This window comes from Sphingomonas sp. AC449 (genome assembly GCF_979253475.1).
The window spans coordinates 114540-227071 of sequence record NZ_CEEDCZ010000004.1 but is presented as its reverse complement, the minus strand read 5'-3'; the positions used below and the strand labels follow the sequence as shown (position 1 = coordinate 227071).

Annotated in this window: 103 protein-coding genes and 1 tRNA gene (2 of these 104 cut by a window edge); 61 read left to right on the top strand and 43 right to left on the bottom strand. The window is 67.6% G+C overall.

Annotated features, from left to right (window positions below; genetic code table 11):
* Together AC0CH3_RS09710 and AC0CH3_RS09705 are read right to left on the bottom strand one after the other, a co-directional pair.
* Nucleotides 1-424, bottom strand: the 5' portion of a protein-coding gene (locus AC0CH3_RS09710; RefSeq protein WP_056019882.1) for an OsmC family protein. The gene continues 2 nt to the left of window position 1, outside the view; 424 of the gene's 426 nt are visible here — the first part of the coding sequence; it begins with the start codon at nucleotides 422-424; the stop codon is cut by the window's left edge — 1 of its three bases falls inside, at nucleotide 1.
* 96 nt (nucleotides 425-520) lie between these two features.
* Nucleotides 521-829: a glycine zipper 2TM domain-containing protein gene (locus AC0CH3_RS09705; protein WP_200916220.1), complete on the bottom strand. Its 309-nt coding sequence runs from the start codon at nucleotides 827-829 to the stop codon at nucleotides 521-523.
* A gap of 243 nt (nucleotides 830-1072) precedes the next feature.
* Here AC0CH3_RS09705 and AC0CH3_RS09700 point away from each other — a divergent pair, with 243 nt between their 5' ends.
* Nucleotides 1073-1720 carry a trimeric intracellular cation channel family protein gene (locus AC0CH3_RS09700; RefSeq protein WP_354303582.1) on the top strand — a complete coding sequence of 216 codons (648 nt, stop codon included), beginning with the start codon at nucleotides 1073-1075 and terminating at the stop codon, nucleotides 1718-1720.
* A gap of 8 nt (nucleotides 1721-1728) precedes the next feature.
* Here the strand turns inward: AC0CH3_RS09700 and sppA are convergent, their stop codons facing one another.
* On the bottom strand, nucleotides 1729-3603 hold the full coding sequence (sppA, locus tag AC0CH3_RS09695; protein ID WP_354303397.1) for a signal peptide peptidase SppA: 1875 nt from the start codon (nucleotides 3601-3603) through the stop codon (nucleotides 1729-1731).
* Between the two features lie 526 nt (nucleotides 3604-4129).
* Between sppA and AC0CH3_RS09690 the strand changes: the two genes are divergently transcribed.
* The 3 genes from AC0CH3_RS09690 (at nucleotide 4130) to groL (ending at nucleotide 7701) form a co-directional block, all read left to right on the top strand.
* Nucleotides 4130-5527, top strand: coding sequence for an MATE family efflux transporter (locus AC0CH3_RS09690; RefSeq protein WP_457325800.1), 1398 nt, complete (start codon nucleotides 4130-4132; stop codon nucleotides 5525-5527).
* A gap of 140 nt (nucleotides 5528-5667) precedes the next feature.
* The gene (groES, locus tag AC0CH3_RS09685) at nucleotides 5668-5955 is read left to right on the top strand and encodes a co-chaperone GroES (RefSeq protein ID WP_056022032.1); all 288 of its coding nucleotides are present in this window, start codon (nucleotides 5668-5670) and stop codon (nucleotides 5953-5955) included.
* A 99-nt stretch (nucleotides 5956-6054) separates the two neighbouring features.
* Nucleotides 6055-7701 (top strand): chaperonin GroEL, encoded by a 1647-nt coding sequence (groL, locus tag AC0CH3_RS09680; RefSeq protein WP_055873865.1) that lies wholly within the window; start codon nucleotides 6055-6057, stop codon nucleotides 7699-7701.
* A 198-nt stretch (nucleotides 7702-7899) separates the two neighbouring features.
* Here the strand turns inward: groL and AC0CH3_RS09675 are convergent, their stop codons facing one another.
* Nucleotides 7900-8994 carry a mannose-1-phosphate guanylyltransferase/mannose-6-phosphate isomerase gene (locus AC0CH3_RS09675; protein ID WP_457325805.1) on the bottom strand — a complete coding sequence of 365 codons (1095 nt, stop codon included), beginning with the start codon at nucleotides 8992-8994 and terminating at the stop codon, nucleotides 7900-7902.
* Between the two features lie 143 nt (nucleotides 8995-9137).
* On the opposite strand from AC0CH3_RS09675, the gene AC0CH3_RS09670 reads away from it, so the two are divergent.
* From AC0CH3_RS09670 to AC0CH3_RS09650, 5 genes are read left to right on the top strand one after another with little or no spacing between them, the layout of a single operon-like run.
* Nucleotides 9138-10526 (top strand): TIGR03013 family XrtA/PEP-CTERM system glycosyltransferase, encoded by a 1389-nt coding sequence (locus AC0CH3_RS09670; protein ID WP_354303393.1) that lies wholly within the window; start codon nucleotides 9138-9140, stop codon nucleotides 10524-10526.
* Entirely contained in the window at nucleotides 10505-12589 is a 2085-nt protein-coding gene (gene prsK, locus AC0CH3_RS09665) for an XrtA/PEP-CTERM system histidine kinase PrsK (protein WP_354303391.1), read from the top strand. The genes AC0CH3_RS09670 and prsK overlap by 22 nt, the downstream gene beginning before the upstream one ends.
* On the top strand, nucleotides 12586-13959 hold the full coding sequence (gene prsR / locus AC0CH3_RS09660) for a PEP-CTERM-box response regulator transcription factor (RefSeq protein ID WP_354303389.1): 1374 nt from the start codon (nucleotides 12586-12588) through the stop codon (nucleotides 13957-13959). Before prsK ends, prsR begins: the two co-directional genes overlap by 4 nt.
* Complete coding sequence (locus AC0CH3_RS09655) at nucleotides 13952-16006, top strand: tetratricopeptide repeat protein (RefSeq protein WP_354303387.1); 2055 nt, start codon at nucleotides 13952-13954, stop codon at nucleotides 16004-16006. Before prsR ends, AC0CH3_RS09655 begins: the two co-directional genes overlap by 8 nt.
* Nucleotides 16007-16044: 38 nt before the next feature.
* Nucleotides 16045-16872 carry an ATP-binding protein gene (locus AC0CH3_RS09650; RefSeq protein WP_354303385.1) on the top strand — a complete coding sequence of 276 codons (828 nt, stop codon included), beginning with the start codon at nucleotides 16045-16047 and terminating at the stop codon, nucleotides 16870-16872.
* 57 nt (nucleotides 16873-16929) lie between these two features.
* On the opposite strand, the gene AC0CH3_RS09645 is transcribed toward AC0CH3_RS09650, so the two are convergent.
* Together AC0CH3_RS09645 and AC0CH3_RS09640 are read right to left on the bottom strand one after the other, a co-directional pair.
* Nucleotides 16930-17178, bottom strand: coding sequence for a hypothetical protein (locus AC0CH3_RS09645; RefSeq protein WP_333995937.1), 249 nt, complete (start codon nucleotides 17176-17178; stop codon nucleotides 16930-16932).
* Between the two features lie 88 nt (nucleotides 17179-17266).
* Nucleotides 17267-19042 carry an ABC-F family ATP-binding cassette domain-containing protein gene (locus AC0CH3_RS09640; protein WP_354303383.1) on the bottom strand — a complete coding sequence of 592 codons (1776 nt, stop codon included), beginning with the start codon at nucleotides 19040-19042 and terminating at the stop codon, nucleotides 17267-17269.
* 117 nt (nucleotides 19043-19159) lie between these two features.
* Between AC0CH3_RS09640 and AC0CH3_RS09635 the strand changes: the two genes are divergently transcribed.
* The 3 genes from AC0CH3_RS09635 to AC0CH3_RS09625 all read left to right on the top strand — a co-directional run bounded on the left by AC0CH3_RS09635 (nucleotide 19160) and on the right by AC0CH3_RS09625 (nucleotide 21612).
* Nucleotides 19160-19477, top strand: a complete 318-nt coding sequence (locus AC0CH3_RS09635; RefSeq protein ID WP_457325960.1) for a hypothetical protein — start codon at nucleotides 19160-19162, stop codon at nucleotides 19475-19477.
* A 52-nt stretch (nucleotides 19478-19529) separates the two neighbouring features.
* Nucleotides 19530-20195 carry a response regulator transcription factor gene (locus AC0CH3_RS09630; RefSeq protein ID WP_056022041.1) on the top strand — a complete coding sequence of 222 codons (666 nt, stop codon included), beginning with the start codon at nucleotides 19530-19532 and terminating at the stop codon, nucleotides 20193-20195.
* Nucleotides 20196-20301: 106 nt separating this feature from the next.
* The gene (locus tag AC0CH3_RS09625; RefSeq protein WP_333997025.1) at nucleotides 20302-21612 is read left to right on the top strand and encodes a sensor histidine kinase; all 1311 of its coding nucleotides are present in this window, start codon (nucleotides 20302-20304) and stop codon (nucleotides 21610-21612) included.
* Between the two features lie 91 nt (nucleotides 21613-21703).
* On the opposite strand, the gene AC0CH3_RS09620 is transcribed toward AC0CH3_RS09625, so the two are convergent.
* Both AC0CH3_RS09620 and AC0CH3_RS09615 read right to left on the bottom strand, forming a co-directional pair.
* The gene (locus AC0CH3_RS09620; protein ID WP_465237806.1) at nucleotides 21704-22201 is read right to left on the bottom strand and encodes a YcxB family protein; all 498 of its coding nucleotides are present in this window, start codon (nucleotides 22199-22201) and stop codon (nucleotides 21704-21706) included.
* A 476-nt stretch (nucleotides 22202-22677) separates the two neighbouring features.
* The gene (locus tag AC0CH3_RS09615) at nucleotides 22678-23097 is read right to left on the bottom strand and encodes a hypothetical protein (RefSeq protein ID WP_354303378.1); all 420 of its coding nucleotides are present in this window, start codon (nucleotides 23095-23097) and stop codon (nucleotides 22678-22680) included.
* 291 nt (nucleotides 23098-23388) lie between these two features.
* Between AC0CH3_RS09615 and AC0CH3_RS09610 the strand changes: the two genes are divergently transcribed.
* Together AC0CH3_RS09610 and map are read left to right on the top strand one after the other, a co-directional pair.
* A complete protein-coding gene (locus AC0CH3_RS09610; protein WP_354303578.1) occupies nucleotides 23389-23595 on the top strand; it encodes a ParD-like family protein in 207 nt (68 codons plus the stop codon).
* Nucleotide 23596: 1 nt separating this feature from the next.
* Nucleotides 23597-24373 (top strand): type I methionyl aminopeptidase, encoded by a 777-nt coding sequence (map, locus tag AC0CH3_RS09605; protein WP_354303376.1) that lies wholly within the window; start codon nucleotides 23597-23599, stop codon nucleotides 24371-24373.
* A 14-nt stretch (nucleotides 24374-24387) separates the two neighbouring features.
* On the opposite strand, the gene AC0CH3_RS09600 is transcribed toward map, so the two are convergent.
* Complete coding sequence (locus AC0CH3_RS09600; protein ID WP_465237805.1) at nucleotides 24388-25386, bottom strand: LLM class flavin-dependent oxidoreductase; 999 nt, start codon at nucleotides 25384-25386, stop codon at nucleotides 24388-24390.
* A gap of 139 nt (nucleotides 25387-25525) precedes the next feature.
* Between AC0CH3_RS09600 and AC0CH3_RS09595 the strand changes: the two genes are divergently transcribed.
* From AC0CH3_RS09595 to AC0CH3_RS09585, 3 genes are read left to right on the top strand one after another with little or no spacing between them, the layout of a single operon-like run.
* Nucleotides 25526-26191 (top strand): pyrimidine 5'-nucleotidase, encoded by a 666-nt coding sequence (locus AC0CH3_RS09595; protein WP_354303374.1) that lies wholly within the window; start codon nucleotides 25526-25528, stop codon nucleotides 26189-26191.
* Nucleotides 26188-27021 carry a 2,3,4,5-tetrahydropyridine-2,6-dicarboxylate N-succinyltransferase gene (dapD, locus tag AC0CH3_RS09590; protein ID WP_354303372.1) on the top strand — a complete coding sequence of 278 codons (834 nt, stop codon included), beginning with the start codon at nucleotides 26188-26190 and terminating at the stop codon, nucleotides 27019-27021. Before AC0CH3_RS09595 ends, dapD begins: the two co-directional genes overlap by 4 nt.
* Nucleotides 27022-27035: 14 nt before the next feature.
* Nucleotides 27036-27764: a CPBP family intramembrane glutamic endopeptidase gene (locus tag AC0CH3_RS09585; protein WP_354303370.1), complete on the top strand. Its 729-nt coding sequence runs from the start codon at nucleotides 27036-27038 to the stop codon at nucleotides 27762-27764.
* A 113-nt stretch (nucleotides 27765-27877) separates the two neighbouring features.
* Here the strand turns inward: AC0CH3_RS09585 and AC0CH3_RS09580 are convergent, their stop codons facing one another.
* The 5 genes from AC0CH3_RS09580 to AC0CH3_RS09560 all read right to left on the bottom strand — a co-directional run bounded on the left by AC0CH3_RS09580 (nucleotide 27878) and on the right by AC0CH3_RS09560 (nucleotide 35004).
* Nucleotides 27878-28654, bottom strand: a complete 777-nt coding sequence (locus AC0CH3_RS09580) for an ABC transporter permease (RefSeq protein ID WP_333995944.1) — start codon at nucleotides 28652-28654, stop codon at nucleotides 27878-27880.
* Nucleotides 28651-29580 (bottom strand): ABC transporter ATP-binding protein, encoded by a 930-nt coding sequence (locus AC0CH3_RS09575; RefSeq protein ID WP_354303368.1) that lies wholly within the window; start codon nucleotides 29578-29580, stop codon nucleotides 28651-28653. Before AC0CH3_RS09575 ends, AC0CH3_RS09580 begins: the two co-directional genes overlap by 4 nt.
* Before the next feature lie 158 nt (nucleotides 29581-29738).
* A complete protein-coding gene (locus AC0CH3_RS09570; protein WP_333995946.1) occupies nucleotides 29739-30449 on the bottom strand; it encodes a DsbA family protein in 711 nt (236 codons plus the stop codon).
* A complete protein-coding gene (locus AC0CH3_RS09565) occupies nucleotides 30446-31801 on the bottom strand; it encodes a M48 family metalloprotease (RefSeq protein WP_056019947.1) in 1356 nt (451 codons plus the stop codon). The genes AC0CH3_RS09570 and AC0CH3_RS09565 overlap by 4 nt, the downstream gene beginning before the upstream one ends.
* 167 nt (nucleotides 31802-31968) lie before the next feature.
* Complete coding sequence (locus AC0CH3_RS09560) at nucleotides 31969-35004, bottom strand: Rne/Rng family ribonuclease (RefSeq protein WP_354303576.1); 3036 nt, start codon at nucleotides 35002-35004, stop codon at nucleotides 31969-31971.
* 613 nt (nucleotides 35005-35617) lie between these two features.
* Between AC0CH3_RS09560 and AC0CH3_RS09555 the strand changes: the two genes are divergently transcribed.
* On the top strand, nucleotides 35618-36859 hold the full coding sequence (locus tag AC0CH3_RS09555; protein ID WP_465237804.1) for an N-acetylmuramoyl-L-alanine amidase: 1242 nt from the start codon (nucleotides 35618-35620) through the stop codon (nucleotides 36857-36859).
* Nucleotides 36860-36958: 99 nt separating this feature from the next.
* A complete protein-coding gene (locus AC0CH3_RS09550) occupies nucleotides 36959-38941 on the top strand; it encodes an OPT family oligopeptide transporter (RefSeq protein WP_465237803.1) in 1983 nt (660 codons plus the stop codon).
* A gap of 47 nt (nucleotides 38942-38988) precedes the next feature.
* Here AC0CH3_RS09550 and AC0CH3_RS09545 read toward each other — a convergent pair whose 3' ends face one another.
* The 3 genes from AC0CH3_RS09545 to queF all read right to left on the bottom strand — a co-directional run bounded on the left by AC0CH3_RS09545 (nucleotide 38989) and on the right by queF (nucleotide 43227).
* Nucleotides 38989-40272 carry a glycoside hydrolase family 130 protein gene (locus tag AC0CH3_RS09545; protein WP_056019959.1) on the bottom strand — a complete coding sequence of 428 codons (1284 nt, stop codon included), beginning with the start codon at nucleotides 40270-40272 and terminating at the stop codon, nucleotides 38989-38991.
* 53 nt (nucleotides 40273-40325) lie between these two features.
* Entirely contained in the window at nucleotides 40326-42596 is a 2271-nt protein-coding gene (locus AC0CH3_RS09540; protein WP_354303362.1) for a glycosyltransferase family 4 protein, read from the bottom strand.
* 172 nt (nucleotides 42597-42768) lie between these two features.
* Nucleotides 42769-43227, bottom strand: coding sequence for a preQ(1) synthase (gene queF, locus AC0CH3_RS09535; protein ID WP_037527914.1), 459 nt, complete (start codon nucleotides 43225-43227; stop codon nucleotides 42769-42771).
* A 20-nt stretch (nucleotides 43228-43247) separates the two neighbouring features.
* On the opposite strand from queF, the gene AC0CH3_RS09530 reads away from it, so the two are divergent.
* Nucleotides 43248-44795: a cryptochrome/photolyase family protein gene (locus AC0CH3_RS09530; protein WP_354303360.1), complete on the top strand. Its 1548-nt coding sequence runs from the start codon at nucleotides 43248-43250 to the stop codon at nucleotides 44793-44795.
* A 320-nt stretch (nucleotides 44796-45115) separates the two neighbouring features.
* A complete protein-coding gene (locus AC0CH3_RS09525; RefSeq protein ID WP_354303358.1) occupies nucleotides 45116-46276 on the top strand; it encodes an alpha-hydroxy-acid oxidizing protein in 1161 nt (386 codons plus the stop codon).
* Here the strand turns inward: AC0CH3_RS09525 and AC0CH3_RS09520 are convergent.
* Complete coding sequence (locus AC0CH3_RS09520) at nucleotides 46273-46773, bottom strand: DNA-deoxyinosine glycosylase (protein ID WP_354303356.1); 501 nt, start codon at nucleotides 46771-46773, stop codon at nucleotides 46273-46275. The genes AC0CH3_RS09525 and AC0CH3_RS09520 overlap by 4 nt on opposite strands.
* A gap of 57 nt (nucleotides 46774-46830) precedes the next feature.
* Between AC0CH3_RS09520 and AC0CH3_RS09515 the strand changes: the two genes are divergently transcribed.
* Nucleotides 46831-48882 carry a S9 family peptidase gene (locus tag AC0CH3_RS09515; RefSeq protein WP_354303354.1) on the top strand — a complete coding sequence of 684 codons (2052 nt, stop codon included), beginning with the start codon at nucleotides 46831-46833 and terminating at the stop codon, nucleotides 48880-48882.
* A gap of 158 nt (nucleotides 48883-49040) precedes the next feature.
* Here AC0CH3_RS09515 and AC0CH3_RS09510 read toward each other — a convergent pair whose 3' ends face one another.
* Nucleotides 49041-49976 (bottom strand): DUF808 domain-containing protein, encoded by a 936-nt coding sequence (locus AC0CH3_RS09510; RefSeq protein WP_465237802.1) that lies wholly within the window; start codon nucleotides 49974-49976, stop codon nucleotides 49041-49043.
* 150 nt (nucleotides 49977-50126) lie between these two features.
* Between AC0CH3_RS09510 and AC0CH3_RS09505 the strand changes: the two genes are divergently transcribed.
* From AC0CH3_RS09505 to AC0CH3_RS09495, 3 genes are all read left to right on the top strand, one after another.
* Nucleotides 50127-51137: an adenosine deaminase gene (locus AC0CH3_RS09505; protein WP_354303351.1), complete on the top strand. Its 1011-nt coding sequence runs from the start codon at nucleotides 50127-50129 to the stop codon at nucleotides 51135-51137.
* Nucleotides 51137-52138, top strand: a complete 1002-nt coding sequence (locus tag AC0CH3_RS09500; RefSeq protein ID WP_457325964.1) for a bile acid:sodium symporter family protein — start codon at nucleotides 51137-51139, stop codon at nucleotides 52136-52138. The genes AC0CH3_RS09505 and AC0CH3_RS09500 overlap by 1 nt, the downstream gene beginning before the upstream one ends.
* An 82-nt stretch (nucleotides 52139-52220) precedes the next feature.
* Nucleotides 52221-54362, top strand: coding sequence for a histidine kinase dimerization/phosphoacceptor domain -containing protein (locus tag AC0CH3_RS09495; protein WP_354303347.1), 2142 nt, complete (start codon nucleotides 52221-52223; stop codon nucleotides 54360-54362).
* A gap of 34 nt (nucleotides 54363-54396) precedes the next feature.
* Here AC0CH3_RS09495 and AC0CH3_RS09490 read toward each other — a convergent pair whose 3' ends face one another.
* From AC0CH3_RS09490 to pyk, 5 genes are all read right to left on the bottom strand, one after another.
* Nucleotides 54397-55731, bottom strand: a complete 1335-nt coding sequence (locus AC0CH3_RS09490; protein ID WP_354303345.1) for a protoporphyrinogen/coproporphyrinogen oxidase — start codon at nucleotides 55729-55731, stop codon at nucleotides 54397-54399.
* 157 nt (nucleotides 55732-55888) lie between these two features.
* Nucleotides 55889-56413 (bottom strand): biliverdin-producing heme oxygenase, encoded by a 525-nt coding sequence (locus AC0CH3_RS09485; protein WP_354303344.1) that lies wholly within the window; start codon nucleotides 56411-56413, stop codon nucleotides 55889-55891.
* Complete coding sequence (locus AC0CH3_RS09480) at nucleotides 56407-56604, bottom strand: YbdD/YjiX family protein (protein ID WP_354303343.1); 198 nt, start codon at nucleotides 56602-56604, stop codon at nucleotides 56407-56409. Before AC0CH3_RS09480 ends, AC0CH3_RS09485 begins: the two co-directional genes overlap by 7 nt.
* Nucleotides 56601-58655 (bottom strand): carbon starvation CstA family protein, encoded by a 2055-nt coding sequence (locus tag AC0CH3_RS09475; protein ID WP_354303342.1) that lies wholly within the window; start codon nucleotides 58653-58655, stop codon nucleotides 56601-56603. Before AC0CH3_RS09475 ends, AC0CH3_RS09480 begins: the two co-directional genes overlap by 4 nt.
* An 86-nt stretch (nucleotides 58656-58741) precedes the next feature.
* Nucleotides 58742-60205 carry a pyruvate kinase gene (gene pyk / locus AC0CH3_RS09470; RefSeq protein ID WP_333995962.1) on the bottom strand — a complete coding sequence of 488 codons (1464 nt, stop codon included), beginning with the start codon at nucleotides 60203-60205 and terminating at the stop codon, nucleotides 58742-58744.
* An 81-nt stretch (nucleotides 60206-60286) separates the two neighbouring features.
* Here pyk and AC0CH3_RS09465 point away from each other — a divergent pair, with 81 nt between their 5' ends.
* The 3 genes from AC0CH3_RS09465 (at nucleotide 60287) to AC0CH3_RS09455 (ending at nucleotide 61417) form a co-directional block, all read left to right on the top strand.
* Nucleotides 60287-60595, top strand: a complete 309-nt coding sequence (locus AC0CH3_RS09465) for a DUF1244 domain-containing protein (RefSeq protein ID WP_465237801.1) — start codon at nucleotides 60287-60289, stop codon at nucleotides 60593-60595.
* Nucleotides 60596-60800: 205 nt separating this feature from the next.
* Nucleotides 60801-61043 (top strand): DUF2312 domain-containing protein, encoded by a 243-nt coding sequence (locus tag AC0CH3_RS09460; RefSeq protein ID WP_197942503.1) that lies wholly within the window; start codon nucleotides 60801-60803, stop codon nucleotides 61041-61043.
* An 89-nt stretch (nucleotides 61044-61132) separates the two neighbouring features.
* Nucleotides 61133-61417 (top strand): DUF1294 domain-containing protein, encoded by a 285-nt coding sequence (locus tag AC0CH3_RS09455; RefSeq protein ID WP_354303339.1) that lies wholly within the window; start codon nucleotides 61133-61135, stop codon nucleotides 61415-61417.
* On the opposite strand, the gene AC0CH3_RS09450 is transcribed toward AC0CH3_RS09455, so the two are convergent.
* On the bottom strand, nucleotides 61418-62881 hold the full coding sequence (locus tag AC0CH3_RS09450; protein ID WP_354303337.1) for an ATP-binding protein: 1464 nt from the start codon (nucleotides 62879-62881) through the stop codon (nucleotides 61418-61420).
* A gap of 139 nt (nucleotides 62882-63020) precedes the next feature.
* On the opposite strand from AC0CH3_RS09450, the gene AC0CH3_RS09445 reads away from it, so the two are divergent.
* From AC0CH3_RS09445 to ruvA, 4 genes are all read left to right on the top strand, one after another.
* Nucleotides 63021-63563, top strand: coding sequence for a DUF1003 domain-containing protein (locus AC0CH3_RS09445; RefSeq protein ID WP_056020002.1), 543 nt, complete (start codon nucleotides 63021-63023; stop codon nucleotides 63561-63563).
* 28 nt (nucleotides 63564-63591) lie between these two features.
* On the top strand, nucleotides 63592-64335 hold the full coding sequence (locus AC0CH3_RS09440; RefSeq protein ID WP_056020004.1) for a YebC/PmpR family DNA-binding transcriptional regulator: 744 nt from the start codon (nucleotides 63592-63594) through the stop codon (nucleotides 64333-64335).
* Nucleotides 64336-64541: 206 nt separating this feature from the next.
* Nucleotides 64542-65048 (top strand): crossover junction endodeoxyribonuclease RuvC, encoded by a 507-nt coding sequence (gene ruvC / locus AC0CH3_RS09435; protein ID WP_031395213.1) that lies wholly within the window; start codon nucleotides 64542-64544, stop codon nucleotides 65046-65048.
* Nucleotides 65045-65644, top strand: a complete 600-nt coding sequence (ruvA, locus tag AC0CH3_RS09430) for a Holliday junction branch migration protein RuvA (protein ID WP_465237800.1) — start codon at nucleotides 65045-65047, stop codon at nucleotides 65642-65644. Before ruvC ends, ruvA begins: the two co-directional genes overlap by 4 nt.
* Before the next feature lie 2 nt (nucleotides 65645-65646).
* Here ruvA and AC0CH3_RS09425 read toward each other — a convergent pair whose 3' ends face one another.
* On the bottom strand, nucleotides 65647-66066 hold the full coding sequence (locus AC0CH3_RS09425) for a winged helix-turn-helix transcriptional regulator (protein ID WP_354303332.1): 420 nt from the start codon (nucleotides 66064-66066) through the stop codon (nucleotides 65647-65649).
* Between the two features lie 117 nt (nucleotides 66067-66183).
* Between AC0CH3_RS09425 and AC0CH3_RS09420 the strand changes: the two genes are divergently transcribed.
* Nucleotides 66184-67245 carry an SDR family oxidoreductase gene (locus tag AC0CH3_RS09420; protein WP_354303330.1) on the top strand — a complete coding sequence of 354 codons (1062 nt, stop codon included), beginning with the start codon at nucleotides 66184-66186 and terminating at the stop codon, nucleotides 67243-67245.
* On the opposite strand, the gene AC0CH3_RS09415 is transcribed toward AC0CH3_RS09420, so the two are convergent.
* Nucleotides 67242-68144 (bottom strand): 2-hydroxyacid dehydrogenase, encoded by a 903-nt coding sequence (locus AC0CH3_RS09415; RefSeq protein ID WP_354303328.1) that lies wholly within the window; start codon nucleotides 68142-68144, stop codon nucleotides 67242-67244. The genes AC0CH3_RS09420 and AC0CH3_RS09415 overlap by 4 nt on opposite strands.
* Nucleotides 68145-68411: 267 nt before the next feature.
* On the opposite strand from AC0CH3_RS09415, the gene ruvB reads away from it, so the two are divergent.
* From ruvB to AC0CH3_RS09380, 7 genes are all read left to right on the top strand, one after another.
* The gene (gene ruvB, locus AC0CH3_RS09410) at nucleotides 68412-69437 is read left to right on the top strand and encodes a Holliday junction branch migration DNA helicase RuvB (RefSeq protein ID WP_465237799.1); all 1026 of its coding nucleotides are present in this window, start codon (nucleotides 68412-68414) and stop codon (nucleotides 69435-69437) included.
* 245 nt (nucleotides 69438-69682) lie between these two features.
* Nucleotides 69683-71956, top strand: coding sequence for a phosphoenolpyruvate--protein phosphotransferase (gene ptsP, locus AC0CH3_RS09405; protein ID WP_056020019.1), 2274 nt, complete (start codon nucleotides 69683-69685; stop codon nucleotides 71954-71956).
* 100 nt (nucleotides 71957-72056) lie between these two features.
* Entirely contained in the window at nucleotides 72057-72947 is an 891-nt protein-coding gene (locus AC0CH3_RS09400) for a helix-turn-helix domain-containing protein (protein WP_354303323.1), read from the top strand.
* A 65-nt stretch (nucleotides 72948-73012) separates the two neighbouring features.
* On the top strand, nucleotides 73013-73987 hold the full coding sequence (locus AC0CH3_RS09395) for a hypothetical protein (protein ID WP_465237798.1): 975 nt from the start codon (nucleotides 73013-73015) through the stop codon (nucleotides 73985-73987).
* Between the two features lie 20 nt (nucleotides 73988-74007).
* Entirely contained in the window at nucleotides 74008-75027 is a 1020-nt protein-coding gene (gene tilS / locus AC0CH3_RS09390) for a tRNA lysidine(34) synthetase TilS (protein WP_354303319.1), read from the top strand.
* A gap of 206 nt (nucleotides 75028-75233) precedes the next feature.
* Complete coding sequence (gene ftsH / locus AC0CH3_RS09385; protein ID WP_056020032.1) at nucleotides 75234-77216, top strand: ATP-dependent zinc metalloprotease FtsH; 1983 nt, start codon at nucleotides 75234-75236, stop codon at nucleotides 77214-77216.
* 65 nt (nucleotides 77217-77281) lie between these two features.
* Nucleotides 77282-77659, top strand: a complete 378-nt coding sequence (locus AC0CH3_RS09380; protein WP_354303317.1) for a hypothetical protein — start codon at nucleotides 77282-77284, stop codon at nucleotides 77657-77659.
* 182 nt (nucleotides 77660-77841) lie between these two features.
* On the opposite strand, the gene AC0CH3_RS09375 is transcribed toward AC0CH3_RS09380, so the two are convergent.
* Nucleotides 77842-78921, bottom strand: a complete 1080-nt coding sequence (locus tag AC0CH3_RS09375; RefSeq protein WP_354303315.1) for a DUF3667 domain-containing protein — start codon at nucleotides 78919-78921, stop codon at nucleotides 77842-77844.
* A gap of 62 nt (nucleotides 78922-78983) precedes the next feature.
* On the opposite strand from AC0CH3_RS09375, the gene AC0CH3_RS09370 reads away from it, so the two are divergent.
* The 9 genes from AC0CH3_RS09370 to AC0CH3_RS09330 all read left to right on the top strand — a co-directional run bounded on the left by AC0CH3_RS09370 (nucleotide 78984) and on the right by AC0CH3_RS09330 (nucleotide 86069).
* Complete coding sequence (locus tag AC0CH3_RS09370; RefSeq protein WP_354303313.1) at nucleotides 78984-80255, top strand: glutamate-5-semialdehyde dehydrogenase; 1272 nt, start codon at nucleotides 78984-78986, stop codon at nucleotides 80253-80255.
* Between the two features lie 4 nt (nucleotides 80256-80259).
* On the top strand, nucleotides 80260-80886 hold the full coding sequence (locus AC0CH3_RS09365; RefSeq protein ID WP_056020041.1) for a nicotinate-nucleotide adenylyltransferase: 627 nt from the start codon (nucleotides 80260-80262) through the stop codon (nucleotides 80884-80886).
* 14 nt (nucleotides 80887-80900) lie between these two features.
* Nucleotides 80901-81308, top strand: a complete 408-nt coding sequence (gene rsfS / locus AC0CH3_RS09360; protein WP_055873704.1) for a ribosome silencing factor — start codon at nucleotides 80901-80903, stop codon at nucleotides 81306-81308.
* Nucleotides 81309-81335: 27 nt separating this feature from the next.
* Nucleotides 81336-81758 carry a 23S rRNA (pseudouridine(1915)-N(3))-methyltransferase RlmH gene (locus AC0CH3_RS09355; protein WP_354303310.1) on the top strand — a complete coding sequence of 141 codons (423 nt, stop codon included), beginning with the start codon at nucleotides 81336-81338 and terminating at the stop codon, nucleotides 81756-81758.
* 2 nt (nucleotides 81759-81760) lie between these two features.
* Nucleotides 81761-82942, top strand: a complete 1182-nt coding sequence (locus tag AC0CH3_RS09350; protein ID WP_354303308.1) for a murein hydrolase activator EnvC family protein — start codon at nucleotides 81761-81763, stop codon at nucleotides 82940-82942.
* Nucleotides 82943-83087: 145 nt separating this feature from the next.
* The gene (locus AC0CH3_RS09345; RefSeq protein WP_056020049.1) at nucleotides 83088-84422 is read left to right on the top strand and encodes a S41 family peptidase; all 1335 of its coding nucleotides are present in this window, start codon (nucleotides 83088-83090) and stop codon (nucleotides 84420-84422) included.
* A gap of 20 nt (nucleotides 84423-84442) precedes the next feature.
* Complete coding sequence (locus tag AC0CH3_RS09340) at nucleotides 84443-84925, top strand: disulfide bond formation protein B (RefSeq protein ID WP_333997028.1); 483 nt, start codon at nucleotides 84443-84445, stop codon at nucleotides 84923-84925.
* A 95-nt stretch (nucleotides 84926-85020) separates the two neighbouring features.
* Nucleotides 85021-85512: a demethoxyubiquinone hydroxylase family protein gene (locus AC0CH3_RS09335; protein ID WP_333997029.1), complete on the top strand. Its 492-nt coding sequence runs from the start codon at nucleotides 85021-85023 to the stop codon at nucleotides 85510-85512.
* An 89-nt stretch (nucleotides 85513-85601) separates the two neighbouring features.
* The gene (locus AC0CH3_RS09330; RefSeq protein ID WP_056020056.1) at nucleotides 85602-86069 is read left to right on the top strand and encodes a hypothetical protein; all 468 of its coding nucleotides are present in this window, start codon (nucleotides 85602-85604) and stop codon (nucleotides 86067-86069) included.
* Nucleotides 86070-86098: 29 nt separating this feature from the next.
* Here AC0CH3_RS09330 and AC0CH3_RS09325 read toward each other — a convergent pair whose 3' ends face one another.
* Together AC0CH3_RS09325 and AC0CH3_RS09320 are read right to left on the bottom strand one after the other, a co-directional pair.
* Nucleotides 86099-86731, bottom strand: a complete 633-nt coding sequence (locus tag AC0CH3_RS09325) for a DedA family protein (protein WP_354303306.1) — start codon at nucleotides 86729-86731, stop codon at nucleotides 86099-86101.
* An 89-nt stretch (nucleotides 86732-86820) separates the two neighbouring features.
* Nucleotides 86821-88218, bottom strand: a complete 1398-nt coding sequence (locus tag AC0CH3_RS09320) for a UdgX family uracil-DNA binding protein (RefSeq protein WP_354303304.1) — start codon at nucleotides 88216-88218, stop codon at nucleotides 86821-86823.
* Nucleotides 88219-88349: 131 nt separating this feature from the next.
* Between AC0CH3_RS09320 and AC0CH3_RS09315 the strand changes: the two genes are divergently transcribed.
* From AC0CH3_RS09315 to AC0CH3_RS09290, 6 genes are all read left to right on the top strand, one after another.
* Complete coding sequence (locus AC0CH3_RS09315; protein ID WP_354303573.1) at nucleotides 88350-89174, top strand: shikimate 5-dehydrogenase; 825 nt, start codon at nucleotides 88350-88352, stop codon at nucleotides 89172-89174.
* A 125-nt stretch (nucleotides 89175-89299) separates the two neighbouring features.
* Complete coding sequence (locus tag AC0CH3_RS09310; RefSeq protein WP_354303302.1) at nucleotides 89300-90445, top strand: extracellular catalytic domain type 1 short-chain-length polyhydroxyalkanoate depolymerase; 1146 nt, start codon at nucleotides 89300-89302, stop codon at nucleotides 90443-90445.
* A 129-nt stretch (nucleotides 90446-90574) separates the two neighbouring features.
* Complete coding sequence (locus AC0CH3_RS09305) at nucleotides 90575-93448, top strand: M16 family metallopeptidase (RefSeq protein ID WP_354303300.1); 2874 nt, start codon at nucleotides 90575-90577, stop codon at nucleotides 93446-93448.
* Between the two features lie 17 nt (nucleotides 93449-93465).
* The gene (locus AC0CH3_RS09300; protein WP_056020072.1) at nucleotides 93466-93765 is read left to right on the top strand and encodes a hypothetical protein; all 300 of its coding nucleotides are present in this window, start codon (nucleotides 93466-93468) and stop codon (nucleotides 93763-93765) included.
* A gap of 87 nt (nucleotides 93766-93852) precedes the next feature.
* Nucleotides 93853-95670 (top strand): DUF885 domain-containing protein, encoded by a 1818-nt coding sequence (locus AC0CH3_RS09295; protein ID WP_465237797.1) that lies wholly within the window; start codon nucleotides 93853-93855, stop codon nucleotides 95668-95670.
* Nucleotides 95671-95796: 126 nt separating this feature from the next.
* On the top strand, nucleotides 95797-96876 hold the full coding sequence (locus tag AC0CH3_RS09290; RefSeq protein WP_465237796.1) for a glycosyltransferase family 2 protein: 1080 nt from the start codon (nucleotides 95797-95799) through the stop codon (nucleotides 96874-96876).
* 16 nt (nucleotides 96877-96892) lie between these two features.
* On the opposite strand, the gene AC0CH3_RS09285 is transcribed toward AC0CH3_RS09290, so the two are convergent.
* Nucleotides 96893-97567 (bottom strand): murein L,D-transpeptidase catalytic domain family protein, encoded by a 675-nt coding sequence (locus AC0CH3_RS09285; protein WP_056022068.1) that lies wholly within the window; start codon nucleotides 97565-97567, stop codon nucleotides 96893-96895.
* A 237-nt stretch (nucleotides 97568-97804) separates the two neighbouring features.
* On the opposite strand from AC0CH3_RS09285, the gene AC0CH3_RS09280 reads away from it, so the two are divergent.
* Nucleotides 97805-98404, top strand: coding sequence for a L,D-transpeptidase family protein (locus AC0CH3_RS09280; protein WP_354303293.1), 600 nt, complete (start codon nucleotides 97805-97807; stop codon nucleotides 98402-98404).
* A gap of 4 nt (nucleotides 98405-98408) precedes the next feature.
* On the opposite strand, the gene AC0CH3_RS09275 is transcribed toward AC0CH3_RS09280, so the two are convergent.
* Entirely contained in the window at nucleotides 98409-99035 is a 627-nt protein-coding gene (locus AC0CH3_RS09275; protein ID WP_354303291.1) for an HAD-IA family hydrolase, read from the bottom strand.
* Nucleotides 99036-99043: 8 nt separating this feature from the next.
* A complete protein-coding gene (gene ykgO / locus AC0CH3_RS09270) occupies nucleotides 99044-99169 on the bottom strand; it encodes a type B 50S ribosomal protein L36 (RefSeq protein WP_003046794.1) in 126 nt (41 codons plus the stop codon).
* Between the two features lie 157 nt (nucleotides 99170-99326).
* Here ykgO and AC0CH3_RS09265 point away from each other — a divergent pair, with 157 nt between their 5' ends.
* The 5 genes from AC0CH3_RS09265 (at nucleotide 99327) to AC0CH3_RS09245 (ending at nucleotide 103619) form a co-directional block, all read left to right on the top strand.
* Nucleotides 99327-99941 (top strand): hypothetical protein, encoded by a 615-nt coding sequence (locus AC0CH3_RS09265; protein ID WP_333995984.1) that lies wholly within the window; start codon nucleotides 99327-99329, stop codon nucleotides 99939-99941.
* 11 nt (nucleotides 99942-99952) lie between these two features.
* Nucleotides 99953-101092 carry a M14 family metallopeptidase gene (locus AC0CH3_RS09260; protein WP_354303289.1) on the top strand — a complete coding sequence of 380 codons (1140 nt, stop codon included), beginning with the start codon at nucleotides 99953-99955 and terminating at the stop codon, nucleotides 101090-101092.
* A 134-nt stretch (nucleotides 101093-101226) separates the two neighbouring features.
* Complete coding sequence (gene gpmA, locus AC0CH3_RS09255; RefSeq protein ID WP_354303287.1) at nucleotides 101227-101913, top strand: 2,3-diphosphoglycerate-dependent phosphoglycerate mutase; 687 nt, start codon at nucleotides 101227-101229, stop codon at nucleotides 101911-101913.
* A 150-nt stretch (nucleotides 101914-102063) separates the two neighbouring features.
* Nucleotides 102064-102540: a 5-(carboxyamino)imidazole ribonucleotide mutase gene (gene purE, locus AC0CH3_RS09250; protein ID WP_333995987.1), complete on the top strand. Its 477-nt coding sequence runs from the start codon at nucleotides 102064-102066 to the stop codon at nucleotides 102538-102540.
* A gap of 11 nt (nucleotides 102541-102551) precedes the next feature.
* Nucleotides 102552-103619, top strand: coding sequence for a 5-(carboxyamino)imidazole ribonucleotide synthase (locus AC0CH3_RS09245; protein ID WP_354303285.1), 1068 nt, complete (start codon nucleotides 102552-102554; stop codon nucleotides 103617-103619).
* Between the two features lie 19 nt (nucleotides 103620-103638).
* Here the strand turns inward: AC0CH3_RS09245 and AC0CH3_RS09240 are convergent, their stop codons facing one another.
* From AC0CH3_RS09240 to thiL, 10 genes are all read right to left on the bottom strand, one after another.
* Nucleotides 103639-104052, bottom strand: a complete 414-nt coding sequence (locus AC0CH3_RS09240; RefSeq protein ID WP_354303283.1) for a BLUF domain-containing protein — start codon at nucleotides 104050-104052, stop codon at nucleotides 103639-103641.
* A 123-nt stretch (nucleotides 104053-104175) separates the two neighbouring features.
* A complete protein-coding gene (locus AC0CH3_RS09235; protein WP_354303281.1) occupies nucleotides 104176-105591 on the bottom strand; it encodes a methyl-accepting chemotaxis protein in 1416 nt (471 codons plus the stop codon).
* A 145-nt stretch (nucleotides 105592-105736) separates the two neighbouring features.
* Nucleotides 105737-105812 (bottom strand) — tRNA-Phe (locus AC0CH3_RS09230).
* Nucleotides 105813-105866: 54 nt separating this feature from the next.
* A complete protein-coding gene (locus AC0CH3_RS09225; RefSeq protein WP_082445925.1) occupies nucleotides 105867-106040 on the bottom strand; it encodes a DNA gyrase inhibitor YacG in 174 nt (57 codons plus the stop codon).
* Complete coding sequence (locus AC0CH3_RS09220; protein WP_354303571.1) at nucleotides 106040-106996, bottom strand: ribonuclease; 957 nt, start codon at nucleotides 106994-106996, stop codon at nucleotides 106040-106042. The genes AC0CH3_RS09225 and AC0CH3_RS09220 overlap by 1 nt, the downstream gene beginning before the upstream one ends.
* Nucleotides 106989-107555: a Maf family protein gene (locus AC0CH3_RS09215; protein ID WP_354303279.1), complete on the bottom strand. Its 567-nt coding sequence runs from the start codon at nucleotides 107553-107555 to the stop codon at nucleotides 106989-106991. The genes AC0CH3_RS09220 and AC0CH3_RS09215 overlap by 8 nt, the downstream gene beginning before the upstream one ends.
* A 51-nt stretch (nucleotides 107556-107606) precedes the next feature.
* Nucleotides 107607-107825 (bottom strand): translation initiation factor IF-1, encoded by a 219-nt coding sequence (infA, locus tag AC0CH3_RS09210; RefSeq protein WP_031441079.1) that lies wholly within the window; start codon nucleotides 107823-107825, stop codon nucleotides 107607-107609.
* Nucleotides 107826-107948: 123 nt separating this feature from the next.
* Nucleotides 107949-109979, bottom strand: coding sequence for an alpha/beta hydrolase family protein (locus AC0CH3_RS09205; RefSeq protein WP_354303277.1), 2031 nt, complete (start codon nucleotides 109977-109979; stop codon nucleotides 107949-107951).
* A 108-nt stretch (nucleotides 109980-110087) separates the two neighbouring features.
* The gene (locus AC0CH3_RS09200) at nucleotides 110088-112244 is read right to left on the bottom strand and encodes a sodium-translocating pyrophosphatase (protein WP_354303276.1); all 2157 of its coding nucleotides are present in this window, start codon (nucleotides 112242-112244) and stop codon (nucleotides 110088-110090) included.
* A 90-nt stretch (nucleotides 112245-112334) separates the two neighbouring features.
* Nucleotides 112335-112532 carry the final stretch of a thiamine-phosphate kinase gene (thiL, locus tag AC0CH3_RS09195; protein WP_354303274.1) on the bottom strand. It continues 696 nt past the right edge of the window, so only the last 198 of its 894 coding nucleotides appear in the window; the start codon falls outside the window, past its right edge — the gene reads right to left on this strand; the stop codon is at nucleotides 112335-112337.

Below are 112532 nucleotides of genomic sequence, written 5' to 3'. Positions count from 1 at the left end.
AGGCGAGCGTGTGCTCGAGCGTGATCTCGGCGTTCAGGACCTTCGACACCGGGCAGTTTGCCTTGGCATCCGCGGCGATCGCCTCGAATTCCTCGGGCGAGATACCCTCGACCTTGGCGTTCAGCGTCAGCGCCGACTTGGTAATCTTGAACCCGTCGCCGTCCTTGTCGAGCGTCACCTTCGCGCTGGTCTCGAGCGTGCCCGCCTCATAGCCCTTGCCCGCGAGCGCGAAGCTCAGCGCCATCGTGAAGCAGCTAGCGTGCGCGGCGGCGATCAGCTCCTCCGGGTTGGTACCGGGCTCGTTCTCGAACCGCGTGTTGAAGCCATAGGGACTGTCCGAGAGCACGCCCGACTGAGTCGAGACATGGCCCTTGCCGCTCTTACCGAGGCCGTCATATTTGGCCGAACCGCTGCGTGTGGTCATCGTTCTTCCTTCCAGGACATGAAAAAGGGGCGCGGCGGTTTCCCGCGACGCCCCTCCTCAACGCGCAACTCGCCAAATGGCGGCGCGCGATTTTAATTAGCGGCAACGACGGTTGTTGTTGCTGCTGCCCTTGTCGATCGCACGACCGGCGAGCGCACCTGCGGCGGCACCACCCAGCGTGCCGAGCGTACGGTCGCCACGTGTATCGATCGTCCGGCCGAGCAGGGCGCCACCGACGCCGCCGATGATCGTACCCGTGGTACCGTTGTTCTTCTTGCAATAGACGCGGCCATCGCGCCCGCGCCACTCACGCTTGCCGCGCTGTGCATCCGCCGCCGAAATCGGCACTGCCATCGTCGGCAGGACAAGGGCGGTCGCGCTCAGTGCCATGATCAACTTACGCATCGTTTTTACTCCCATTTGAATGATCTGTTTGCGTAACGGTCGGACTTTACCGGCGGTTGCATGAACTCAAAACAACGTCGCGTTCATCCAGCGCAGTACGGGCCGCGTGCCAACTTATCCCCGCTATCCACAGGCAGTTTTCCACACGACACGCCGGGGCGAACCAAAAAACGCGCAGGTCTCATCGGCATCCAGTCGCGATCCCGGCTTGTGCGCGACGCGGGAGCGGGTACGCCGCTGGCCATGCTGCCCGTCGCCATCCTCCCGCCCGAAATCCTCCCCGCCGCCGCGCGCTGGCTCGATCTGGCCGGGCTCGCCGTGTTCGCCGCGTCGGGCGCACTCGCCGCGGCCAAGCGCGGGCAGACCTTCGTCACGCTGATCTTCTTCGGGCTGATCACTGGCGTCGGCGGCGGGACCGTCCGCGATCTGCTGATCGACGCGCCGGTGTTCTGGATCCACGACGCGCGGGCAGCGACCATGTGCCTGTTCGTCGCGACGCTGATCTGGACGACGCCGGCGCGGTGGTGGCGCGACGAGGCGCTGGGCTGGTTCGACGCGGTCGGGCTCGCCGCCTATGCGGTCTTTGGCGCCGCCAAGGCGCTGGGCTACGGCGTTCCACCGGTGCCCGCGGCGCTGATGGGGGTCATGTCCGCCTGTGTCGGCGGGATCATCCGCGACGTGCTGGCGGGCGAGCCGTCGATCCTGATGCGCCCCGAACTCTACGTCACCGCCGCCGCGCTGGCGTCAGCGACCTATGTCATCCTCGTCCTGCTGGGGCTCCCCGTCGGCTGGTCCGCGGTGATCGCGGCGAGCGCAGGGTTCACATTGCGCGCGCTCGCGATCCGCTATCACCTCGCGCTACCCGCCTATGCGGAGCGCGCCGACCCGTAAGCGACGCGTCAGAACCCGATCCGCGCGAGCAGCAGGTCGAGCAGCCGCGCGTCGCTTACATCGCCCGCGCTCGGGCCGATCCCGCCGCATTCGAGGCAGGTCGCCTGGATCGACCCCGCGCTCGCCAGCCGCTTCATGTCGCCCAGCGCACGCGCGACCATCTGGCGACGCTCGATCGCGATCCGGCCAAACGCGTCGCTGCCGGTGGTCGTGTCGTCATCGCCGGCATCGAAGTCGCTGGCGAGCCGCGCGAGGAAGCCCGGCGGCTTTTCGAGATATTCGGCATGCACCTTGGCCGGGTCGAGCCTGGCGCGCTTCGCCGCCTCGTCGATCGCGTCCTTCAGCGTGCCGAACCGGTCGACCAGACCAATCTGGCGTGCGGTGCCGCCATCCCAGACCCGGCCCTGCGCGATCGCATCGACGCGCGCCGGGCTGAGATGGCGCGATGCCGCGACGCGCGCGATGAACTGGCGATAGCCATTCTCGATCCCCGCCTGGATCAGCGTGTCGAACATCGGCGTGGTGCCGCCGACGATATCGGGCTGCCCCGACAGCGGCGTCGTCTTCACGCCGTCGGTGGTGATGCCGATCTTGGCGAGCGCATTCTCGAACGTCGGGATGATCCCGAAGATGCCGATCGACCCGGTGATCGTGCCCGGCTCGGCGAAGATCGCGTCCGCGGGGGTCGACACCCAATAGCCACCCGATGCCGCCATTCCGCCCATCGAGACGACGACCGGCAGGCCCTTTTTCTTCGCCTCGAGGATCGCGAGCCTGATCTGCTCTGACGCCAGCACCGAGCCGCCCGGCGAATCGACGCGTACGACCAGCGCCTTGAGGTTCTTCTTGGCCAGCCCGTCGAGCATCGCCTTCTCGATCGTCTTGCCCGCGGCGGTGCCCGCGCCGCCCTCGCCGTCGACGATGTTGCCTGCGACGGTCAGCACGCCGATCGCATCGCCCCCCGTCGGCAGCGGGTTCGCGCGGACCCAGGCGTCGTACGTGATCTTCGCATAGGCGCCGACCGGCTTGCCGGTCTCGACGCCGGCGATCTCGGCCACGCGTTTGCCGAACGCGGTCCGGTCGCCGAGCTTGTCGACGATCCCCGCGCGCAGGTTGGCGGTCGCGATATCGCCGTTGGTTGCCAGCACCGCGGCGTCAGGACGCGCGACGAATTGCGCGATCTGCGCCTTGGGCCGCGACTTGGCGACCGCCTCGCGCCACTGGTCGAACAGCGTGCCGTACAGCGCCTGGCTCGCGGCGCGCGCGTCGTCGCTCTGGCTGGTGCGCGTATAGGGCTCGACGAACGACTTGTAGCGCCCGACGCGGTAGACGTGCGTGTTGACGCCGAGCTTGTCGATCAGCCCCTTGTAGAAGATCTGGTTGCCGCCCGGCCCCATGAAGAGCGTCCCGCCGAGCGGGTTGACCCAGATCTCGCTGGCATTCGCCGCCAGCCGGTATCCGCCATCGGTATAGGCGGTGGCATAGGCGAGCACGGGCTTCTTGGCGGCGCGGACGCGCGCGAGCGCATCGCCGATCTCGCCCAGCGCGGCGGGATACGCGCCGGTGAACCCGTCGAGGTCGAGCACGACCGCCTTGACCCGGCTGTCGGTCCGCGCGGTATCGAGCGCGCGGACGACGTCGCGCAGGCGGAACTGCTTGGGCGTGTTCTGTCCCGACAGCGACGCGAACGCGGCGGGTTCCGCGGGCTGCTCGACGATCGAGCCATCGAGGTCGAGCACCAGCGCGCCGTCCTTGATCGCCTTGGTCCCCGGCCGCGCGTTGAGCGCCGCGAAGACCAGACCGAAGAACAGCAGCATCGCGATCAGGACGAGTGCGTCCTTGATCCCGACCAACAGCTTCCATGCGCCGCGTACCAGCTTCACCTGCGTCTCCTCGTACCGGCCATGCCGGTTGATCCGATGCCGGCGATGCCGGTTTTGCCGCGACGATAGCCGTGTGTGTCATGCGGGAGCAATACGCTTATCCAATTCCGGGCCCAGCCGATCCGCGGGTCCTGAACCTGATCCACCGCGGCCGTCCGGAAGCGGCACCCCCCACCGTCATCCTGACGAAAGTCAGGACCCAGAGCCAAGCAGGGCAGCGCTGTGTAACCCTGGATCCTGACTTTCGTCAGGATGACGGGGGAGGGGGCGGCGTAGCTCCTCAGCGCCCCCCGCACACCGCTCGCACCCGTCGACATTACCTTCACGGCCCGCCGCCGCCCCGCCTGCGCACCGTCACCGCAATATCCCACCCCCCCGTCATCCTGACGAAAGTCAGGATCCAGAACCCAGCAGGACGACGCCGGCCCCGCGGCTCCTGACCAAGCACCACGGGTCGTCCACCCGGCGTCGCGCGCAGGGCATATCGCGGGTGCCTCCCTGCACAAATCCGGCTAGGGGCGAGCGGGTGATCGAACCCGTTCCCATCGCCACCGGTCCGGCGCCGGCCGACGCCCGCGCCGAATTCTACGCGCTGCTCCGGCTGGCCAGCCCGCTGGTCGGGGCGAACCTGATCCAGATGGCGGTGTCCGCGGTCGACGTGATCTTCGTCGCGCGGCTCGGCACGGTCGATCTTGCCGCCGCGACGCTCGGCGTGTTCGTCTTCAACCTGCTGATGTTCGCGCTGATCGGGCTGACCAGCGCGGCGGCGCCGCTGATCGCCGCCGAACTCGGCCGCCGCGCGCATGCCGTGCGCGAGGTCCGGCGCAGCGTGCGGATGGCGCTGTGGCTCGGGATCCTCGGTTCGCTCCCCGTCATCCTAGTCCTCACGCAGGGCGAAACGCTGATGCGGCTCGCCGGGCAGGACCCGGAGGTCGCGCGCCGCGCCGGCCGGTTCATGACGATCATCGCCTTTGCGCTGCTGCCCGGCGTGCTCGCGGGCGTCATGCGCACCGCGGCGGCGGCGCTTGGCCGGCCGGGCTGGGCGTTTCTCGTCACCGGGCTGTCGCTGCTCGTCGGGATCGCGGGCAACTGGCTGCTGGTGTTCGGCAATCTCGGCTTCCCCGCGCTCGGGCTCGAGGGCTCGGCGCTCGCCAGCGTCGCCAGCCTCGGCGTGATGATGATCGCGTATGGCGTGATCCTGACGACCGACCGGCGGCTGCGGCGCTTCCACCTGTTCGGCCGCTGGTGGCGGACCGAATGGTCGCGCTTTCACGAGATCGTCCGGCTCGGCACGCCGATCATGCTGACCTGGATCTTCGAAGGCGCGCTGTTCGGCGGCGCGGCGCTGCTGATGGGGCTGATCGGCGTCGCCGAGGTCGCGGCGCACGCGATCGCGCTCAATATCGCCGCGGTCGCGTTCCAGGTGCCGTTCGGCGTCGCGCAGGCGGCGACGATCCGTGTCGGCATGGCGTACGGCGCACAGGACCGCGTCTGGATCGGCCGCGCGGGCAATGTCGCGCTGGTCGTCGGGATCGGCTTCATGGCGGCCAGCGCGCTGCTGATCTGGGCGGTCCCGCGGCTGATGATCGGCGTCTATGTCGATCCCGACCTGCCGCAGAACGCGGTCGTCGTCGCGCTCGCGCTGCGCTTCCTCGGCGTGGCCGCGGTGTTCCAGCTCGTCGACGGCGCGCAGGCGGTCGCGGCGGGCGTGCTGCGCGGGCTGCAGGATACCCGGACGCCGATGCTGATCGCGCTGTTCGGCTATTGGGTGATCGGCTTCGGCACCGCGATCCTGCTCGGCTTCCGCACGCCGCTTTCGGGCGAGGGGGTGTGGTGGGGGCTGTTCGCAGGGCTCGCGGTGGTATCGGTGATGCTGCTGTGGCGCTGGTCGGGGCGTGATCGGCTGGGGCTCGTCTCGGCCTGACCCGCGGATTGTACCGATTGACGCGATTTTCGATTGGACGCCCGTTGACGATGCCGGGGACGCGGCACATATGACGGCTGTTGGCACTCGATATCGTCGAGTGCCAGAAATCTGTCACAAACCTAAAGGACATGGATCCCATGAACTTTCGTCCGTTGCACGACCGCGTGCTGGTGAAGCGCCTCGAAGCCGAAGAGAAGACGGCTGGCGGCATCATCATCCCCGACACCGCCAAGGAAAAGCCGCAGGAAGGCGAAGTCGTCGCCATCGGCACCGGCACCCGCGCCGAGAACGGCACGATCACGCCGCTCGACGTCAAGGCCGGCGACAAGATCCTGTTCGGCAAGTGGTCGGGCACCGAGGTCAAGGTGAACGGTGAGGACCTCCTCATCATGAAGGAATCGGACATCCTCGGGATCGTCGGCTAACCACCTTCCCGTCGCCCCGGCGCAAGCTGGGGTCTCCCAATTACTGCAAGACCCCAGCGTCCGCTGGGGTAACGCAAAAATTCTGAAAGGGCAGCTGACATGGCTTCCAAGGACGTAAAATTCGGTCGTGACGCGCGTGAGCGCATCCTCCGCGGCGTCGACATCCTCGCCGACGCAGTCAAGGTGACCTTGGGCCCCAAGGGCCGCAACGTCGTCATCGACAAGAGCTTCGGCGCACCGCGCATCACCAAGGACGGCGTTACCGTCGCCAAGGAGATCGAGCTCAAGGACAAGTTCGAGAACATGGGCGCGCAGATGCTGCGCGAAGTGGCCTCGAAGACCAACGACATCGCCGGTGACGGCACGACCACCGCGACGGTTCTGGCGCAGGCCATCGTCCGCGAGGGCATGAAGTCGGTCGCAGCGGGCATGAACCCGATGGACCTCAAGCGCGGCATCGATCTCGCCGTCGTCAAGGTCGTCGAGGACGTCAAGGCGCGTTCGAAGCCGGTTTCGGGTTCGAAGGAAGTGGCGCAGGTCGGCATCATCTCGGCCAATGGCGACCGTGAAGTCGGCGAGAAGATCGCCGAAGCCATGGAGAAGGTCGGCAAGGAAGGCGTGATCACCGTCGAGGAAGCCAAGGGTCTCGAATTCGAGCTCGACGTCGTCGAAGGCATGCAGTTCGACCGCGGCTATCTCTCGCCCTACTTCATCACCAACCCCGAAAAGATGACCGTCGAGCTTCAGGATCCCTACATCCTGATCCACGAGAAGAAGCTGTCGAACCTGCAGGCGATGCTCCCGATTTTGGAAGCCGTCGTTCAGTCGGGTCGTCCGCTCCTGATCATCGCCGAGGACATCGAGGGTGAGGCGCTCGCCACGCTCGTCGTCAACAAGCTGCGCGGCGGCCTCAAGGTCGCAGCGGTCAAGGCACCGGGCTTCGGCGATCGTCGCAAGGCGATGCTCGAGGATATCGCGATCCTGACCAAGGGCGAGATGATCTCGGAAGACCTCGGCATCAAGCTCGAGACCGTCACGCTCGGCATGCTCGGCACCGCCAAGCGCGTCACGATCGACAAGGACAACACCGTCATCGTCGACGGTGCCGGCGATCATGACTCGATCAAGGGCCGCACCGAAGCGATCCGTCAGCAGATCGAGAACACGACCAGCGACTATGACAAGGAGAAGCTCCAGGAGCGTCTCGCCAAGCTCGCCGGTGGCGTTGCGGTGATCAAGGTCGGCGGTTCGTCGGAAGTCGAAGTCAAGGAGCGCAAGGATCGCGTCGACGACGCACTGCACGCAACCCGCGCAGCCGTCGAAGAGGGCATCGTCCCCGGTGGTGGTACGGCTCTGCTGTACGCGACCAAGGTCCTCGACGGCCTGACCGGTGCGAACGAAGACCAGACGCGCGGTATCGACATCGTCCGCAAGTCGCTGACGGCTCTGGTTCGCCAGATCGCGCAGAACGCGGGTCATGACGGTGCGGTGGTTTCGGGCAAGCTGCTCGACGGCAACGACTCGAACATCGGCTTCAACGCCGCGACCGACACCTACGAGAACCTGGTGGAAGCCGGCGTGATCGATCCGACCAAGGTCGTCCGTACCGCGCTGCAGAATGCAGCATCGGTCGCAGGCCTGCTGATCACGACCGAAGCGGCCGTGAGCGAAATGGCCGAAGACAAGCCCGCCATGCCCATGGGCGGCGGCGGCGGCATGGGCGGCATGGGCGGCATGGACTTCTGATCTTGGACCGGGGCAGGACAACCTGCCCCGGACACAAGATCAGAACGGCCGGCGGGCTGGGCGGCGAAAGCCCCCAGTCCCGTCCGACGAAAAGGGCCGGCTTTGCCGGTCCTCCGTTGCGACCAAGACGACCCAAAGCAAAAGGGCCGGGGATCGCTCCCCGGCCCTTTGTCCGTTTCGAGTATTGACGAAAAAGCCTCAGCGGTTCTTCATCGCCGCGATCAGCTTCTTCACTTCCTGGCTGCGACCGCGCGGCATGATCAGCACGTCGTTGCCGCTCGCCACGACGATCAGGTCCTCGACCCCGACGAGCGCGACCTTGACGCCGTCGCTGCGCACCAGACAGTTCTTCGTATCGATCGCCAGCACGCTGCCGTCGCCATCGCCGCGATGCGCATTGCCGTCCGCGTCACGCTCGCTGATCGCATGCAACGCGTCCCAGCTGCCGACGTCGTTCCAGCCCATCGCCACCGGCACCACCGCGACGCGGTCCGCCTTTTCCATCACGGCATAGTCGATCGAGTCATCGGGAGACGCGGCGAAGGCCTCGGCATCCGGATAGATCCGCGTGCCTTCGCGACGGGCGAGCCTCATCGCATCGGTCGTCGCGACCAGGATGCCGGGATCATGCTGCGCGAGCGCGGCGAGATAGGCGTCGGCACGGAACAGGAAGATGCCGCCATTCCAGGCATGATCGCCCGAGGCGAGCATCGCCTGCGCCTTGTCGAGCGGCGGCTTTTCGACGAACCGCGCGACGCGGTGGACGCCCGCGGCCAGTTCCTCGCCGACCTGGATCCAGCCATAGCCGATCTCGGGTGCGTCGGGCGCGATGCCGAACGTCACCAGCCAGCCCTGCGCGACCATCGGCAGCGCCGCGGCGATCGCGGCGTGGAAGGCGGGCAGGTCGGCAATGACGTGATCGGACGGCATGACGAGCATCGCATCGCCGCTGCCGGCACCCGTCTCGCCCGCGGCGATCGCCGCCAGCGCGATCGCCGGCGCGGTGTTGCGCCCCGTTGGTTCGAGGATCAGCGCCTGCGCCTCGGCACCTGCGGTCTTCAGCTGCTCCTCGACCAGATCGGCATGCGCGGCATTCGCCACGACGATCGGCGCGGCGAAGCGTTCGCCCCGGGCGCGGCCCGCGGTCAGTTGCAGCATGCTTTCTTCGGCGGTAAGCGCAAGCATCTGCTTGGGCATCTCGGGTCGCGACATCGGCCACAGCCGTGTTCCGGAGCCGCCTGACAGAATCACCGGAATAATCGTTCGAACCGTCATGCATCCTCCATCGGCCATGACCTATAACGGCCATTCCGGCCCTGCCAATCGTCAAGCCCGCCAGCTTCGGATCATATTCAGAGTTTGTTGGTGAAATTCTGTCAAACGAACGCCCACGTGTCGGTTGCGTTTACAGACACCCTGTCGGGATGCGCCAAGCCATGGTCAGGCTCTTCAAACATTACGTCCCCTATGCAGTCCTGCTGCTTGGCTTCGTCGACGCGATTCTCCTGATCTGCGCCGCCGAGATCGGCTGGGTCGTTCGCGCCCGGCAGATCGGGATGGAGGTCGAGCCGATATCGACGCGCGTTGCGCAACTGGTGACGTTCGCCGCCTCGCTGCAGATCGCGCTGATAGCGGTGGGCGCCTATGGTGTGGCGTCGTTCCTGTCGTTGCGGTTTGCCGCGGCACGCCTTGCCGTCGCGTTCTCGCTGGGCGTCATCTTCCTGTCGCTCATCTTCTTCCTGGTACCGGCATTGACGTTCTGGCGGTCGAACCTCCTGTACGCGACGGTGATCGCAGCGGTGCTGCTGGTGACGGTACGGGCCGTACTCGGGCGGGCCTTTGGCGGCGATACGTTCAAGCGGCGTATCATCGTGCTGGGCGCGGGTAAGCGGGCGGCGCGGATACGGGTACTTTCCGAACAGCCGGGCATCAACTTCGTCGTGGCCGGGTTCGTCGCGATGGGAGAGCCCGGCGCGGTGATCGACGGCGCGATTCCCCGCGAGGACATTCCCAATCTTTCGGCGCACATCGTCGATCACAATGCGAGCGAAGTCGTGCTCGCGCTCGAGGAACGGCGTAACGCGCTGCCGCTGAAGGACCTGCTGCGCGTCCGGACGACCGGCGTCCAGGTCAGCGAGATTTCGAGCTTTCTCGAGCGCGAGACCGGGCGGATCGATCTCAACAGCGTCAACCCGTCCTGGCTGATCTTCTCCGACGGGTTTGCGAGCGGCCGGATGTTGTCGAGCGTGTTCAAGCGGGCGTTCGATATCGTCGCCAGCCTGATCCTGCTCACGATCACGCTCCCGGTGATCCTGCTGACGGCGCTGGCGATCAAGGCGGAGTCGCGCGGGCCAGCCTTCTACAGGCAGCGGCGGGTCGGGCTGTACAATCAGGATTTCGATATCCTCAAGCTTCGATCGATGCGGCAGGATGCGGAGGTCGCGGGCGAAGCGGTATGGGCGGCGGAGCAGGATCCGCGGATCACGCGCATCGGCCGGCTGATCCGCAAGGTGCGGATCGACGAGCTGCCGCAGACATGGACCGTGCTGCGCGGAGAGATGAGTTTCGTCGGCCCAAGACCCGAACGGCCGCAGTTCGTCGACCAGCTCGAGGAGCAGCTACCCTATTATGCCGAGCGGCACATGGTGAAGCCGGGCATCACCGGCTGGGCGCAGATCAACTATCCCTATGGCGCGTCGATCGAGGATGCCCGGCACAAGCTCGAATATGACCTCTACTACGCCAAGAACTACTCGCCGTTTCTCGACATGCTGATCCTGTTGCAGACGCTTCGGGTGGTGATTTGGCCGGGCGGGGCGCGGTGATGATGGCGGCGGGGATATTGTGGAGCCACGCGTTTGCGGGGCTGTTGTTCGGGTTGTTGACGGTCATGCAGGCGCGGCGTCCGGCGGGGACCTGGCCGCGCGGGGCGTTCGTCGCGGCGCTGGGGTTGAGCGCGTTATGCGCGCTCGCGGTGTCCGGGATCGGCGCGGGCGACGTCAGCACGCGGATCGCCGAGAGCGCGCGCAACATCGCCTGGCTGGGCTTCATGTTCGCGCTGGCGCGACGCGACCGGGCCGCCACGCTCGCGCTGAGCGCGGTGTATGTCGCTGTAATCGCAACCGCCGTGATCGCCGCGGGGATGGCCGTCGTCGCGCTGGTGCCGATGCCCGAGAGCGCGCTCGCCGCGCTCGACAGCGCGCGGCTGGTCTTCGGGATGATGGTCGCGGTCAGCGCGCTCGTCCTCGTCAACCACCTCTATCAGGCGCATGCCGCCGCCGCTGCGGGCGCGGGGCGGATACGCCTCGTCCTGCTCGCGTTGGGGGTGCTGTGGACGGTCGATCTCGTGACGTTCGGGGTGAGTTTGATAGGGACGACACAGGCCGGTGCCGTGATGCTGACACGGGGCCTGGTGATGATCGGTGTGGCGTTGGCGCTGCTCGTTGCGGTCAATCGCAGCGGCGATGCACCGCTGGCGCTGTCGCGGCCGATCGCGACCCGCTCGCTCGGCGCGATCGCGCTGATCCTCTATGGCGGGATGACGCTGGTCGCGACGCAGGTCGCGGACAGCTATGCCGGGCCCTATGCGCGCCTCGTCCAGACCGCGATCATCTGCGGATCGACCGCCGCGCTGCTGACGCTGCTGGCGACGCCGTGGCTGCGCGCGTGGACGCAGGTGACGGTCGCCAAACACCTGTTCCGGCATCGCTATGATTACCGCGCCGAGTGGCAGCGTTTTACCGACACACTCGGATCGCCGGGCCGGACCGCCGAGACGCTGGAATGCCGCGTCATCAAGGCGGTCGCGGACATCACCGCATCGCCTGCGGGGCTGTTGCTGGTAGCCGATGGCGATCGCGACGGCGCGCTGCGCACGGCGACCGGCTGGAACTGGCCGCATGGGGGGCATGACGCCGATCCCGACGCCGTAGTCGCGCTGCACCTGCACGAACGCGCGCACATCGTCGAACTCGATTCGGTCCGCAACGGCAGCGCCCCCGACGAGACGCGGTCGCGTATCCCCGGCTGGCTGCTCGCGTGTCGCGAGGCGTGGGCGATCGTCCCGCTGGTCCACGGCGGCGCGATGGTCGGCGCGATCGTACTCGCGCGGCCGCCCGTCGACCGCTCGCTCGACTGGGAGGATTTCGACCTGTTGCGCGTCGCGGGCCGCCAGGCCGCGAGCTATCTGGCGGAGGATCGCGCGCACAGCGCACTCGCCGATGCGCAGCGCTTCGACGAGTTCAACCGCCGCTTCGCGTTCATCCTCCACGACATCAAGAATCTCGTCAGCCAGCTGAGCCTCGTCGCGCGCAACGCCGAACGCCATGCCGACAACCCGGAATTCCGCATCGACATGATCGCGACGCTGAAGGAATCCGCGGACCGCATGAACATCCTGCTCGCGCGTCTGTCGCAGCATCATGTCACGCGCGACGAACCGGTGCAGCCGATCGAGGTCGGCGCGCTGATCGAACGCGTCGCGGCAACGCACCGGCTGCTGCACCCCGTCACGACGCGGGTATCGGCGGCGACGTTCGCGACCGCGCAGGCGGGGCGGCTCGAACAGGTGCTCGGGCATCTCGTCCAGAACGCGATCGAGGCGAGTGCGGCGGGGGACGCGGTCCTGCTGTCGGTCGAGACCGCCGGGCGCTCGGTCGTCGTCGACGTCGTCGATCACGGATGCGGGATGAGCGCGGGGTTCGTCCGCGACCAGCTGTTCAAGCCGTTCGTCTCGTCCAAGCCGACGGGGTTCGGGATCGGGGCTTGCGAGGCGCTGCAACTCGTGCGCGAGATGCGCGGAACGCTGGAGGTGAACAGCCATGAGGGAGAGGGGACGCGGTTCCGCATCCGCCTCCCGATCGCGGACGTGATGGAGGTAGCGGCATGAGCGGCGACGGCTCTTCGGGCGGGGCGCGGCCGGTCTTGCTGATCGTCGAGGACGATATCGGACTGCAGCGTCAGCTACGCTGGGTCTATGACGGCTATGAGATCGTCGTCGCGAGCGACCGGGCGCAGGCGATCGACGCGGTCCGCGCGCATGAGCCCGCGGTCGTCACGCTCGACCTCGGCCTGCCACCCGATCCCGACGGCGTGACCGAAGGCTTTGCGACGCTGCGAGAAATCCTCGCACTCAAACCCGATACCAAGGTCATCGTCGCATCGGGGCACGGTGCCCGGCAAAGCGCGCTGACCGCGATCGCCGACGGCGCCTGGGATTTCTATGCCAAGCCGATCGATATCGATGCGCTCGGACTGATCGTCGCACGTGCGTTCCACGTCCATGCGCTCGAGGCGGAAAACCGGCGGCTTGCGGCGCGTAACGCCAATGCGGGCTTTGGCGGCCTGATCGCGGCGTCGCCCGAAATGGCGGCGGTGACGCGGACGCTGGAGCGGGTCGCCCCCGCCGACGTCTCGGTGATGCTGCTCGGCGCGAGCGGGACGGGCAAGGAACTGCTCGCGCGCGGGCTGCACGATGCATCGCCGCGCGCGCAGGGCCGGTTCGTCGCGATCAACTGCGCCGCAATCCCCGAAACGCTGCTCGAAAGCGAGCTGTTCGGGCACGAGAAGGGCGCGTTCACGGGCGCGATCAAGACGACCGAGGGGAAGATCGAACAGGCCGCGGGCGGCACGCTGTTCCTCGACGAGATCGGTGACGTTCCGCTCGCGTTGCAGGTCAAGCTGCTGCGCTTCCTGCAGGAGCGGGTGATCGAGCGCGTCGGCGGGCGCAAGGCGATCGCGGTCGACACGCGGATCGTCTGCGCGACGCATCAGAATGTCGACGCGATGGTCGCGGCGGGGCGGTTTCGCGAGGATCTCTATTACCGGCTCGCCGAGATCGTCGTCCGGATTCCGACGCTCGCCGAGCGCAGCGGCGATGCAGGCGTGCTGGCGCGTCACTTCATCCTCAAACATGCCAAGGCGATGAACACAGGGGTGACCGGTCTCGCCGCCGATGCGCGCGCCGCGATCGACGGCTGGGGCTGGCCCGGCAACGTCCGCGAGCTCGAAAACCGGATCAAGCGCGCGGTGATCATGGCGGACGGCAAGCTGATCACCGCAGCCGATCTCGATCTCGACGGCACCGCCGACGACGCGGATGCGCTGAACCTGCGCGCGGCGCGCGAGGTCGCCGACCGCAAGGCGATCCGCCGTGCGCTGGCGCGTGCCGAGGGCAACATCTCGGGCGCGGCGCGGATGCTGGGGATCAGTCGGCCGACGCTGTACGATCTGCTCAAAAGCTACGACCTGCATGGCTGATACGCCGTATCCCCTGCTCCGGCGGAAGCGCGTGGTCCGGTGGACGCGCGTCTTCACGCCGATGCGGCTGCGGTTGCTGGCGATCGCGCTGCTCGCGCTCGTGGTCGTCGCGGGCGTTGCGGTTCTCGCGACGCGGAGCCCCAAAGTGGATGCGCGAACGGCGCTCGCCGATGCGCGAACGACGCTGGCCGCGGGCAATTACAGCGCGGCGCGGCGCAATGCGCAGGCCGCGATCGGCGCGGCACCCGCGATGGGTATCGCGCACGCCGTGCTTGCACGCGCCGACCTCGAGCTTGGCGACGGTCTGGCGGCAGAGGCTGAACTGGTGCGCGCTCGCGACACCGGGGTCGCGGCGGACCGGCTCCATCATCTGCAGGCGCAGGCGCGGCTTCTCCAGGGGGATCCCGCCGGCGCGATCGACGCGGCCGACCAGGCGGGGCCACGCTACGCCGCTGATGCACAACGCGTTCGCGCGCAGGCGATGGCGGCGCAGGGCGATACCGTGGCGGCGCGGGCGATCCTGCGGCGGCAGGTCGAAGAACAGCCCCGCGACGGCGCGGGCTGGACCGCGCTCGGCCGCCTGGCGCTCAATGCAGGGGACGTCGGGAGTGCCGCCGCCGCCGCGGCGCAGGCGGTGGCGTTGCTGCCACGCGAGCCCGCCGCGCTGACGATGCAGGGCGAGGTGGTACGGCTGCGGTACGGCCTGATCGCGGCATTGCCGTGGTTCGAGCGCGCGTTGGCGACCGATGCCTATTATCACCCGGCGCTGATCGAATATGCGGCGACGCTGGGCGATGCCGGGCGCTATGCCGACATGCTCGCGGCGACGCGGCGCGCCCAGCTGGCGCGGCCGGGAAGTCCGCAGGCGCTGTACCTGCAGGCGGTTCTCGCCGCGCGCGCCGGGCGGATCGAGCTCGCGCGGTCGCTGCTGCAGAAGACCGGCGGCGCGATCGACGGCCTGCCCGGTGCGATCCTGCTCAGCGGGTCGCTCGACTATGCCGAGGGCAAGTTCGAACAGGCGAGCGCGATGTGGCGCGGCCTGGCACGGCAGCAGCCGCTGAACGTCGGCGTCCGCCGGCTGCTCGGTGCGGCATTGCTCCGGTCGGGCGATCCGCGTGCGGCGCTCGACATGCTGCGACCGATCGGTGCGCGCGGCGATGCGGACAGCTATGCGCTGACGCTGCTCGGGCGCGCGCTCGGCGCCGTCGCCGAGACCCCCGACGATGCGGCGGCCGTGGCGGCGTATCTCGACCGCGCCGGCCGCGCCGCGACGGGTGCGTCCGAGCCGTTCTGGATCGACGACCAGATCGGGACGCTCGAGGCCGATGTCGCGCGCACTCCTGACGTGCCGAGCCTGATGCTCGCAGCGATACGCGGTCGTGCGCAGGCGGGCGATCATGCCGGTGCGATTGCCCGCGCGCGGACACTGGCCGCTGCGAGTCCGGGGGCGCCCGCCGCGCTGCTCGCGCTGGGGGACGCGCTGAGCGTGGCGGGGCGCTACCGCGACGCGGCACCGGTCTATGCGCGGGCGGCAAACCTGCGGTTCGACGAGCCGGTGATGCTGCGGCTGGTCGATGCACTCGGGCGGGCCGGACAGACCGAGCCGGCCGCGACCGCGCTGGCGCTCTATCTGTCACAGAACCCGCAGAGCGTTGCCGCGCGGTGGATTCTTGGCCGCCTGCAGCTCGGGGCGGGGCAGGCGGCGGCGGCGATCGAGACGCTCGAAGGCGTTCGGCACCAGCTCGTCAACCGCGATGCGCTGCTGCTGGCGGATCTGTCGCGTGCCTATGGCGCGGTGGCGGCGCGCGAGGGCGAGGATGGCGAGGATGGCGGGGGGGGCGATGCGGTCGCGCTGCGCTATGCACGCGCCGCCTATGCGCTCGCGCCGATGAATGCGGCAGTGGTGGATGCCTATGGCGTCGCGCTGGCAGCGGACGTCGAGGCGGGCCCGACGGCACGCGACGGCGCGCGGCAGCTTCTCGAGAAGGCGGCAAGGCTCGCGCCTGGCGACGGGGTGATCGCCTCCCATCTGGCGGAACTGCGCTGACGCTTGTGTGATCCGGCGCGCGTCGTCACTACCGCGCGATGACCGATCCCCTCGACCGTATCGCGGCTGCTCTCGAGCGGCTGTCCCCGCCACCTCCTCCGATGGTCGATCTGTGCGCGCACCCGGCCTATGTCTGGCGTGAGGGCGTGCTCGACATCGCGCGCGGCTTTGCGCCGGTGGCGCTCGACCTGCTGGTCGGGATCGACCGGCAGAAGTCCGCGCTGCTCGAGACGCTCGGGCGACTGGCGCGCGGGCATGCGGCGCATGACGTGCTGCTGTGGGGGGCGCGCGGGACGGGCAAGTCGGCGCTCGTCAAGAGCGCGGTGGCGGCGGTGCAGGCGGATGCGGATGCCGGGCTGCCCGCCGGTGCGGGTCTTGCGATCGTCGAGGTGTTCGACGTGCGGACGCTCCCCGATCTGTTCGTGCGACTCGCAGGGGTCGCACGTCCGTTCGTCGTGTTCGTCGACGATCTGGGGTTCGAGGCACCGGGCGAGGCGCGGACGCTGCGATCGATGCTCGAGGGCGGGTCGGAGCCTCGCCCGGCGAGCGTCCGGCTGGTTGTGACCGCGAACCGCCGGCACTTGGCGCCGCGCGACATCGCCGAGCAGGAAAGCGCGATCAATCCGCGCGATGCGGTCGACGATCATCTGGCGCTGGCGGATCGGTTCGGGCTCAGCCTCGGCTTCCACGCGCTCGATCAGGACGGGTATCTAGCGATCGTCGCCGGCTATGCACAGCGTCACGCGCTTGCCTATGATCCCGCTGAGGCGGTGAACTGGGCCACGCGCAGGGGCAGCCGCTCGGGGCGCGTCGCGTGGCAATATGTCGTCGATCTGGCCGGGCGTGCCGGTCGCGCGCTGCGATAGGCGCTATCGAGACAGGAAAAGTTGGGACCGGGGCCAGGCCCCGGTCCCGCAAACAGCTTAGTTGCTGTCCGAGTTGTCGTCGTCCTTGACGATGGCGATGACGCCGATCGCAACAACGCCGGCGCCGATCAGCGCTGCGATGATGCCACCACCAGCGAGCTCGCTCTTCTTCGACGTCGCCGTGCCGACGCGTGCGTTCGAAACCGACAGGCTCGAAGCAGGGTTGGCAGGTGCTGCAACGGCAGCAACCGAGGTCGACATCATGGCAAGCGCGAGGGCGCCACCGGTCAGGTTCTTAAGGTTCATAGAAATCTCCAAGACTTACAACTACGGTATGCTGCAACGCCGCAATGCCGTTCTGGTTCCCTATAGGAAAAAAGCGCGGAAGGCGAGCTTACCCTTCTGCCTGTTCGGCGAGCGTCAGCCAGCGCAGTTCGGCCGCCTCCTTCTCCGCCCGCGCCGCCTCGATCGCCGCGGTCAGGCGCGTGAACGTCGCATGATCGCGCATGTACAGATCGGGTGCGGCAAGCTTGGTCGCATCGGCGGCGATCTGCGCGTCGAGCGCCTCGATCCGCTTGGGGAGCAGCTCATAGTCGCGCTGATCCTTGTAGGTCAACTTGGCGCGCGGTGCAGGAACCGGCGGCGCGGTCGCGGCGACCTTCTTGGACGCGCGCTTGCCGGTGGTGGTCGAGGCGCGGCGCTTTTCCCAGTCCTCATACCCGCCCGCGACGACGTCGACCGTCCCCGAACCGTCGAGGCCGAGCGTGATCGTCACGGTCCGGTCGAGAAAGTCGCGATCATGGCTGACGATCAGGACGGTGCCGTCATAGTCGCCGATCACCTCCTGCAACAGGTCGAGCGTCTCGAGGTCGAGATCGTTGGTCGGCTCGTCGAGCACCAGCAGGTTCGACGGCTTGGCGAACTCGCGCGCGAGCAGCAGGCGTGACCGCTCGCCACCCGACAGTGACCCGATCTTCGCGTCGACCATGTTGGGGTCGAACAGGAAGTCCTTGAGATAGCCGTGGATATGCTTGCGCACGCCAAGCACGTCGATCCATTCGCCGCCGTCGACGACGACTTCGCGCACCGTCTTCTCGGGCGCCATCAGGCTGCGCTGCTGGTCGATCACGACCGCGTCGAGCGTCTTGGCCAGCTTGATCGTGCCGCTGTCGGGCTCGATCTCGCCGGTGAGCAGCTTGAGGAGCGTCGACTTGCCCGCGCCGTTGCGGCCGACGATGCCGATCCGGTCGCCGCGCGTGACGCGCAACGTCAGGTCGCCGATGATCGTGCGGTCGCCATAGGACTTGGTGACGTTCTTGGCGTCGATCACGACCTTCGACTTGGTGTCGTCGCTGCTGGTGGTCAGGTTCGCCGAGCCCTGCGGTCCGATCATCGAGGCGCGTTCGGCGCGCATCTCGTGCAGCTTGGTCAGGCGGCCCTGGTTGCGCTTGCGCCGTCCGGTGACGCCGCGGAGCAGCCAATGCTCCTCCAGTTTCAGCCGTGCATCGAGCTTCTCGGCCTGGCGCTGTTCCTCGGCGTACACCTGTTCGGTCCACGCCTCGAACCCGCCGAAACCGATCTCCGCACGCCGGATCGCGCCGCGGTCGAGCCACAAGGTCTGCTTGGTGAGGCGCGTCAGGAAGGTACGGTCATGGCTGATCACGACGAACGCGCCGCGGAAACGCTTGAGCCAGTCCTCGATCCATTCGATCGCGCCGATGTCGAGATGGTTGGTCGGCTCGTCGAGCAGCAGCACGTCCGGGTCCTGCGCGAGCGCACGGACGATCGCCGCGCGGCGACGCTCGCCCCCCGACGCCGAGCCCGCCTCGCGCGACAGGTCGATGCCGAGCTGGTCCGCGATCGAATCGGCCTCGTAGCTGACGGGCGCATCGTCGCCCGCCATCACATAGTCGCGCAACGTCGCGAAGCCGCGCAGATCGGGTTCCTGCTCGAGGATCACGACGCGCGTGCCGGGGACGATCGTCCGGCGGCCCTCGTCGGCGATGACGCTCCCGCCCAGCAGCTTCAGCAGCGTGGTCTTGCCCGCGCCGTTGCGACCGATCAGCGCGAGCCGGTCGCGCGGGCCGATATGGATGTCGAGGTTGCGAAAGAGCCATCCCGACCCCTGGACGAGGCCGAGGTCTTCGAATGCTAAGATTGGTGCTGCCATGTCCGCGCCACGTAGGGGGGCCGAGTGATGCAGGCAAGTTACACTGTGCCATCGTCGTGCCGCGCACCGCCATTCACAGGCTGTTCAATGCCGGATGGCTATGCCACGCCAATGAAGATGCTGTTGTTTCTTGCAACCCTTGCCGCCTTTCCGATGACGATGCCGATGATCGCGGGTGTCGCCACGGCGCAGGCGCCCGATCAGCGGCGCGGCGACCAGCGGTCCGCGTTCGAAGCGCGCAAGACCGGACGGTCGCTGCCGCTGCGCGAAATCGAGGCGCGGGTGATCCCGACGATGCGGGGCGCGCAGTATATCGGCGTCGACTATGATTCCGGCAGCGCCATTTACACGCTCAAGTTCCTGCGCGATGGAACCGTGATCTGGGTCGATGTCGATGGCCGCACTGGCCAGATCGTCGGTCGTACGGATCGATGAGGAGTCGACCGGCGTCGCGTCGGTCGCGAGCATTTCAAGCGAGAGGATTATCATGCGCGTTCTGATCGTCGAGGACGAGCCGAATCTCGGGGCTCAGCTCAAGAACACCCTCGAAGGCGCCGGTTACGCGATCGATCTGGCGGTCGATGGCGAGGAAGGGCATTTTCTCGGGTCGACCGAGAATTACGACGCGGTCGTGCTCGATCTCGGCCTGCCCGAGGTCGACGGGCTGACCGTGCTCGATCGCTGGCGGAAAGAGGGCAAGGTGATGCCCGTGCTGGTGCTGACCGCGCGCGACAGCTGGTCGGACAAGGTCGCCGGGCTCGATGCGGGCGCCGACGACTATGTCGCCAAGCCGTTCCAGAGCGAGGAACTGATCGCCCGCCTGCGCGCGCTGATCCGTCGCGCGAGCGGCAACGCCTCGTCCGAACTGACCGCGGGCGACATCCGCCTCGACACGCGCAGCGGCAAGGTCACGCGCGCGGGCGAGCCGGTGAAGCTGACCGCGCAGGAATACAAGCTGCTGAGCTATCTGCTCCACCACAAGGGCAAGGTCGTCAGCCGCACCGAGCTGATCGAGCATATCTACGATCAGGATTTCGATCGCGACTCGAACACGATCGAGGTGTTCGTGACGCGGATCCGCAAGAAGCTGGGTCAGGACGTGATCACGACGATCCGCGGTCTCGGCTACAGCCTCGAAGACCCCGACGCCTGATCTGCGCGATGCCGACGGGAGCCCGCGCGTGACCGATACGCCCGCCGTCGCGGTCGACCTGCCGTTGCACGTCCAGGCGCGCGCGAAGGGATCGCTGTCGCGGCGGATGATCCTGATCGCGGCGATCTGGATCACCGTGCTGTTGAGCGCGGGCGGCTATGCGCTCGACCGCGTTCTGGCGACCGCGGTGACGCGCAATTTCGACGATCAGCTCGAATATGTCCTGCGCTCGCTGCTGAGCTCGTCGGAGATCGGGCCGGAGGGCGAGGTGATCTTCACGCGCGACGCCGCGGCGGATCAGCGCTTCCTCGAACCCGGCTCGGGGCTCTACTGGCAGGTCTCGGGCGCAGGGCGCGAGGATTTCCCGTCGCGCTCGCTCTGGGATCGGCGGCTGGCGTTCGGGTCCGCGCACGACGACCGCAACGTGCACACCTACGATAGCAAGCAGTTCCGCGATGAATCGCTGCGCATCGTCGAGCGCGACGTCGTCCTGCCCGGGTCGAAGATCCATTGGCGCTTCCAGGTCGCGCAGGCGCGCGACGGGCTCGATGCGCAGATCACGACGCTGCGGCGGACGCTGGTGCGCAGTTTCGCGTTGCTCGCGGTCGGGCTGATCGTGCTCGCGGCGTTGCAGACCTTCTATGGGCTGTGGCCGCTGCGCCGCGTCCGCGAGGAGATTGCGCGGATGCGCGCGGGCCAGTCGAACCGCGTGTCGAGCGCGATGCCGATCGAGGTCGCGCCGATGGTCGAGGAGCTCAACGCGCTGATCGAGCATAACGAGCGGCAGGCGGAGGAAGCGCGGCGCCACGCGGGCAATCTCGCGCATGCGCTCAAGACGCCGCTGACGGTGATCATGAACGCCGCGACCGCGCAGTCGGACGACCTGGCGGATACCGTGATCCGCGAAGCGCGGACGATGCGGCGCCAGGTCGACCATCATCTCGCGCGCGCGCGCGCCGTCGGTCGCCGGGGATCGGCGCACAGTCGCGCCGACGTCTGGCCGAGCCTCGAATCGGTCGAGCGCGCGGTCGCGCGTCTCTATCGCCACGTCCGGATCGACATCACCGGCGACAAGTCGCTCAAGGTGCATGTCGAACGCCAGGATCTCGACGAAATGCTCGGCAACCTGATCGAGAACGCCGCGAAATATGGTGGCGGGAGCGTGTTCGTGACGGTCGGCGCACAGGCGGGGTTCGTCGAGTTCCTGATCGAGGACGACGGGCTGGGCATCCCCGAGGAACAGCGCGTGCGCATCTTCGACCGCGGCGTCCGGCTGGATACGGGGAAGCCGGGGACCGGTCTCGGCATGGCGATCGTCCGCGACGTCGCCGAGATCTACGAGGGGACGGTCGGGCTCGAGGAGAGCGAGGACCTCGGCGGCCTGATGGTCCGGTTGCGGCTGCCCGCCGCCAGCTGACCGGCGTCGTACGGGGTCTGGGCTGGTGGTCGGAGATGCCGCTGGCGTGACGGTTTCCGCTCAAAAGCGGACCTATCAGGTTCGCCTTGGGTTACCCCTTCGCGGCAATATCCTCTGCCTGCTGCGCTGACAGAACCCTGAGCGGTATGAAGTTCATCATCGCATCGCTCTGACGTAGTATGATGATCTCGTTTCCTTTGATGATCCTCACAAAGTCGGCCCATTGAAAACTGGAATTGGCCCGAGAGGATGAGAACGAAATAGCCTCGTCAGACCAGCGCACGGTAGTGATATCGTGCAACGACTTTTGCTGATTGTAGACCCGATTAACTTGCCGAGGAAGTCGGAGATAAGCCGATAGGAGGATGAGAGAAAGTAATATTGTCCAGTATGTGACACCAATTGCATCGCCGATTGCAGTCGATCCAAGCTGCCACGTTGAAAATACATCGGCGGTCACGATCCTGAGGACTAAGCCGCCTAAAGCGTATGACCTTGCGACCCGCTTAGACTTAACGGTCGCAACGAAGTTCAGCCGATTTGCGGCAAGCAGGTCTTCTGCAGTGGGCTGAAAAGCGATCGAGTTCATACAGCGATGATGCCTTTGAACGATTGTCGATGCAACGGCAGCTTTCCACCAAATCCGGTCATTCCGCTTCCGCTCATTATTAGACGTACAGTCGTGTCGAACTGTCAACCGAAAGCGATCGTTCGCAGGGCTGGTTAGCCTTTTCTCGATCGTGGTCGGCATGTACATTCGGTTGTCGATCGACGTGTCTCACCCTCAGCGTTCCATCCAACTGCCGTTGCTCAACGTCGCCCGATATGATCATCCGGAACTCACAGAGACTTATGTCGGCAGTAGATGCTGGTTGAATAGACTCTTCAGCAGGGTTGCAGCCTTGGCAATCGGGATCAAATATTACGCCGTAAAGAGCAGACTTGTCTTCTATGCGGGCCAACGGGCCGTCATCGCCGTAGTGAACTATTTGGACGGGTTACCGGGCGCGCGCTCAGACTGAGGCCGTAGACCGTCCCGGGATCGCGTCCGAGCCTGTCGGTGCCTCACGATGCGGGATGACCGTGCGCCATCATGCCGTCGAGCTTGCTCTTGGGCAGATTGATCAAAAGCCCGTTCTTGTTCTTTGCAAAAGACGGGAAATCCACCTCGACGCTACCGATCGCGCTCGTCACGACCGCAAAGTCTTTGCCGACGGTCTCGACCGTGCCGACGACAAGGCCCTTTGCGTCGTGGACTTCAAGCCCTTGCACGATCTCCTTTGGCCGCACCGGGACAGGCCGCATCGTCAGGCGATTGGAGTCGGTGACGCCGGCCTGGAAATCACGGAAGGTCTGCTGGCGGTTGAATTCCCCCGGACCGCTGTCGTTTGGGCCGGCTGACTGCGCCGGAGGGCCTTGTTGCGCCTCGACTCCGGGTGTCGATGCGAGAACAGACGCGATGATGCCAAGAAAGAGTCCACGCATTTCACCCCCCCCCTCACTATTTTATGCCGTTATCTTATCCCGATTGCGAACTATCGACAATGCTGGGGGCGGTGGGGCGGCGCGGCAATACTTGGCTATTTGATACAAAATCAGTGGAAGATCGGCGTTTTAACTATTGGGTGGGATGCGGTGCGGTGCGCGGCTGTTGGGCACGTGGCCTCGGCAATCCGGCCGTTTGAGACCTGTTGCAACCGGCTTCCTCCTCGATATTGACCAAGCAGCATATAAAACATATATGGTCCGTATCGTCGGTGGGACCGGAAGGTGAATATGGGAATCGTGAAGATTGACGACGCGCTGCACGAGGAGGCGCGCCGGGCCAGTGGTGTCATGTGCCGGTCGATCAATGCGCAGGCCGAGTTCTGGATGAAGATCGGGATGCTTGCCGAGGCAAACCCGACCTGGTCGTTCAACGATATCGTCGTGGCGCAACTCACCTCGGGCCACGTCCGTGGCGTCGAAGCGGTGGCCGCCTGACATGGTGAAGACGCGCGAAGACCTTGCGCTGATGCGCGTGTCGGGAAAGCTGCTGGCATCCGTCTTCCAGATGCTCGACGGGCAGACGTTGCGCGGCATGTCGACGTTGCAGATCAACGATCTGGTCGAGCAATTCATCACGGTGGATCTGGCGGCACGGCCGGCGAGCAAGGGGCAATATGGCTTCAAGTTCGTGCTGAACTGTTCGATCAACCACGTCGTCTGCCACGGCGTGCCCGATGCGGACGCGATCGTTCGCGACGGCGACATCATCAATCTCGACATCACGCTCGAGAAAAATGGCTTTATTGCGGATTCAAGCAAGACCTATCTGGTCGGGACCGCGTCGCCCGCCGCAAAGCGTCTGGTGCGCGTCGCGCAAGAGGCGATGTGGAAGGGGATAGCGCAGGTGCGGCCGGGCGCGCATGTCGGCGATATCGGCTTTGCAATCGAGCGTCATGCCAAGAAGAACGGCTATTCGGTCGTCCGCGAGTTCTGCGGGCATGGTATCGGGCGCGAGATGCACGAGCAGCCGGACATCATGAACTTCGGCCGGCCGGGCGCGGGCGTGCGGCTGTGCGAGGGCATGGTGTTCACGATCGAACCGATGATCAACCAGGGCTCACGCAAGGTCTCGACCGAGGAGGACGGGTGGACGGTCGTGACCGACGACGGCAAGCTCTCGGCGCAGTTCGAGCACACGGTCGCGGTCACGAGCGACGGGGTGGAGGTTCTGACGCTGCGCCGTGATGAGGCGCCGCCAGCGCGCGCGGCCTAGACAGCCGCCGCGCGTCAGGCCGCGAGTTTCAGGTCCTGCATGACCGCGGCGGTGATCGACAGGCTGCGCTTGCGCGCTTCGTGGTCGAAAATCGCGCTGGTCACCATGACCTCGTCGACGCCGGTGCGTTCGACGAACGCGGCGATCCCGCGCGCGACCTTTGCCGGGCCACCGACCGCCGAGCATTGCAGCACGTGGTCGAGGATCGCGTTGCCCTGCGGCCCCAGCGTGTCGCGGTAATGCGCGACGGGGGGCGGCAGCTGGCGCGGGTTGCCCGTACGCAGCGCGACGAACGACTGTTGCTGCGAACTGGCGAGCAGTTCGGCCTCCGCGTCGCTGTCGGCGGCAGAGACGTTGAACCCGGCCATCACGTGCGGCCGCGACAGGAACGCCGATGGCTTGAAGTCGCGACGATAGATTGCGAGCGCGCTGTCGAGCGCGTCGGGCGCGAAATGCGACGCGAACGCATAGGGGAGCCCGAGCGCGGCCGCGAGCTGTGCACCGAACGTGCTTGATCCGAGCAGCCACATCTCGGGCTTCGCGCCGGCGCCCGGGGTCGCGGTGATCCCGGTCTGGCCATCGTCGGCGAAATAGCTCTGCAGTTCGAGCACGTCCTGCGGGAACGCGTTGGCATCGGTCTCGAGCGTGCGGCGCATCGCGCGCGCGACGCGCTGGTCCGAACCCGGCGCGCGGCCGAGGCCGAGGTCGATCCGCCCCGGGAACAGCGCGTCGAGCGTCCCGAACTGTTCCGCGATCGTCAGCGGCGCATGGTTGGGGAGCATGATCCCGCCCGACCCGACGCGGATCGAGCGCGTCGCCGCAGCGATATGCGCGATCACCACCGCGGTGGCGGCGGAGGCGATTCCGGTCATGCCGTGATGCTCGGCGACCCAGTAGCGCGTGAAGCCGACGCTTTCGGCGTGGCGTGCGAGATCGGCGGCGTTGGCAAGAGCCTGGGAAACCGTGCCGCCTTCGACGACAGGGACAAGATCGAGAAGCGAATAGCGTGTCATGAAAGACGAGATGGGTGCGCGCCCCGCCGACATCCACCCCTTGTTTCTCTATCGCGCGGCATAGCGGGGCTGTGCGTGGGCGTTGCGGTGACCGAGCCTGCTTGCCCCGACCGGGCGGGGTGCCTAGAGGTTCGCCGCGATGCTTGCCCGCCTTGCCCCGATCCGCAACTGGATCTTCGACCTCGACAACACGCTGTACCCGGCGAGTGCCGACCTGTTCTCGCAGGTCGATGCGCGGATGACGGCGTTCATCCAGGACCTGCTGGGGCTGGAGCATAACGAGGCGCGCCGCGTCCAGAAGGGTTATTTCCACAATCACGGCACGACGCTGTCGGGATTGATGACCGAGCATCACGTCGATCCGCACGCGTTCCTCGCGCATGTCCACGATATCGAGATGGACGTGCTCGAGCATGATGCACCGCTCGTCGCGGCGATCGCCAAGCTGCCCGGGCGCAAGCTGATCTTCACCAATGGCGACGTGCCCTATGCGCTGCGGATCCTCAACCGGCTCGGCCTGCGCGACAGTTTCGAGGCGATTCACGACATCCACGCGATGGACCTGATGCCCAAGCCGCATGCCTCGGCCTATGCCGGGTTCTGCGCGCGGTTCGGCATCGACCCCAACGAGTCGCTGTTCGTCGACGACATGGTCCGCAATCTCGCGCCCGCCAAGGCGATCGGCATGACGACCGTCTGGGTCGACAACGGATCCGAACAGTCGCCGGGTACCGAGCGCGACCATATCGATTTTACCGTCCCGGTGCTCGCGCCGTGGCTGGAAAGCATCTTGGAGATAGCATGAGCACGCTGCAGACGATCATCGACGCCGCCTGGGACGACCGCGCAAAGCTGGGGTTCGACACCAGGGGCGAGGTCCGCGACGCGGTCGATAGCGCGCTGGCGATGCTCGATGCGGGCACCGCGCGCGTCGCCGAGCCGACCGGCGGTGAAACCGGCGGCGGCTGGCAGGTCAACCAGTGGCTGAAAAAGGCGGTGCTGCTGTCGTTCCGGCTGAACGACAATGTCGTGATCGACGGCGGGTCGGCGGGCGCGCCCGCGTTCGACAAGGTGCCGTCGAAATTCGCCGGCTGGGGCGAGGCCGAATTCCGCGCGGCGGGGATCCGCGTCGTACCCGGCGCGGTCGCGCGCCGCGGCAGCTTCATCGCCAAGGGCGCGATCCTGATGCCGAGCTTCGTCAACATCGGCGCGCATGTCGGCGAGGGCACGATGGTCGATGCCTGGGCGACCGTCGGCAGCTGCGCGCAGATCGGCCGCAACGTCCACCTGTCGGGTGGCGCGGGGATCGGCGGTGTGCTCGAGCCGCTGCAGGCGGACCCGGTCATCATCGGCGACGGCGCGTTCATCGGTGCGCGCGCCGAGGTCGCCGAGGGCGTCCGCGTGGGCGAGGGCGCGGTCCTGTCGATGGGCGTCTATCTCGGCGCGTCGACCAAGATCATCGACCGCGAGACGGGTGAGGTGTTCAAGGGCGAAGTCCCCCCTTACGCGGTCGTCGTGCCCGGTTCGATCGGCGGCGGTGACGGCAAGCCCGCGCTGTATTGCGCGGTGATCGTCAAGCGTGTCGATGCGCAGACGCGGTCGAAGACGAGCATCAACGACCTGTTGCGCGACTGACCGGCGGCGCGCTGATGCCGGCGCCGATCCTGCTGGTTATCGTCGCGGCGTACACGCTGGCGATCGCATGGCGGGGGCGGACGTTCCGGGTACGTCTCGCGCTGCCCGGCCGCGGGACGCGCGGGCACAGGATGACCGCATGGGCGCTGGGGCTGGCGGTATCGTTCGCGCTGCCGGCGGTGCTCGGGCTGGCATTGCTGGGGCAGGGTCCGCTGGGCGCAGGTCAGCCCGCGGCGATGCGGGTGATACCCGACGACTGGCCGCTGCTGCCGACCACTCCGCTGGTGCTGGGGATGGCGCTTGGCAGCATCGTCAATGCGGCGATCACGCACTGGCGGTGGCGCCGCGGGAAGACCGCGTTCGAGATCGCCCATCTGCCCGACGTCGCACCACAGGCGCGCTCGGAGCTGTGGCCCGCCACCGCGTTGTCGCTGTGCGCCGGGGTGAGCGAAGAGCTGTACTTCAGACTGTTCCTGCCGCTGCTGATCGCGACGGTATCGGGCGATGCGGTGATGGCGACGATCCTGGCCACGCTCCTGTTCGGCGCGGTGCATCGGTACCAGGGCGTGCGCGGCATGATCGCGACGACGATCGTCGGCGGCGGGCTGGCCGTGATCTACGGGCTGACCGGCGCCCTGTGGATGGCGATCGCGCTGCACGTCGTGATCGACCTCAACGCTCTCGTGGTGCGACCGCTGGCGCGCGGCGCGTGGCGACGGTCCGGCGCGGAGGGACGCGCGTAGGGGCGAGCGTCCATGGGGCAGGGACTGACACGCATGCGATCATGCGGCGAGCATCGACGGGGGCGCCGGGCAGTTCATGCCCCCCGGCCTCTGCCGGGGGGGCGTTTTCACCGTCAGTTCTTCATCCGCCAGCCGGTCCTGAAGATCCACGCGATCACCGCGAGGCAGGCGACGAGGAACCCCGCAGTCACCGCAAGGCTGACGCCGATCGCGACGTCGCCCTTGTCGAAGAAGCTCCAGCGGAAACCGCTGATCAGATAGACGACGGGATTGAACAGGCTGAACGTGCGCCAGGGCTGTGGCAGCATGTCGATCGAGTAGAACGCACCGCCGAGGAAGGTCAGCGGCGTGATCAGCAATGCGGGCACGAAATTGAGCTGCTCGAACCCGTTCGCCCAGACGCCGATGATGAACCCGAACAGGCTGAACGTGACCGCCGTGAGGAGCAGGAAGGTCAGCATCGCAAACGGGTGTGCGATCTGCAGCGGGACGAAGCACGCGGCGGTCGCGAGGATGATGAGCCCGATGATCACCGACTTGGTGGTCGCCGCACCGACATAGCCGATCACCATCTCCATCGCCGAGACGGGGGCGGACAGGAGTTCGTAGATCGTGCCGGTGAATTTGGGGAAGTAGATGCCGATCGACGCATTGGCGATGCTTTGCGTCAGCAGCGACAGCATGATCAGACCGGGGACGATGAAGCTGCCATAGCTGACGCCGCCGACTTCCTGCATCCGGCTACCGATCGCGCCGCCGAAGACGATGAAATACAGCGACGTGGTGAGCACGGGCGTGACAAGGCTCTGCCAGAGCGTGCGCAACCCGCGCGCCATCTCGAAACGATAGATCGCCCAGATACCGTGCAGGTTCAGATGGGGGGCGTTCATGCGCGGTCTCCGACGAGATCGACGAAGATGTCTTCGAGGCTCGACTTGCTGGTTTCGAGATCCTTGAAGCCGATGCCGAGTTCGGCGAGCTTGCGGAGCAGCGAAGGAATGCCGGTATGGTCCGCCTGCGCATCGAAGACGTAGCGCAGACGCTTGCCCTCGTCCTGAAGCGACAGGTCCCATTCGGCGAGGTCGGGCGGGATCGTGTCGAGCGGCTCCTGCAGCGAAAGCTCGAGTTCGCGCTTGCCGAGCTTCTTCATCAGTGAGGCCTTGTCGTCGACCAGCAGCAATTTGCCCTTGTTGATGACGCCGACGCGGTCGGCCATCTCCTCGGCCTCTTCGATGTAGTGCGTCGTCAGGATGATCGTGGTGCCGCCTTCGCGCAGGCGGTGGACGAGCTTCCACATGTCGCGGCGCAACGCGACGTCGACGCCCGCGGTGGGTTCGTCGAGGAACAGGATCTCGGGCTCGTGGCTAAGCGCCTTGGCGATCAGCACGCGGCGTTTCATCCCGCCCGACAATTCCATGATCTTGGCATGGCGCTTGTCCCACAGCGACAGGTCGCGAAGCACCTGTTCGATATACGTGCTGTGGCCCGACCGGCCGAACAAGCGGCGGCTGAACGTGACGGTGGCGAGTACCGTCTCGAACATGTCGACGTTGAGCTCCTGCGGGACGAGCCCGATGCGGCTGCGCGCCTGCTTGTAGTCGTGGATCGCGTCATAGCCGGCGACCCTGATCGTGCCGGCGGACGGCGTGACGATCCCGCAGATGATGCTGATCAGCGTCGTCTTGCCCGCGCCGTTCGGTCCGAGCAGCGCGAAGATCTCGCCCTTGCGGATGTCGAGATCGACGGGGTGGAGCGCGGTGGTGCCGCTCTTGTAGGTCTTGGTGACGCCCGCGACGGACAGGATCGGTTCAGTCATTGGCACCCCTTTTTCGAGAGGGGAGATGGGGGCGGCGGGGACATATTGATAGGGGCCGTCAGCGCCCATTGCCGTCATCCGGGGCTCGACCCGGGATCCAGAGCCACACGCGTTCCGGTTGCGGCTCTGGATCCTGACTTTCGTCAGGATGACAGGGGTCAGCCGGCGCGCGCCGCGGCGACCGCCTTTTGCAGCTCCTCGAGCGGCAATGCGCCGGACAGGACGCGGTCGCCGACCACCCAGCTCGGGGTGCCCGTCACACCGAGCTTGGCGGCGGTTTCCATGTTCTTTGCGATTTCGGCGTCGGCGGTCTTCCCGAAGCCCGGCTGTGCCGTGTCGACGCCCGCCTTTGCGGCCGCCGCAGCGATCGAGGCGTCGCTGACCGGGCCGCCGGCGTAGAGCGCGTCGTGGAAAGTGGCGAACTTGCCCTGCGCCGCCGCCGCGAGGCTCGCGCGTGCGGCAACGCGGCTTTCGGCGCTCAGCACCGGGAGTTCGCGGAAGACGACGCGGACCTTGGGATCGGCCGCGATCAGCCTGGCGATCGTCGGCAGGCTCGCGCGGCAATAGCCGCAATTATAGTCGAAATACTCGACCAGCGTGACGTCGCCCTTGGGATTGCCCGCCCAGGCGCTGCCGAACGGCGTGACGATCGCGGCGCGGTTGGCTGTCACCGTCTTGCCGGATTCGCGGTCGCGCAGCTTCTCCATCGCCTCGGGCAGGATCTCCGGGTGCGCGAGGACATAGTCGTGGACGATCGCCTCGACCTGCGCGCGTTCGACGCCGCCGCCCTGACGGTCAAAGCCCCACACCGCGAGCCCGCCGAGGATCGCACCGGCCACCGCGATCGCGGGCAAACTGAATCTGTTCATCGGCGGCGCTTATACTGCTTTGGATTGTCGTCCATCTCGTTTTGCGCGGTCATCGCGATGTCCTGCGCACGGATCCAGTCGGGAGTGTTCGCGGGGATGTTCGCCAGCGCATAGCGCGCACTCGACGACGCGGTGCGCATGTCGCCGCCCATGCTCGCGCGTTCGGCGGTGGCGAGCGCCGCGCGTGGCGTGTCGCCAGTGAGTTCGTACACCGTGCCGAGCTGCATCCAGGCAAACGGGTTCTGGTCATCGCGCGCGACCGCGGTCCGGAGCACCCTGGTGGCTTCGGGATAATTGGCCTTGTTCTCGGTCGCGATCAGCGCGTGGCCGAAGGTCGTCGCGATCAGCGGGTTGTTGCGCGATCCCTCGGTCGCCTCGCGCAGCGGTACGAGCGACTCGACCGGCTTGCCCGCCTCGAGCAGGATCTGCCCCTTGATCTCGAGGAAATAGGGATCGTCGGGCTTCGCCTTGACGAGCGCGTCCGCCTCCGCGTCGGCTTTCTCGGGGTAGCCCGACTTGTGATAGGCATAGGCGCGCGCATAATGCGCATAGATCGACTGGTCGCTCGGCGGATAGCTTTGCAGCGTCCGCGGTGCGGGCATGACATAGCCCGCGAGCTTCGCCTTCACGCGGCGGAAGCGCTCCTCCAGCGCGGCGTCGGGTTTGATCGCCCAGGCCGGCGATGCCTGAAGATCCGCGGTCAGCGCGGAGACGCGTTCGCCCGAGAGCGGATGCGACTGCATGTACGGATCGATATTGGCGGTGCCGTAGCGATATTCCTGCTGTTGCAGCTTCTTGAAGAAGCTCAGCATGCCGCGACCGGTGACGTTGGCCTCGCGCAGATATTTGGCGCCGCTGGCATCCGCGGTCGATTCCTGCGTGCGGCTGAACGCGAGATAATTGCCCATCGCGGCCTGCTGTCCCGCCGCCATGATCCCCGCGCCCGCCTCGCCGCTGCCCGCCGCCATCGCCGCCAGGCCGAGCACCATCGAGAGCAGGTACATTCCCATCGCGGGCTTGGTACCGCGGTCCGAGAGGACGACATGGCCGTCGGCGATGTGACCGAGCTCGTGCGCGATCACGCCCTGCACCTCGTTGGCATTGTCCGCCGCCTGCAACAGCCCCGAATGGACGTAGACGGTCTGCCCGCCCGCGACGAAGGCATTGATCGAGTCGTCGTTGATCAGCACGACCTTGACGTCGCGCGGCGACAGGCCGGCGGCCTTGACGAGCGGCGCCGACATCTCCGCGAACATCGTCTCGGTCTCGGCATCGCGGAGGATCGACTGCGCGTGGGCGGGTTGCACCCAGAGCAGCAGGGCGGCGGTCGCGGCGGCTACGAAACGCTTCATATCGGGCGTTATCGTCGATCGGGGGCGGGGGGGCAATGGCGCAGCGCCAGCGTGTACGGTGCCGTTCGGGCGGTTGGGCGCGGGCGCAGGTGCTCCAGAACGGCCCGCAACGAAAAACGGGCGCGGCCTTTCGGTCGCGCCCGTCTGTCAGGTGATGCGTGCCAGCGTCAGCCGAACGTGCGCTGCCACCAGCCACGGCGGGGTGCGCCGTCCGGATCGTCATTACCATTGCCGCTGCCCGTATCGGCCTGCGGCTGGACCTCGACCTCGGGTGCCGCCGTCTCGACGGGGGCGGCAAGTGCGTCGGTGGTCGGCGCGGCATCGCCTGCCTCGATCACCGCGGTCTTGCGCGGGCGACCGCGCGGCTTGGCGACCTTGGCAGGGGCCTCCTCCGCGGCGGGCGCTTCGGCGACGGGCGCGACCGCCACGTCACCCGCCTTGCGACGCGTGCGCTTCGGCTTCGGCGTCGAGGCTTCGATCGTCTCGGCGGGCGTTGCGCTCACCTCGTCCATCGTCGCGTCGGCAACCGCCTCGCGACGACGACGACCCGCCTTGGCACGTGGCTCAGCCGCAACGGGCTCGGCCGCAACGGGCTCCGCGACATCGGCCACGGCGGGCTCGACCATGGCGGGCTCGGCAACCGCGTCTTCGACGCCAGCGCCGGTATCCGCCTCGGCCTCGACCTCGGCAACGCGCGGCTTGCGGCCACGACGGGGCTTCGGTGCGGCATCGGCAACCGCCTCGGCGATGTTGCTCGCGGCAGCCGCAGCACGCGCGCGTGGACGACGACGCATCTTCGGCGCGTCGGCCGCGTCTGCGGGTGCTTCGTCGGCCACGGTGCCCGACACAACCGGTTCGGCAGGCACATAGGCCTCGTCCGTATCCGTCGCGGTGCGATCAGGCTCGGGGGCGTCGGCGATCAGCGCGGCATCGTCGACGCTGCTGACGGCGATCGGCTGATCCGTACCCTGCTCGTTGCGACGTCCGCCACGGCGACCGCGACGACCACGACGACGGCGGCCTTCGCCTTCGCCGTTCGTCCGATCGGCCGGCGCCGCGTCATCCGCGGCGTCGTCTGCCACGCCGTCCGCTGCTTCGTCGAGCGCGCCGGTGCCGCCGATTTCGACGATCTCGCCCTCGACCTCGTCGATTTCCTCGACGTTGCCATCCGCCTCGTCGAACGTGCCGGTGTCGGCGATGCCTTCGGCTGCACCCTCTTCGCCGGGACGCGCACGACCGCGACGACCGCGACGGCGGCGACGCTTCTTGCCGCCTTCGCCGTCTGCGTCACGCGCCTCGCGTGCGCCCTGCTCGCGCCCGCCTTCACGACCGCCTTCACGGCCCCCCTCGCGACCCCCTTCACGACGACGCGGCTGCTCGGCCTCGGCCTCTTCGACCTCGTCCTCCTCGATCTCGTCCTCGATCTCCTCGGGAAGGTCGTCCTCGTCCTCCTCGATGATCTGCACGAACTTCGGCGGATGCGCGGGCGGCGGGCCGCTGGCCTCGACCGTCATGTGCGCGCCTTCCTCGTCCTGGCCGGGAATGATCTCGACGATCACGCCGTAGCGATCCTCGATCTCGGCGATGTCGGCGCGCTTGCGGTTGAGGATGTAGACCGCAGCCTCCTGGCTCGCGCGCAGCGTCAGCAGCGAGCCGCGACCGCGTGCGGCCTCGTCCTCGATGAGGCGGAGCGCGGAGATGCCCGACGACGATGCGGTGCGGACCAGGCCAGTGCCCTCGCAATGCGGACAGGCGCGGGTCGATGCTTCCAGCACGCCGGTGCGCAGCCGCTGGCGGCTCATTTCCATGAGGCCGAACGACGAGATGCGGCCGATCTGGATGCGCGCACGATCGTTCTTGAGCGCCTCCTTCATCGCCTTCTCGACCTTACGGACGTTCGAATTGTTATCCATGTCGATGAAGTCGATGACGACGAGCCCGGCCATGTCGCGCAGGCGGAGCTGGCGGCCGATTTCCTGGGCTGCCTCGAGGTTGGTCGCGGTCGCGGTCTGCTCGATCGAATGCTCGCGGGTCGACCTCCCTGAGTTGATGTCGATCGAGACGAGCGCCTCGGTCGGGTTGATGACGAGGTAGCCGCCCGACTTCAGCTGGACGACCGGATGGTACATCGCCGACAGCTGATCCTCGACGCCCGCGCGCTGGAACAGCGGCACGGGATCGGCATAATGCTTGATGCGCCGTGCATGCGTCGGCATCAGCAGGCGCATGAACTCGCGCGCCTGGCGGTAGCCGTCCTCGCCCTCGACGATGACCTCTTCGATTTCCTTATTGTAGATGTCGCGGATCGCCCGCTTGATCAGGTCGCTGTCGCCGTAGACGAGCGCGGGGGCCGACGCTTTCAGCGTGGCTTCGCGAATCCCGTCCCACAGGCGGGCGAGGTAATCGAAGTCGCGCTTGATCTCGACCTTCGAGCGCTGGAGTCCGGCGGTGCGGACGATGCAGCCCATCGACGGCGGCAGCTGCATGTCGGCCATGATCGACTTCAGGCGCTTGCGATCGCCTGCGTTCGAGATCTTCCGCGAGATGCCGCCGCCGTGCGACGTGTTCGGCATCAGCACGCAGTAACGACCGGCGAGCGATAGGTACGTGGTCAGCGCTGCGCCCTTGTTGCCGCGCTCCTCCTTGACGACCTGAACGAGCAGCACCTGGCGGCGATGGATCACGTCCTGGATCTTGTAGCGGCGGCGCAGGTTCATGCGACGCTCGCGCAGGTCCTCGACCGCCGCATCGTCGGCACTCGGCTTGCGCTTGCGACGCGGAGCCTCGCCAGCTTCGTTGCCCTCGAGCTCGTCGGCGACGTCGGGATCTACCCCGCCATCGTCCTCGAAGCCCTCGATATCGTCCTCGTCGTCACCCTCGTCTTCGTCAGCGTCATAGTCGGCGCGCAGGGCTGCCTCCTCGGCGGCATGCTCGGCCTCTTCGCGGAGCAGCGCGTCGCGATCTTCCTTGGGGATCTGGTAGTAATCGGGGTGGATCTCGCTGAACGCGAGGAAGCCGTGGCGATTGCCGCCGTAATCGATGAACGCCGCCTGGAGCGACGGCTCGACCCGCGTGACCTTGGCGAGGTAGATATTGCCTTTGAGCTGCTTGCGTTCGGCACTCTCGAAATCGAATTCCTCGATCCGGTTACCTTTGACGACGGCGATCCGGGTCTCTTCCCGGTGGCGTGCGTCGATCAGCATACGCGTTGTCATAATAAAGTCTCCGCGCGCGCGCCGGGCCTGATGGCAGCCGTCGCGCGCTTGATGGTGGGGCGGTCGGACACGGACGTCCTGAGCCGCGGAAGGTATGCGAAACTGCCTCTGCTCGGCGCGCATGCCGCGGGATCTGACCCTGCGGCGCCCGCACGACCGCGATCCCGTCGGCGAAGGCCGATCGGTGCGCGGGGCGGGGGGAATGCGTCATTCGAGCGTCAACCTGAAATTGCCGCGCCGGCGAGGATCGCAGGCGGGCGTTGAGACCGGCGCGTCGCTGTAAAAATTTAAGCGATGCACGGGTGCACGACAGGACTAGCACTGCATATCCGATCCCGCAACTGGCGCGGCGCGGGGACGTGTTGGGGCTTCGAGTACGCTGGATCCGGGGTCGGGGCCGGTGACGCACGGCTTTCGGATTTGTGGTGTGTCGGGATGCCAAGGGAAGAGGTTTTGCGGGTCGGGGCGTTTGCCGGGGCAGCAGGGAATTGCCGGTAAATCGCGGCAAACGGCAGGTTAACCCTACCCCGCAACACCCTTTTGCGGCGGCGTGGTCTAGAGGGAGCGGCGTGATCGAATGTACCGATCGAAAGGGTGTGGCATGGCTTTTCGCTGGACCGGCGGCGCGGTCGCACGGCATGGACGCAGGATGGTCGCGGTCCTCGCCCTGATGCTCGGTTGGCTGTCCGGCGTTCCCGCGCTCGCGGCGACGGTGCAGAGCGTCGCGATCGGCAGCGCGCGGATCGTCATCCGCTTCGACGCGCCGGTCGACCGGGCGGCCAGCGAGATCCTCACCGGACGGCAGCAGATCGCGGTCGATATTGCGGGCGTGACGCCCGGCGCACAGGTCAGGGCGGGGGGCGTCGTGACCCGCGTCACGCAGCGCCGGCATGGTGCGGCGGGTCTGCGGATGCTGTTCGACCTGTCCGAGCCGGTGATCGTCGTCGATGGCGGCTTCGACTCGGATGGTCGCGGACTGACGCTGGCATTGCGCCGCGTCGATGCGAGCGGATTCGCGCAGGCCGGGGTCGCCGGCCCGATCACCTTCTTTCCGCTGAGCTTCGTCGGGCGACCGGCACCGCGCTACAAGGTGTCGATCCCCGTGCCCGCGCGCGCGCGCGGCGTGGCGCTGCCGCGCGTCGAGGGGGACGATTCGCGACCGCTGGTGGTGATCGATGCGGGGCATGGCGGCGTCGATCCGGGCGCGATCGGCCCCGACGGACTGCGCGAGAAGGACGTGACGCTGAAGGTTGCCAAGACAATCCGCGATGCGTTGCTCGCCTCGGGCCGCGTGCGCGTCGCGCTCACGCGGAGCGACGACCGGTTCCTCATACTGCGCGAGCGGTACGGCGTGGCGCGCCGGTTGAAGGGCGACCTGTTCATCTCGATCCACTGCGACAGCACGGGATCCGAAGGCGCGACGGGCGCAACCGCGTACACGCTGTCCGAGGTCGCGTCCGACAAGGAGGCCGCGCGGCTTGCGGCACGCGAGAACAAGGCGGACGTGATCTCCGGGGTGAATCTGGGGGAGGCGCCGGCGGACGTGTCGTCGATCCTGATCGACCTGACGCAGCGCGAGACGATGAACGCGTCGGCGACGTTCGCGCGACTGCTGGGGCGCGAGGCGAAACCGCTGATGCCGCTCAAGGCCAATTTCCACCGGATGGCGTCGCTGATGGTGCTGAAGGCGCCCGACATGCCCTCGATCCTGTTCGAGACGGGGTATATCTCGAACCCGCAGGATGCAGCGTTCCTCGATAGCGCCGAGGGGCGGGAGCGGATCGCGCAGAGCGTGACGCGCGCGGTCGAGGTGCATTTCGCGCGGCGGATGGCAAACCGGTAGGGTTTCGGAGAGGGCCGCTCGCCCTTGTGGCGGGGGTTGCGGTTTCCCTCCGCCCCACATCATGGCACAAGTCGCCCAAATTGCTCTGGGGCTTACGACATGACCGACGCGACGCGCAGCAGCGCACCCCCGACGACCCCGACGACCCCGACGACAATGCGCGAGCTGACCTTCCGCGGGGTGGTGCTCGGCGCGATCATCACGCTGCTGTTCACCGCGGCGAACGTGTATCTGGGGCTCAAGATCGGGCTGACCTTCGCGACGTCGATCCCCGCCGCGGTGATCTCGATGGCGGTGCTGCGGCTGTTCAAGGATTCGACGATCCTCGAGAACAACATCGTCCAGACGATCGCGTCCGCCGCGGGAACGCTGGCGGCGATCATCTTCGTGCTGCCCGGGCTCGTCATGATCGGCTGGTGGCAGGGCTTTCCGTTCTTCACCACCGCGGCGATCACGATGTTCGGCGGCGTGCTGGGCGTGCTGTTCTCGGTCCCGCTGCGCCGCGCGCTCGTCGTCGACACGGTGCTGCCCTATCCCGAAGGCCGTGCGGCCGCGGAGGTGCTCAAGGTCGGCGCCGGCAGTCGCGAGGGCGGTGCGGAGAGCGCACGCGGGCTTGGCATCATCGTCGTCAATGCGCTCGTGTCGGCGGGGTTCGCGATCCTGACGCAGACCAAGCTCGTCGCCGCGGAGGCCGCGACCTGGTTCCGCGTCGGCGCGGGTGCGACGGGGATCTCGGGCGGGCTGTCGTTCGCGTTGCTGGGCGCCGGGCATCTGGTCGGGATCTCGGTCGGGATGGCGATGTTCGCCGGCGTGGTGATCGGCTGGTGGATCCTGCTGCCGATCCTCACCGCGGGCGGGAGCGTGACGGGCACCGCGGAGGTGATCGCCACGACCGTGTTTCGCTCGGACGTGCGGTTCTTCGGCGCGGGCGTGATCGGCGTCGCGGCGATCTGGACGCTGCTCACGATCGCGGGGCCGGTGGTCGGGGGTGTCCGCTCCGCGCTTGCCGCCTCGGCGTCGCGACGCGGCGGTGCGGTGCTCGCGCTCGAGGACCGCGACATTCCGATCGGGTTCGTCGGCGCTGCGTCGCTCGCGATGCTGGTGCCGATCGGCATCCTGCTCTGGACGGTGCTCGAGGGCGGACCGCTCGAGGCGTCGGCGATCGGGCTGATCGCGGGCAGCCTCGTGTTCATCCTCGTCATCGGCCTCGTGATCGCGGCGGTCTGCGGCTATATGGCCGGGCTGATTGGTGCGTCCAACTCGCCCGTATCGGGGATCGGGATCCTCGCCATCCTCGCGGCGTCGATCCTGCTCGTCGCGTGGTTCGGCCGCGCGGTCGAGCCCGGGACGACGCAGGCGCTGGTCGCCTATGGCCTGATCGTGACGGGCGTGGTGTTCGGCATCGCGACAATCTCGAACGACAATCTCCAGGACCTCAAGACCGGGCAGCTGGTCGGTGCGACGCCGTGGAAACAGCAGGTCGCGTTGCTGATCGGCGTGGTGTTCGGGTCGGTCGTCGTGCCGCCGGTGCTCAACCTGCTCGGCAGCACGCTGGGCTTCGCAGGCGCGCCGGGGGCAGGGCCCAATGCGCTCGCCGCACCGCAGGCGGCGCTGATCTCGGCACTCGCGAAGGGCGTGCTGGGCGGCAATCTCAACTGGGCGATGATCGGCTATGGCGCGATCACCGGTGTCGCTGTGATCGCGCTCGACGAATTGCTGGGCAAGGCGGGCAAGCTGCGGTTGCCGCCGCTTGGCGTCGGGCTGGGCGTGTATCTGCCGATGGCGGTGACGCTGCCGGTCACGATCGGTGCGGTGGTGGGGTTTGCCTATGACCGCTGGGCAGACCGCGCGCGCGACCCCGAACTCGCGAAGCGGATGGGCGTGCTGACCGCCACGGGGATGATCGTCGGGGAATCGCTGTGGGGCGTCGGCTTTGCCGGGATCGTGTACATGACCAACGAGGAAACGCCGCTGGCGCTCGTCGGCGACGGGTTTGCACCGATCGCGCTCGTTGGCGGAACGCTGCTGTTCGCAGTGCTGACCGGGATATTATACCGCCGCACCAGGGCGGCGTCGCGCTGAGGCGGGACGGCGGCGGGTAGAACACGCCGCCGCCGCCGCCGCCTCGGTCACCGCATCGCGGCGAGCATGTCGGTGATCTTGACGAACGCGAAGCCGATCGAGCTGTCGGCGATGCCATAGGGCAGGAACAGCGTGTCGCCGTGGCGCAGCGCACCGCAGCTGTAGACGACGTTGGGGACATAGCCCTCGCGGTCCTGATCCTTAGCAGCGAGGATCGGCTGTTCGGTCCGGCCGATCACCTTCGACGGATCGTCCTTGTCGAGCAGCACCGCGCCGATCGAATATTTGCGCATCGCGCCGACGCCGTGCGTCAGCAGCAGCCAACCCTCGTCGAGCTCGATCGGCGGACCGCAATTGCCGATCTGCACCAGCTCCCACGGGTAGAGCGGGGTCAGGATCTTCTCGCCGTCGTCCCAGTCGGTCAGCGTGTCCGACTTGAGCAGGAACAGGTTCTCGCCGTCCTGTCGGCCGATCATCATATACTGGCCGTTCACCTTGCGCGGGAACAGCGCCATGCCCTTGTTGCGCGCGGCAGGGCCGGTCATCGGCACCAGATCGAACGCGCGGAAATCGCGCGTGCGCATCAGCTCGGACTGGATGACCGAGCCGTTATACGCGGTGTAGGTGCCGATCCATTCATACTCGCCGTCGTCGTGCCTGAACCGGACGATGCGCAGATCCTCGAGCCCCTTCGACTGTGCCTGCGTGATCGGGAAGATCACGGTGCCGCTCAGCGTGCTGTCGCGGTGGCGATAGACGGTGACGGGGCCCTGCGGCATCTCGTCCTCGCCACTGCCGACCGCGTCGGTGGCGGTCGCGAAGGGCGGCTCGGGGGCGAGCTTCATCTGGTTTTCGCAGGTGATGATGCCCTCGCGGAACGCGACCGAGGAGATGTGTCCCTCGCCCACGGCGCGCATCGACATCAAGATGCGCAACGAGCCCGGCGGCATCCCCGACTGGTCGAAATGCGGCACAGCGCTGGGGTTCATCAGCGCGGCGGCGGCATAGCTGTATTCGTGACAGAAATAGGCGCCGATCAGCTGGCGCTTCTCGTCGCCGATGTCGGCACCGTTGAGCCCGAGCATGTCCTCGATCTCGTCGTAGCGCGTCATGAACACGCGCCGCGTCTGCCAGTGCCGGGCTTCGAAATCCTTGAGCACGACCTCGAGCTGGGTCCGTGCTTCCGCGCTCGTCATTTCGAGCACCTCGCCGACCAGCCGCTCGGTGCGGCTGGGGGCGCCGGCATTGCCCGCCCAGGCGATGTGGAACGGCCGGACGACGACCCGCGACGGGTCCGCGTGCAGCCGCAGCTGGTGGGTAAACAGGTCCATCGTGCTAATGCCTCGCGCGCCGTTCCGACCTAGGGACGTCGACGCTAGCGAGGCTATGCGACGACGCGCGAGGTCCCTGCCACGCTTTGGACTGCGTTTGATACCCCCGAAATCGCACAATTGGCCAATTGAAGCGCCAAAATCGACTCCGCGCCCTGATTCCGGTTCAATCCGGTCGGCATCAAACCGTCGAAGCACCCGCCATCGGCGACGCTCGCAAGCGGCAGATTGAGGTCGTTGCCGCCGAGGAACCAGCGATAGGCCCGCTCGGCCTCGTCGCGCCAGCGCTGATCGCCGGTCGCCTCATACGCCGCGGTGCACGCGTCGACCGTCGCCTGTGCCTCGAGCGGCTGCTGGTCGAACTGCAACGGATCCTCATAGGACCGGCCAAAGCTCTCGGTGCCGACGGCGCGGAAGCGGCCTTCGGGCGAGGTTTGCTTGGCGACGATCCAGTCGAGCGTCGCCAGACCGCAGTCGATCAGGTCCTGACGCCCGAGCGCCTGGCCCGCACGGATCAGCGCCTGCGGCAGACGGGCATTGTCATAGGCGAGGACGATCTCGAACCACTGCCATTCCGGACGGCGCGCCTTTTCCAGCAGTGCCAGATGGATGTCCGGGAATTTCGCGAGGATCGACAGCGACAGCTGGTGCCCGGGGCTGGCCTCGAGCATCGCGGCGGCGCCAAGCATCGCGAACGCCTGCGCCCGCAGGCTGCCGAGGTCGAGCGCGCATGATGCGGTCGAATCGTACATCGCGGTCGCCCAGTCACGATGCTTGGCAAGCTGCGCATCGCGCGCGGTGATGCCCAGCGCCCATACGGTACGACCGTTCGAATCCTCGGACCCGACATCCTCGCACCAGCTGCGGTCGAAGCGCATGAAGTTGCGGAACCGACGCTCGTCCGGGTTCCACGCATATTGCACGAACGACGCGTAGATCGTCGTCCACTTGTCGCGCAGGATCGGATCCATGTCGGGGATCGCGCTCATCAGCATCAGCGCGCGGCAATTGTCGTCGATGCAATAGCCGTGGCGACGATCGGGGATCGAATAGATCGAGTGCTGGAGCATCCCGGTCGAATCGCTCATCCGCTCGACCGCCGCGAAATCAGGCTTGAGCGGCTTCAACGGTGCCGATGGCTTGGCGAGGCGAAAAGGGCGTGCCGCGACCACCGCGCGGATCTCCGCCATCGACGTCTCGGCGAGCTGCGGCCAAATCATCGTACGACCGCGCGCATAGGCACGCTGCGACAGGCGAAGGCGATCGCGATCGCTCGAGAGCAGCGTATCGATCTCACGCGCGAATGCAGCGACGTCGCCAAACGGAACGAGCACGCCGTGGCCGTCCGCGAGGATCTCCGTCGCATGGACATAGGGTGTCGAGATGACGGGCTTGCCGACGCCGACCGCGTAGCTGAGCGTACCCGACGTGATCTGCGCGGGATTGGTATAGGGCGTCACATAGATGTCCGCCGCCTGCAGATAACCGAGCAATTCGTCATGCTCGACAAACGCGTCGACGAAGGTGACGTTGCCGGCGACGCCGCGCGCCTCGGCCAGCGCCTTGAGGCGATCGCGATAGGCCTCGCCCTGATGCGCGACGAGGTTCGGATGCGTCGCGCCGAGCACGACATAGAGCAGGTTCGGATGACGCTCGATGACCGCGGGCAGAGCCTCGATCACCGTCTCGATACCCTTGTTGGGCGCGAGCAGGCCGAAGGTCAGGACGACCTTGCGGCCTTCCCAGCCGAACTGCGGCTTGAGCGAGTCGGGGTCGACGAGTTCGCGATCGGGAACGCCGTGCGGGATCATGACGATCTGGCGCGGGCTGGCGCCATAGACGCGCTGCAGGATGTCGCGACCGCGTTCGGCCATCACGATGACGCGTGCGGCGCGGCGCAGCAGGCCTTCCATCACGCGGCGTTCGTCGGGATTGGGCTTTTCGAGGATGGTGTGCAGCGCGACGACGACGGGCAGCGTCGTGCGATCGAGCAGCGCGAGCAGGTAATCGCCCGCCGGGCCGCCATAGATGCCGTATTCATGCTGGACCCAGATCGCATCCGCGCCGCTGGCGTCGATCTTGCGTGCGGTCTCGAGATAGGCCGACAGGTCGGTCTCGGGGATCGTCCCCGACACTTCGGGGGGATAGGCGTACCGGCCGGGATGATCGTCCATCGCATAGACATCGACCGCGACGTCGGGAAAACGCGCGCGCATCGCGGTGAAGACGTCCGTCGTATAGGTCGCGATCCCGCACTGCCTCGGTAAAAAATTACCGATCAATGCCAGCCGCGTGATCTTGGTCCCGTCCGCCGGTAACGCCATACCCTGTCCCTTGTCTGTGCACGCATTTCGACCGAACCCGGTCGTGCGCACATCCCTAACACGCGACCGCACGCGAAAGTTGCAATCTTATTGCACTGCAACACAAACTTACGCGCTGATCGGGATCAATATCCGGGAATTACAAGGCGAGACGTTTCCGGTTGTCAGCCGCTCAGCCGCGGCCGCGGTATGGCGCGACGCCCTGATCGGGAAGCCAGAGATCGGCGGGGGGCGCCGAAGACTGCCAGAAGACGTCGATCGGGATTCCGCCGCGCGGATACCAATAGCCGCCGATCCGCAGCCACACCGGCTTCATCTCGTCGAACAGCCGCTCGCCGATGCCGACGGTGCAATCCTCGTGGAACCCGGCATGGTTGCGAAAGCTGCCGAGGAACAGCTTGAGCGACTTGGATTCGACGATCGTCTCGCCGGGAACATAGTCGATGACGAGATGCGCGAAGTCGGGCTGGCCGGTGACCGGGCAGAGCGAGGTGAATTCGGGCACCGCGAACCGCACCAGATAGGTCCGGCCGACGCGCGGGTTGGGCACGTAATCGAGCACGGCCTCTTCGGGCGAGGCGGGGAGGGCGCTGTTCTGGCCCAGATATAACGGGTTTGTAGGAGCGGTCATGGTTCGCCATGTAGGACGCGATGCCCGCCAAGAAAACCACGCTCGTGCCGATCCTCGGCGACCAGCTTTCGCTGCAGATCGCGTCGCTCAACGGGGCTGACCCAGCGACGACGATCGTGCTGATGATGGAGGTCGCCGACGAGACGACCTATGTCCGCCACCATCGCCGCAAGATCGCCTATATCCTGTCGGCGATGCGGCATCATGCGCAGGCGCTGCGCGATGCCGGGTGGACCGTCGATTACGTCGCGCTCGACGATCCGGAGTCGACGGACAGCTTCACCGGCGAAGTCGCGCGCGCGATCGCGCGGCACGATCCAGCGCGGATCGTCGTGACCGAGGCGGGCGAATGGCGCGTTGCAGCAATGCTCGACGCCTGGGAAACGCTGTTCGGCTTGCCGGTCGAGATCCGCGCCGACGACCGTTTCCTCGCCAGCCATGCCGAGTTCGAGGCGTGGGCCGAGGGGCGCAAGCAGTTGCGGATGGAGTATTTCTACCGCGAGATGCGCCGCCGCACCGGGCTGTTGATGGACGGCGAGAAGCCCGAGGGGGGCGAGTGGAATTACGATGCGGACAATCGCAAGCCGGCCAAGGCCGACCTGCTGATGCCGCGCCCGCTGTCCTTTGCCCCCGATGCGATCACGACCGAGGTGCTCGCGATGGTCGCGGCGCGGTTCGGCGAGCATCCCGGCAGCCTCGACGACTTCGATTTCGCGACGACGCGCGACGATGCGCTGCAGCAGCAGCGGCATTTCCTGACGCATGCGTTGCCGCGTTTCGGGGATTATCAGGACGCGATGCTGACCGACCAGCCGTTCCTGTGGCACGCGGTGCTGTCGCCCTATATCAATTCGGGGTTGCTCGATCCGGTCGAGCTGTGTCGCGCGGTCGAGGCGGAATATGCCGCCGGGCGCGTCCCGCTCAACTGCGCCGAGGGGTTCATCCGGCAGATCATCGGCTGGCGCGAATATATGCGCGGCATCTACTGGCGCGAGGGGCCGGAGTATGTCGAGCGCAACTTCCTCGATGCGACGCGCGACCTGCCGGACTTCTACTGGACCGGCGAGACCGACATGCACTGCCTGTCGCAGGCGATCGGGCAGACGCTCGACCATGCCTATGCGCATCATATCCAGCGGCTGATGGTGACGGGCAATTTCGCGCTGCTGATCGGTGCGGACCCCAAGCAGGTGCATGAATGGTATCTGGAGGTCTATGCCGACGCGTATGAATGGGTCGAGCTGCCCAATACGCTGGGGATGAGCCAGTTCGCCGATGGCGGGTTGCTGGGGTCGAAGCCCTATGCGGCGTCGGGCGCGTATATCAACCGGATGTCCGATTATTGCGGGCACTGCCGTTATGACGTGAAGCAGCGCGTCGGCCCCGACGCCTGCCCGTTCAACGCGCTCTACTGGGATTTCCTGGTGCGCAACGCGGACAAGCTCGACCGCAATCCGCGACTGGCGATGCCGTATCGCAACTGGGCGAAGATGAAGCCGGCGGACCGGGACGCGACGCTGGCGCAGGCGGCGGGGTTCCTCGCGCGGCTCGATGGGGAGGGGGAGTGAGGTCCTAGCCTTCGTCATCCTGACGAAAGTCAGGATCCAGGGTTACGGGCGTCGTGCTTTGCGGCTCTGGATCCTGACTTTTGTCAGAAAGACGGAGGGGGGCTTGTGCCGCGCCGTCATGCCTTCGTCATCCTGACGAAGGTCAGGATCCAGGGTTACGGGCGTCGTGCTTTGTGGCTCCGGGTCCTGACTTTCATCAGGATGACGCGAGGGACGGGCAGCGCTGACTTTCGGCCGGGGCGCGGTATAGGGTTGCGGACGGAGCTAGGGCTGGCGGTCGACCGGCCTCGCTTTGCGAGAGGCCTGGAAGGAACAGCGCGATGCCGCATTACGGCGATTACCAGAACGCGATCTACAACGCTGGCCTGAGCGGCGTGGTGCCGAAATTGCCGGTCGATTATGCGACGCTCGAACAGCGTGCGAGCGCGGCGATGCCGCCATCGGTGCTGGGCTATGTCCAGGGCGGCTGCGGCGACGAATTCACGCAACGCAACAATGCCGACGCATTCCAGCACTGGGGCATGACGCCGCGGATGATGGTCGATTGCAGCAAGCGCGACCTGTCGATCGAGCTGTTCGGGATGCGGCTGCCGAGCCCGGTGTTCATGGCGCCGGTCGGGGTGATCGGTATCTGCACGCAGGACGGGCACGGCGATCTCGCTGCCGCGTGCGCCTCGGCCGAGACGGGCGTGCCGCTGATGGCGTCGACGCTGTCGAACGATCCGCTCGAGCACGTGGCGGGGGCGCTGGGCGAGACGCCGGGGTTCTTCCAGCTCTACACGCCCAAGGACAAGGCGCTCGCCGAGAGCCTGGTCCGCCGCGCCGAGGCGGCGGGGTATAAGGGGATCGTCGTCACGCTCGACACCTGGGTGACGGGATGGCGGCCGCGCGACCTGAACGTCGCGAACTTCCCGCAGCTGCGCGGCGCGGTGCTGATGAACTATTTCTCCGATCCCGTCTTCCGCGCGATGCTCGCCAAGCCGCCCGAGGAGGATGGCGCGGCGGCGGTGCGGCAATGGGCGGGCGTGTTCGGCAAGGTGCTGACCTGGGACGACATGGCGTGGCTGCGCTCGCTGACGACGCTGCCGCTGATCCTGAAGGGGATCTGCCATCCCGACGATGCGCGGCGCGCGATCGATGCGGGAGCAGATGCGATCTATTGTTCGAACCATGGCGGGCGGCAGGCCAATGGCGGGATCGCGGCGATCGACATGCTGCCGGACGTGGTCGCGGCGGCGGGCGAGGTGCCCGTGCTGTTCGATTCAGGGATCCGGTCGGGCAGCGACGTGGTGAAGGCGATCGCGCTCGGCGCGCGCGCGGTCGGCGTCGGGCGGCCCTATGCGTATGGCCTCGCGCTCGATGGGGCGGCGGGGGCGGCGCATGTGCTGCGCTGTCTGCTGGCCGAGGCCGATCTGCTGATGGCGGTGAATGGCTGGCCGACGATCGCCGATGTGCGTGCGGCAGGCGCGGTGCGGATCTAGCGAGGCACGGCGAGGAAGGGGGCGAGCGCGTCCCAGGCGGGCTGCTTGGCGGCGCGGCCGATCGTGTGGAGCGGGCTGCTCGACGGCAGCGCGACGATCTGCGGGCCGAGCGTTGCGAGCCCCTGTCTGAGGCCGAGCTTCAACGCGGTGACACCGTTGAACGCGATCGCGCGGAGGTCGGGCAGGCGCGCGACGAGGTCGGCGACCGCATTGTCCTGCGCATCGAGGATCGCGGCGTCGGTGCTGCCGATGCGGTGCGCCGACCCGATCACGTCCCACAGCGCCACGCGCGCATCGCGCAGCGCGACCAGCCGCTCGTCATAGGCCAGCGCGACGAGGTCGCGCGCGACGACCCCCGACATCAGCGCCCAGAACTGGTTCTGCGGATGCGCATAATAGCGCGCTTCGGCGAGCGAGCGGTCGCCGGGCAGGCTGCCGAGGACGAGCAGCCGCGCATCGGCGGCGGCCACGGGCGGGAAGGAGGATTTGCGCGACATCGTGCGCGACGACGTGGCGATTGCGTGCGATCGTGCAAGCATTCTATGCAGACGCGCATGAAGATCCTGCTGTCCGCAAGCCTCGCCGTGCTCGCTCTTGCAAGCGCCCCCGCCACCGCCCGCCAGCTCACCATCGACGATGTCGTCAAGCTGTCGCGCGTGTCCTCGCCCGCCGTGTCGAAGGACGGTCGCTGGCTGGTCTGGGAACAGCGCGAGACCGATCTTGCCGCCGATCTCGGCCGGTTCGACCTGTGGCGGCTCGACTTGACCCGCAAGGGGGCCAGGCCCGAGCCGCTGATCGCCGAGGCCGATGTGAACGAGACCGGCGCGCAGTTCTCCGCCGATGGCGCGACCGTCTATTACCAGTCGGACAAGGGCGGCGGCGACGCGGTCTGGTCGATCGGGATCGCCGGCGGCACGCCGCGCAAGCTGACGAACTTCGCGGGCGGCTTTGGCGGGTTCAAGGTCGCGCCGACCGGCGACAAGCTGGTCGTGTGGGCGGATCGCAAGCCCGGCGCGCCGAGCCTTGCGCCCGCGATGGTCAAGACGGACCCGAATGCCGGGGCGGGGCGGACCTATGACCAGCTGTTTGTGCGGCACTGGGACACATGGTCGAACGGCGACCGGTCGCAGCTGTTCGTGCTGCCGCTGACGGCTGCGGGCGCAGTCGGCGACGGCGTCGCGGTGACGGGCGCGCTGATCGGCGATGCGCCGTCGAAGCCGTTCGGCGGCGGCGAGGAAGTGTCGTGGAGCGCGGATGGCAGGATGCTGTATTTCGCGCTGCGCGAGGCAGGGCGGATCGAGGCGACTTCGACCAATCTCGACATCTTTTCGGTACCGGCCGACGGCTCCGCGGCGCCGGTGAATCTGACGGCGGCGAATACCGGCATGGACAACCTGCCGACGGTGTCGCCCGATGGCCGGACGCTCGCCTGGTTCGCGATGGCGCGCGCCGGGTTCGAGGCGGATCGCCAAGTGCTGATGACGCGCGATCTGGCGAGCGGGCAGGTGCGTGCGGTGACGCAAGCCTGGGATCGGTCGGTCGCGTCGATCGCGTGGAGCCCCGACAGCAAGCGGATCTATGTCACCGCGGACGACACGCAGGAGACGCCGGTGTTCGCGGTCGACCCTGCGACGGGCGCGGTGACGCGGCTGACGCAGGAGGGGCATGTCGGCGCGGTCGTGCCGACGCCGAGGGGCGTGGTCGTCGCGATCAGCAGCCTGATCGCACCCGACGATTTCTACGCGCTGGCGGTGAAGGGCAAGCGGATGCCGAAGCCCGAGCGGCTGACGTCGGTCAACGCAGCCAAGCTCGCGGGCATCGACATGCCGAGCGTCACGCGGTTCAATTTCAAGGGCGCGAACGACGACACCGTCTGGGGCTATGCGGTGAAGCCGTACGGCAGCACGGGTAAGGTCCCGGTCGCCTATATGGTGCATGGCGGGCCGCAGGGGTCGAGCAACAACAGCTGGTCCTATCGCTGGAACCCGGCGGTGTTCGCGGGCGCGGGCTACGGGCTGGTCGCGGTCGATTTCCACGGATCGACGGGGTACGGCCAGGCCTTCACCGACGCGATCAGCAACAATTGGGGCGGTTGGCCGCTCGAGGACCTGCAAAAGGGGCTGGCGGCGGCGACCGCGAAGTTCGGCTGGCTCGATGGTGACCGGGCGTGCGCGCTCGGCGCGTCATACGGCGGCTATATGATGAACTGGATCGAGGGGAAGTGGCCCGACCGGTTCAAGTGCATCGTCCAGCATGACGGCGTCTTCGATGCGCGCGCGATGGCGTACGAGACCGAAGAGCTGTGGTTCGACGAGTGGGAGCATGGCGGCAAGACCTATTACGAGGACCCCGCCGCGTTCGAGAAATGGAACCCGGTGAACTACGTCGCCAACTGGAAGACGCCGATGCTGGTGATCACCGGCGAGAAGGATTTCCGGATCCCGTATACGCAGGGTCTGGCGAGCTTCACCGCGCTGCAGCGGCGCGGGATTGCGTCGCGGTTGCTGGTGAACCCGAACGAGAATCACTGGGTGCTGAAGCCGAAGAACAGCCTGCAATGGTATGGTGAGGTGATCGGCTGGATGGACAAGTGGACCGGGAAATAGGGCGGCTCACGGGTTGCCGGGGGCTGTTCCCCCTACGCCGTCATCCTGACGAAGGTCAGGATCCAGGGTAACGGACGCTGACGTTCCTGGCTCTGGATCCTGACTTTCGTCAGGATGACGGAAGGGGGCGGCCGCGCGCCGCCGCGCCGCCCTGCCGCTCAGTGCGCCTTGGGCTTCTTCACCGCGTGGAGGCCGAGCGCGATCGCGCCGCCGAGGATCAGGCCGACCACGCCCGACAGCGCGGCGTTGACCACCCAGTTCACCACGCCCTTGGCGACCGGCACCGCGGCGGCGGCGCCCGCGGCGGCGTCGTGAATGAAGTGCGGGATCGTCGTCAGCCCGAAATCCTCGATCCCGTGGACGATGATCTGCCCGCCGACCCAGACCATCGCCGCGGTGCCGACCACCGACAGCACCGACATGACGACCGGCATGCCCTTGACGAGCCCGCGGCCGATCGACTGCACGACCGCGCCGTTCCGCTCGGCCAGGTGCAGCCCGATATCGTCCATCTTCACGATCAGCGCGACGACGCCGTAGACGAGGATCGTGATCGCGACGCCGACCAGCGCGAGGACGATCGCCTGTTCCCAGATCGGTTCGGCGGCGACGTCCGACAGCGCGATCACCATGATTTCGGCCGACAGGATGAAGTCGGTGCGGATCGCGCCCGAGACCTTTTGCTCCTCCAGCGCCTTCGCGTCGGTCGGCGCGGCCTCCTCCGCCTCGGCATGCCCGCCGCCGAACGCCTCGAGGATCTTCTCCGCGCCCTCGAAGCACAGATAGGTGCCGCCGATCATGAGCAGCGGGGTCAGCGCCCAGGGCGCGAACGCGCTGAGCGCGAGCGCGGCAGGGAGGATGAAGAGCAGCTTGTTGCGGAACGAGCCAAGCGCGATCTTGCCGATCATCGGCAATTCGCGCTTGGGCGAGAACCCGACCATGTAGCGCGGCGTGACCGCGGCATCGTCGACCACCACGCCGATCGCCTTGCTGCCCGCCTTGCCGGTCGCGGCACCGATATCGTCGAGACTCGCCGCGGCGAGCTTGGTGATCCCGGCAATGTCGTCGAGCAGTGCGAGCAGTCCTGTGGGCATCGATGGAGTCCTTCGCGTGATCGGTATGAGGCGACAATAGCCGGTCCGCGGTACCGTGACAGAGATGTCATGCAACGGGTTTCGACCTTGCGCAAAGTGCGCGACGCGCGGAATGGTTGCGCGGTGACGCATATCGCGACGGGATCGAGCATGACAGACGACTTCATCACCAACCTGCCCAAGGCCGAACTGCACCTGCATATCGAGGGCAGCCTCGAGCCCGAGCTGATGTTCGCGCTGGCCGAACGCAACAAGGTCGCGATCCCGTTCAAGAGCGTCGAGGACGTGCGCGCCGCCTACAGCTTCACCAACCTCCAGACGTTCCTCGACATCTATTATGCGGGCGCGGCGGTGCTGCAGACCGAGGAGGATTTCCACGATCTGGCGCTCGCCTATTTCGACCGGGTCGCGCAGGACGGCGTCGTCCATGCCGAGATCTTCTTCGATCCGCAGACTCACACGAATCGCGGTATCCCGTTCGACGTCGTCGCCAACGGCCTGTTCGCGGGGATCGACGCGGCGCGGGCGAAGCACGGGATGAGCGTCGGGCTGATCATGAGCTATCTGCGGCATCTCGACGAGGAGGATGCGTTCAGGACGTTCGAACAGGCCGAGCCCTGGCTCGACCAGATGATCGGCGTCGGGCTCGATTCGTCCGAGATGGGACATCCGCCGTCGAAGTTCGCGCGCGTGTTCGAAGCATCGGCGGACGCCGGGCTGCTGCTGTGCGCGCATGCCGGCGAGGAGGGCCCGCCCGCCTATATCCACGAGGCGCTCGACATCCTGCGCGTCGACCGGATCGATCACGGCAACCGTGCGCTCGAGGATCCGGTGCTGGTCGCGCGGCTCGCGCGCGAGGCGATGACGCTGACCGTGTGTCCGTTGTCGAACGTCGCGCTGCGCAACGTCGACCGGATCGAGGATCACCCGATCGACCGGATGCTCGATCTCGGGCTGCGCGCGACGATCCATTCGGACGACCCGGCCTATTTCGGCGGGTATATCGGCGAGAATTACCGGCAGACCGCGCGCGCGCGCAACCTGTCGCGCGGGCAGGTCGTGACGCTGGCGCGCAACAGCTTTCTCGGCAGCTTCCTCGATGACGAGGCGATCGCCGGGCATCTGGCGACACTCGAGGCCTATGTGACGGCGAATCCGTGATCCGGCGCTTTCTATCGATCTTCGAGCCGTTCATCCTGATGCTGCTCGGTACCGTCGTGCTCGCGAGCCTGGTGCCGGCGCGGGGGCAGGCGGCGACGATCGTCGGCTATGTCGCCGACGTCGCGATCTTCCTGCTGTTCTTCCTCCACGGCGCGAAACTGTCGCGCGCGGCGATCTGGGACGGGCTGCGCAACTGGCCGCTCCACCTCGCGGTGCTGGGGGTGACGTTCATCGCCTTTCCCGCGCTCGGGCTCGGGCTGACCGCGCTGCCGTTCGTCGACGAGCGGATGGCGACGGGGCTGTTGTTCCTGACGCTGCTGCCCTCGACGGTCCAGTCGTCGATCGCCTTTACCGCGATCGCGCGCGGCAACGTCGCCGCCGCGGTGTGCAGCGCATCCTTTTCCAACCTGCTTGGCATCGTGATCACCCCCGCGCTGGTCGCGCTGCTGATGCGGAATGCGGGGAATGCCGGGGGGATGTCGATCGAGAGCATCGAGGCGATCGTGCTCCAGCTGCTGGTGCCGTTCCTCGCCGGGCATCTGCTGCGGCCATGGATCGGCGCATGGGTCACGCGGCGCAAGGCGATGCTCACGATCGTCGATCGCGGGTCGATCCTGCTCGTCGTCTATGGCGCGTTCGGCGCGGCGGTGGTCGAGGGGCTGTGGAGCCGGGTGTCGGTCGGCGACCTGATGCTGATCGGGCTGTTGAGCTGTGCGCTGCTGGTGATCGTGCTGGCGCTCACGCTGACGATGGCACGCGTAATGCGGCTGCCGCGCGAGGATGCGATCGTGCTGCTGTTCTGCGGGTCGAAGAAGAGCCTGGCGTCGGGGGTGCCGATGGCGGGCGTGCTGTTCCCCGCGGCGCAGGTCGGCGTGATCCTGTTGCCGCTGATGCTGTTCCACCAGATCCAGCTCGTCGCATGTGCAATCATCGCGCGGCGTTACGCTGATACAGCGGACCGCACCGCGCAGACGGCGGACCGGGACGCCGTGCGCGCCTGACGCGCGGCTGCGGTCCGCGTGGCCGCGGCGCGCGACGCGAATTTGCTTTTCGCGCCTCGGGGCGACATGATCGGGCGAGTAAATGAGTACCGCCTTCATGACCGATACCGCGATAGACCTGACGGACTGCGACCGCGAGCCCATCCATATCCCGGGCGCCGTCCAGCCGCACGGGTTGCTGCTCGTCGCCGATGCCGCAACGCTGCAGATCGTGGCTGGCGCAGGCGACATCGAGGGACGGCTGACCAGGGACTGGCTGGGCGCGGACCTCGTCAGCGTGATCGGGCAGGACATCCGCCAGCTGCTCGCCGAACTGCCGGGACGCGGCAGCATGACCGGGGCGGCGGTGGGTGCGCTGGTGCCGGGGACTGCCGAGCGGTTCCACATGGTGCTGCACGGCGGCGACGATCATGTGCTGGTCGAACTGGAGCCGGCGGCGCACGCGCCCGCGAGTGCGGCGACCGTGCTCGGCTGGCTCGATTCGATGGCAGGCGCGTTCGAACGCGCGGGCAATCTCCAGGCGCTGTGCGAACAGGCGGCGACAGCGTTCCGGACGTTGACCGGGTTCGACCGGGTGATGGTGTATCGCTTTCTCGACGACGAGTCCGGGCGCGTGATCGCTGAGGAGCGCGACCCCGCGCTGCACAGTTTTCTCCATCATCATTTCCCCGCGACCGACATCCCGAAGCAGGCGCGCGCGCTGTATATCCGCAACCGGACGCGCGCGATCCCGCATGCGATCTACGCGCCGGCGGTGCTGCGCCCGGCGGGCTTCGAGGCGCTCGACCTCAGCGACGTCGCGCTGCGCAGCGTGTCGCCGATCCATCTGCGCTATCTGACCAACATGGGCGTCGCGGCGTCGGCGTCGATCTCGATCGTCAAGGACGGGCTGTTGTGGGGCATGATCGCCTGTCACAACATGACGCCGCGCGGGATGGCACCCGATGTCCGTGCGACGGCGAGCACGCTGGCGAGCAGCCTCGCGCGGCAGATCCGCGCCAAGGAGGAAGCCGAGGGCTATCGCGAACGGCTGCGGCTGCGGTCGGCCGAGGATGCGGTCGTGCTCAAGATGACGTCGGAGGGGCGCACGGCGCAGACCGTCGCCGCGGTCCGCGACGATCTGTGCCGGATGCTGGGCGGGGACGGATTCGCGTTTGTCCAGGACATGCGCGTCGATTCGACGGGGAACTGCCCGAGCGACGCGGACGTGCTCGATCTCGTCGAGTGGGTCAGCCGCCGCGGTCCCGGCGACCCCGTCGCCACGCATCAGCTGTCGACGCTGTATCCCCCCGCCGAACGCTATCGTGCGATGGCGAGCGGCGTGCTGGCGATGCCGCTGATCGACGAGGGCGCGACGCTGCTGTGGTTCCGCGCCGAGCGCGTGACCAAGATCGAATGGGCGGGCAATCCGCACAAGGCGGTCTCGCATGATCCGCACGCGCAGCTGACCCCGCGCACGTCGTTCGCCTCCTGGACCGAGCAAGTGCGCGGCCAGTCGCGGCGCTGGTCGCTGGAGGAGGTCGAGGCGGCGTATCGCCTGCGCCGGACCTTCCACGACGCGTATTCGAGCCACCGGATGCGCATGCTCAACCGCGACCTGCAACGCACGCTGGCGGAGAAGGACCGGCTGATCGAGCAGAAGGACGTCCTGATGAAGGAGGTCAATCACCGCGTGCAGAACAGCCTGCAGATGGTGTCCGCCTTCCTCGCGCTGCAATCGAAGACCGCGGGCGACGCCAATGTCACCGCGCACCTCGCCGAGGCGCAGGCGCGGTTGTCGGCGGTGGCGCTGGTCCATCGTCGGCTATACCATGACGACCAGGTCCAGTCGGTCGATCTGGCGCGCTATCTCGAGGAGCTCGCGGTCGACATGCAGGGGACGCTCGGCCAGGACTGGGCGGCGCAGATGCGGCTCGATCTCGCGCCCGTGCTGATGCCCACCGACCGCGCGGTCAATGTCGGGCTCATCCTGACCGAGCTCGTCATCAACGCGAGCAAATACGCCTATGGGGGGGCGCCCGGCCCGATCCTGATCGCGCTCGAACAGCATCGCAACAAGATCCGTCTTATCGTCGCCGACCGCGGCGGCGGCAAGACGGGCACGCGCGTGGGGTTCGGCAGCCGGATGATGAACGCCGTCGTCGCGCGCCTGTCGGGTACGATCGAGCCGAGCGACAACATGCCCGGGCTGCGCGTGATCATGACCGCGCCGATCGAGGACTGAGCCGGGGCCGTTGGCGGTCGGGAGCGAGGGCGTGCTATGGGGCGACGGCCGTGCCGCCGGCAGGGTCGGCGCCGGCGATCGCCGCGGCGAAATGCCGCGCCTCCTTTGCGGCGGCGGAGCTCGTCGGGAGATAGTCGAAGCGTCCCTGCCGCCCGATAAGGTCGACGCCCCGGGCCTCGATCTCCTCGATCAACCGGCGGGATTCGTCCGATGCGCCGCGTCGGTAGATCGGGTAGGCACCCGGCGTCACGTCATGCCCGACCAGCAGCGCGTCGCCATCGAGCAGACGCGACCGGCGCATGTGCACGGCGAAATCCTCGAACGCGGCCTGTGCATCGGCGTCCCCCGACGTGAGCGGGACCTCGACGCCGAGATAGTCATAGCCATCGACCTGACCATAGACGCGCGAATGGACCGTCAGCCGCTTCCATGCGCCGTCGTTGGAGAAATTGCAGAGGATGCCGCTGGCGAAGCCCAACTCGCCCTTGAAGCTGACGTACAGCGTCAGCAGCGTGACCGACTGCAGCGTCGGCGAGGGCGCGACACCGCAAAGCCCGGCGGTGAGGTTGAGCGGCAATGTCGACACGACCCGATCCGCGGTCAGCGGATCGCCATCGGTATGGACCGCCATCGCGCCAATGCTCCCGTCGATCGCGGCGAGCGCGACATCGAAGCGGACGTCGACGCCCGTGTCGCGCAACTGCGCGATTGCGGTGGCGAAAAGACCTTCGAAGCCCGCGCGGGGGCGCACGACCGGACGCGCTGCGGGCCGTGACGCCGCGCGCCGTTTGCGAACGAGGCGGTCGGTCAGGCTCGAGATCCGGGCCGATCGCGCGATCCACGCCATGCGCTTTTCGGCGAAGGCGTAGTCGATGTCGTCCGCGGCGATCCCGAACATCCGGGTGATGTAGTTCGACAGCCCGGTGCGGACGAACAGCCGGCGACCGAGATAATAGCGTGCGAACGAGCCCGCGCTGACGGGCCTGTGCGAGACGATGCGCGCGTAGAGGAGCGATGCCAGATCGAGCAGCATCGCGGTGATCGGTTGTCGCAGCACGTCGTCGCGGATCGAGATCGGATAGGCGTGGATGCGGCCGGTCGGGGTGATCCGCGTCGCGGCGATCGCGACGGGCTGGCAGGTGCGCCCGGCCTCCGGAAACAGGCGGAAGAACGCGCCGTCGTCGAAAAAGATGAAGCTGCCGATGTCGAAGGTAAAGTCGCCGATCGTGCGGGATCGCTGGTTTCCGCCCGCCATCGCGGCGGGTTCGAGCAGCGTGACCCGCCAGCCCTGATCGGCGAGCACCTTCGCCGCGACGAGGCCGCTGATCCCCGCGCCCAGTATGACGACCGTTTTACCGGTTTGGTGCATGATCTTCGGTTCCGTGATGGGCGGGTCGAAGGTTGCACCGAAATGAACGGCTGTCGATAGCCGGGGCGGATACTGATCCGAGTCGGAGCCAAAACTTCCGATAGACTATGACTATCTATACAATGTTAATCGATTTACTGTGTATGGCGAGGCAAGGTCATGCCGCGCGACGGTAGAGGTCGAAGGTGGCGCGGGCGCCTGCGATCGCCTCGTCGATCCAGCGGTCGGTGCCGGCGCGCGTGGCGGCGTCGTCGAGCGCCGCGAGCAACGTGCGCCATTCGCCCGAACGATGCCGCGCGCCGAGATAGGCGGCGGGCAGATCGGCGGGGACCGATCGGGCAAGCATGATCCCGCCGAGCCGCGATCCCTCGACCACGTACAGCGCACCCCAGCCGGCGGCCTCGCCCTTGGGCAGCGCGAAACGCAACGGTGCCGGCGCGGGCTCGCCGAGCGCGGCAAGATCGTCGGCGAGGAGCGGCGCTCGCCGGCGAAAGTCGGGCAGGCCGGGTCGTGCGGCCAGCGCGGCTTCCGCGGCGGGCAGCGCGCGGGCATGGGCGCGCAGGAAGACCGCGTAACGGATCCGGTCGGCGAGATCGAACGCGCCATAGGCCGCATCGACGCGGTCATGATCGGGCGCGGTCGCGGCGCGAAGCGCGGCGACGGCGGTACGCGCCTCTAGCAACAGCGACCGCCGCCCTTGCCGCCGTAGCGCGCCTGTTCGCGGTCACGGAAGAACGCCGCGGCATCCATCGGCGGGTGCCCCTCATGATGCTGCGCCATATGCTCGAGATAGGCGGCATAGGAGGGCTGGCCGACCATCATCAGCGCGGTTTCGCGCACGCGGGCGAGGACGGTGCGGAAGGACCGTGTCATTCCGCGGGGACCATTGCGGGCGGGATCTCGCTGACGGTCGGGTGATCGACCTTGAGCGCGGCGCGGCAGGTGCGGATGCCGAACGCGAGGATCGAGACGACGACGCCGAGGAACAGCGCGATCAGCGCGGCGTCGATCCGGTCGTTGAAGATGATCCGCTGCATCTCCGCCATCGTCTTGGCGGGGGCGAGGACCTCGCCGCGCGCCGCCGCGTCCGCGAACTTGGAGGCATGCGCGAGGAAGCCGACCTTCGGATCGCTCGAGAACAGCTTCAGCAGCCCGGCGGTGATCGTGCACAGGCACAGCCATGCGGCGGGCAGGATCGTCACCCAGGCATAACGCTGGCGCTTCATGCGGAACAGCACGACCGTGGCCAGGATCAGCGCGACCGCGGCGAGCATCTGGTTCGAGATCCCGAACAGCGGCCACAGCGTGTTCACGCCGCCGAGCGGATCGGTGACGCCCTGGTAGAGGAAAAAGCCCCAGGCGGTCACGCACAAGGCGGTCGCGATGATGCCCGGGCCGATCGCCGAGGCATTGCGGAACGACGGCACCACGAGCCCGATCAGGTCCTGCAGCATGAAGCGCCCGGCGCGCGTGCCGGCATCGACCGCGGTCAGGATGAACAGCGCCTCGAACAGGATCGCGAAGTGATACCAGAACGCCTTCATCGCTTGACCACCGATCAGGTTGCTGAAAATCTCCGCCATCGCGACCGCCAGCGTCGGCGCGCCGCCGGTGCGGCTGATGATCGTCGTCTCGCCGACGTCGCGCGCCGCCTGCGCCAGCGCGTCGGGGGTGATCGCGAAGCCCATGTTGGTGACCGCGGCGGCTGCCGACGCGGCATCGGTGCCGAGCACCGCGGCGGGGCTGTTCATCGCGAAATAGATGCCGGGATCGAGGATCGTCGCGCCGACCAGCGCCATGATCGCGACAAAGCTTTCCATCAGCATCGCACCATAGCCGATAAAGGGCGCGTCACCCTCGCTGGCGATCAGCTTGGGCGTGGTGCCGCTGGCGATCAGTGCGTGGAAGCCCGACACCGCGCCGCACGCGATGGTGATAAACAGGAACGGGAACAGCCCGCCCGACCAGACCGGGCCGCTGCCGTCGATGAACTTGGTCAGCGCGGGCATGCGCAGCGGCGGTGCGACGACCGCGATACCGATCGCCAGCGCGACGATCGCGCCGATCTTGAGGAAGGTCGAGAGGTAATCACGCGGCGCGAGCAGCAACCAGACGGGCAACACCGACGCGACCGCACCATAGCCGACCATCAGGACGCACAGCTGCACCGGGGTCAGCGTGAAGAACGGGCCCCAGATCGCGGATTCGGCGACCTGGCCGCCATAGACGATCGCGAGCAACAGCCCGATGACGCCGAGGATCGAGACCTCGCCGATCCGGCCGGGGCGGATCCAGCGTGTGTAGATCCCCATGGCGAAGGCGAGCGGGATCGTCGCCGCGACGGTGAACAGTCCCCAGGGGCTGCCCGCGAGCGCACGGACGACGATCAGTGCGAGCACCGCGAGAATGATGACCATGATCGCAAAGGCACCGATCAGCGCGATCGTGCCGGCCACCGCGCCCATCTCCATGCGGATCAGCTCGCCGAGCGAGCGGCCGTCGCGGCGCATCGAGATGAACAGGATCATGAAGTCCTGCACCGCGCCCGCCAGCACGACGCCGGCGAGGATCCAGAGCGTGCCGGGGAGATAACCCATCTGCGCGGCGAGCACCGGTCCGACGAGCGGTCCGGCACCGGCGATCGCGGCGAAATGGTGGCCGAACAGGACGTTGCGGTCGGTCGCGACATAATCGAGCCCGTCCGCGCGGCGGATCGCCGGGGTCGGACGCGTCGCGTCGAGCTGCATGACGTTGCGCGCGATATAGCGGGCGTAGAAGCGATAGGCGATCAGGTTGACCGAGACCGACGCGGCGACGATCCACAGCGCGTTGACCTGCTCGCCGCGCTGGAACGCCACCACCGCGAGCGCGCACGCCCCGAGCAGGCTCATCGCGCCCCAGCCGATCTTTTCCCGTAGCGTCATGCGGTTGCTCCCCCGTCCGGTCCTTTTGTCAGCCATCGCGGATTTGGCGAGTGAGCGCTAGGGGGGAGCTTTGGGGGGGAGCCGCCTCAGACCTGCGAGTGGTGGCCCTTCAGCTCGTCGCCGACGATCCGGACGACATGGAGCACGTTGGTCGAGCCGGGCGTGCGGAACGGCACGCCCGCGAGGACGATCACGCGGTCGCCCGCCTTCGCCATGCCGTGGCGCAGCGCCATGCGCTTCGACTTGGCGACCATGTCCTCGAACGATTCGACGTCGCGCGTGTGCACCGCGTGCGTGCCCCACAACAGCCCGAGCCGGCGCGACGTCTCGAGGTTCGGGGTCAGCACCAGCAGCGGCACCGAGGGCCGCTCGCGCGCGATCCGGCGCGCGGTCGAACCCGAGGTCGTGAAGCAGATGATCGCCACCGCGGACACCGTCGCGGCGATGTTCTTCGCGGCCTCGGCGAGCGCGTCGGCGGTCGTCGGATCGGGCTTCATCACGGTGAAGTGCATGCGGTCGCCATGTTCCGGGTCGGCCTCGACCGAGACGCCGATCGCATCCATCATCGCCACCGATTCGACCGGCCACGCACCCGCCGCGCTCTCGGCCGACAGCATGATCGCGTCGGCGCCGTCATAGACCGCGGTCGCGACGTCGGACACTTCCGCGCGCGTCGGCGACGGCGACGTGATCATCGATTCGAGCATCTGCGTCGCGACCACCACGGGGCGACCCATGCGCCGCGACACCTCGACGATGCGCTTCTGCAGCGGCGGCACCGCCTGCGGCGGCATCTCGACGCCGAGATCGCCGCGCGCGACCATCACGCCGTCGCACGCCTCGACGATCTCCTCGAGCCGCTCGATCGCCGCGGGCTTCTCGATCTTGGCGAGCAGGGCTGCCTTGCCGCCGATCAGTTTGCGCGCTTCCCAGAGATCCTCGGGGCGCTGGACGAACGAGAGCGCGATCCAGTCGACGCCCTGGTCGACCGCGAAGTCGAGATCGCTGCGATCCTTCTCGGTCAGCGCGGCCATCGGCAGCACGACGTCGGGCACGTTCAGCCCCTTGTTGTTCGACAGCGCACCGCCGACCTCGACGCGCGTCGTGATCTCGCGCGGGCTGTGCGAGACGACGCGCAGCACGAGCTTGCCGTCGTCGAGCAGCAGCCGTGCGCCCGGCTCGATCGCGGCGAAGATCTCGTCATGCGGCAGCTCGACGCGCGTCGCGTCGCCCGGCGTCGTGTCGCGATCGAGCACGAAGGTCGAACCGGTCTCGAGCACGGTGCGGCCGCCGTCGAACTTGCCGACGCGCAGCTTGGGCCCCTGGAGATCGGCGAGGATCGTCGAGGGGCGACCGAACTCCGCCTCGAGCGCGCGGATCGCCTGGATGACCGCGATCTTCGACTGCTGGTCGCCGTGGCTCATGTTGATGCGGAACGCGTCCGCACCCGTACGGAACAGCGTCGCGATCATTTCGGGGGTGCTGCTCGCGGGTCCAAGCGTCGCGAGGATGCGGACTTTCCGCAAGCGGGGGGCGATGGCGATGGTCATGCGTGCGGTTTCCTCGGGGAAGCTCTTTGCCGCGACGGGCCTTAAACCCTATCTCCGCGCGATCAACCACGGAGCATGATCATGACCGCCGAAACCGACACGCTGGACACACTCGACGATGCCGTAGCGGCGAAAGCCTTTCGCCGCCTGATCCGCCATCTGCGCCACCGCGACGATGCGAAGAACATCGACCTGATGGGTCTGGCGGGATTTTGCCGCAACTGCCTGTCGGACTGGGTCGAGGACGCGGGCGGGCTGTCGAAGGATGCAGCGCGCGAGACGGTGTACGGGATGCCGTATGCGACGTGGAAGGCGCATCATCAGGGCGACGCGACGCCCGAGCAGCTCGAACGGATGAAGGAAAGCGTTGCCAAGAACGCGGTCGACTGAAGCGGTATTCGCTGTCGGATCGCTTGAGCCGAACACGGTAAACGCCTAGACGCTGGCCCGCATCCGCATCGGCATGATTCACGCTTTGACCCGATTGGTCATGTAACGGCGATCATCGGCGTGGGGTAATTCGATTGATTTGAGGCCGGCGCCCAAGGCGCCCGCGAGTGGGGAATTTTCGATGTCTGACGAACGGCAACACGGCATGGGCGGCGGCGCGGTCGCAGCGGACGAACTGCGCCTGCTGATCGAGCGCGCCGAGCGCCTCGAGGAAGAGAAGAAGGGGATCTCGGACGACATCAAGGACGTGATGGCCGAAGCCAAGGGCCGTGGGTACGACCCCAAGGCGATCCGCAAGATCCTGTCGATCCGGAAGAAGAAGAAGGAAGAGTATCAGGAGGAGGAGGCGATCCTCGAGGTGTATCTCCAGGCACTGGGGATGATCTGACGATCGGACCCTGCGCGGTGTCTCCCTCGCGATGCGTCATCGACGCCGGGGGGGACGCTGCGTCAACGCCGCCGCGGTACCGGTGAGACATGCTCGTCCCGATCGCTGCGGCGTTACTCCTGTTTCTGCTGATCAACGCGGTTACCGTCGCCGCGTTCGCGCTCGACAAGCGCCGATCGCTTGCCCGCGCATGGCGTATCCCTGAATCGCGACTGCTGTGGTTCGCAGCGCTCGGCGGCAGCCCAGGCGCCTTTTGGGCGCGCCGTCGTTTTCGCCACAAGACACGCAAGCAGCCGTTCGTCGGCCGCCTCCAGATCATCGCGATGGTGCAGATCGGCGTCGTTGCGGGGCTGGTCTTCGCGTTCGCCTTGTAGCTACGCCGCCTCTGCCGGGAGCGTCGTCCAGCCCAGCCCCGGAATCGTGATCGAGCGCTTGCCCGCGAGGTCGGTGCGGCAAACGATCAGTTCGCGGCTTTCGATATAGCCGATCAGGCGCTTCACGCGGCCGAGCGAGCTGGTGCCATAGGTCGCGGCGATGCGCGCGTCGGAGGGGCAGGGTTCGCCTTCCCGCGCTGCGCGCGCGATCAGCAGGAACGCGCCGAGCATGTCGTCGGGCAGGCCGCCCGCCACGTCGAGCGCCGCCGTCCACGCCTCGTCGGTCATGTCGAAGATGCCGGCGCGTGCGCAGCTCAGCCGACGGACGAAGCCCGGCAGGTCGAGCGGCGGCTTGGCGAGCCCGCCCATCCGGCAGCGCACCTGGAAATCCTGGAACAGCACCGAGGGCGGGCGCAATGTCGATTCGGGATCCTCGACGATCGCGCGGAACACATCGGCATAGACCGCCTCGACCTCGTCGTCGGTCTTTTCGGGTGGCGGCGGTGCGGCAGTGCGCGGCTCGGGCGGGCGGGCGATGCCGTCGAGCAGTTCCTCCGCCGGCACACGACGCGGGCGCGAATCGAACATCAGGCCCAGTTCGGGGGCATCGACGACCGGCTCGGACAGCAGATCCTGCAGGTCCATCGGCGCGGCGCTGGGGAGGGGGGTGAGCTTCGGGCTGCCGCTGCGCGCCGAGGTGGCGACGTCGCCGATCTTCACGGTGATCGGGCGGCGCGAGACCGCGGGGCCGAGCGCCATGAACGTGCCGCGCTGGAGATCGCGGATCGCTTCGGCCTGACGCCGCTCCATGCCGAGCAGATCGGCGGCGCGCGCCATATCGATGTCGAGAAAGGTGCGGCCCATGAGGAAGTTCGACGCCTCTGCCGCGACGTTTTTCGCCAGTTTTGCGAGGCGCTGAGTCGCGATCACGCCGGCAAGGCCGCGTTTGCGGCCGCGGCACATCAGGTTGGTCATTGCCGCGAGCGAGGCACGGCGGACCTCTTCGGACACTTCGCCGCCAGTGACGGGCGCGAACATCTGCGCCTCGTCGACGACCACCAGCACCGGATACCAATGCTCGCGCGGCGCATCGAACAGCGCGGACAGGAACGACGCGGCGCAGCGCATCTGCCCCTCGACCTCGAGCCCTTCCAAGCTGAGCACCGCGGACGTCCGGTGTTCGCGCAGGCGGGTGGCGATCCGCGAAATCTCGCGTTCGCTATAGTCGCCCGCCTCGATCACGACGTGACCATGCGGGCCCGCGAGCGTCACGAAATCGCCCTCGGGATCGATCACGATCTGCTGGACATGCCCCGCCGATCGCTCGAGCAGGCGGCGCAGCAGATGCGATTTTCCCGATCCCGAATTGCCCTGCACCAGCAGGCGCGTGGCGAGTAGTTCCTCCAGGTCGACGCCGACGGCACTACCATTGCCGTCGGTGCCCATATTCACGCTAACCGTCATGCCGCGCGTTTGGCAGGTGCGGGCGCATCGGGGCAAGGAGTCTTTGCGGCTTGCGTCGCAAGTCCTTCGTCATCCCGGGCTCGAGCCCGGGATGACGGATTGGCTGTCATTATCCCCAATCGCGGTTACGCCGTGCGGTATGGCCACATCCTCTCCGCTCGACGATCTCTCGCAACGCCTGCTCGGCAAGCGCCCGGGCGAGCTCGACGACGCGCAACGCCGCGTCCTCGCGGGAATCGAGGCGGGGACGACGGTCAGTCGCGACGCCGCCAACCTCGCCGACGAACGCGCGACGGTCGGCGAACGCCTGTCCGACCGCGTGGCGGCGGTCGGCGGGTCGTGGGGGTTCATCATCGCGTTCACCGCGGTGCTGCTCGGCTGGATGCTGCTCAATTCGGGCATCCTCACGTATTTCGGGCGGGCGTTCGATCCCTATCCCTACATCTTCCTCAACCTGCTGCTGTCGACGGTGGCCGCGATCCAGGCGCCGATCATCATGATGAGCCAGAACCGGCAGTCGGCGAAGGACCGGCTCGCAGCGAGCCTCGATTACGAGACCAATCTGCGCGCCGAGCTCGACATCCTGCGCGTGCATCACAAGATCGATCACCTCGTGCTCGCGCGGCTCGACGCAATCGAGGCCAAAATCGACGCACTGGCGAAAACGGGCCCCGGAGCCTAAGAGCGGCACATCAGCTATAGAGGCACAGATGGCAGGCCATTCCAAATACAAGAACATCATGCATCGCAAGGGTGCGCAGGACAAGAAGCGCTCGTCGGCGTTCAGCAAGCTCAGCCGGGAAATCACGGTCGCGGCAAAGATGGGCCTGCCCGATCCCGACATGAACCCGCGTCTGCGCGCGGCGGTGAATGCGGCCAAGGCGGCGTCGCTGCCCAAGGAAAACATCCAGCGCTCGATCGACAAGGCGAGCAAGGGCGATGCCGAGAATTACGAAGAGATCCGCTATGAGGGCTTTGGCCCCGGCGGCGTGTCGCTGATCATCGAGGCGCTGACCGACAACCGCAACCGCACCGCGACCAACGTCCGCGTCGCGGTCGCGAAGAACGGCGGCAACCTGGGCGCGGGCGGGTCGGTGAGCCATGCGTTCGACCGCGTCGGGCTGATCTCCTATCCAGCGAGCGCGGGCGATGCCGACACGGTGTTCGAGGCCGCGCTCGAGGCGGGGGCCGAGGACGTGACGTCGAGCGAGGACGGCCACGAGGTCTGGACCGCGCAGGGCGACCTGCACGAAGTCGCCAAGGCGCTTGAGGCAAAGCTCGGCGAGGCCGAGGGCGCGAAGCTCGCCTGGCGCCCGCAGACGATGGTCGCGGTCGATGCAGACGATGCGGCGACGTTGTTCAAGCTGATCGATGCGCTTGACGATGACGACGACGTGCAGACGGTATGGGGCAATTACGAGGTCTCGGACGAGATCATGGAGACGCTGGGTTGATTCGTTGGGGTTGAGATGAAGAAGGTGTTTTCACGCGGAGACGCGGAGGCGCGGAGAGTTGCCCTGCGCGGGTTCGTCTTCCGCGTCAGCGGCCTATCGCCGATCGGCCAGCCCGACGGCGTGAAGGTCGCGCTGACGCGCGACGGCCGCAAAATGCGCACCCCCTCCGCGTCTCCGCGTCTCCGCGTGAACCCACCTTCTTCCCTATGATTATTCTAGGACTCGACCCCGGCCTCGGCACCACGGGCTGGGGCGTCATTCGCGCCGATGGTAACCGGCTGAGCCATATTGCGAATGGCCAGATCAGGACCGATCCCTCGATGGCGCTGCCGCGGCGGTTGACGGCGCTGTACTCGGCCTTGCTCGACGTCATCCGCGCCGAGCGGCCTGATGGCGCCGCGGTCGAGGAGGTGCTCGGCAACACCAATGCGCAGTCGACGCTGAAGCTGGGGCAGGCGCGCGGCGTGGTGCTGCTCGCGGCGGCGGGGGCGGGGCTGCATATCGGCGAATATCACCCGTCGACCGTCAAGAAGGGCGTCGTCGGCACCGGCGGCGCGGACAAGAAACAGATTCAGGCGATGATGGCGGTGTTGCTGCCCGGCGCGAAGCTCGCCGGCCCCGATGCCGCCGACGCGCTGGCGGTGGCGATCACGCATGCGCATCATGTCGCGAGCGCGGCGGCGCTGTCGCGACGCACGGGAGTAGGCGCATGATCGTTCATCTGAAGGGCCGGCTCGATTCGACCGGGATCGACCATGCGGTGATCGACGTCGGCGGCGTCGGTTATCTCGTCGGCGCGTCGGCACGCACGCTGTCAACACTCGGGCCGATCGGCGAGGCGTGCACCGTCTTCACCGAATTGCTGGTCGGCGAGGATTTCCAGCGGCTCGTCGGGTTTTCGAGCGCGGACGAGCGCGACTGGTTCCGGTTGCTGACCGCGGTGCAGGGCGTCGGCGCGCGGGTCGCGCTCGCGATCCTGTCCGCGCTCGAACCCGTCGACCTGTCGCGGGCGATCGCCAGCGGCGACAAGGCGATGGTCGCGCGCGCGAACGGCGTCGGGCCCAAGCTCGCCCAACGCATCGTCATGGAATTGAAGGACAAGGTCGGCGGGATCGCACTCGGGCTCGGGCCGGCGGTGGTCAATGCGGCGCCGGGCGCGTCGGCGGATGCGGTGTCGGCGCTGCTCAACCTGGGGTTCCGGCCTGCCGAGGCGAGCGTCGCGGTGGCGGCGGCGGACGAGGAACTGGGGCCGGGTGCGACGCTCGACGCGCTCGTCCGGCTGGCACTGCGCAAGGCGTCGAAGCCCTAACGTCAGTCTGTCTTAGGCCGTTTCGCGGAACGGCGGGGCGCGGGGCCGGGGCCGAACGCGTCGAGCGCGTCGGCATTGGTGCGGCCCCAGTCGTAGAGCAGGTTGACCGGCTCGACGAACCGCCTGCCGAGCGGCGTCAGGCGATATTCGACCGCGGGGGGCATCGTCGCGAGCACGTCGCGCAGGATCAGCCCGCTGGTTTCCATGTCGCGCAGCGTCTGCGTCAGCATCTTCTTCGAAATGCCGGGCAGGCTGCGGTGGAGGACGCCGGTGCGCGCGCCGCCCTCGTGCCGCGCGTCGAGCGTGTGGAGCACCATGCTGGTCCATTTGGTCGCGAAGAGGTCGAGCACCCGGCGCGGTGCGCAGTCCTCGCGCCAGTCGTCGGCAACCGGGGCGGGATCGTGATCGGGGGTGGTCGTCATGCTGGGTCTCTGAACGTCGCTGGGTCCCGAAAGGTGCCCGGGGCCCCGAATGGTGCCGTCTAGAACGCGTCGCTGGCGATGCCTAGCTACTGCGTTCAAGCGAAACGGAGAATGACGATGGCCCGGACGGCATTGGTGGTTGGGACGAGCGGTATTGTCGGCAGCGCGACGGCGGCGCTGCTGATCGAACAGGGGTGGACGGTCCATGGCCTCGCGCGACGTCCGTCCGACCAGCCCGGCGTGCACCCGGTCGCCGCCGACCTGACCGACGCGGCAGGCACCGCCGCCGCGCTGAAGGACCTGGCGCCCGACGCGGTGTTCGTCTCGACCTGGTCGCGCCAGGCGACCGAGGCGGAGAATATCCGCGTCAACGGCGCGATGGTCCGCAACCTGCTCGACGGGCTGCGTCCCGCCAAGTCGGTGCGGCATGTCGCGCTCGTGACGGGCCTCAAGCATTATCTCGGGCCGTTCGAGGCATATGGGAAGGGCGTGCTGCCGCAGACGCCGTTCCGCGAGGAGCAGGGCCGGCTCGACGTCGAGAATTTCTATTATGCGCAGGAGGACGAGGTCTTCGCGGCGGCCGAACGCGACGGGTTCAGCTGGAGCGTGCACCGTCCGCATACGGTGATCGGCAAGGCGGTCGGCAACGCCATGAACATGGGGACGACGCTGGCGGCCTATGCGACCTTGTGCCGCGAGACCGGGCGGCCGTTCCGCTTTCCGGGATCGGCGGCGCAGTGGAACGGGCTGACCGACATGACCGACGCGCGTCAGCTCGCGGCGCAGCTCGTCTGGGCGACGACGACGCCCGAGGCGGCGAACCAGGACTTCAACATCGTCAATGGTGATGTGTTTCGCTGGAGCTGGATGTGGTCGCGGATCGCCGACTGGTTCGGGATCGAGGCGGCGCCGTTCGACGGGACGGTCGTACCGCTCGAGGAGCAGATGGCGGACGATGCGGCGGTGTGGCAGCGGATCGCGGCGCGCGAGGGGCTGGTCGAGGCCGATCTCACGCGGCTCGCCTCGCCGTGGCACACCGATGCCGATCTTGGCCGGCCGATCGAGGTCGTCACCGACATGGGCAAGAGCCGGCGGCTTGGCTTTACGCGCTATCAGCCGACCGATGACGCGTTCTTCGACCTGTTCGCGCAGCTCCGCGCGGACCGGCTGATTCCCTAAGGCCGCAGCGGGGTGGGCAGCGCCTGCCCCGCGAAATACGCGTCGAGATTGGCGAGCACGAGTGCGGCCATCTCGGCGCGACCCTGTTTGGTGGCGCTGCCCTGGTGCGGGGCGAGCACGACCTGGTCGAGCGTCGTGAGCGCGTCTGGGACGTGCGGCTCGTCGGCAAAGACGTCGAGCCCTGCGCCGGCGATCGTCCCGGCCTGCAGCGCGGCGATCAGCGCCGGTTCGTCGACCAGGCTGCCACGTGCGACGTTGACGAGGATGCCGTCGGCGCCGAGCGCGCCGAGTATCGCGGCGTCGACGATCCCGCGGGTGGCGTCGCCGCCGGGCGCCGCAAGGATCAGCACGTCGCAGGCCTGCGCGAGGCTGGTCATGTCGGCGTGGAAGACCCAGTCGGGGTGCGGCTTGGGGTGTCGCGCGGCGTAATGGATCTGCGCGGCGAAGGGCGCGGCGCGGCGGGCAATCGCGGTGCCGATCTGGCCGAGGCCGAAGATGCCGATCCGGCGACCGCTCGCGCGCCGGCCGAGCGGGACCGACCAGCCGCCTGTGCGCAGGGCGCGGTCGTTCGCGGCGATCCGGCGCTGTACCCCGAGCATCAGCGCGATCGCGAGGTCGGCGACGTCGTCGGTCAGTACGCCGGGCGTCGTCGTGACCGCCACGCCGCGCGCGGTGGCGGCGGCAAGGTCAATGCGGTCGTGGCCGACGCCGTGGATCGCGACGATCTCGAGCGCGGGGAGACGCGCGAGCAACGCCGCGTCGACCAGCGTCGTGCCGCCCCCGACGAGCGCGCGGGTCGAGGCTGGTGGGCTGTCGCGGTGGATGGTGAACCGATCGCGGAGCGCGACTTCGAGCGGGAGCGGGATGGACGAGGCGATGTAGAGGTCGGGGAGGGCCATTCGCGCGATGCTAGGGGGCGGGCGGGTGTTGGCCAAGTGGGGTTTGGTTTGAGGCGCGGGTCGCCAACCTTGCCCGTCATCCTGACGAAAGTCAGGATCCAGAGTTGCGGGAGACGGCGCTTTTGGCTCTGGGCCCTGACTTTCGTCAGGGTGACGAAGTGGGGTGACGAAGTGGGGTGACGAAGTGGGGTGACGAGGAGGTGACAAGGGGGCGGTGGATACGGGGGATGACAGGGGCGGGCGTGAACGGGTAGGGAACGCAGCTTGATGACCGATGCCGAACGCCTGCTGACGCCAGCCCGTCGCCCCGAGGATGTGGACGCCGCGCTGCGCCCCAAGAATCTCGACGAATTCGTCGGGCAGAAGGCCGCGCGCGAGAATCTGCGGATCTTCATCCAGGCCGCCAAGGCGCGCGGCGATGCGCTCGACCATGTGCTGTTCTTCGGGCCGCCGGGGCTTGGCAAGACGACGCTCGCGCAGATCGTCGCGCGCGAGATGGGCGTCGGCTTCCGCGCCACTTCGGGGCCGGTCATCGCCAAGTCGGGTGACTTGGCCGCGCTGCTGACCAATCTCGAGGATGGCGACGTGCTGTTCATCGACGAGATCCACCGGTTGCAGCCCGCGGTCGAGGAGGTGCTGTATCCGGCGATGGAGGACCGTGCGCTCGACCTGATGATCGGCGAGGGGCCGTCGGCGCGCAGCGTGCGGATCGACCTGCCGCGCTTCACGTTGGTCGGCGCGACGACGCGGCAGGGGTTGCTGACGACACCGCTGCGCGACCGGTTCGGGATCCCGGTGCGGCTGCAATTCTATACCGTCGACGAGCTCGAGCGCGTGGTGACGCGCGCGGCGGGGCTGCTCGGGCTCGCGATTTCGAAGGATGGCGCGATGGAGGTGGCGCGGCGCGCGCGCGGTACGCCGCGGATCGCCGGGCGGCTGCTGCGGCGGGTCCGCGACTTCGCCGATGTCGCGGGCGCGGAGATCGTCGATGCGCGCACCGCGGACGCTGCGCTCAACCGGCTCGAGGTCGATGCGCTGGGGCTCGACGCGATGGACCGCCGCTATCTGATGATGATCGCGGACATCTATCGCGGCGGGCCGGTCGGGGTCGAGACGCTCGCGGCGGGCCTTAGCGAACCGCGCGACACGATCGAGGAGGTGATCGAGCCGTATCTGATCCAGCTCGGCCTCGTCGCGCGGACCGCGCGCGGGCGGTGCATGAACGCGGGCGGGTGGAAGCATCTGGGGCTCAATCCGCCGGTCGGGAGCCAGGACGGGCTGTTCGACGCCTAGGATATCGGGAATTCTCAGCGTCATTCGCGACCAGCCGTCACCCCAGCGTACGCTGGGGTCTTCGTGTGGGTTTGCGGGCTGCGGTCGTGGCTGTCACGGGGAGATCCCAGCGTTCGCTGGGATGACGGTGGGGCAGGCGATCGGCTCGGGTGACGGACGGGGTGGGTCGGACGGTCGATCCAGCTTCTGCGCGGCGACTGTTTTGTTGCGTGGCACCCAAGCGCTTGATCTGGTAGCTCCTCCCCATGCCCGTTTCGGCCGCCGCCTCCGCCCGCGAGATCCTCACCAGCCTTCACGATGTGATGGCCGCGCGCACGACCGCGCAAGCCAAGCTCAATTCGGTCGTCGGCATCATCGCCGCGGCGATCGATAGCGAGGTCTGTTCGATCTATCTGCTGCGCGAGGGCGTGCTCGAGCTGTTCGCGACGCGCGGGCTTGCGCAGGAGGCGGTGCACGTCACCAAGCTGTCGCTCGGCGAAGGGCTGGTCGGGACGATCGCGGAACAGGTCGAGGTGCTCAACCTCGACGAGGCGGCGAGCCATCCCGATTTCGCGTACAAGCCAGAGACCGGCGAGGAGCGCTATCACAGCTTTGCCGGCGTGCCGATCATCCGGCGCGAACGCTCGGTGGGCGTTCTTGCGGTGCAGCATGCCGAAAAGCGCAAATATCAGGACGTCGAGATCGAGGCGCTGCAGACCGTCGCGATGGTGCTGAGCGAGCTGATCGCCAATGCCGGGCTGATCGACACCGCGGGTGGCGGGTCGGATCGGCCGCAGTCGACCGCGGCGATGCGGATCGCCGGCCAGAAACTGGTCGACGGGATGGGGTCGGGCTTCGCCGTGTTCCATCAGCCGCGCATCCATATCGAGCATACCGTCGCCGAGGATACCGATGCCGAGCGGCACCGTGTCTATGCCGCGTTCGACAAGATGCGCGAGGGCATCGAGCGAATGACGCGCGAGGCGGAATTCGGCGTCGGCGGCGAGCATGAGGAGGTGCTCGAGACCTACAAGATGTTCGCCTATGACGAGGGCTGGGCGCGGCGGATCAACGAGGCGATCGATTCCGGGCTGACTGCGGAGGCGGCGATCGAGCGCGTCCAGCAGCGTACGCGACAGCGGATGCGGCAGATCGACGATCCGCTGCTCGCCGACCGGATGCACGATCTGGAGGACCTGTCGAACCGGCTGTTGCGGATCGTGTCGGGGCAGATGGGCACCGCGGCGCAGATGGGGCTGCGGCAGGACACGATCCTGATCGCGCGCAACCTGGGACCGGCCGAACTGCTCGAATATGACAAGCGCCGGCTGAAGGGGGTGATCCTCGAGGAAGGGTCGCTGACCGCGCATGTCACGATCGTCGCGCGCGCGATGGGCGTGCCCGTGCTCGGCCGCGTCCGCGACGTGCGGCGGCTGATCGCGGAGGGCGACCTGCTGCTGCTCGACAGCGCGGACGCCAACGTCTTCGCGCGCCCGTCCGCGGCGATGGAGGAGGCATTCGAGGCGCGGCTCGCGCTGCGGCAGAAGCGGCGCGCGGCGTTCGCCGCACTCCGCGACGTGCCGCCGATCACGAAGGACGGCCACCGGCTGACGCTGATGGTCAATGCGGGCCTGCGCGACGATGCCGCCGCGCTCGACGTGACGGGCGCGGACGGGATCGGCCTGTTCCGCACCGAATTCCAGTTCCTCGTCTCCGCCACGCTGCCGCAGCGCGAGCGGCAGCAGAGGCTGTACCGCGAGGTGCTCGACGTCGCGGGCGATCGCCCGGTGATCTTCCGCACGGTCGATATCGGTGGCGACAAGGCGCTGCCCTATCTGAACAAGGCGGCGGCAGACGAGGAAAATCCGGCGATGGGCTGGCGTGCGCTGCGGCTCGGGCTGGAGCGCGACGGGCTGATGAAGGTGCAGGCGCGCGCGCTGCTCGAGGCGGCGGCGGGGCGTACGCTCAACGTCATGTTCCCGATGGTCAGCGAGCCGTGGGAATTCGACGAGGCCAAGGCGCTGTTCGAGGCGCAGCGGACGTGGCTCGCGGGGCGCGGGCGCAAGCTGCCGACGACGATCCGCTACGGCGCGATGCTCGAGGTGCCAGCGCTTGCCGAGATGCTCGACATCCTGCTGCCCAAGATCCAGTTCCTGTCGGTCGGGACCAACGACCTGACGCAGTTCCTGTTCGCCGCCGACCGCGCCAATCCCAAGCTTGCCGAACGCTATGACTGGCTGAGCCCGTCGATCCTGCGCTTCCTCGCCCGGCTGGTGGCGCCGGCGCGTGCGGCGGGCGTCGATCTGGGCGTGTGCGGCGAGATGGGCGGGCGACCGCTCGAGGCGATGGCGCTGGCGGGGATCGGGATCGACCGGCTCTCGATCACGCCCGCGGCGGTCGGGCCGATCAAGGCGATGGCGCGATCGCTCGATCTCGGCGCGATCACGGCCCACATGACGACGCTTCTCGCCGACCCGCCGCGCGACATGCGGGCGGCGCTGACCGACTGGGCGACGCAGAACGGCGTCGAACTGGCCTGAAGCGCGGTTTGGCTGGGGGGTTCGCGTTGACACGCGGTATAGGCTCTGGAACATGACCTGCCTGGCGGGTGACCGGTACGGCCCGCAATCGGAGAGTATAATGGACGACGTCGCAACCGGGCAGATTCCTGCGCCCGCCACGCCCGATCGGGCTGGCGACATCCTGCGTGCCGCGCGCGAGGATCAGGGGCTGACGATGGCGGATGTCGGCGCGCGCACGCGCGTGCCGCTGCGCCATCTCGAGGCGATCGAGGCATCCGACTATGCCACGCTGCCGTCATCGACCTACGCGGTCGGGTTCGCCAAGGCCTATGCGCGCGCGGTCGGCGCGGACGAGGTGCGCGTCGCCAACATGGTCCGCGCCGAACTGGGCAGCGTCGTGCGCCGGACGCCCGAATATGCGCCGTACGAGATGGCCGACCCTGCGCGCGTGCCGTCGCGCGGCGTGGCGATCGTCGCGCTCGGGATCGCGCTGGCGGTGCTGGTGCTCGTCGGTCTGTGGTATGGCACCGATCTGTTCCGCGGCGGCGCGGGATCGACGGGGGCCACCACCACCGTCGCCGAGGTGCCGAGCGCGACACCGGCCGCCTCCGCACCCGTCGTGGCGCCCGCGCCGACCCCGGAGACGGGCCAGGTGACGCTCGCGGCGACCGACGAGGTATGGATGCGCGTCTATGACGCCGACAACAAGACGCTGTATCTGGGCACGATGAAGCCGGGTGACCGGTTCGACGTGCCGCGCGATGCGAAGGATCCGATGATCAACGTCGGTCGCCCCGACAAGCTGACCGTGACGTTGAACGGCGCCAACGTCCCGCCGCTCGGCACCGGCGAGCGTGCGATCAAGGACGTCAAGGTTGGCGCGGTGGCGATCGCCGCGCGCCTGTCGGGTGCAGCGACGGGCGCAGCCAATGAAACCTCGTCGCCGTCCGCGGAAGCTTCGACGGGTTCGGCGACAGGGTCGGCGGGGAATGCGTCGGGCACGCCTTAAGGCTGGCGACAGGAACGATATTGCAGCTATACCCGATCGGTATCCAGTGCCCCGGGGGGTAGCCCATGCGTAAGTCCACTATTCTATCCATCGCTCTTATGGGGGCGATGGTGCCCGTATCGGGTCACGCGCAGTCGAACGTCGAAGGTCGCGTCGGCAAGCTCGAAAGCGAGATGCGCGCGGTTCAGCGCAAGGTCTTTCCGAGCGGCGCGGGCCAGTTGCTCCAGCCCCAGGTCACCGCGCCCGAGACGGTCAACGGCCCCGGGCCCGGCACGCCGGCGACCAGCGCGATCACCGATCTCGCGCAGCGCGTCACCTCGCTCGAGCAGCAGATCGCGTCGCTGACGGGGCAGGCCGAGCAGAATCAGTACAGGACCCGCCAGCTCGAGGAACAGTTCGAGGCCTATCGGCGCGCGACCGACGAGCGTATCAAGCTGGTCGAGGGCGCCCGCGCGGGTGGCGCCGCTGCCGGTACGACGTCGGGCAATCTGACGGGCGGGTCGGGTGCGGGCGGTCCCGACGAGGACCCAGCGCCCGTGCGGCCGACGCGGACCGGGGGCGGCCGCACGACGACGGCGGCGGCTAGCGAGGGCGGTACCGTGTCGGCCTCGGCCGGATCGACCGCGACCGTCGAAAAGCCGTCGACGGGCAACGCGGCCGAGGACGAGTATCTGTACGGGTACCGGCTGTGGTCGGCGAAGAAATATCCCGAGGCGCAGGCGCAGCTCAAGAAGATGGTCGCGACCTATCCCAAGGATCGTCGCGCAAGCTATGCGCAGAACCTGCTCGGGCGATCCTATCTCGACGAGGGCAAGCCCAGCCTCGCGTCGATGGCGTTCTACGACAATTACAAGAAGATGCCCGACGGCGAGCGGGCGCCGGAGAGCCTTTATTATCTCGGTCAGGCGCTCACCAGGCTCAACAAGGCCGCGGATGCGTGCAAGGTCTATGACGAGCTGAACGACGTGTACGGCGCCAAGCTGCCCCCCGCGATGAAGACGCAGGTCGCGGCGGGACGCACGGCGGCCAAATGCAAATAGCCGGCTGAGGTCGAACACCGATGATCGATGTGACCGACGACGGGCGACGTTTTGCGGCTGACTTCGCACGGCTGGCGCAGGGGGTAGGCAGCCCGCTGCTCGCGGTGTCGGGCGGGCCCGACAGCATGGCGATGCTGACGCTGGCGCATGAGGCGCTGGGGACCGGCTTCACGGTCGCGAGCATCGATCACCGGCTGCGACCCGAAGCGGCCGAGGAATCCGCGATGGTCGCACGCCACTGCGCGACGCTCGGCATCGCGCACGCGACGCTGGCGCCGAGCGTGCCGATCGTGGGCGCGAGCATTCAGGCGCAGGCGAGGACCGCACGCTATGCGCTGCTGGCCGGACACGCCCGCGCGATCGGCGCCGGATGCATCGTCACCGCGCACCATGCCGATGATCAGGCGGAAACCTTCCTGATGCGCGCGGCGCGCGGGTCGGGGCTCGCCGGGCTGGCGGGGGTGCGCGCGCGCACCGAGGTCGCGGGCGTCGCCGTCATCCGCCCGTTGCTCGACTGGCGGCGCGCCGAACTGCGCGCGATCGTCCGGCGCGCGGAGGTGCCGTTCTTCGACGACCCGTCGAACCAGGATGACCGGCACGACCGGACGCGGTTCCGTCGCCTGCTCGATGCGAACGAGTGGCTGGGCACCCCCAATCTCGCGCGTGCGGCGGCGGCCTTGGCGGAGGCGGACGCCGATGTCCGCGCGATGGTCGAATGGCTCTGGTCGGACCGTGCCAAGGTGGCGGGCGGCGAGGTCCGGTTGAGCGTCGGCGCGCTGCCCCGCGAAGTACTCCGCAGGCTGGTCCGCCATGCAATCGGCGTCGTCCGCGCCGAGATGGCGGGCGCAGCGATCCCCGCCGGGGCGGTCGATCACCCCCCCGCGGCGGCGGTCGAGGGCGAATGGAGCAACGCGGTCAACATCGAGAAGCTGCTCGACGCGCTGATGGCGGGGAAGCGTGCCACGCAGGCCGGTGTCATCGCATCGCCCCGCGCAGACATATGGCGGTTCCGCCCGGCGCCGCCACGACGCATCGCCTGAGTCCCGAACACCCCCGCCGCGCGCCGTCCTTACCGGTGTGAGCCGGAGGGCGACGGGCTGGTTTTTTCGCCACGCGTGATCGCGTGGTAGCCGGAATCACCGTCTTTCGGACGGTCCGGCATGTGATTGCTACCAAGTCGGGGCTTGTTCCATTGCCATTAACCCGCGTGCGCTTATCTTGTGGGCTCGAAAGGTATCCGGCACCCATGAACGACAACAACAATGGCGGCGATAACCGTGGCGACAAGCCGCAAGGGCCCAACAATGGCAGCCCCTGGATGAAGAGCCTGCTGATCTGGGTGGGCATCCTCGCCGCGCTGGCGTTGTTCGTGACGATGTTCGACGGTCGCACCGCCGCATCGAGCGGTGGCAACACGATCGCCTATTCCGCCTTCCTCGACAAGGTCGACGAGGGCACGGTCAAGGACGTCAACATCTCGCGGGATATCATCTCGGGGACGTTGTCGAGCGGCGAGAAGTTCCGCGCCTACCCGATCCAGGACGCGACGCTCGTCCCCAAGCTGCGCGAGAAGGGCGTGGCGATCAGTGCGAAGCCCGAGGAAGGGCCGTCGATGCTGGCGATGCTGCTCTACCAGTCGCTGCCGTTCCTGCTGTTCCTCGGCATCGCGTTCTTCGTGCTCAAGCAGATGCAGAAGAATTCGGGCTCGGGCGCGATGGGCTTCGGCAAGAGCCGCGCGAAGATGCTGACGCAGAAGGAAGGCAAGGTCACCTTCCAGGATGTCGCGGGCATCGACGAAGCCCGCGAGGAACTCGAGGAGATCGTCGAGTTCCTGAAGGATCCGACCAAGTTTGCGCGCCTCGGCGGCAAGATCCCCAAGGGCGCGTTGCTCGTCGGCTCGCCGGGTACCGGCAAGACGCTGCTCGCCCGCGCGATCGCCGGCGAGGCTGGCGTGCCGTTCTTCACGATCTCGGGGTCCGATTTTGTCGAGATGTTCGTCGGCGTCGGCGCAAGCCGCGTGCGCGACATGTTCGAACAGGCCAAGAAGTCCGCGCCGTGCATCGTCTTCATCGACGAAATCGATGCGGTTGGTCGCCATCGTGGTGCAGGCCTCGGCAACGGCAATGACGAGCGCGAGCAGACGTTGAACCAGCTGCTGGTCGAGATGGACGGCTTCGAGGCGAACGAAGGCATCATCATCATCGCCGCGACCAACCGTCCCGACGTGCTCGATCCTGCGCTGCTGCGTCCGGGCCGCTTCGATCGCCAGGTCACAGTGCCGCGCCCGGATATCGAGGGTCGCATCAAGATCCTCGAAGTCCACATGAAGAAGGTGCCGCTCGCCCCCGACGTCGATGCACGCGTGATCGCACGCGGTACGCCGGGCTTCTCGGGTGCGGATCTCGCCAACCTCGTCAACGAGGCGGCGCTGCACGCGGCGCGCAAGGGCAAGCGCCTGGTGGCGATGGCCGAGTTCGAGGAGGCCAAGGACAAGGTCATGATGGGCGCCGAGCGTCGCAGCATGGTCATGACAGACGACGAGAAAAGGATGACCGCGTATCACGAGGCCGGCCATGCCGTCGTCGCGATGCACGAGGCCGCATCGGATCCGATCCACAAGGCGACGATCATCCCGCGCGGTCGTGCGCTGGGCATGGTCATGCGTCTGCCCGAGCGGGACAGCTACAGCTATCACCGCGACAAGATGTACGCGAACCTCGCGGTGTCGATGGGTGGCCGCGTCGCCGAGGAAGTGATCTTCGGCTACGACAAGGTCTCGTCGGGCGCGAGCGGCGACATCCAGTACGCCACGGGTCTGGCGCGCGACATGGTCACGCGCTGGGGCATGTCGGACAAGGTCGGGCCGCTCGAATATGGTGAGCCGGAGGGTGAATCGTTCCTCGGCTATTCGTCGAGCCGTCCGTCGCGGATGTCGAATCAGACCGCGCAGCTGATCGACGACGAGATCAAGCGGATCGTCGAGGGCGGTCTCGATCGTGCCAAGCAGGTGCTGAGCGATCATGTCGACCAGCTCCACACGGTCGCGGGCGCGCTGCTCGAGTTCGAGACTCTGACGGGTGACGAGATCAAGAAGCTGATCGCGGGCGAGGATCTCGACCGGCCGGATCCCGGTGCGAAGGCGTCGACCGTCCCGCGTGCGGGTACCTCGATCCCGAAGACGCGGCGTCCGAACGGACCGTTTGGCACGCCGACCCCGCTGGGCGCCTGATCCGGTTCAGCGGTTAGTCAGTTAAACGCTTGCATGGGCGGTCTTTTCGCAAGGAAAGGCCGCCCATGTCGTATGTGCTTTCGAAGGCCGTGATCGCCGCATTGCTGGCCGGCGGGATGGCGATGCCCGCGTCCGCGGCGATGACCGTCGGGACGTTCCTCGCACGCGCCAATGCGCTGCGCGATCAGGGGCCGATGGCGCTGATGTCGCCCGACTTTCCCGCGCTGAAGGCCGAGGCCAAGGCCGCGACGACTCAGTTGAAGGCCGAACGCGCCGCGCGCGCCGCGGCAGGCAAGCCGCCGATCGCTTGCGTGCCCGAGGGGGAGTCGGTCGGGATCATGGATATGCTCGACGGGCTGTCCGATCTGCCCGCGAGCTATCAGAAGCGGCCGTTGAAGGACGGCTATGCGCGGGTGCTGGCGAATCTGTATCCGTGTCGGTGAGGTGGTGAGCGGGGCTCGCGGCCTATAGCGGATGCCAGGCAAGCCACCCGATGTCGTCATCCCAGCGGAAGCTGGGGTCTTTCCGTTTGGTGGGTGGCGTGGCCGCTCGGGGAGATCCCAGCGTTCGCTGGGATGACGGGGGTGGTTTGGGCGGGGCTGTGCTGATCGTGCCCGCGCGCGGATCAGTCCGTCAGGCCGTGGAGCAGCAGCAGCACAACGAACGCGATCAGCACGGTGAAGGCGAAGGTCAGCAGCGCGACCGTGCGCCATCCCGCCGAGACCTTGCCGAGCGCATAGGCGCCGCGAAGTTGCGCGAACATGTGGACGGGTGGGACGAGCAGCGCCGCCATCACGATCCACCCGCTCGCCAGCCCCGCCAGCCCGCCGAGCATCAGCACGATCGCGAGCAGCATCATGAACGCCAGCGAATAGGTCACGAAGATCGCGTGGTCGTAGAGGTGGTGCTTGCGTCGCCAGAGGAACAGCAGCGCCATGAACGGCACGGACAGCGGGATCAGCCCCCAGCTGTATTTATAGGCGCTCGACTGCAGCTTGTAGATCATCAGACCGGGATTGGCGTTCGCCTTGGCGATGCCGTGATCGAGCCGGGTCCATCCGATCTTTATGTCGGTGAAGGTGAAATCGTCGGAGTCCGACTTGGCCCCGCGCGCGGCAGCCAGCGCGCGGATCGTGCCGCGCAGGACGGTGGCCTGCGTATCGAGATCGGTGGTCGGCTCGCCCGCGCGGACCGCGACCGCACGCTCGCGCTCGACGCGCGCGAGTTCGACGCGTGCCTTTGCCGATTCGCGCTCGAGCGCGGCGCGGTTCTGTGCGGTCGGGGTGCCGATCTGGTCCGCCATCTCGCCGCCGACCAGGCCGATCGTCGCGAACATGAGGAAGACCGTGAACAGGAACAGCGCGAGCGGCGAGACGAACCGCGCGCGCTCGCCATTGACGTAGCGCCGCGTGAGCGTGCCGGGATGCAGGATGAGCAGCGGCAAGGTGCGCCAGATCTTGCCCTCGAAATGAAACACGCCGTGCGCGATCTCATGGCCGATCGCGCCGAGCGAGCGGTGGACGTGCGCGCCCTGTCCGCAGGCATGGCAGTGCGCGCCGACCAGCGTCGTGCCGCAGTTGAGGCAGAGCGCATCCGCCGCGTGAGTCCCGTGCGCAGATGTCGATTCGCCCGCCCGCGGCTCGAACGCGCGCCCGACCAATGCCCCTGTGGCGATGTCCGCCGCTGCCCCCATGTCCCCGGTCATATCGTGAGCGTAACGCACCCCGGACGTTGGCGCGAGTCGATTTGCCATGATAGTCGGGGGGCATGACCGACCCGCGCGCCACCGAGACCTCCGCCACCCTGATCGCCGATATGGGCGCGCGCGGACGCGCTGCCGCGGTGTCGCTGGCGGGGATGCCGACGGCGACAAAGGCAGGCGCGCTCGAACAGGCGGCTGCGGCGATCCGGGCGGAGTCGACCGCGATCCTCGCGGCGAACATGCGCGACATGGCGCGCGCGCGAGCGGCCGGATTGTCGGGGGCGATGCTCGACCGGCTGCGGCTCGACGAGGCGCGGATCGCGGCGATGGCGGACGGGGTCGCCGCGGTCGCGGCGCTGGCGGATCCGGTCGGGCAGCTGATCGATTCGCGCGAGCGTCCGAACGGGCTGGCGCTGTCGCGCGTGCGCGTCCCGATCGGTGTGATCGGCATCGTCTATGAAAGCCGCCCCAACGTCACCGCGGACGCCGCTGCGCTGTGCGTGATGGCGGGGAACGCCGCGATCCTGCGCGGGGGGTCCGAAGCCGTCGACAGCAACCGTGCGATCCATGCGGCGCTGATCGCCGGACTCGCGGCGGGCGGGGTGCCCGGCGATGCGGTGCAGCTGGTACCGACCACCGACCGCGCGGCGGTGGGGGCGATGCTGAAGGCGGACGGGGTGATCGACCTGATCATCCCGCGTGGCGGCAAGAGCCTTGTCGCGCGCGTCCAGGCGGAGGCGCGCGTGCCGGTGCTCGCGCATCTCGACGGGATCAACCATGTCTATGTCGACGCGTCCGCGGCGCCAGACATGGCGGCGGCGATCGTGGTCGATGCCAAGATGCGCCGCACGGGGATTTGCGGCGCGATGGAAACGCTGCTGATCGATCGCGACTATGCGGCGGGAGCGGCGCTGATCGGGCGGCTGGCAGAGACGGGGTGCGTCGTGCGCGGCGACGCGGCCGCGTGCGCGCTGGTCCCGGGAATCGCGCCGGCGACCGCGGCGGACTGGGATACCGAATATCTCGACGCGGTCGCCTCGGTTGCGATCGTCGACGGGCTCGACGGCGCGGTCGCGCATATCGCGCGGCACGGATCGCATCATACCGACGCGATCGTCGCGGAGGATGCCGCCGTCGCCGAGCGCTTCCTGGCCAGCGTCGACAGCGCGATCGTCCTGTGGAACGCGTCGACGCAGTTCGCCGATGGCGGCGAATTCGGACTGGGCGCGGAGATCGGCATCGCCACCGGCCGGCTGCATGCACGGGGTCCGGTCGCGCTCGAGGGGCTGACGACGTACAAGTGGATCGGGCGCGGCACGGGGCAGGTCCGCGGATGACGCGATGACGCGCATCGGCATTCTCGGCGGGTCGTTCAATCCCGCGCACCGCGGGCACCGCGCGATCACGCTGGCGGCGATCGATGCGCTCGCGCTCGACGCAGCGTGGTGGCTCGTCTCGCCCGGCAATCCGCTGAAGGATGCCGCGCGCGACATGGCGCCGTTGCCCGCGCGGCTGGCGTCTGCGCGCGCGATGGCGCGGCGTGCGCCGATCCGCGCGACCGACATCGAGGCGCGGCTGCACACGCGCTACACGCTCGACACGATCCGCAAGCTGAAGCGACGGCATCCGAAGAATCGCTTCATCTGGCTGATGGGCGCGGACAATCTGGCGGAGTTCCATCGGTGGAAAAACTGGCGCCAGATCGCGCGCGAGGTTCCGATTGCGGTAATTGCGCGTCCGGGATATGACGGGCGTGCCCTCGCGGCCCCCGCGATGGGTTGGCTGCGGCGCTTCCAACGGCGCACAGACCATGCGAAGAGCTGGACGACGTGGAGATTGCCGGCCCTTGTGCTGTTGCGCTTCCGACCCGACCCGACCTCCGCAACCGGCCTGCGCGCCGAAAACCCCCTGTGGTTTCGGCACGTTGCCGGACCGCCCGACCGTTCCAGCATGTCGCCGGGCCGGTAATCTTAGGAGCTGACTTGGCCACTTCCCCTACTGCCCCTCGCGCGACCGACCCCGAAGAGGTTGAGGCGCTGCATCGCCTGATCCTCGCGTCGCTCGACGACGACCAGGCGGTCGAGACGATCTCGATCCCGCTCGCGGGCAAGACCAGCATCGCCGATTACATGGTGATCGCCAGCGGTCGCTCGACCCGCCAGGTCGCCTCGATGGCGCAGAAGCTGGCCGAGCGGATCAAGGCCGAGTTCAAGCGCCCGGTAAAGATCGAAGGCCTGCCGACCGCCGACTGGGTGCTGATCGACGCGACCGACATCATCGTGCACCTGTTCCGCCCCGAAGTTCGCAGCTTCTACAATCTGGAGCGGATGTGGGCGTTCGGCGATGCGCCGACGCCGCCTGCGATGCCGACCTTCACCGACGAAGACTGATCCGGCGCGACGGCCGGAGGGCGTATCATGCTGCTCCACATCGTCGCCCGCGGCCGGATCGGGCGGTCACCCGAGGCCGAGCTGGTCGACCGGTATCTGAAGCGGATCGTCTGGCCGACCAAGGTCAGCGAACTGCCCGATACCGGCGGCCGGATCCCGGTCGTCGGTGAGCAGACGAAGCGCATCCTGCTCGACGAGAAGGGTGAAACGCTGTCCTCGACCGCGTTTGCGCACAGGCTCGGGCGGTGGCGCGACGACGGCGTGCGCGAGGCGCGGTTCATGATCGGGGCCGCCGACGGCTTCGACGACGCCGCGCGATCCGAGGCGGATCTGCTGTTCTCGTTCGGACGCGCGACGTGGCCGCATCTCCTAGCCCGCGCGATGCTGGCCGAGCAGCTGTTCCGCGCGACCAGCATCCTGGCCAATCACCCCTATCACCGCGAGGGGTGACGATGCGGGCGACGCACGTCATCATCCTGCTGTCGCTGTTCGCCGGTGCCACCGCGTCGATCGCGCGCGAGGGCGCGGGCGCGCCGCGCGATCGGCTGTCCGAGGCCCGCCGGCAGCTGAGCGAGGCGAAGCGTACCGCGATCCTGGCGGCGGCGCGGGCGGATGCTCTGACGGCGGCGGCCGCGCGCGAGCGCCGCCAGGCGGACCGCATCAATGCGCGCCAGCGCGCGCTGGCCGCCAAGGTCGTCGCAGCGCAGGCAGATATCGAGGCCGCGCGTCTTCGCGTGACGATCATCGACCGATTGCTGACGGATCAGCGCGCGGCGCTGGGGGCGGCGCAGACGCCGATCGCGCGATTGCTCGCCGCGCTTCAGGCGCTCGCGCGACGTCCGACGATCGTCGCGGTCGCGCAGCGCGGGTCGGTCGACGATCTCGTCCATGTCCGTGCGGTACTGGGCACCGCGCTGCCCGTGGTCCGGGCGCAGACCCAGGGCGTCCGCGCCGCGCTGGACCGGACGCGGCGATTGCAGGCGGGGGCGGTCCTTGCGGCGACCGCGCTCCGCGAGGGGCGTGCGCGGCTGGAAGCGAACCGGTCCGCGCTCGCGACGCTGGAGGCGGATCACCGCGCCCGCAGCCAGGCGTTCGGGCGGACTGCGATCAGTGAGTCGGATCGTGCGCTGGCGATGGGCGAGCGGGCACGCGATCTGGTCGACGGAATGGCGGTGGCGGACCTCGCCGAGGCGACCGCACGCGAGCTCGCGGCGCTGCCCGGGCCGTCGCCGCGCCCGGTCGCACCCGGCAGCGTCGCCCCGGCCGCCGCGCACGGCATCTATCGCGTGCCGGTCCGCGGCCAGTTGGTGACGGGTTTCGACGAGGTGTCGGCGGCCGGCGTCCGATCACGCGGGCTGACCTTCGCGGTCGGGCCGCGTGCGCGCGTCGTCGCACCCGCGGCGGGGCTGGTCCGCTATGCCGGGCGGTTCCGCAGCTATGGCACGATCGTGATCGTTGATCATGGTGCGGGCTGGTCGAGCCTGGTCACCGGGCTGTCGGCCACGCCGCTCAAGCCGGGGGTACGCGTCGCGATGGGCGCGCCGATCGGGATTGCACAACGCAGCGAGCCAAGGGTCACGGTTGAGCTGCGCCGCCAGGGACGCGCCGTCGACGCCGCCGCGCTGATCGGCTAGCGGGTCGTCGTCGCGCGGCGCGCGACCGGGCCACGCACCAAGAGCGGCCGCGCCGTGGCGGATGTGGATCGCAAAGGTCAGCATGGCTTTGCTCCCGACCCGTTAACCCGCTACATCGTCGCTTCCCCCGGTTTCAGGACCTTAGATGCCCCGTCCGATCCTTTCCGCTACCGCCATCCTCGGCGCTCTCACACTGGTGCCACTCGCAGCCTCGGCGATGGCCGCGGTCGACACCGCGACCTACCGCGAGTTCGATCAGTTTCTCGACGTGTTCAATCGCGTGAAGGCGGATTATGTCGACAAGGTCGATGACAAGACACTGATCAAGGGCGCGATCCAGGGGATGCTCGCCAGCCTCGATCCGCATTCGAGCTATGTCGATGCGCTAGACTACGAGAATCTGCGGATCATGACCGAAGGCAATTATGGCGGCCTCGGCCTGACGGTGCAGATGGAGGACGGCGCGATCAAGGTCGTCACGCCGCAGGAAGACTCGCCCGCGGCACGCGCGGGGGTGAAGTCCGGGGACTATATCACGCATATCGACGGCAAGCTGATCTATGGCGATTCGCTCGACGTGGCGGTCGCGCAGATGCGCGGCAAGCCCGGCAGCAAGATCACGCTGGGACTCGTCCGCCCGGGCCGCGACAAGCCCCTCGACGTGTCGATGGTGCGTGAGATCATCGTCCAGAAGCCGGTGAAGTGGGAAGTCCGCGGCGACGTCGGCTATATCAACATCAACACCTTCAGCGAGAATACCGGCGCCGACACACGTGCGGCGATCATGGCGATCGACAAGTCGCTCGGGCATCGTCCGCTCGGCTATGTCGTCGACCTTCGCCAGAATGGCGGCGGGCTGCTGACGCAGGCGATCGCGGTGAGCGACGCATTCCTCGACCACGGCGAGATCGTCTCGCAGCGCGGTCGCGAGAAGACCGATATCGAGCGCTATTACGCCAAGCCCGGCGACGATGCGCATGGCCTGCCGATCGTCGTGCTGACCGATCCCGGGACCGCGTCGGCGTCGGAGATCGTCGCGGGCGCGTTGCAGGATCATCACCGCGCGCTGATCATGGGCGAGCGGACGTTCGGCAAGGGATCGGTGCAGACCGTGCTCCAGCTCGGGCCGGAGACCGCGTTGCGGCTGACCACGGCGCGCTATTTCACGCCGTCGGGCCGGTCGGTGCAGGAGGGCGGGATCGAGCCCGACATCAGGGTCCCGCAGATCAGCGATCCCGACCACAAGGCGCGCCCGGTCTTCCGCGAGGCCGATCTTCGCCGTCACCTGATCAACGAGGTCAAGGCCGACAACGCGGTGCTCGAGGAGGATACCAAGGACGATCCGCGCTTCTCGGCGACGCCCGAGGCGCTCAAGAAGCAGGGGATCGAGGACTTCCAGCTCTATTACGCGCTGAAGACCGTCGCGCGGCTGGGCGGCGCGGCACAGGTCGCCGCAGCGACCAAGGCGCCCGTCAAGTGAGCGTACGTCGCGGGCTGGGGATGACCAAGAACGAGGAGATCGCCCGGTCGATCGCGTTCACGCTGCCGCTGCTGCTTCTGCTCGGCGCGCTGGGATCGCAGTTCCTTGGCGGGCTCTATCCGTGCGAGATGTGTCATTGGCAGCGGTGGCCGCATTATGCCGCCGTCCTGATCGCGGGCGCGTCGTTCCTCGTGCCGCAGCGGTCGTTGCGCGCATCGCTGGTGATCGTGGCCGCGCTGCTGATCGGGATCAGCGGGGCGATCGGGCTGTTCCACGCGGGCGTCGAATATCATTGGTGGAACGGCATCACCGCCTGCACCACGACCGTGTCGATGGCGGGGACGACGCCCGCCGAGCGGCTCGCTGCGATCATGAACGCACCGATGGTCCGCTGCGACGCGGCGCAGTGGACGCTGGCGGGGATTTCGCTCGCCGGGTTCAACGCCATCTTTTCGCTGGGCGGCGCGATCACCATCTTGCTCCTCATGAGGAAGACACGATGACCCAGGCCGCACCCACGCACGCCGTCCCGACGCAGGGCGCACCGACGCTGGGCACGCGCTGGAAGCCCGGCGACCGCAAGCATCCGAGCAGCGCGATGGTCCGCGTCGACCAGGCGGGCGAATATGGTGCGATCCGTATCTATGCGGGGCAACTCGCGGTGCTTGGCGATCGCCATCCCGCCGCGCGATCGATCCATCACATGGCGCAGCAGGAGGAACGCCATCGCGCGTTCTTCGACCGGATGATCGTCGAGCGCGGCGTGCGGCCGACGGTGCTGCAGCCGATCTGGAAGGTCGCTGGGTTTGCGCTGGGGGCGGTGACGGCAGCGATCGGTCCGAAGGCGGCGATGGCGTGCACCGCGGCGGTCGAGACCGAGATCGACAAGCATTACGAGGAACAGGTCGTCGCGCTGGGGGACAGCGATCCCGAACTGACTGCCGCGATCCTCGATTTTCAGGCCGAGGAGCTCGAGCACAAGGCGACCGCGATCGCGGCCGGTGCCGAGGAGACGCCGGGCTATCCGGTGTTGAGCGCGCTGATCCGCGCGGGTTGCAAGGTGGCGATCGCGACGGCGAAGCGGATCTGACCCGACTGCGCGCCTGCTGCGTTCAGCATAGGGCCAGAGACGACCGTCGATGAGACGGCGACAGGATACGGATTGTGGGAGTGATGCGTATGAGGATGATATTGGCGGTGGCGATATTGGCCACCAGCCCGGTGGCGGCGCAGACCGCGACGCCGGGCGCGGCGGTGCCTGCCAAGCCCGGTGCCGCGGCGCCCAAGCCCGCGTCTGCCCCCGGCGAGGTGTCGCGCAGCGCGCCCATCAACGGCGTGCTGACGCTGTTTGGCAACGAACGCTGCCCGACCAATGCGCAGGGCGAGGAGATCGTGATCTGCGTCCGCCGCAGCGCGCAGGAGCAGTACCGCGTTCCCAAGGAGCTTCGCGAGTTCGCGGTGACGCCGCAGAACGAAAGCTGGGCGGCCAAGGCGCAGGGGACGATGGGCACGGGTGTCGGCGTGAACAGCATCGGCAGCTGCTCGACCGTCGGCGCCGGCGGCGCGACGGGATGCTTTGGGCAGCGCGTCCGCGAGGCGCGTCGCGAGAACAAGGAGCGCGCGGCCGAGGTGCCCGTCCTTCCGTAAAATCCCTTCGGTAAGACGGGCGGAGGCGGTCAGCCCCTGGGCTTGAGCCCGCGGACGCGGTGCCAGATGTAGAATCCGACCAGCGCGATAAGGACGATGCCGATCAGCAGGTCCGCGCTGTGGAAGGCGTCCTTCACGCGGGGGTCGCTGTCCCATTTGTCGCCGAGCTTCATGCCGACCCAGGCCAGCCCGAAGCACCACGGCCATGAGCCGATGAAGGTGTAGAGGTGGAAGGGCACGAGCTTCATCCGCGCGACACCCGCCGGAAAGGCGATGAACGATCGGATGACGGGGAGCAGACGCCCGATCAGCACCGCCATGCTGCCCCAGCGCGCGAAGAACCGGTCCGCCGTATCCAGTTCACCCGGGCCGATCAGGACATAGCGACCCCAGCGCTCGGCCATCGGCCGGCCGCCGCGCTTGCCGACTTCATAGGCGACGATCGAGCCGAGGTTGCACCCGATCGCGCCCGCGGTCGCGGCGAGATACAGGTCGAACCGTCCGGTCGACACGAGATAGCCGGCGAACGGCATGATGATCTCGGATGGAAGCGGGATGCACGCGCTTTCGATCGCCATGAGGATCGCGATACCGACATAACCGCCGGACGAGATCACCCAGATCGTGAAGGTGGCCAGTACGGCCAGGATCTTTTCGAACATGGGTCGGCGATCTGCGCGATGCGGCGCGCGAAGGGAAGGGGCAATCGGTCCTGCGCTTCGGCGAAAAGGCGAGGCGCCCGGGCTTTACGCTAGGCCAGCCGTGCGCCGGCCATGCGCAGGTCCTCGACGAAGCGCGCATATTCCTCCTCGGCCTGCACCTTGTCGGGCAGACGCAGGAGGTAGCTCGGATGAACCGTGATCCAGGCCTCGCCACCACCCGGCAGCTGGAGCGCACGACCGCGTTCCTTGCCGATCGTCATGACCTTGCCGAACAGCGAGCGCGCCGCGGTGGCGCCCAGCGCGACCGTTATCTTCGGCGCGACGAGCATCTGTTCCTGTTCGATCCACCAGCGGCACGCCTCGATCTCGCCTGCGCCGGGCTTTGCGTGAATACGCCGCTTGCCGCGTTGTTCGAACTTGAAGTGCTTGACCGCGTTGGTGACGTAGGCGCGGCTGCGGTCGAGCCCGGCATCGGCCATCGCGCGATCGAACATCTGGCCGGCGGGCCCGACGAACGGCCGACCGGCAAGATCCTCCTGGTCGCCCGGCTGCTCGCCCACGAACATCAGCGGCGCGTCGATCGGCCCCTCGCCGAACACGGTCTGCGTTGCCGGCTTGTAGAGCGGGCAGCGCGTGCACCCCGCCGCCTCGTCACGCAGCGCCTCCCACGCGATCAGGCTGTTGCCGCCGACCGTGTCGCGCGCCTTGGCGATCATGCCGCTTTCGCGCGCCTGCGCGGTCGCGATCATGCCGGGGACGAGATCGGTTTCAGGCATGTTCTTCCAGTATTTGCGGGGCATTTCCTTGAGCATCGCGCCGACCTTGACGCGCGCCGGGTTGAAGGTGCTGGCATAATAGGTCTTCCACACCTCCTCGGTCGGATCGCCGTCGGGTGCGTCGCCCTTGATGGCGCCCGGGCCTTCGCTGAGCGCCTTGCCGTCCCAGTGGATCGAGACCTCGGGCGTGAGGATCGACCAGCGCATGCTGGCGAAACGGTTGACGAAGAACGCGGCGTTCGCGCGGACGATGTGGTGATCGGGCTCGAACCACGCGACGAAGCGCGCCGTGCCGTCTTCCTCGATTTCCCGAAACCGCAGGAAGGCGCGCATCTTGTGGATGTCGCGGCGGACGTCCTTGGCGATCCGGTCGAGACGGCGGACGAGCGGGTCGGCGCGATCCTCGATGAGCTTCGGCTCGCGGCGCAGGCGCGCGAGCAGCGTGTAGAGCAGCGCGAACCGCTCCGGATCGCTGCCGAGGATGACGCTGCGGGCAAGGTCGATAAATGCGCGCGGGACCGAGAAGCCGGGCGTGGAGCGATCGGCGCTCGCGGTGGGGGGATCCGGCGCAAGCGTGCCGAACAGATCCGCGGGGGCGTCGCCGACCTGCCAGACGACGTCGTCGGGCGGCACGTCGTCGGCCATCAGACCCCGAGCCGCGTCGCGCCAGCCGTCGAAATCATCGGGTTGGGCAAGGGTCACGACGCGCATCGCGGGCTCTACGCGGCGTGGCCGACGCTGGTTCCACCCAGCCCCTTTTGAATCGGCACGCGGTATCGAACCTCGACCTCGGCGCGTCGCCGCCCTAGTCTTCGCGGATGATCGATCAGACCTCGACGCCGATGCCCGCTCAGCCGCCGATCGGGCGCGATACCCGCCTGTGCATGTCGCTGTCGGCGCGGCCCGGCAATTTCGGGTCGCGGTTTCACAACCGCCTCTATGCGCTGACCGGGCTCGACTATGTCTACAAGGCGTTTTCGACGCGCGACCTTGCCGGGGCGGTCGGCGGGATCCGCGCGCTCGACATCAGGGGCTGTGCGATATCGATGCCGTTCAAGGAGGCGGTGATCGCGATGCTCGACGGGCTGGCACCCTCGGCATCGGCGATCGACAGCGTCAACACGATCGTCAACGACGACGGCGTGCTGACGGGGCACAATACCGACTATGCCGCGGTCGCTGCGTTGATCGCGGACATCGATCCGGCGACGCGGTTCGTGCTGCGCGGGTCGGGTGGCATGGCAAAGGCGGTGGCTGCGGCGCTGCGCGATGCGGGTTTCGCGCACGGGACGATCGTCGCGCGGAACGCCGCAGCGGGACGGGGACTGGCCGATCTGTACGGCTTTGCCTGGTCCGCCGACCTTGACGACGGCATGGACGCGACGATGCTGATCAACGTCACGCCGATGGGCATGACCGGCGCGGACGAGGCGGTCATGGCCTTTCCCGCGGCAATGATCGCGGCGAGCGAGATCGCGTTCGACGTGGTCCAGTATCCCCCCGAGACGCCGCTGCTGCGCGAAGCTGCGGCGGCCGGAAAGCGGTGCATCACGGGGACCGAGGTGGCGATCATCCAGGCGCTGGAGCAGTTTATCCTTTATACCGGCGTGACGCCGAGCGCGGCGCAGGTCGCCGATGCGGCGGCTTTTGCGCGGGCGAACAGCTGACGTTCGAGTAGCGCGGTCGCGCGATTTCCCCTTGTGCATGGCAGGGCCCGGCCCAAGATATGTTGCAGTGCACCATTCGAACGCCTGATCGGCGTTCGGTGTGTGGCCACATGACGGGAATTGCGATGGCTGGGCTTTCGGACACATTGGCGCGGCTCGCGCAGGCGCAGCGTGCTGCGACCATGGGCGCCGCGAGCATGGGCTATGGCGACCAGACGGCAGCCGATAACGGCCGCCTCCAGGCGCTCGAGGATTTCGGTGCGAACCCCGGCGCGCTGCGCGCACTGTCCTTCGTCCCTGAGGCTGCGGCGGGGACGCGGATGCCGCTCGTCGTGGTGCTGCATGGCTGCACGCAGACTGCGGCAGGCTATGATCGCGGGTCGGGGTGGTCGGAGCTCGCCGAAGACCAGGGCTTCGCGGTGCTGTATCCCGAGCAGCAACGGAGCAATAACGGCAATCTCTGCTTCAACTGGTTCGCCGCGGAGGACATTCGGCGCGGCGGTGGCGAGGCGCAGTCGATCCGGTCGATGATCGCGACGATGGTCCGCGACTGCCCGATCGATCCCGATCGCATCTATGTCACCGGCCTGTCCGCGGGCGGGGCGATGGCGTCGGTGATGCTCGCGACCTATCCCGAGCTGTTCGCGGCGGGGGCGATCATCGCCGGCCTGCCCTATGGGACCGCGACGTCGATGTCGCAGGCGCTCGACCGGATGCGGGGACGCGGCCTGCCGGATTCGGCGGCCCTCGCCGCGCTCGTCGATGGCGCGTCGCCCGCGACGATGCGCATACCGCGGATATCGGTCTGGCATGGCGACGGCGACGGCACCGTGGCCGCGGCGAACGCGGATGCTGCCGTTGCGCAGTGGCGCGGCGTCCACGGCGTCGCGCAGGCGCCCGACGAGGTCGAGCAGACGGCGGACCATATCCACCGCCGGTGGCGCGATGCGCAGGGGCAGGTGGTCGTCGAGGAGTACCGGATCCGCGGGCTTGGGCACGGCACGCCGCTCGCCACGACGGGTGCGGACGGGTTGGGCGAGGCCGGTCCGCATATGCTCGAGGCCGGAATTTCCGCGACACGGCATAACGCCGCATTCTTCGGCATTGCCGGCCAGCCCGCGGCCCGCCCGACCAACGCGCGGCCTGCGCCGGCAACGGCGTCAGCGCGTGCAGGGGGTCCCGTCAGGCCGCCGACGGCCTCCCGGAGCGGCGGGTCGCAGATTGGCGACATGATCGACGGCGCACTGCGCGCCGCGGGGCTGCTCCGCTAGCATCACGCGGGACGCGTGCCCCCGCGTGCTCGATCCATTCTGGGCGCAACATGAATCACGTCGGCTTGCGGCGTGGGGGCCAGTGTTATAGCTTCATAGGACAGTGATCGTACCCCGGGGGATTTAGTGATGTCGTTCAAGCTCTTCGCTCTTGCGGGGGTCGCCACCGCCGCGCTGATCGCGCCGGGACATGCGCAGACCGCCGCGGCGCCGACCGGGCAGGGCGCGAGGCCTGCGCCGGTCGCGACGCTCGTCCAGGCGGTCGACATTCCGTACCAGCAGTTCACGCTGACGAACGGGCTCCGCGTGATCGTGCACACCGACCGCAAGGCGCCCGTCGTCGCGGTGTCGGTCTGGTACGATGTCGGGTCGAAGCACGAGCCCAAGGGGCGCACGGGCTTTGCGCATCTGTTCGAGCATCTGATGTTCAACGGCAGCGAGAATGCGCCGGGCGATTTCTTCGCGCCGCTGAAACAGGTCGGCGCGACCGATTTCAACGGCACGACCTCGTTCGACCGGACCAATTATTTCGAGACGGTGCCCGCCGCCGCGCTCGAGCGTGCGCTGTTCCTCGAAAGCGACCGGATGGGGCATCTGACCGGCGCGATCACGCAAGGCGTGCTCGACGAGCAGCGCGGCGTCGTCCAGAACGAGAAGCGCCAGGGCGACAACCAGCCCTACGGCCTCGTCCAGTACAAGCTGTTCGGCGGGCTGTTCCCCGCGGACACGCCCTATGGCCACACCCCGATCGGGTCGATGGCGGATCTCGATCGTGCCAGCCTCGCCGATGTGAAGGAGTGGTTCCGCTCGCATTACGGCCCGAACAACGCGGTGCTGGTGCTCGCGGGCGACGTCGATGCCGCGACCGCGAAGCCGCTGGTCGAGAAATATTTCGGCGATATCAAGGCGGGCCCCAAGTCGGTCCTGCCGACCGTCACCGTGCCGACGCTCGCCGCGCCGGTGAACGAGGTGATGAAGGACCGCGTCGCGGCGGTGATGATCAGCAAGAACTGGGCGGTGCCGGGGATGCTCGATGCCGATGCCGCACCGCTATATGTCGGCGGTACGGTGCTGGGTGGGCTCGCCTCGTCGCGGCTCGACAATGCGCTGGTCCGCAAGGAGAAGCTCGCGGTCAACGTGTCCGCGGGCTATAGCGACATGGCGCAGATTGGCATGTTCACGATCCGCGCGATCGTGCGGCCGGGCGTCGATCCCGCGGTCGTGTCGAAGCGGCTCGACGAGATCCTCGCCGATTTCCTGAAGACCGGGCCGACCGCGGACGAGATCCAGCGCGTCCAGACGCAGGCGGTCGCGGGCCGGATCCGCGGCTATGAATCGGTCGGCGGGTTCGGCGGCAAGGCGGTCGCGCTGGCGGGCGGCGCGCTCTATGCGAACGACCCCGGCCACTACAAGACAGAGCTGGCGGCGATCGCGGCGCAGACGCCTGCAAGCGTCAAGGCCGCGGCGACCCGCTGGCTCACGCGCCCCGCCTACACACTGACCGTCGTCGACGGCGAGCGCGACAAATATGAGGAGGCGGTCGTGCCGCCCGCGGTCGCGGTGAAGCCCGCGGCCGAGACGCCGGTCAAGGGCACGCGCGCCGGCGGTATCCCCGCGGTCGGCACGCTGACGGGACTCACCTTTCCCGCGGTGGAGCGTGCGCGGCTGTCGAACGGGATCGAGCTAATCTATGCGCGTCGCGGCGCGGTGCCGATGACGCAGGCGGTGCTGAGCTTCGACGCGGGCTATGCCGCCGATGTCGCGGACAAGCTCGGCACGCAGCAGCTGACGCTGAGCGTGATGGACGAGGGGACGCGGACGCTCGACGGGATCGCGCTCGCCGAGGCGCGCGAGCGGCTGGGTGCGTGGATCGGGACGAGCACCTCGCTCGACCTGACGACGCTGTCGATGAGCGTGCCGAGCGCCAACCTGACGCCCGCGGTCGCGCTGTTCGCGGATATCGCGCGCAACCCGGCCTTTGCCGAGGAAGAGGTCGGCCGGGTCCGCAACCAGCAGCTGGCCGGCATCCAGCAGGAGCTGACCAGTCCGCAGGGGCTTGGCAACCGCGTGATCGGCAAGCTGATCAACGGCGATACCCCCTACGGCAAGGCGATGGGTGGCGGTGATCCGAAGGCGGTCGCCGCGCTGACGCGCGCGGATCTGGTCGCGTTTCAGCAGGCATGGCTGCGCCCCGACAAGGCGAAGATCTTCGTCGTCAGCGACCGGCCGCTCGCCGAGGTCCGGGCGGTGCTCGACCGCGGCTTTGGCGACTGGAAGGCGCAGGGGCCGGCGGGGGTCAAGAGCTTCCCGACGACGCGCACCCCGGTGACGCCGAAGATCGTGCTCGTCGACCGGCCCGACAGCCCGCAGTCGCTGATCCTCGCGGGCCAGCGGACCGGGTTGAAGGGCAGCGACGACATGCTGGTGTTCAACACCGCGAACGATGCGCTGGGCGGCAGTTTCCTGAGCCGGATCAACATGGACCTGCGCGAGGAGAAGCACTGGTCCTACGGTGCGGGCGGGCGGTTCCAGACGGGGGCGTTCGATGCGCCCTACGGCATCACCGCGGGGGTGCAGGCGGACAAGACCGGCCCGTCGATCACCGCGCTGCAACAGGACGTGACGCAGTTCGTGACGACCAAGCCGATGACGCAGACCGAGTTCGGGCTGGCGATCGACGGCGGGATTCGCGCGCTGCCCGGCAGCTTCGAGACGTCGGGCGCGGTGCTCGGCGCGATGCAGCAGAATGATTTGTTCAAGCGTCCCGACGATTATTACGCGACGATCACGCGACGCTACGGCGCGCTGACGCTGCCGCAGCTGAACACCGCGATCGCGGGGGTGATCGACGTGAAGAAATTCACCTGGGTGGTCGTCGGCGATGCCAAGACGGTCAAGCCGCAGCTTGACAGCCTGGGGTTGCCGGTCGAGGTCGTGAGCGCGGCTTCGGTCGCGGGGCTGCCGGTGGTTCCGGTGACGCCGCTTGCGGCCAAGGCCAAGTAATCGAAGGAGAGAATAGCATGGCAAATGTCGATGGCAGCTGGGATTGCGTCGTGAAGTCGCCGCTGGGCGATCAGAAGATGACGCTGACCGTGAACAGCGCGGACACCAGCTTTTCGGGCGCGGTGTCGGGTGCGATGGGCGGCATGGATGTGACCGGCGAGGTCGATGGCGACACGCTGAGCTGGAAGCAGACGATGACCGTGCCGATGCCGATGACGCTCGACTGCAAGGCGACCGTCGATGGCGACACGATGACCGGTACCGTCGGCGCGGGCGCGTTTGGCAGCTTCCCGCTGTCGGGAACGCGCACCGCTTGATCGCCGCCGGCATCATGACGTGACGAAGAACGGCCCGTCTTCCCGGTGGAAGGCGGGCCGTTCGCATTTCGGGGGAATGGGATGACGATGTTGAAGATCCATCGCCGCGCGGTGCTCGCCGGCACGATGCTGGGCGGCGCGGCAACGCTGTTGCCCGCGTTCGCGCAGGCGGCCGACACGCCCGCGACGCCGCTGTCGCGGCTGTTCGACGAGCTCGTCCAGGCGCAGTTGCGGCGCAATCCGGAGGGCGCGACCTCGCTCGGGCTCGATACCGGCGCCAATGCCGATCTGCGCGCGAAGCTGTCGGACCAGTCGGCGGCGGGGATCGCCGCGGCCAGGGCGCAGACCAGGGCCGAGCTCGCGCAACTCGCGGCGATCGACCGCGCCGGGCTGTCGCCGGCAGAGCGGATCGATCTCGACTGCGTCGTCTATACGCGGCGCTCGGCGGCGGCGGTGCAGGCGTTCGATTTCGGCGGAACGTCCTATGGTCCCAGCCCCTATGTCGTGTCGCAGCTGTCGGGCGCGTATCAGTCGGTGCCCGATTTCCTCGACACCAAGCACCGGATCGAGAGCAAGGGCGCCGCCGACGCCTATCTGCAGCGGCTCCAGGCGTTCGCCGGTCAGATCGATGCGAACACCGCGCGGATGCGGCATGACGCGGGCGTCGGCGTGGTCGCCCCCGACTTCATCCTCGACCTCGCGCTCGACCAGATGACCAAGACGCGGCAGCCCGCGAGCGAGGCGCTGGTCGTCCAGAGTCTCATCCGGCGCGCGGCGGCCAAGGGGCTGGGCGAAAGCTATGGCCGCGATGCCGCGCGGATCTATGACGCGGCGGTGCTGCCTGCGCTCGACCGGCAGATCGCGGTGGCGCGCGACCTGCGTCGGACGGCGACGCATGATGCCGGCGTGTGGAAGCTGAAGGAGGGGGCCGCCTTCTATCCTGCCGCGCTGCATGCGACGACGACGACCAATCTGTCACCCGACGAGGTGCACAGGTTCGGGCTCGACCAGGCGAAGGCGTTGTCGGCGCAGCTCGATACGCTGTTGCGCAAACAGGGGTATAGCAAGGGCAGCATCGGCGCACGGATGGCGGCGCTCTACAAGAACCCGGACCAGCTCTATCCCAACACCGATGCGGGCAAGCGCGACGCGATCGCCTATTGCAACGACCGGCTGGCGGCGATCCGCGCGAAGCTGCCGAGCGTGTTCGAGCGGATGCCGCCTTATGCGTTCGAAGTGCGGCGGGTGCCGCTCCAGACCGAAGCCGGCGCCGCCGCGGCGTTCGCGCAGCCGCCCGCGATCGACGGTTCACGGCCGGGGCTGGTCTATTTCAACCTGAAGGACAGCGCCGACTGGCCCAAATTCTGCCTCGCGACGACGGTCTTTCACGAGGGGTTGCCGGGGCACCAGATGGAGAGCGGGCTTGCGCTGTCGAACACCCGGCTGCCGTTGATCCGCAAGATGACGAGCTTTTCGGGCTATGGCGAAGGCTGGGCGCTTTATGCCGAGCAACTCGCGGACGAGATCGGATTGTATGACGACGATCCGCTCGGGCGGCTGGGCTATCTCAAATTCCAGCTGTTCCGCGCCAACCGCTGTGTCGTCGATACGGGGATCCACCACCTGCGCTGGAGCCGGGAAAAGGCGATTCGCCATTTCATCGACGCCGAGGGCGAGGCCGAGGGATTCGCGACACGCGAGGTCGAACGCTATTGCGTGAACCCGGGGCAGGCGGCGAGCTACAAGCTCGGGCATTCGGTATTCGTCGACATCCGCGAGCGCGCCAAGGCGAGGATGGGGTCGGCCTTCGATCTCAAGGCGTATCACACGGCGATGCTGGCACAGGGGCGCGTGCCGCTCGACGTGCTGCGGACGATGGGCGATGCGTGGATCGCCCGGGGCTGACGCCGGGGCAGCGATACGAGGTCCCGGGCGCCGCGATCGGGCGGCGCCGCGGGCGGGCAGTCCGACGGTGATATCGCGTATGCGGCAGTAAGCTCCCGTTAAACCTCGATGCGGCATGCGGCACGCATGACCGATCGATCGCGCGCATGGCCTGATCCGGCGATCAGCGTCGTGATGCCCGTCTACAACGGCGTCGCGTTGCTGGCGGACACGCTGGACAGCCTGGCCGCACAGACATTTGGCGACTTCGAGGTGATCGTCGTCGATGACGGATCGACCGACGGGACGCGCGCGATGGTCGAGGCGTGGCCGGACCCGCGCGTCAGACTGGTGACGATGCCGCAGAATGGTGGACCGGTGCTTGCGCGCAACCGCGGCATGGCGGAGGCGCGGGGCCACTACATCGCTGCGCTCGATCACGACGATCTCTGTCGTCCCGAACGGTTTGCCCGACAGGTCGCCTATCTCGACGCGTACCCTGCGACGGTGCTGCTTGGAACAGCCGCAGCGTTCCTCGACGATGGTGCGATCCTGCCGTCGGGACATCCGCCCGCGACGACGCCGATGCTGATCGACTGGCTGACCGGAATCGAGAACCCGTTGGTCTGGTCGTCGGTGATGCTGCGGACCGAGGCCGCCCGCCGGCTGGCGCCGTTCATGCGGCCCGAGCGGGTCTATGCGGAGGACTTCGATCTCTATCAGCGGATCCGGCGTCTCGGCTCGCTCGCGCGGCTCGATGACGTGCTGACGCTGTACCGCGTGCATCCGGGGGGCATATCGAAGCAGTTTGCGGACCGGATGGACGACAGTGCGGTCGCGGTGCTGGCGGCGCGGCACGAGGCGCTTTTCGGTCCGCGCGCGGAGGCGGTTGCCCGGTTGCTCGTCCGGCATGTCGCTGCGCGACGCGCGGTGCCGGATCGCACGACGCTGGCCATGCTGGGACGGGCGCTGCAGGCGATCGAGTCGGACTTCTTCGCGACCAAGACCTGTGACGCCGCCGACCGACGTCTCATCCGGCAGGATACGGCGCGTCGGTGGCGCGATATCGGCCGGGCGGGGCTGCGCAGTGGCACGCTGTCCATGACCGATGTTTTGTCGGTGAGGCCCCGGCGTCTCGGCCGGGGGTATCGCAGCGCGGGCGCGCTCCTGTGGTCGGGGATGATCGGGCGCGTTCGTCGCGCGGGGATCAACCCTCAGCCGCGCTAGGCGCCCGTAGCGATCGTCAGACCTTGGCCGCGAAGATCATCCGGCCCTGGCCGAGGCGTGCGAACACCTGATCGAGGTCGTTCTCGCCGACCGCGAAGCACCCCTGGCTGCGTCCGAGCATGCCGTGCGAGGCGATCATGTCCTTGTTCGCGTACCAGGCCGAATGCACCACGATCGCGCGGCCGAGCGCGTTGTTGTTGGTGTGATCGAGACCGATCAGCCGCTGCGAGCGACCGTGCTTGCCGACATAATAATCGTCCGTGACGAACGCGCCCTCGGACGAGGCGTTCGACCCGAACGCGTTCGAGAACCGCTCGAGATACCCGGTATGCGCGGGGTCCGAGCCGCTGCCGTGCGAGACGAGCAGCGAGGTGCTGCGACCGCTGGCGAGGTCGACGAAATGGAAGCGCGGCTGCGACGACGACGCGGTGAAGTCGGCGATCGCGATCCGGTCATGGTTCGCAATGCGGCTGCCGTTACGGCCCAGCGCTGCCATCGCCTGGCGCAGAAGTTCCGGACGAACGACGCGCGAAGACGTGATCGGCATCGCCGGTGCGCGCGGCAATGGCGGCTGAGTCATCGGCTTCAGATCGCGTGCGGTAAGACGTTGTGTCGCAGATACCGCGCTGGGTATTGCAAGTGCTCCGGCCAGTACCAGGCCATTCTTCAGAAGTGCGCGACGATCGCGCATGGCATCATGTTCAGCGTGCATCGAAATTCCCGAAAGACCCCAATCCCGTTAGGTCCTCTATAGCCTAAAAAGCATGAACATTCCTCAACCATTTCCATCAGTTGTTGGTATGTTCCTTCCGCCCGCCCCGTCGCGGAGGCGGTTCGTCGTGCGCGCAACGGTGATGGCACGATCCGCCGGTGAACGCGTTTGGACCGATAAGGGGCATGGATTCAGGCGACGAGAAGGACGAGGACGATGCGCGCTGCCCCCCGGTCGATGGCAATTCTGGCGATGTCCTGCGCGCTTGCGATCTCTCCTGCACAGGCCGCGCCGTCGGGCCTGGCGTCGATCGCCTTGCCGATCGAGCAGGCGGCCTATGAGCTGACTGCGAACCAGTTCGTCTGGCAGGACAGCGGCACCGGCGAAGCCGTCAGCATCGTCGTCAGCCTGTCAACGCAGCGTGCGTTCGTCTATCGCGGGTCGACGATGATCGCCGCAACGACGATCTCCTCGGGCAAGGGGGCAAAGGGCACGCCGGTCGGCACCTATCCGATCCTGCAGAAGAACGAGGCGCACCGGTCGAACCTCTATAACGATGCGCCGATGCCGTTCATGCAGCGGCTGACCTGGGACGGGATCGCCATCCATGCGGGCCGGAATCCCGGATTTCCCGATTCGCATGGCTGCATCCGCGTACCCGCCGGTTTTGCGAAGCGGCTGTTCGGCGTGACCGCGCTGGGTACGACGGTCATCGTCACCGATGATTTCGAAGGCGGGGCAATCCCGGACGAGCCGCTCGTCGACGCGGAAACCGCAAAGGCAAATGCCGGGCAACTGGCATCGCTCGATCGGTAAGCTGCTACGCGGCGATCGGGAAGCCCAGCGTGACGAGGCGAGCCCGGAAATCCCCGGCGTCTGAAAACAGGATCGATTCGATCCCGAGCGCCTGCGCGGCGGCCACGTTTGCCGCGTTGTCGTCGACGAACACCGCTTCGTCGGCGCGCAGACCGAATCGATCCAGCGCGAGCCGATAGATCGCGGCGTCGGGCTTCACGATCTTTTCGGCGCCCGACACGACGATGTCGCGAAACCGGTCGAACAGATGCGATTCCTGCGCGCGGAAAGGCGGCCAGAATTCGTGGCTGAAGTTCGTGATCGCATAGAGCGGCACGTCCGCCGCATCGAGATCGCGGACGATATCGTGCATTCCCGCGATCGCGGGGCCGATGCTCTCGTTGAACCGCGGGCCCCACGCAGCGATCAGCGCGGCATGCTGCGGATGCAACGCGACGAGCTCCGCCGAGGTGTCGGCGAAGTCGCGGCCAGCGTCATGCTGGAAATGCCAGTCGATCGTCACGACGTCGCGCAGGAACGCGTCGAGCGCCCGATCGTCGTCGATCAGGCGCTCGTACAGGATCCTGGGATCCCAGTCGTAAAGGACACGACCGACGTCGAAAATGACGGCGGTCTTGTTCCCTTCAGGCAAGCCCGGGATTAACCCTGGCGTGCCTTGAAGCGACGGTTGGTCTTGTTGATGACGTAGGTACGGCCACGACGACGGATCACGCGGTTATCGCGGTGACGATCCTTGAGCGACTTCAGGGAATTGCGGATCTTCATGATCGATTCGCTTCTTTTCAAATCTAGGTGTGCGGAAAGACGGGATCGCCTAATGGCGGGGTGTCTTCAAGTCAAGCAACGGACGCGCTCTTCCCGACCGGGAACCCACCCGGCTGGTCCGAGCGTTACCGTAGCGCAACATTCTAAGGAAGTCCCGATGGCGGTTCGTTCGATCCTGGTCCTGGCGCTGGCAGGCGCATCCCTCACGGCGTGCGCGACGGGGCCGTCGCTGCCGCCGACCGAAGTCCTGCGCTATCACCTCGGCGAACCGCTCGACCGCGGCACGATCGCGGTGCAGCCGCTCTCGGGTGGCGCGCCCGCCAGCCTCGAGTTCAAGGCCTATGCCGCCGCGGTCCAGGGGCAGTTGATCAAGGTCGGGTACAATCCGCCCGCGCCGGGCACCAAGCCGCTGCTCGTCGCCACCGTCGCCTTCACGCGCACGACGCAGGCCGGCCCGCCCAAGCAGTCGCCGTTCAGCATCGGCATCGGCGGCGGCGGCTTCAGCGGCGGTCGTGGCGGTGGCGGCGTCGGGCTCGGCGGCGGAGTCGGCATTCCGATCGGTGGTGGCGGTCGCGACGCGATCCTGGTCACCGAGATGGCGGTGACGATCAAGCGGACGCTCGACCAGTCGCCCGTCTGGGAGGGTCGCGCGCAGACCTTCGCGGACGCGCGCAAGCCCGATGCGACGAGCCAGATCCAGGCCGAAAAGCTCGCCCGCGCGCTGTTCGCAGGGTTCCCCGGCGAGTCCGGGCGCACTATCCAGGTGAAATGACCGAAAACGCCATGACCGCAACGCCCACCGCCGCAGCGCTCTCGATCAATGCCGCCTTTGATGGCGGCAATATCCGCGTCGTCGCGGTCGAGGGCGATCGAATCGACCTGGAAATCGTCAAGGACCGCGAGTCCGACTTTTTCCAGTGGTTCTATTTCCGCGTGGCGGGCGCCGCGGGACGGACGCTGACCTACCGCATCGTCAATGCGGGCGCGTCGGCGTACCCGTTCGGCTGGCCGGGATACAAGACGCGGGCGAGCACCGACCGGCAGGCATGGCGGATGATCGAGACGCGCTATGCCGACGGCGTCCTCGAATTCGTGTTCACCGCCGACACCGACCTGGCATGGTTCGCCTATTTCGCGCCGTACACGATGGAGATGCACGAGGCGCTCGTCGCGCGGACCGCATTGCTGCCGGGCGTCGCGCACCGCGAGCTCGGCCAGTCGCTTGAGGGGCAGGCGATCGACTGTTTCACGATCGGGTCGGGGCCGAAGCAGGTCTGGATCTATGGCCGGCAGCATCCCGGCGAATCGATGACCGAATGGTGGATGGAAGGCGCGCTCGAGCGGCTGACCGATTCGGCCGACCCGGTCACGGCGGGGCTGCTGGCGAAGGCGACGTTCCATGTCGTGCCGAACATGAACCCCGATGGCACGTGTCGCGGGCATTTGCGGACCAATGCGGCGGGCGTGAACCTCAACCGCGAATGGGCGAACCCGACCGCCGAGAAGAGCCCGGAGGTCCTCTGCGTCCGCAATGCGATGGACGTGACCGGCGTCGACGTCGCAATGGACATCCATGGTGACGAGGCGATCCCGGCGAATTTCATCGCGGGCTATGAGGGGATCCCGTCCTGGACCGATGCGCATGGCGAGAAATTCTACGACTATGGCCGCCGGCTTGCGGCGCACACGCCCGATTTCCAGACCGAGAAGGGCTATCCCAAGTCCGCGCCGGGCACCGCCAACCTGTCGATGTCGACCAACCAGCTCGCCGAGCGGTTCGGCGCGGTGTCGATGACGCTCGAGATGCCGTTCAAGGATCACGACGCCAATCCCGACGCGGACTATGGGTGGTCGCCCGAACGGTCGAAGCAGTTGGCGCATGCGATGCTGGAGACGCTCGCCGACATGATCGACGAGATCTGACCGCCGTCATCCTGACGAAGGTCAGGATCCAGAGCCAAGAGCCACAGCGCTCGGTTACCTGGATCCTGACTTTCGTCAGGATGACGGATAGGGTTTCGAGACCGATTTTCCCATTTGCCATCGCAGGAGCATGAATGCCCACCCTAGTCCTGATCCGCCACGGCCAGTCCACCTGGAACCTCGAAAACCGTTTCACCGGCTGGTGGGACGTCGACATGACCGCCAAGGGCGAGGCCGAGGCGAAGGCCGCGGGCGAGCTGATGGCCGCCAAGGGTCTCGATTTCGACCAGACCTTCGTCAGCCTGCAGACGCGTGCGATCAAGACGCTCAACATCGCGCTCGAGGCAATGGGGCGGCTGTGGTTGCCGGTCGAGAAGGACTGGCGGCTGAACGAGCGCCATTATGGCGGGCTGACCGGGCTCGACAAAGCCGAGACCGCGGCAAAGCATGGCGACGAACAGGTGCATATCTGGCGCCGCAGCTTCGACATTCCGCCCCCGGTGCTCGAGGACGGCAGTCAATTCGACCTGTCGAAGGACCGTCGCTACGATGGCATCGCGATCCCGAAGACCGAGAGCTTGAAGGACACGATCGCGCGCGTGCTGCCGTACTGGGACGCGCGGATCGCGCCCGCGCTGAAGGACGGGCAGCGCGTCCTGATCTCCGCGCACGGCAATTCGCTGCGTGCGCTGGTGAAGCATCTGTCGAACATCCCGGATGACGAGATCACGAGCCTCGAAATCCCGACGGGTCAGCCGATCGTGTACGAGCTGGACTCGGACCTCAACGCGATGGATCGCTATTATCTGAGCGAGCGCTGACGTCCCCGTCCTCCTGGCGAAGGTCAGGATCCAGAGCCAGACGCGTCGGCGAGCGTGGCTCTGGATCCTGGGTCGAGCCCAAGATGACGGGTAGTTGCTCTAACCCCCGCCCGTCGCTAGGCACGGCGCTCCTTGGACCTGGGGACGGACATGGCTCTAGTCGGCATCATCATGGGCAGCACCTCCGATTGGGAGACGATGCGCCACGCCGCCGAGACGCTCGATGCGCTCGGCGTCGCGTACGAGACCAAGGTGGTGTCGGCACACCGCACCCCGCAACGCCTGTACGACTATGCAACGACCGCGGCGGACCGCGGGCTGAAGGTCGTGATCGCGGGCGCGGGCGGCGCGGCGCATCTGCCCGGCATGGCCGCGTCGATGACGCATCTGCCCGTGCTCGGCGTGCCCGTCGAATCGAAGGCGCTCAAGGGCATGGATAGCCTGCTCTCGATCGTGCAGATGCCCGGCGGCATCCCCGTCGGGACGCTGGCGATCGGCAAGCCCGGCGCGATCAACGCAGGGTTGCTTGCCGCCGCGATCCTCGCGACCGCCGACGATGCGCTCGCCACCCGCCTCAAGGCATGGCGCGCGGCGCAGACCGACGGCGTCGCCACCGATCCAGCCTGAAAGACACTGACATGACGCCGCTTCCCCCCGGATCGACGATCGGCATCCTTGGCGGCGGCCAGCTCGGCCGCATGCTCGCGACCGCCGCAGCCCAGCTCGGCTATCGCACGCACGTCCTCGCGCCCGACCGCGAAAGCGTCGCCGCGCAGTCCGCGTCGAGCCTGACGCGCGCGGATTATCACAACCGGATCGTGCTCGCGGATTTCGCCGAGGCCTGCGACGTCGTCACCTACGAATTCGAGAACATCGCCTGCGATCCCGTCGAATGGCTCGCCGCGCGCGTTCCGGTTCATCCCAGCCCGCGCGCGCTCCGCGTCGCGCAGGAGCGGATCGGCGAGAAGCGGTTCGTGGAGAGCGTCGGCGGACGTCCCGCTGCGTGGGCGGCGGTCGACAGCCTCGAGAGCCTGCAGCAGGGCCTGACGAAGGTCGGCACGCCCGCCGTGCTGAAGACCGCGCGGTTCGGCTATGACGGCAAGGGGCAGGTCCGGATCGACTCTATCGATGGGGCGCAGGCGGCGTGGGACATGATCGGCGGCCCCGCGGTGCTCGAGGCGTTCGTGGCGTTCGAGCATGAATTCTCGATTTTGATCGCACGCGGGCTCGACGGGCAGGTCGCGCGCTATGATCCGCCGCTCAACGTCCACCGCGACGCCATCCTCCGCGAATCCACCGTCCCCGCACCCGCCGCGGTGCTGGCGCAGGCCGAAGAGGCCGCCGTGCTCGCCGAGCGGATCGCCGCCGAGCTCGATTATGTCGGCGTGCTGGCCTGCGAATTCTTCGTCGGCGCGGACGGACCCGTGTTCAACGAGATGGCGCCGCGCGTGCACAATTCGGGGCACTGGACGATCGAGGGCGCCGAATGCTCGCAGTTCGAAAACCACATCCGCGCGATCTGCGGGTTGCCGCTCGGCGCAACGACGCTGACCGGGCGGGGTGTCGCGATGGAGAATCTGATCGGCGACGACGTGGATCGCTGGCCCGCGCTGCTCGCCGAGCCGGGGGCGCATCCGCACCTTTACGGCAAGGGCGCCGCGCGGCCGGGGCGCAAGATGGGGCACGTCACGCGCGTCGCGCGGTGACGGTGCCCGCGGGACGGCGTCAATATGCCGCGGCGGCGTGCTTGCGCGCGAACTCGGCGAAATAGGCCTGGGTGACGGCATCGCCGATCGGCGCGATCATCGCGGCGACGTCATCGGCGACCTCGCCGTCGCCGTGGACCGTGCCCGCGGGTTGATAGCCCATCGCCCAGCCTGCGAAGCTGCGCATTTCGATCGCGCGACGGCTGAGGACGACCGCGGCGTAATGCCGGTCGTCGCGACGAATCCGTTCATAGGTCTGCATCACGGCATCCTCGGGCCCTTCGAGCACCTGCAGGAAGCGCCGGCCGCCGACAAGCAGCAGGCCGGTGACGTCGACCGCCTGGTTGTTTCGCCGCGACGTCGCGAGGATCGCGGCCATCGTCTCGCTGTCGAGCGTCGTGCGCGCGGTGCTGATGTAAATGAGCCTGATCACGTGGCGCCGTCTCCGTTCGTCCGCACCTGTTCGCCTGTCCAATAGGACGCCAAGGTTAAACAGAGCTTTCGACGCGCGCCGCGGGCCGCGTGTCGCGCTACGAGCACGGTACCGGCGACAGCGTCAGAACGTGTTCCAGCCGTCGTCTGCGCCCGCCATGGCGGGGACGGAGGCGGGGACGGGGGCAGGGGCGGCAACCGTGCGCGACTGTGGTGCCGCGTGCGCGCGGGTCGCCGGCGCCGCGCGGTACATCGCGCCACGCCCGGCGGCTGCGTCGACGATGCGGAAGCGTTGGGCCTGCTCCGCGAGCCGGCCGACCTCGCTCGCCAGATTGCGTGCCGCCGCCGACGTCTCCTCGACCATCGCGGCATTTTGCTGCGTCGACTGGTCCATCGTGCCGATCGTGGCGGAAATCTCGGCGATCGCCGACGATTGGGCCTGGTTGTCGGCTGCCATCGTGCCGAGCAGCGTGTGGACCTGCGCGACGTCGCCCGAAATGTCCGCGAGCGCGCCGTCGACCTTGGTCACGGCATCGACCGCGGTGACGATGTCGGACTGGGTCACGGTCAGCTGGTCCCGTGCGCGCTTGGCCTCTTCCTCCGCGCGCATCGCGAGCGCCGAAACGAGATCGGCGACGACCGCGAAACCACGACCGGCATCTCCCGCACGCCCTGCCTCGACCGCGGCGTTCATCGCGAGCACGCGCGTCTGGAACGCGATCTTGTCGAGCCCCTCGATGACGCTGTCGATCCCCTTTGCGCTTTCCGAAACGCGACCCATCGCCTGGACGGCTTCCTCGGCGACCGCGCGCCCGCCGCCGACCGTGGTCATCGCCTGATCGGCGCGCGCCACGGTCTGCGCGGCGGCGGTGGCGGTGGCGCGCAGCCGTCCGTCCATCTGCGTCACGGAGGCCGCGGTTTCCTCGAGCGAGGCCGCATTCGATTCGGTGCGCCGCGCAAGGTCTTCGGATGCCTGCGCGATCTCGCCCGACCCGGTCTGGATCGTGGTCGTGCTCTCGGACACCGCGCCGATCAGGTCGCGCATCGATTCGACCGCGGCGTTGAAGTCGGTCTTGACCGAGCCATAGTTCGCCGGAAAATCGGCGGTGATCGTCGTGGTCAGATCGCCGCTGCCGAGCTGCCGCAGATGGCTCGTCAGGATCGAGACCATTTCCTCCTGTTCGCCCGTCTTCATCAACGCCATCGACGTCTCGCGGAAGGTGAACATCGCCTTGGTCAGGCGGCCGACGCAATCCTGATACTCGGTAAACGCGATCGGCGCGTCGAGATCGCCGGCCGCGAGCGCCTCCATCCGCACGACGGTGGTGACATAGGGATCGCAGACGGCCTTGCGGACCCATAAGCCGGCGCCGCCCGCGACGAGCGTGAACGCGAGCGCCGCGATCGCACCCATCACCGCGTGACCCGCGAGCCCCATGACGAGCGCCGTCAGCGCGGCAAGCGCGACGAGAACCGTCGTGCCGCCGAATGCGACCAGAAGTTTGAGCCGTATCGGTGCGACCTGCTTGAACCACGCCATGTCAATCATCCACCCAGGAGTCAGATTAGCTGACATCATAGGTGGGTGCGGTTTGACGCGGTCGGCGTTCGGCACAGTAATTTCAGCGGGCGCGATGCGCGCACCAGCCATCCCGAAATAATGTCGTGGTTCAAAGCAGGAAAAATGGTGCCCGGAGACGGGGTCGAACCGCCGACACTGCGATTTTCAGTCGCATGCTCTACCAACTGAGCTATCCGGGCATCGTCCGATCTGCGATCGGATGAAGGGCCGACCTTGCGATCGGAAGGGCGCGTTTAGTCGGGCTCTTCACCGCTGTCCAGCCCCGTTTGCGATATTGCGCGACCGGGTATGCGATAGCCTTCGCCGAGCCATTGCAGCAGGTCGCGGTCGCGGTGTCGGCTCGAGCAGAACGGGGTGTAGTCGGGGACGGCAGGCTTGCCGCAGATCGGGCATTTGACGATGGCCATCAGGCGCTCTCCAGATCGTGGACGACGCCGGTGCGCCGGGTCAGTTCCGCCAGCCAGTCGGGACGCGCCATGAGACGCGCATGGACGGCGGCGGGCAGGGTGTGGCGGCGCGAGGCGGTCGGCGGCGTGCGTTCGAGCGTGCGGAGCGTGGCGCGGACGGCGGCCCCGACGGGATCGCTGCGCAGGATTTCGGGGATCGACGCGCGCGGGCGGGGGCGGACGATCTGGAGGAATCCGAAGCCGTTCATCGCGGTGCGTTCGAACGGCGGCGGCAGCGTCGCGTCGATCGCCGCCGCGACCGCGAGCCGCTGTGCCTTGCCTTCGATCGTCGGGAAGTCGATGCCGATCGAGCCGCCGATGCCGTGGCGGCGAATCGCGCGCGCGATCGCATGCGCAGCCGCGATCGAAAGCGAATCGAGCGGGGCTGCGCCGTCGACGTCGAACAGCGTCATCGCCGGCGTCGGCGACAGCCGCAGCGCACCCCGGGCGAAGACGATCTCGCCGCTGACCGCCTCGTCGAGCAGTTCGGACCAGCCTGCCGCCTCGAGCGCATCGGGTTCGTGCGCACGCGGGCTCAGGACGGGGATCCCGGTCGCGACGATCCGTTCGTGCAGGGAAGGGGCGGGGCGGGGCGGCAGGTCGGTCGCCACCGCCTTGGCAAGCTTGGCGCGCCCTGCTTCGGGAAGCGCCTCGCGGCTGATCTCGACGGACAGCTTCGCGCCCTGCGTGATCCCCGCAGGGAGGTGGTTGGCCAGCGCCTCGCCGCCATCGAGCGCGACGCGGCCGCGTTTGCCCGGCAGCAGCTCGACGAGGCGCGCACGCGCGACCAGCCCCACCTTCAGCGCGGCGTCGTCGGTCTCCAGCGCGGCTTCGACGATCTGGCCGTCTTCGACCAGCACGGCGCGGTCCTCGCCGATGCCGGCCTCGTAGAGCCAGACGGCGCCGGGTTCAGGCAAGCGCCACACCGGCGGTCTTCAGCAACGCGCGCGTTTCGAACAGCGGGAGGCCGACGACGCCCGAATGGCTGCCGGAGAGGAAGCGGACGAACGCCTCGGCGCGCCCCTGGATTGCATAGCCGCCTGCCTTGCCGAGTCCTTCGCCGCACGCGACATAGGCGTCGATCTCGGCGGCGGAGAGCGGCTTGAACGCGACGATCGTGTCGGACAGCCGGGTGCGGACGCGGCCGCTCGCGTCGATCACGCAGACGGCAGACAGACAGTGGTGACGGCGTCCGGACAGCTTACCGAGCAGGTCGCGCTGGATCTCCGGCGTGTCGGCCGGGGGCAGGATGCGACGGCCGAGCGCGATGGTGGTGTCGCCGGCGATGACGATCTCGCCCGCCGCGCGATCGACCGCGCTCGCCTTTTCGATGGCAAGACGCAGAGCATAGGCGCGCGGTGGCTCGGCCTTGCGCGGGATTTCGTCGATATCGGGGGAGGCCACGCGCGACGGCACGACGCCGAGCCGCGCGAGCAGGTCGCGACGGCGAGGCGAGGAAGAGGCTAGTACCAGCACAAATGCCTCGATGCTTGAACTGCGCCGCCGCGGCGAGGCCGCGGGCGGTGCTTATTTGAAGCGGTAGGTGATGCGACCCTTGGTCAGATCATAGGGCGTGAGCTCGCACAGCACCTCGTCACCGACCAGGACGCGGATGCGGTTCTTGCGCATCTTGCCGGCGGTGTGACCGAGAATTTCGTGGTCGTTTTCGAGCTGTACACGGAACATCGCGTTGGGGAGCAGTTCCACCACGCGGCCGCGCATCTCGAGCAGTTCTTCCTTGGCCAAATATAATCTCTGAATTGGGGGAATTTCGGGATGAGCGCCCTTACCGCAGGTTCGCGAAAAAGGGAAGCATGCCCCGAACGGGTGTGGTCGCGATGACCGCACGCGCGCCAGTCGGTCTGCCGATCACCGTTTCAGCGCGGCCGCGAGGAATGCGTCGGCGCGCGTGAGCATGTCGACGCGTACGTCCGAATCGCGAAGCTGGTGGTCGATCGCGGGATACACGACGAGTTCGCTCCTCTTGCCGGCACTGCGGAGCTGCTTGTCCATCATCCGGGACTCGGCGACATCGACGTTGATGTCCTTTGCGCCGTGAAACATCAGCACCGGCGCGATGAATTTGGCAGGATGACGCGCAGGCGATCCTTCGATCAGGTGCGGGCCGTCGCCGATATAGTTGCGGGCGAGCGTGGTGTTCGTAAAGCCCACCTTCTCGCCGCGCAGCATGCCGAGGTCCGTGACGGGCGCGATCGCGATGACGGCCTTGAACAGCATCGGGTCGACGACGTTGGCCTGCAACGCGGCATACCCCCCATAGGACCAGCCGACGATCGCGAGCCTGGCGGGATCGGCGATGCCCTCGCTGACCAGCCATCGACCCGCGTCGTTGACGTCACCGATTGCGGTCTTCCACGATTTGAACCCGTTTTCCTGGAACCAGTCCTGCCCGAACCCCGCCGACCCGCGATAATTGGGCTGGATCACCGCATAGCCGCGATTGACGAAGAATTGTGCGAGCCAGTCGAAGCCCCATTCGTCGCGCGCCGCCGGGCCGCCATGCGGCAAGACAATCGCGGGAAGCCCCTTGGCACTCCCCGCGGGGGGCATCGTCAGATAGGCGGGAATCATCGTTCCGTCCGCCGCCTTGTAGGTAATCGAGCGAACGGTGCCGAGCGCGATCCCCGAAAGTTCGGGGCGATCCTGCCCGACCGGGGTCAGGCTCTTGCGCTTGGCATCGTACAGGAAATAGCGGCCGGGATCGGTGTCGCTCGACGCATGGATAAGATGGACCTGTTCGTCGGCGCTCGAATCGACGACGCGGATCAGCGGCAGTTTGGGCATCGCGCGGCCGAGCGATGTGATCAGCTTCTGATAGTCGGTGTCGAAATACGCGGTGTGCGGAACGTCGGTGGAATAGGTCGCGCCGACGATCCGCCCGCGCCGCCCGACGCGGATGATGCCGCCGACATCGACCTGCGGATCGGCATAGACGAGATCCTCCTTCATGCTGCCGTCGAGCGCGACACGGTAGAGCGCGTCGCGTCCATTGGTCTTTTTCAACGTGTAGGCGGCGTTGGCGGTCCCATCGACCGCGATCGGATAGGCACCGCCGTTCGAAACCGCCGAATAGGTGCTGAACGGGCGCCAGTCGCGCGACCCCGCAACACGATAGACGAATTCGGTGATGCCACGGGTCTCGCCCCCCATCCTGACGCTATCGAGCGACATGATCCGGACGGTCCCCAGACCATCGCCGAGATAGGCCCCGGCCCTGGCATTGGCGCTTTCGACATGCGCGACCTTGCCGGTGCGGGTATCGAGCAGGTCGACGCCGAGACCGTTCGCCATGCCCCCCGCACGCATGCCGTCGGACCGCGACGGCAGATAGTTGCGCGTGAGCAGGACGGTGTCGGACTTGCCGTCGCGCCAGTCGATGACATAGCCGTCGGACTGTTGCGCCCAGTTCTGGACCTTTTCACGTGCGCCGAGCGGAACGGGATTGGCACCATCGGCGTCCATCGCGATCAACCGCTGATAGGCGAGCCAGCCCCCCGTATTCTGATTGGACACGCCGTAGAGCGTGCAGACCAGCCGGGTGTCGGAGGCCCAGCCACAACCCGTCAGCGTCATCGGATCGCCGTTGGCGAAATTCACGGGTTTTGCCGAGCCGGTCTTGAGGTCGAGCATCTGGACGACTGTCGATTGCTTTGGCCCAGGTACGACCAACGCGATCTTGGTGCCATCGGGAGACAGGCTGGCATCGATGATCCGTTCGCGCGCGCCGAACAGGCTTGCGGCTTCCCTGGCGTCGATCCTCGCCGGTTCCGGCGAGGGCGACGCCGCCGGCGGCGAAGCGGATGACGCGCCGGCCGGCCCGGCGATCAATGTGAGCGCCATGGCTGCAACGCGCGCCAGAGCTGGCGTTCGACTCTTCATCTTGATCCCCCCGGATACCTGTCGACCCGCACGATGACCCAGCGTTCGAACAGGCGCAACCGGAGATGCAACGGATTCGAGCCGGGCCCGGCGGGTCGATGCGAGTGCTCAGCCGACCCCGCCGCCCGCCAGCGCCGCGAGCAGCAGGAGGGCGACGATGTTGGTGATCTTGATCATCGGGTTCACCGCGGGACCGGCGGTGTCCTTGTAGGGATCGCCGACGGTGTCGCCGGTCACCGCGGCCTTGTGCGCTTCGCTGCCCTTGCCGCCGTGATTGCCGTCCTCGATATATTTCTTGGCATTGTCCCACGCGCCGCCGCCGCTCGTCATCGAGATCGCGACGAACAGCCCCGAGACGATCACGCCGAGCAACATCGCGCCGAGCGACGCGAAACCCGAGGCCTGGCCGGCGACCGCGGTGATGATGAAATACACCGCGATCGGGGAGAGTACCGGGAGCAGCGAGGGCACGATCATCTCTCGGATCGCCGCCTTGGTGACGAGATCGACGGTGCGCGCATAGTCCGGGCGGCTGGTGCCGAGCATGATGCCGGGGTTGGTGCGGAACTGCTCGCGGACCTCCTCGACGACCGCGCCGGCGGCACGACCGACCGCGGTCATCCCGAACGCGCCGAACAGATAGGGGAGCAGCGCGCCGAGCAGCAGCCCGACGATGACATACGGATTGCTGAGGCTGAAATCGACCGTGACGTCGGGGAAATAGGTCGCGAGGTCGGTCGTGTAGGCGCCGAACAGGACGAGCGCGGCGAGCCCCGCCGAGCCGATCGCATAGCCCTTGGTCACCGCCTTCGTCGTGTTGCCGACCGCGTCGAGTGCGTCGGTCTTCTGGCGAACGTCGTCGGGCAGGCCCGCCATCTCGGCGATCCCGCCCGCATTGTCGGTGACGGGGCCGTAGGCGTCGAGCGCGACGACCATGCCGGCCTGGGCGAGCATCGCGGTGGCGGCAAAGGCGATGCCGATGATCCCGGCGAGCTGATAGGCGACGATCACCGCGACGACGATGACGAGCGTCGGCAGCGCGGTCGATTCGAGGCTGATCGCGAGACCCTGGATGACGTTGGTGCCGTGGCCGGTTTCCGACGCTCTGGCGATGCTCTTGACCGGGCGGTGGTTGGTGCCGGTGTAATATTCGGTGATCCACACGATCAGCCCGGTGACGACGAGACCGATCATCATCGACCAGAACAGGTCCATGCCCGTGAAGCTCTGCGTCAGCGACGGCGCGGCCTGAGTCGTCAGGTCGTCGGTGGCGGGATCGAGGAAACCTGCGCCGCCGATCACGCGGTGGAGGTCGCCGAGCACATATTGCGTGGCGAGATAGATCGCCGGGATCGACAGGATCGTCGAGGTGAAGAAGCCCTTGTACAGCGCGCCCATGATGCTGCCGCCGCCGAGGCGGACCATGTAGGTGCCGATGATCGAGGTGACGATGCACACCCCGCCGACGAGCAGCGGGAGAGTCATCAGCCGCATCAGCTCGGCACCGCTCGCCTGGATCAGCAGTGCGATCGAGATCATCGTGACGCCCAGCGTGACGACATAGGTCTCGAACAGATCGGCAGCCATGCCCGCGCAGTCGCCGACATTGTCGCCGACGTTATCCGCGATGACCGCGGGGTTGCGGGGGTCGTCCTCGGGGATGCCCGCCTCGACCTTGCCGACCAGATCCGCGCCGACGTCCGCCGCTTTGGTGAAGATGCCGCCGCCCAGACGCGCGAAGATCGAGATCAGCGACGCGCCGAACGCGAGCGCGGTGAGCGCTTCGACGATGATCCGGTCGTTGGGCGCATGGCCCGCGGGGCCGGTAAGATACCAGAAGAACACGCTGATCGCGAGCAGCCCGAGACCCGCCACGAGCATGCCCGTGACTGCGCCTGAGCGGAACGCCATCGTCAGCCCGGCCTGCAGCGACGTGCGCGCGGCCTCGGCGGTCCGGACGTTCGCGCGCACCGAGATGTTCATGCCGACATAGCCCGCGACGCCCGACAGCACTGCGCCGATGACGAAGCCGATCGTCGAGATCATGCCGAGGCTGAACAGCAGGATCGCCGCGACGATGACGCCGACGATCGCGATCGTGGTGTATTGCCGTCCGAGATAGGCCTTCGCGCCCTCCTGAATGGCGGCGGCGATGTCCTGCATCTTTTCGTTACCGGGGGAGGCGGCAAGCACCTGTCGACTGGTGACGAAGCCATATAGGACGGCGATGACGCCGCAGATCATGGCCAAATAGACGGTCGTCATACGGCACTATCCCTTTTTCAGTTCCTCCCCGGTCACGGCTTTGCCGAGTCCCGATTGGAGGAGCCTATCAGTGCGGGGACATTGCGCAAGTTATGCAGACGGGCGGTGTTCGTAGCCAAGGCTTTCGGGAAGCGCGACGGGCGCGCCCGAGTCGTGCAGCGTCAGCCCGGCGCCGGGCGCGAACCTTCCGATCCGGGTCGCGTCGGTGACGAAGTCTGCGGGCGCTGCGAACAGCAGCTGATAATCGTCGCCCGCGGTCGCCGCCGCGATCCGGTCCCCCGAGACCGC

Excerpts from the sequence above, each read along its gene's own strand:
- ykgO (WP_003046794.1), bottom strand. The coding sequence starts at position 99,169 with ATGAAGATCCGCAATTCCCTGAAGTCGCTCAAGGATCGTCACCGCGAT.
- AC0CH3_RS09575 (WP_354303368.1), bottom strand. The coding sequence starts at position 29,580 with ATGACTGAACCGATCCTGTCCGTCGCGGGCGTCACCAAGACCTACAAG.
- AC0CH3_RS09330 (WP_056020056.1), top strand. The coding sequence starts at position 85,602 with ATGAGGATGATATTGGCGGTGGCGATATTGGCCACCAGCCCGGTGGCG.
- AC0CH3_RS09600 (WP_465237805.1), bottom strand. The coding sequence starts at position 25,386 with ATGACACGCTATTCGCTTCTCGATCTTGTCCCTGTCGTCGAAGGCGGC.
- AC0CH3_RS09555 (WP_465237804.1), top strand. The coding sequence starts at position 35,618 with ATGGCTTTTCGCTGGACCGGCGGCGCGGTCGCACGGCATGGACGCAGG.
- tilS (WP_354303319.1), top strand. The coding sequence starts at position 74,008 with ATGATCGATGTGACCGACGACGGGCGACGTTTTGCGGCTGACTTCGCA.
- AC0CH3_RS09315 (WP_354303573.1), top strand. The coding sequence starts at position 88,350 with ATGCCCGCTCAGCCGCCGATCGGGCGCGATACCCGCCTGTGCATGTCG.
- AC0CH3_RS09505 (WP_354303351.1), top strand. The coding sequence starts at position 50,127 with ATGACAGACGACTTCATCACCAACCTGCCCAAGGCCGAACTGCACCTG.
- AC0CH3_RS09480 (WP_354303343.1), bottom strand. The coding sequence starts at position 56,604 with ATGACACGGTCCTTCCGCACCGTCCTCGCCCGCGTGCGCGAAACCGCG.
- AC0CH3_RS09420 (WP_354303330.1), top strand. The coding sequence starts at position 66,184 with ATGGCCCGGACGGCATTGGTGGTTGGGACGAGCGGTATTGTCGGCAGC.
- AC0CH3_RS09205 (WP_354303277.1), bottom strand. The coding sequence starts at position 109,979 with ATGAAGAGTCGAACGCCAGCTCTGGCGCGCGTTGCAGCCATGGCGCTC.
- AC0CH3_RS09675 (WP_457325805.1), bottom strand. The coding sequence starts at position 8,994 with ATGGCCGATGGAGGATGCATGACGGTTCGAACGATTATTCCGGTGATT.
- AC0CH3_RS09400 (WP_354303323.1), top strand. The coding sequence starts at position 72,057 with ATGGACGACGTCGCAACCGGGCAGATTCCTGCGCCCGCCACGCCCGAT.
- AC0CH3_RS09530 (WP_354303360.1), top strand. The coding sequence starts at position 43,248 with ATGCCCGCCAAGAAAACCACGCTCGTGCCGATCCTCGGCGACCAGCTT.
- AC0CH3_RS09235 (WP_354303281.1), bottom strand. The coding sequence starts at position 105,591 with ATGGCGTGGTTCAAGCAGGTCGCACCGATACGGCTCAAACTTCTGGTC.
- AC0CH3_RS09520 (WP_354303356.1), bottom strand. The coding sequence starts at position 46,773 with ATGTCGCGCAAATCCTCCTTCCCGCCCGTGGCCGCCGCCGATGCGCGG.
- AC0CH3_RS09580 (WP_333995944.1), bottom strand. The coding sequence starts at position 28,654 with ATGAACGCCCCCCATCTGAACCTGCACGGTATCTGGGCGATCTATCGT.
- AC0CH3_RS09635 (WP_457325960.1), top strand. The coding sequence starts at position 19,160 with ATGCTGTTGTTTCTTGCAACCCTTGCCGCCTTTCCGATGACGATGCCG.
- AC0CH3_RS09450 (WP_354303337.1), bottom strand. The coding sequence starts at position 62,881 with ATGACGGTTAGCGTGAATATGGGCACCGACGGCAATGGTAGTGCCGTC.
- AC0CH3_RS09645 (WP_333995937.1), bottom strand. The coding sequence starts at position 17,178 with ATGAACCTTAAGAACCTGACCGGTGGCGCCCTCGCGCTTGCCATGATG.
- AC0CH3_RS09370 (WP_354303313.1), top strand. The coding sequence starts at position 78,984 with ATGACCGACCCGCGCGCCACCGAGACCTCCGCCACCCTGATCGCCGAT.
- ftsH (WP_056020032.1), top strand. The coding sequence starts at position 75,234 with ATGAACGACAACAACAATGGCGGCGATAACCGTGGCGACAAGCCGCAA.
- AC0CH3_RS09440 (WP_056020004.1), top strand. The coding sequence starts at position 63,592 with ATGGCAGGCCATTCCAAATACAAGAACATCATGCATCGCAAGGGTGCG.
- AC0CH3_RS09540 (WP_354303362.1), bottom strand. The coding sequence starts at position 42,596 with ATGGCGTTACCGGCGGACGGGACCAAGATCACGCGGCTGGCATTGATC.
- AC0CH3_RS09595 (WP_354303374.1), top strand. The coding sequence starts at position 25,526 with ATGCTTGCCCGCCTTGCCCCGATCCGCAACTGGATCTTCGACCTCGAC.
- prsR (WP_354303389.1), top strand. The coding sequence starts at position 12,586 with ATGAGCGGCGACGGCTCTTCGGGCGGGGCGCGGCCGGTCTTGCTGATC.
- AC0CH3_RS09670 (WP_354303393.1), top strand. The coding sequence starts at position 9,138 with ATGGTCAGGCTCTTCAAACATTACGTCCCCTATGCAGTCCTGCTGCTT.
- AC0CH3_RS09465 (WP_465237801.1), top strand. The coding sequence starts at position 60,287 with ATGACCGCCGAAACCGACACGCTGGACACACTCGACGATGCCGTAGCG.
- AC0CH3_RS09355 (WP_354303310.1), top strand. The coding sequence starts at position 81,336 with ATGCTGCTCCACATCGTCGCCCGCGGCCGGATCGGGCGGTCACCCGAG.
- groL (WP_055873865.1), top strand. The coding sequence starts at position 6,055 with ATGGCTTCCAAGGACGTAAAATTCGGTCGTGACGCGCGTGAGCGCATC.
- AC0CH3_RS09320 (WP_354303304.1), bottom strand. The coding sequence starts at position 88,218 with ATGCGCGTCGTGACCCTTGCCCAACCCGATGATTTCGACGGCTGGCGC.
- groES (WP_056022032.1), top strand. The coding sequence starts at position 5,668 with ATGAACTTTCGTCCGTTGCACGACCGCGTGCTGGTGAAGCGCCTCGAA.
- AC0CH3_RS09550 (WP_465237803.1), top strand. The coding sequence starts at position 36,959 with ATGACCGACGCGACGCGCAGCAGCGCACCCCCGACGACCCCGACGACC.
- AC0CH3_RS09460 (WP_197942503.1), top strand. The coding sequence starts at position 60,801 with ATGGGCGGCGGCGCGGTCGCAGCGGACGAACTGCGCCTGCTGATCGAG.
- AC0CH3_RS09225 (WP_082445925.1), bottom strand. The coding sequence starts at position 106,040 with ATGGCCATCGTCAAATGCCCGATCTGCGGCAAGCCTGCCGTCCCCGAC.
- AC0CH3_RS09380 (WP_354303317.1), top strand. The coding sequence starts at position 77,282 with ATGTCGTATGTGCTTTCGAAGGCCGTGATCGCCGCATTGCTGGCCGGC.
- AC0CH3_RS09325 (WP_354303306.1), bottom strand. The coding sequence starts at position 86,731 with ATGTTCGAAAAGATCCTGGCCGTACTGGCCACCTTCACGATCTGGGTG.
- AC0CH3_RS09350 (WP_354303308.1), top strand. The coding sequence starts at position 81,761 with ATGCGGGCGACGCACGTCATCATCCTGCTGTCGCTGTTCGCCGGTGCC.
- AC0CH3_RS09345 (WP_056020049.1), top strand. The coding sequence starts at position 83,088 with ATGCCCCGTCCGATCCTTTCCGCTACCGCCATCCTCGGCGCTCTCACA.
- AC0CH3_RS09700 (WP_354303582.1), top strand. The coding sequence starts at position 1,073 with ATGCTGCCCGTCGCCATCCTCCCGCCCGAAATCCTCCCCGCCGCCGCG.
- AC0CH3_RS09610 (WP_354303578.1), top strand. The coding sequence starts at position 23,389 with ATGGGAATCGTGAAGATTGACGACGCGCTGCACGAGGAGGCGCGCCGG.
- AC0CH3_RS09490 (WP_354303345.1), bottom strand. The coding sequence starts at position 55,731 with ATGCACCAAACCGGTAAAACGGTCGTCATACTGGGCGCGGGGATCAGC.
- AC0CH3_RS09545 (WP_056019959.1), bottom strand. The coding sequence starts at position 40,272 with ATGGACCTGTTTACCCACCAGCTGCGGCTGCACGCGGACCCGTCGCGG.
- AC0CH3_RS09340 (WP_333997028.1), top strand. The coding sequence starts at position 84,443 with ATGACCAAGAACGAGGAGATCGCCCGGTCGATCGCGTTCACGCTGCCG.
- AC0CH3_RS09655 (WP_354303387.1), top strand. The coding sequence starts at position 13,952 with ATGGCTGATACGCCGTATCCCCTGCTCCGGCGGAAGCGCGTGGTCCGG.
- pyk (WP_333995962.1), bottom strand. The coding sequence starts at position 60,205 with ATGACCATCGCCATCGCCCCCCGCTTGCGGAAAGTCCGCATCCTCGCG.
- AC0CH3_RS09425 (WP_354303332.1), bottom strand. The coding sequence starts at position 66,066 with ATGACGACCACCCCCGATCACGATCCCGCCCCGGTTGCCGACGACTGG.
- AC0CH3_RS09285 (WP_056022068.1), bottom strand. The coding sequence starts at position 97,567 with ATGCGCGATCGTCGCGCACTTCTGAAGAATGGCCTGGTACTGGCCGGA.
- ptsP (WP_056020019.1), top strand. The coding sequence starts at position 69,683 with ATGCCCGTTTCGGCCGCCGCCTCCGCCCGCGAGATCCTCACCAGCCTT.
- AC0CH3_RS09515 (WP_354303354.1), top strand. The coding sequence starts at position 46,831 with ATGAAGATCCTGCTGTCCGCAAGCCTCGCCGTGCTCGCTCTTGCAAGC.
- AC0CH3_RS09650 (WP_354303385.1), top strand. The coding sequence starts at position 16,045 with ATGACCGATCCCCTCGACCGTATCGCGGCTGCTCTCGAGCGGCTGTCC.
- AC0CH3_RS09510 (WP_465237802.1), bottom strand. The coding sequence starts at position 49,976 with ATGCCCACAGGACTGCTCGCACTGCTCGACGACATTGCCGGGATCACC.
- AC0CH3_RS09560 (WP_354303576.1), bottom strand. The coding sequence starts at position 35,004 with ATGCTGATCGACGCACGCCACCGGGAAGAGACCCGGATCGCCGTCGTC.
- AC0CH3_RS09395 (WP_465237798.1), top strand. The coding sequence starts at position 73,013 with ATGCGTAAGTCCACTATTCTATCCATCGCTCTTATGGGGGCGATGGTG.
- AC0CH3_RS09475 (WP_354303342.1), bottom strand. The coding sequence starts at position 58,655 with ATGACGCTACGGGAAAAGATCGGCTGGGGCGCGATGAGCCTGCTCGGG.
- AC0CH3_RS09245 (WP_354303285.1), top strand. The coding sequence starts at position 102,552 with ATGACGCCGCTTCCCCCCGGATCGACGATCGGCATCCTTGGCGGCGGC.
- AC0CH3_RS09310 (WP_354303302.1), top strand. The coding sequence starts at position 89,300 with ATGGCTGGGCTTTCGGACACATTGGCGCGGCTCGCGCAGGCGCAGCGT.
- AC0CH3_RS09525 (WP_354303358.1), top strand. The coding sequence starts at position 45,116 with ATGCCGCATTACGGCGATTACCAGAACGCGATCTACAACGCTGGCCTG.
- AC0CH3_RS09495 (WP_354303347.1), top strand. The coding sequence starts at position 52,221 with ATGAGTACCGCCTTCATGACCGATACCGCGATAGACCTGACGGACTGC.
- AC0CH3_RS09305 (WP_354303300.1), top strand. The coding sequence starts at position 90,575 with ATGTCGTTCAAGCTCTTCGCTCTTGCGGGGGTCGCCACCGCCGCGCTG.
- AC0CH3_RS09415 (WP_354303328.1), bottom strand. The coding sequence starts at position 68,144 with ATGGCCCTCCCCGACCTCTACATCGCCTCGTCCATCCCGCTCCCGCTC.
- AC0CH3_RS09200 (WP_354303276.1), bottom strand. The coding sequence starts at position 112,244 with ATGACGACCGTCTATTTGGCCATGATCTGCGGCGTCATCGCCGTCCTA.
- AC0CH3_RS09630 (WP_056022041.1), top strand. The coding sequence starts at position 19,530 with ATGCGCGTTCTGATCGTCGAGGACGAGCCGAATCTCGGGGCTCAGCTC.
- AC0CH3_RS09455 (WP_354303339.1), top strand. The coding sequence starts at position 61,133 with ATGCTCGTCCCGATCGCTGCGGCGTTACTCCTGTTTCTGCTGATCAAC.
- AC0CH3_RS09585 (WP_354303370.1), top strand. The coding sequence starts at position 27,036 with ATGCCGGCGCCGATCCTGCTGGTTATCGTCGCGGCGTACACGCTGGCG.
- AC0CH3_RS09290 (WP_465237796.1), top strand. The coding sequence starts at position 95,797 with ATGACCGATCGATCGCGCGCATGGCCTGATCCGGCGATCAGCGTCGTG.
- gpmA (WP_354303287.1), top strand. The coding sequence starts at position 101,227 with ATGCCCACCCTAGTCCTGATCCGCCACGGCCAGTCCACCTGGAACCTC.
- AC0CH3_RS09625 (WP_333997025.1), top strand. The coding sequence starts at position 20,302 with ATGATCCTGATCGCGGCGATCTGGATCACCGTGCTGTTGAGCGCGGGC.
- AC0CH3_RS09615 (WP_354303378.1), bottom strand. The coding sequence starts at position 23,097 with ATGCGTGGACTCTTTCTTGGCATCATCGCGTCTGTTCTCGCATCGACA.
- map (WP_354303376.1), top strand. The coding sequence starts at position 23,597 with ATGGTGAAGACGCGCGAAGACCTTGCGCTGATGCGCGTGTCGGGAAAG.
- AC0CH3_RS09565 (WP_056019947.1), bottom strand. The coding sequence starts at position 31,801 with ATGAAGCGTTTCGTAGCCGCCGCGACCGCCGCCCTGCTGCTCTGGGTG.
- AC0CH3_RS09705 (WP_200916220.1), bottom strand. The coding sequence starts at position 829 with ATGCGTAAGTTGATCATGGCACTGAGCGCGACCGCCCTTGTCCTGCCG.
- AC0CH3_RS09445 (WP_056020002.1), top strand. The coding sequence starts at position 63,021 with ATGGCCACATCCTCTCCGCTCGACGATCTCTCGCAACGCCTGCTCGGC.
- AC0CH3_RS09295 (WP_465237797.1), top strand. The coding sequence starts at position 93,853 with ATGTTGAAGATCCATCGCCGCGCGGTGCTCGCCGGCACGATGCTGGGC.
- ruvB (WP_465237799.1), top strand. The coding sequence starts at position 68,412 with ATGACCGATGCCGAACGCCTGCTGACGCCAGCCCGTCGCCCCGAGGAT.
- ruvC (WP_031395213.1), top strand. The coding sequence starts at position 64,542 with ATGATTATTCTAGGACTCGACCCCGGCCTCGGCACCACGGGCTGGGGC.
- AC0CH3_RS09620 (WP_465237806.1), bottom strand. The coding sequence starts at position 22,201 with ATGAACTCGATCGCTTTTCAGCCCACTGCAGAAGACCTGCTTGCCGCA.
- queF (WP_037527914.1), bottom strand. The coding sequence starts at position 43,227 with ATGACCGCTCCTACAAACCCGTTATATCTGGGCCAGAACAGCGCCCTC.
- AC0CH3_RS09265 (WP_333995984.1), top strand. The coding sequence starts at position 99,327 with ATGGCGGTTCGTTCGATCCTGGTCCTGGCGCTGGCAGGCGCATCCCTC.
- purE (WP_333995987.1), top strand. The coding sequence starts at position 102,064 with ATGGCTCTAGTCGGCATCATCATGGGCAGCACCTCCGATTGGGAGACG.
- dapD (WP_354303372.1), top strand. The coding sequence starts at position 26,188 with ATGAGCACGCTGCAGACGATCATCGACGCCGCCTGGGACGACCGCGCA.
- AC0CH3_RS09260 (WP_354303289.1), top strand. The coding sequence starts at position 99,953 with ATGACCGCAACGCCCACCGCCGCAGCGCTCTCGATCAATGCCGCCTTT.
- AC0CH3_RS09640 (WP_354303383.1), bottom strand. The coding sequence starts at position 19,042 with ATGGCAGCACCAATCTTAGCATTCGAAGACCTCGGCCTCGTCCAGGGG.
- ruvA (WP_465237800.1), top strand. The coding sequence starts at position 65,045 with ATGATCGTTCATCTGAAGGGCCGGCTCGATTCGACCGGGATCGACCAT.
- AC0CH3_RS09570 (WP_333995946.1), bottom strand. The coding sequence starts at position 30,449 with ATGAACAGATTCAGTTTGCCCGCGATCGCGGTGGCCGGTGCGATCCTC.
- AC0CH3_RS09280 (WP_354303293.1), top strand. The coding sequence starts at position 97,805 with ATGCGCGCTGCCCCCCGGTCGATGGCAATTCTGGCGATGTCCTGCGCG.
- AC0CH3_RS09365 (WP_056020041.1), top strand. The coding sequence starts at position 80,260 with ATGACGCGCATCGGCATTCTCGGCGGGTCGTTCAATCCCGCGCACCGC.
- AC0CH3_RS09335 (WP_333997029.1), top strand. The coding sequence starts at position 85,021 with ATGGTCCGCGTCGACCAGGCGGGCGAATATGGTGCGATCCGTATCTAT.
- AC0CH3_RS09300 (WP_056020072.1), top strand. The coding sequence starts at position 93,466 with ATGGCAAATGTCGATGGCAGCTGGGATTGCGTCGTGAAGTCGCCGCTG.
- AC0CH3_RS09375 (WP_354303315.1), bottom strand. The coding sequence starts at position 78,921 with ATGACCGGGGACATGGGGGCAGCGGCGGACATCGCCACAGGGGCATTG.